This is a genomic window from Nocardia bhagyanarayanae, from assembly GCF_006716565.1.
Lineage (GTDB): Bacteria > Actinomycetota > Actinomycetes > Mycobacteriales > Mycobacteriaceae > Nocardia > Nocardia bhagyanarayanae.
The window spans coordinates 2,012,060-2,125,949 of the sequence record NZ_VFPG01000001.1 but is presented as its reverse complement, the minus strand read 5'-3'; the positions used below and the strand labels follow the sequence as shown (position 1 = coordinate 2,125,949).

Genomic DNA, 113,890 nt, shown 5'->3' with positions numbered 1-113,890 from the left:
CAGCGTTCGCCCCGGTCGTCTATCGCGACCGAAACGCTGTCGAGCGCGGCATCAACCAGCTCAAACAACACCGGGCCGTGGCCACGAGATTCGACAAACTCGCCGTCCGCTACCTCGCCACCATCCACATCGCAGCGATCAACCAATGGCTCCGACACGAATGAGAACAGGCCACCGGCCCGCTCTCACCACTTCGACACACGCCCTAGCCGCAAAACTGTCCTCGTGCAGGCGTGTCGTGCCCCTACGCCGCCGATCTTGCTCGCCCGCGCTGGCGGCAAAGCTGCGCCCGCACTCGCGACTTCCGTGGCCCGCGCCGCACTCACCGCGCCCTACCCTGGCGGCGAAACCGCGCCCACACTGGCGACTTCATCGTGCCCCTACGCCGCCGACCGGGCTGTGCATCGCACTAGCCGCAAAGCTGTCCTCCTGCAGGCGAGTCGTGCTCCACGCCGCCGATCTTGCTGCGCCCGCGCTGGCGGCGAAACGGCGCCCGCACTCGCGACTTCCGCGGCCCGCGCCGCACTCACTCCGTCCTACCTGGCGGCGAAACCGCGCCCACACTGGCGACTTCATCTTGCCCAACGCCACGGACCTTGCCGTGCATCGCACTGGCTCAAAGCTGTCCTCATGCTGGCGAGTTCATCGTGCCCCACGCCGCCGACCTTGCTGCGCCCACGCTAGCGGCAAACTGCGCCCGCACCGGCGACTTCCGTGGCCGGGCCGCACTCACTGCGTCCTACGCTGGCGAAACTGCAATGGCGACTTCATCCTGTCCCACACCGCCGACCGTGCTGCACCCGCGCTAGCGCGCAAACCACGCCCGCACCGGCGACTTCCGCGTCCCCACGCCGCACTCACTGCGCCCTACGCCGGCGGCGAAATTGCGCCCACACTGGCGACTTCAACTTGCCCCGCGCCCTCGGCCTTGGCGTGCCCCGCACTGGCGGCCCAACTTCCTCCGCGCCGACAACTTCGTTGCGCCCGCGCCGATGGGTTACCGCGCCGGACGCGATCGGCATCTCCAAACAGTGCCACCGGTACCTCGGCACCCGAAACCCACACGCCGCAACCCCGATCGGAGACAACGTCGGCTCCGGTCGGGATCAGCGGCGATCGGCTCGAATCAGCCGACCGCTTCGGTGCGCACGGGCGCGTACGCCGAGTCGAGCACGTGGGCGAGTTCCTCGTTGAACCGCTCGTACATCTCGACGTTGCCGAGGTGGCCGGTGTTCAGCACCTCGTAGCGCACCAGGCTGCCCACCGATTCGAGCATCTCGGCGATGATCTCGGAGTGCAGCGGCGGCGTCATGTCGTCGGCGGAGCCGGCCAGGATGGTGGTCGGCACCACCAGGTTCTTCGCGGACTCGCCGAGATCCATGACGGCGAGCAGCTTGCCGAATTCGGCCCGCACCGCAGCGGGACACGAGCGCACCACGGCCATGCTGTAGTCGACCAGGTCGCCGGTGGACTCCAGGCTCATGATCTGCCGGGCGAACACCCATTTGACGGGCTTGATCGGCGGAAAAACGATCGGCGTTCCCAAGCCGAGCTTGCCGACGACGTGCGGCAGCGAGACGCCGGTGCGCTTCCACGGCAGCGGCCGGTTGAAGAACGGCACAACGGTGGTCGTGGCGACCAGGCCGTGCGGCGCGGTGTTGGTCAGCAGGACGGCTTCCGCGCGGCGGGTGACCTCCTCGGGGTAGCGCCCGGCCCAAGCCTGCAGCGTCATGCCGCCGAGACTGTGTCCGACGAGCACGGCCTTGCGGCCGGCGGCCAGCGCCGCTTTCAGCACCGCGGCGAGGTCGTCGGCCAGCAGTTCCATGGTCAGCTTCGAGGGACCGCGCTCGCTCTCACCGTGTCCGCGCACGTCGTACGCGATCACCCGGTATTCGCCCGCGAAGGCGTTGATCTGGGCGTTCCAATACTCGATGGCGCAGGTCCAGCCGTGCACGAGCACCATGGCGGGAGCGTCGGCCGGACCGTACGCGTGCACCCGCAGCCTCGTGCCGTCGGGCGCGGTCACCGGGATGACGTCGTGCGGGACGGTGGGCGGGTTCAGCGCAGGGGTCGAGTAGGTACGCGCCCGGAGATTGGCGCGGTGTACGTCGAGCAGGCCCCGAGCCTTCCCCGGCAGCTCGCCCAACGCGGTCTGCAACTGTGCACGCATCGGACACTCCTTTGTGTTACTGATAATTACAGTAACCCGAAGTACCGCCTGCTAGCTAGTGCAAGCACGAAAAAGGCGCCGCCGCCCAGCAGCAGGGCACCGGCGCACAGGTCGCCTACCAGCGCGAACGCCCAGTCCGCTTGCTCTGGCAAGCACAAGAAATTTCTTTACCCACAGCCAGTCGGCGCCAAGCTACCGTCCACTTTTGCCCGTGGCAGCCGCCGAGCCCGCTGCCTGGCCCCACCGAGCCGCCGCCAAGCCGCCGCCCACCCCGAGGCCCCGATGCTCGCCCGCCGAGCCGTACTTCATCTGGGGCCCTGCGAAGTCCCCGCCGAGCCGCCGCCCACCCCTCGAGCCGCTCGAGGTGCGCCGCCAAGCTGCCGCGCACCTCGAGCCCCGCGGATATCGCCGCCATGCCGCCGCCCCCGCCGAGACCCGCAGAAATCGCCGCCCAAGCCGCCGCCGCCTTTGTACCCGTGGTCGCCGCCGAGCCGTCCTCGATTCGATGCCCCGCCGAGGTCTCACCAAGCCGCCATCCACCCCGAGGCCCCGATGCTCGCCCGCCGAGCCGTACTTCATCTCGGGCCCTGCGAAGCCACCGCCGCGCCGCCGCCCACCCCTCGAGCCCACCGGGTCGCCGCCAAGCTGCCGCGCACCTCGAGCCCCGCGGATATCGCCGCCATGCCGCCGCCCCCGCCGAGACCCGCAGAAATCGCCGCCCAAGCCGCCGCCGCCCTTGTACCCGTGGTCGCCGCCGAGCAGTCCTCGATTCGATGCCCCGCCGAGGTCTCACCAAGCCGCCGTCCACCTAGAGCCGCCCGAAGGCCACCGCCGAGATTCGTCCACATCGAGCCGCCCGAAGGCCACCGCCAAGATTCGTCCACATCAAGCCGCACGGGGGTCGCCGCCTAGCCGCCCACCTCGACGCGCGCAGAGGTCCCACCAAGATGATCGACTCGTGCACCCCCAAGACGGCTTCGCCATGCAGCCAGCGGTCCACTTCACCTACGTATGCCACATCTACGCCTCACGCTGCCGCGCATCCCGCGAAACTCTGGCGCGCTCAGCCGAAGGTCGAGAGCGCCAGACAGCAGTGGTTCGACTCGAAAGGCGGTTACGCGCAGACCGCCGATCGATTTCGCCACACACGTCCTCACCGCACCAGCCGACCCTGAACGCGTGCGGCAGCGACGAGCCGAAGTCGACCTCGGGATCGCGCTGGATTGCGTCCACTCGAATGCGGGTCTCGCCGTGCGGATCCCGCCCGCTTCGCCCAGCTGCGCCGCCCGGATCGCGCTGGATTGCGTCCACTCGAATGGCAGTTTCGCCGTGCGGATCACGCCTACTTCAGGCTCAGCTGAGCTACGCACCGCGCAGCACCGCCTACCTGCGGAGCGCCTGACAAGCAGTCAGCCGATCACCAGCGCGGACCGCGCTGAATCTCGTCCACCTTGGGCCGCACATCGGCCAGATAAATACCGGTGGCAATGATCGCCACGAAAGCAAGCAGCCCCAGCCCAGCTGGCGAGAGCAGCAGAAGCAGCAGCGACACCCCCAGGATCGCCAACCAGATCGGCTTGGTCTGCTTGTCCACCGCGGTGAAGGCGTCCGGCCGCTGGCGGATGGCGTGGATCAGCGCGAAGATCGTCGCGCCCAGCGCAACGAGCCACAACACCAGCAAAATCAGTCCGGTCAACCCGTGCACGGTATTCACCTGACCCATGATACGAGCGACGCCCCCGCACAGCAGGCTGTGCGGGGGCGTCGAGGCGTGTCCGACCGGCGCGTTACCCGTGCCGCCGCCGTCGCCGCGACCGTGCGCGGACCGTCGACGGACTACGTCCGGCCGTGAGCACTACGCCTTCTTCGGCGCGGCCTTCTTGGCGGCGGGGGCCTTCTTCGCGGCCGGAGCCTTCTTGGCCGGAGCCTTCTTCGGCGCGCCGTTCTCGGCGGCAGGCGCGGTCTCGGTGGTCACCGCGACGACCTCGGCCTCGACGACCGGCTCGGTGGCGGGCTCCTCTTCCTCTTCGGCCTTGCCGGGGCGGCCGATCAGGCCGTTGACGCGCTCCAGGACCTCTTCGGCGCGACCCGCCGCGTCCTTGTACAGGGTCTCGACGCGGTCGATCTGGTCCTCGACCAGCTGGTTGGCGCGCAGCCGCTCGACGGTCTCCTCGCCGCGGACGGCCAGGTCGGCGTACAGGTCGAGCACCTTGTTGTAGTACTCCTCGGCCAGCCTGCGCAGTTCCTCGGAGGTGAACTTCTCGCGCAGCTCGGCGAGGTCGTCCGGCAGCTCGGCGGGGAGGCCGGACAGCCGCTCGCGCAGCGTCTCGAACTGAGCCTGCACGTCGGCGGGCACGTTGGCGAAGCGCTCGCGGGCCTCTTCCACCCGGCCGGGCACATCGGCGGAGGCCGCGCGCTCACGCACCTGGGTGACGACATCCAGGGCGGCGGTGTAGACGGCATCCCCGGCGCCGACGGCGGCGAACAGAGGCTTGCTGACTGTTGCGGTCTTCTCGGTCATATTTTTTCGTTCTCCTGGCGTGGCGGAGTGTCGGTTGTCGTGCGCGGAACGTCGCTGTCCCATTCCCCCCCTGGCTCGTTCCCTCCGTTTTCCCGGCGAAACGATTCATAGATCTCCAGGAGCACCTGCTTCTGCCGTTCACTGATCTCCGTGTCGGCAAGCAGGGCATCCCGGACCGGACTGTGCGGCCGCTGCTCGAGATAGCCAGCCCGTACGTACAGCACCTCCGAGGACACCCGCAGCGCCTTCGCGATCTGCGCGAGTACCTCGGCGGAGGGATTGCGCAACCCGCGCTCGATCTGACTGAGGTACGGATTGCTCACCCCCGCCAGTGCGGCGAGCTGACGCAGGGAGACTTGCGCCGCCTCGCGCTGCGCCCTGATGAAACCTCCGATGTCGTGCGCCGCGTTCGCGACGCGACCCCCTCGTTCGCCGACGCCCGCCGATTGCTCGGACGGACCGTCGGTGTACTCGGCGGAAACCTCGGGATGGTCTGCCATCACTCACCTTCTGGCGGTTGTACGGATTCAATTCTAGGGCAGGGTGCTAACTCTTGCAAGCACACTGTTAGCACGCTCCCGGCAAACCGCCGGCGTGCTGTTTTCTCAACCTTGGAACAACAGGTGCGAAACCGTGTAGATCGCCAGCCCGGCCAGCGATCCGACGACCGTTCCGTTGATCCTGATGAATTGCAGATCGCGACCGACCTGCAATTCGATCTTCTTGCTCGCCTCTTCGGCGTCCCACCTGGCAACCGTGTCGGTGACCAGCGTGGTGATCTCGCTCGCGTAGTTCGACACGAGGTAGCGCGCCCCTCGGTCGATCCAGCCGTCCACCTTCGCTCGCATCTCGGCGTCGTCGCGCAGCCGCTCACCGAGTTGCTGCACATTCTCCCCCACTTTGCGGCGCAACGTACTGTTCGGATCGTCCGCGGATTCCAGGATGAGCCGCTTCGCCGCGCGCCAGGTCGCCTCGGCCATGCCGGTGATTTCCTCACGGCCCATGATCTGCGATTTGATCCGCTCGGCCTTCTTGATCATCGCGTCGTCGTACTGCAGGTCGTTCGCGAATTCCTCCAGGAAGCGATTCGCGGCCAATCGCACTTCGTGCTCGGGATTCGACCGCACCTTCCAGGTGAACTCGACGAGCTCGCGATAGATCTTTTCTGAAAGCAGAATGTTTACAAATTTTGGAGCCCATTGCGGCGCGTCGCGCAAAACAATCCGGTCGATGGTCTCCTGGCTGCCGAGCGCCCACTGGTGCGCGCGCTCGGCGAGCAGTTCCAGCAGCGGCAGCTGCCGGTTGTCGGCGAGCAGCTCGGCGAGCACCCGGCCGATCGGCGGCCCCCACAGCGGTTCGGCGATCCGCTTGACGATCGTGTTGTCGATGACCTGCTCGACGTCCTCGTCGCGCAACACCCCGACCACCGCGCGCAGGATCGTCGAACTCTCCTGGGCCACGCGCGCAGCGTGCTGCGGGTCGGCCATCCAGCGCCCGACGCGCAGCGAGATCTGCGCCGAGTTCACCTTGGCCGAGACCACCTCCGGCGCGAGGAAGTTCGTGCCGACGAAGCTGCCGAGGCTGGCTCCCAGCTGATCCTTCTTCTTGCGGATGATCGCGGTGTGCGGAATCGGCAGACCGAGCGGATGCCGGAACAGCGCCGTCACCGCGAACCAGTCGGCGAGCGCGCCGACCATGCCCGCCTCCGAAGCGGCGCGCACGTACCCGACCCAGTCGCCGCCCCCGCCGCGCGATTCCAGCCAGCGACAGAACAGGTAGACCACCGTCGCGAAGGCGAGGAAGCCCGTGGCGACGGCTTTCATCTTCCACAGGTCGCGCCGTTTGGCGGCCTCGTCGACGAAGAACCCGGTCGGCCCAGCCGGGGTCGGCGGTGCCAGGACCGCGGTATCGGACGGACGGCGGTCGCGGTCCCCTGCGTGGTCGCGCTCCGCTGCCGCCTCCGGGCCCGTGGCTCGTGCCGCTGTGTTGCCGGGAGCTTTCTCCATGTCTCCATTCTGCTGTGCCGCGGGCGCGGGGCACCGATGTGTGGTTCCTGCCGCATCCGGCACCCAAACGGACCTACGCTGGGTGGCCTGCACCTAAGCTGAAAGTCCACGACCATTACGAACGAGGGAGCCAACGCTGTCCACCGAAGACCTTGTCGACATCGGTGAGCGCGCCGAGCGACCGGCTGCGGTGCGCACCGGCCGGATGGACGGCCGCAAGCGCCGATGGCGGCAGCACAAGATCGACCGCCGCGAGGAACTCGTCGACGGCACCCTTGCCGCTGTCCGCACCCGCGGCAGCAACGCGGGCATGGACGAGATCGCCGCGGAGATCGGCGTCTCCAAGACCGTGCTCTACCGGTACTTCTCCGACAAGAACGACCTGGTCCACGCGACCATGCAGCGGTTCATCGAGACCACGCTGATGCCCAGGGTGTACGGCGCGATCAGCCTCGACGCCGACGAGTTCGAGCTGGTGCGCACCGCGCTGGCCGCGTACGTCGGCACTGTCGACGAGGACCCCGAGGTGTACCGCTTCATCATGGGCAGCGGCTCGGACGCGTCCTCGCTCGCCGAGTTCGAGAAGCTGTTCGCCGAGGTGGTCTCCGCCGTCATCGCCGACAAGGCGGGCGCGCTCGGCCTCGACACCACGGGCGCGATGCTGTGGTCCTACGTGCTGGTCGGCGGTATCCAGCTGGCAACCCACTGGTGGACCACCGACAAATCGATGTCGCGCGAAGAGGTCATCGACTACCTGACGATGATGGCCTGGAGCGCCATCGAGGGCATGGCGAAGGCGGGCGGCTCCAGGGAGAAGTTCAACCAGCAGCCGCACGTGCTGCCCAGGCCGGACACCGGCTCGCCCGCGTAGCGCGCCCGACCGAAGGCGTCCACGAGCCCACCGGACAGACCGAATGTCACCTTCACTCGGGACGCGTTCGGCAGACGGGCGCTGCCGGACGCAGTCCATCCTTGGCCCCGCACGGCCGGGGCGGAGTCGGAGATACGCACAGTAGGCGCTGCCGTCCCCGGACCACGCACGGCCCGAGCGAAGGCAGCGGCACACCTGTCTGTGACGGTCGGTTCGACAATGCCGCGCGGTTGGTTACTCTGAACGCGAGCGGTGCCACAGTGGGGTTGGTCACCGCCCCCAACGTGGTCACGCGAGCCCGCGCCAGCGTGTCCCGTCGGCTACGACCGCGGCACCAATGGAGGTACCTCGATGGCGAAGCAAGTACCGACTTCCCGGCTTGCTCGTGGCACCAAGCTGGGTGCCGTAGCCGCAAGTTCGGTATTGCGGACGCAGCGCACGAGGCTTTCCATGCGGGGCAGATCCGAGGCCGTGCGCGCCAAGATGGCCGAGGAGTCCATGATCCGCACCACCGAGCAGGTGGTCATGGTGCTGGGCACCATGAAGGGCGTGGCCATGAAACTGGGACAGATGATGTCGGTGCTCGATCTGGACCTGGTGCCCGAGGATCATCGCGAACGCTTCCAGAAGCGGCTCGCCGTGCTGCGCAACGCCGCGCCGACCGTCTCCTTCGACGCCATGCGGCAGGTCGTCGAGGAGGATTTCGGCCAGCCGCTCACGGCGATCTTCGCGGAGTTCGACCCCGAACCGATCGCGGCGGCCTCGATCGGCCAGGTGTACCGGGCCACGCTGCGCGACGGCCGGGTGGTCGCGGTGAAGGTGCAGTACCCGGGCATCGACGCCGCGGTGCGCGCGGATCTGAAGAACCTCAACATGTTTCGCAAGGTGCTGACCTCCGCCATGCCGTGGGTCACCCCCGCCGTCCTCGACGAGCTGCGGCTGAACATGGAGGGCGAGCTCGACTACCAGAACGAGGCCGTCACCCAGCTGCAGATCGCCGAGCTCTACGCGGGGCATCCGTTCATCGCGGTGCCGCGCTCGCTGCCCGAGCTCAGCACCACGCGGGTGCTGGTCAGCGAATATCTGCCCGGTAAGGGTTTCGAGGAGCTTCGCCAGTTCCCCGAGGACGAGCGCAACCGGATCGGCGAGATCATCTACCGGTTCTACGTCGGCTCGCTGTTCACCTTCAACGAGTTCTGCGGCGACCCGCACCCCGGCAATGTGCTGCTCGTCGACGACGGCCGCGTCGGCTTCCTCGACTTCGGCCTGTTCAACCGGATGGATCCCGAGCACGTGCGGTTCGAGACGATCTGCCTGCGCGCGGCCGCCGAGGACCGCGCGGAGGACCTGCGCGAGTTGATGATTCAGCGCGGCGTGATCGACTCGCCGGAGGAGATCGGCGCCGAGGAGTGCCTGGAATACGTGCTCGCGGCCTCCGAATGGTGTCTTGTCGACGAGGAGCTGACCATCACACCCGAGCTGGCCAGCGGCGCGTTCCTGCTCGCGGTGGACCCGAGGGCCAGCGAGTTCGCGGGCATGAAGCAGCAGAACCTGCCGCCGGAACACCTGTTCTCCCGCCGCGCCGACTTCCTCACCTTCGGCATGCTCGGCCAGCTCAACGCCACCGCGAACTGGCATCGGATCTCTCGCGAGTGGCTCTACGACGAACCACCGGTCACCGAACTGGGCAAGGCGCACCAACAGTGGCTGGCGGAGAACCCGCCGCCCGCGCCGACCAAGACCGCGCGGCCGCGCTCTGCCGCGTCCGCATCGGCGACCACACCCAAGAAGACCGCGGCGAAGAAGGCGCGGCAGCCGAGGGCCGGGCGCAAAGCCTGACCCGCACCGCACGCCACGGCATCCATCAGGAGTGAAGAGACACATGGCAGACAACCGCGAATTCGACATCGCTCTGTTCGGCGCGACGGGTTTCGTCGGCAAGCTCACCGCGGAGTACCTGCTCGACGCGGCGCCCTCGGACGCCCGCATCGCGCTGGCGGGCCGCTCGCTGGACAAGCTCACCAAGGTCCGCGCGGAGCTGGGCCCGAAGGCCGCGGCGTGGGACCTGGTGGTGGCCGACTCGACCGATCAGGCCGCGCTCGACGCGCTGGCCGCGCGCACCAAGGTCGTGGTCACCACGGTCGGCCCGTACCTGCGCTACGGCCTGCCGCTGGTCGCCGCCTGCGCGAAGGCGGGCACCCACTACGCCGATCTCACCGGTGAGCCGCTGTTCATCCGCGAGGCCATCGACAACTACCACGACGAGGCCGCGCGCACCGGCGCGAAGATCGTCAATTCCTGTGGATACGACTCGATTCCGTCCGACCTGAGCGTGTATCAGCTGTACCGCAGCACGGTCGCGGACAACACGGGCGAGCTGACCGACACCACACTGATCGCCTACCTCAAGGGCGGCGTCAGCGGCGGCACCATCGATTCGGGCCGGGCCATGATGGAGGCCATCGCCGCCGATTCCAGCAAGGCCTCGGTGCTCGCGCACCCGTACTCGCTCAGCCCCGACAAGTCGATGGATCCCGACGTCGGCCGCCAGAGCGACCAGGCTTTGCAGCGGGCGAGCAGCATCGACCCGAGCTTGGACGGCTGGGTGACCACCTTCGTGATGGCCGCGCACAACACCAAGATCGTGCGCCGCAGCAACGGCCTGCTCGGCTGGCCGTACGGCAAGAATTTCCGCTACCGCGAGGTGATGAACGCGGGGAAGTCGGCGGTCGCGCCGCTGGTCGCGGCGGGCATGGCGGGCGGCATCGTGGCCACCATGGCCACCGGCGCGCTGCTGTCGCGGGTCTCGGCGGGCCGCAAGCTGCTCGACCGGGTGCTGCCGAAGCCGGGCACGGGACCGAGCGAAGAGGCCCGGCGCAGCGGCTGGTTCACCATGAAGACCTACGCGCGCACCACTTCCGGCGCGAAGTACGTCGCGACGTTCGCCGGTAAGGGCGATCCCGGGTACCAGGCCACCGCCGTCATGCTCGGCGAGGCCGGACTGTGCCTTGCCTTCGACACCGACAAGCAGCCCGAACTGGCGGGCATCCTCACCCCGGCCGCGGCCATGGGTGACGCGCTGACCGATCGGCTGCGTGCCGCGGGCATGACGATCGAGGTCGAGCGGTCCTGAATCGGGCTGCCGATTTCCACCGTCGAGGAGCTTGCCGTGCACGACGAATTCGTGAGGGCGGCGCGTTGAACCTGGCGCGCCGCACCATGAACCACCCCGCGTTGGCCGCCGTCTACGAACGCGCATGGCGGCCGACGCTGTTCTACCTGGCCAGTGGCCGCAGCACCGCGACCGATCGCCGCGACGCGGTCACCGCGCTGCGGCTCGGCGGGAATCAGAAGGTGCTCGACATCGCTTGCGGGCCGGGCAATTTCACCAAGTATCTGAGCGAATCGCTGTCCGAGGGCGGGTACGCGGTCGGCGTGGACTATTCCGAGCCGATGCTGGCCCGCGCGGTCGTCGACAACGCCGGGCCGCGGGTCGGCTATCTGCGCGGGGACGCCCGAACGCTGCCGTTCGCCGACGGCGCCTTCGACGCGGTGTGCTGTTTCGGCGCGCTCTATCTGATCCCCGATCCGCTGACCGCCACCAGGGAGATGGTGCGGGTGCTCGCCCCCGGCGGGCGCATCGCCATCACCACGAGCCACCGCGCCGATACGCCGTTCGGGCGCGCGAGCCGGTTCGTCGGCGGTTTGAGCGGTCTGCGGGTGTTCGACGATTCGACCTTCCCCGACCTGTTTCGCGAACTCGGGCTCGTGGAGATCGATCAGCGGGTGCATCGGCTGTTGCAGTACGTCAGCGCCACTCGGCCAGACTGAGCGGAAACAGGGTTGGGGCTTACCCTTTCGGCTTCGAGAAATCGAATTCGCCTGCGGCACAGGACGTTTCAGTCGAGCCAGGCCGGGAAACGCCTTCGCGCTAATCGCCCGGCATGCGGCCACTGCGGTGTGAACCGTATCTGCGGAAACTATCCGCGCCCAGCGTCCGACAGGCGGCTATCCGAGAACCGGCCCCGCGCAACCACACCGCGCCCAGCGTCCGGCACGCCGCCACTCGAGGACCCGCTCCACGCCGCCACTCGAGGACCCGCTCCACGCCGCCACTCCAGGACCCGCTCCACGCAACCACACCGCGTCCAGCATCCGGCACGCCGCCCTCCGAGAACCGGCCCGGCCCAACCACCCCTCGTCCAGCGCCCGGCACGCCACAGCTCGAGACCCGCTGCGGGCAATCACTCCACACCCACCGTCCGGCAACCACAACTCGAAAACCCGCTCCGCGCAACCACTCCACACCCCCGTCCGGCACGCCACCCGAGAACCGCTCCCGCGCAACCACTCCGCGCCCAGCCCGCCACTGCGAACCGGCCGCACGCCAATGCTCTGCGCCCGGCGTCGGCCGCGCGCCAACGCTCTTCGCCCGGCGTCCGGCACACGGCGGTGATCGAAACCGGCGCGGAATACGATCAGTCGGACGGCTCGTCGCCGGACGGCCGAGCTTCGCTCAGCTCGACCATCCGGCGCAGCACGGCGGGCGCGATCGCGAAATCGAGTTCGGTGCCGCCGTTTTCGAAGACGTAGGTCAGGTAGTCGTCGCAGTGCAATGCGGCGCGCCGGACCGAGCAGTGCTCTCCGACGACTACCCAGCCACCGATGGTCAACTGGTCGAGCATCGCACCTCCCACCCTGCGGACTAGGCCATTCCCTCGCGCGCCGGACTATTCCAGGCGTAATACCGCCTTGTCAACGGATTCGCGGCGCGTCATCGACCGCGTGTCACACGCCGGGAACGGAATATTCCTGGCGGAACAACCATGATTCGGGCGGATACACGCCCTCGTCGAACTGGAGCACGACGCCGTCGGTGTCGATCGCGGTGAGCCGGTACACCAGCACGGCCGATGTGCGGGCCAACCGCAGCTGCTTGCGCTCTTCCGTGGTCGCCATGCGCGCGCTGACCTGATCGAACACCGACGCGACCCGGCGGCCGGTCACCGCCTCCAGATAGGTGGCGGTACCGCCGGGCAGCCGCTGGGTGTCGAGCAGTCGATCCGCGACATCGGCGAGGTCACCGGCGAACCAGGACGTCGAGAGTTCGGCGTCGCCGTTCTCTCCGGTGATCAAGCGCCTGCGGGCGATCACCTCGCTACCGAGCTCCAGGCCGAGCGCGGCGGTCACGTACTCCGGGCCGTCGACGAGTTCCGCAGCCAGGATATCGATCGGCTCGCGTTCGGCGTACATCCCGCCGTACTGCCGTGCCCGCCCGGCGGATTCGCGGACCAGCGGGACCGCGTCCGGGCCGCGCACGAAGGTGCCCGAGCCGCGTCGCGATTCCACCAATCCTTGCTGGCGCAACGTATTCAGCGCCTTGGCCGCCGTCGGCCGCGCGACCTTCCACGCCGCGGCGAGCTCGCGCTCGGAGGGCACCTCGGCGCCCGGTGCGAGTTCCCCGCGCTCGATCTGGTCGCGGATGTACCCCGAAATCTGCTGATACTTCGGGAGTACTTCTTCGATGTCGGGCACCGAACGCCTTCCGCTCCGGGATCTGCCAATACTTCGGGCCAGTGTAACCAGCCCGCGAACCTCTCCTCGCCGCCGACCGTGCGCCACATCACAGCGTCTGGGCGGGGTCAAGCGGGCAACAGCGGTGGTTACCGGGCGGTAGAGTGCCGACCAGTACGCGTACCTCCGCATCCGCTCCGGCCGTGCGCGGTCCAGGGACGGACTTCGTCCGGCAGCGTCTGTTCCGCGTACCTCGCCGCCGCTGCGGCCATGCGCGGGTTGCGGACCGACTTCGGGCGGTGGGTGTGGACCGAACAGAAGGGGGCGATCCAGGTGGCGGTGCCGGATACCGGGCAGGGGCTGGCCAGGGGGTTGTACGCGGCGGCCGTCGGCGCGGAGGGTGAACGTTTCGAGCTGGCCGAGGATGTGGCCGAGAATCTCGCCGCGGCGTGCGACCGGCTGGTCGAGGATCTGCGAAAGGCAATGGCCACAGGGCATTCGGTCACCGAAGTGAACGGATTTCCCGAGCTGCCTTCCGGCCGCGGCCTCGCCGTCGGGTTCGGCGACAAAGGCAGGCAGTTCCTCGACACCGTTGCCGCGTTTCAAGAGACCGCGCTGCTCTTCAAAGCGGCCTATCTCGCCGCGGGCCGTAAACTCGCGGACGCGGAGGCCGCGAATCGGGCCGCGCTCGAACTGGTCACCGAGTATCTGGATCCGCGATGACCGCGCGCGTATCCAAGATGCGGAGGTGGTGACCGTGGTGGACGCCGCGGCACGAGCCGCCGCCGACGAGATCAGGGTGCAACAGCGCGCGCTCGCCGACTCCGCCGGAACGGTCAGCGGCGGAACGGATCCCGCCTACGCGCCGGAACGCGAGCGATTCGGCGCGTACACGCACGTGGAGATCTGGGACCGGGTGCACGAGGCGCTCGATCCCGGCGCGCTCGGCGAGACCGCTGCGGCGTGGCAGGCCAACGCCGACGCGGTCGCCGACGCCTTCCAGCACTTCGCCGACGCCGCCAATCGCGAATTCGCCCGCTGGTCAGGTCGATCCGCCGAGGCAGCGCAGCGGGCGACGCGCGAGTTCATCCGGGTCGGCGCCGAGGCGCACGACGTGTGCCGCGCGGTGCAGCGCCTCATGGAGCTCAATCGCGATGCGGCACAGACCATTCGCGCCGCGATCCCGGAGCCGCAGCGTTATGTGCCGCTGGACGATCCGGCGGCGGAGGCCGTGTACGGCGGGCGCCGCAGGATGGAACACGACTTGGCCGCGGCGGCGGCGCAGGCCGACGTCCAGGACACCATGACCTACGTCTACACACCGACCATGCCCGCCTCGGGCGACAGCGTGCCCCGGTTCACACCGCCGCGCGCACCCTCCGACGGCGAGGGCGGCGCACGGTGAGATGGGTACTCACCCCGGACGAATTCACGCATGTCTGGGAAAGCGAAACGAACCTGGACAGGCGACCGTATCCGATCAACATGGTGCCCTCGTCCACCGTGCGCACCGAAACCGAGTACGCCGCATTGCGTTTGCCGCAGCGCTTCGCCAAGCAGGCCGACCCGGACCTCGCCGCGGCGCTGATGCTGTGCGCGCGCACCGACGCCACCACCATCACCATCTCGGGTGAGCGCAGCACGCCGGGGCGCAACGGCAGTTCTCCGGAAGGCGACCGCGTTCTGGCGTTCGCCGCCGTTGTGCACAATCACGCGGGCGTGCTCGTCGCGACGCCGGACAAGGTGACCGTGCAGATGTGCCATGCGCGCAACCTCGGCCAGCGCCTGGTGCAGGTGATCGGCTCCGCGCAGCCCGGACGACTGGGCGCGATGCGCGAGCCGCAGGACGCGGTGCTCACCACGGAGACGCCCGAGACGCCCGCGGCCAACGGCCAGCGCGGCGCCGCCCGCTTCCGGCAGACGTTGCGCAAGCCGGTGGACTGCCGCGGGTTCATCACCGTGACCGTGGACCCGGACAACCCGATGTCACCCCCGACGCGCCACCGCACCTGGCTCGATTTCACCGGCGACGGCCGCTACCTGTTGACCACCTCGCACGACCTGATCCTCACGCCGGTCTCCGACGACGACTTCGCCGTGCAGTTGCTGCGGCTCGCGCAGATTCGCTGACGCAGGAGCGCCCTGCCGAACGCCCACAGTGCGGCTCGCGCAGACCGGCTGACGCCGAACACAAGGCCGAGTGCCCGCGGACGTGGTAAGTGTGGTCGATGGTGAAGCACTGGTCCGTTCCGGTCACGGAGGCCCTGAAAGCGGACGGATTGCGGATCGCGGAGCTGGCGACTTCGTCGACACCGGGATTCACCGGGGACAAGAAGCTCGCTCAGGAGTTGCTGACCGAGCGCGGCAAGGCGCTGTCCGTGCTCCAGGAGAAGCTCTACGCCAACGGACGCTCCGGCGACAGGCGCAGCGTGCTGCTGGTGTTGCAGGGCATGGACACCGCGGGCAAGGGCGGCATCGTCCGGCACGTCATCGGATCGGTGGATCCGCAGGGCGTCGACCACGCCGCGTTCGGCGTCCCCACCGAGGAGGAGCGGCGCCACCACTACCTGTGGCGCATCCGCAAGGCGCTGCCGCGCGGCGGGCAGCTCGGCGTGTTCGACCGGTCGCACTACGAGGACGTCCTCGTGGTGCGTGTGCACGAACTCGTTCCGCGCGCGGAGTGGGAACCGCGCTACGACGAGATCAACCAGTTCGAGCGGGAGATGACGCGGGAGGGCATCACGCTGGTGAAGGTCGCCATGTTCGTCTCGCTGGACGAGCAGAAGAAGCGGCTGCGCCAGCGGCTGGAGCGGCAGGACAAGTACTGGAAGTTCAACCCCTCCGACATCGATGAGCGCGCCTACTGGCCCGCTTATCTGGAGGCGTACCAGGCCATGGTCGACCGCACGTCGACCGCCGACGCGCCTTGGTACGTGCTGCCCGCCGACCACAAGTGGTACGCCCGGCTCGCTGTCACCGAGCTGCTCATCGACGCGCTGGAGAAGTTGAAACTGGACTGGCCGCCGGCGAATTTCGATGTCGCCGAAGAACTTCGCCGCTTGGACCAGTCCTGAGACTCAGCGCTTCGGCTCGGCCACCTGCGCGACCAGCAGTCGATCTCCGAATGTGATGCTCGCCGCGGGTATTTCGGAGTCGTAGAAGCCGAGTTTGCCGCTGATGTATTCGATCACCGTGCGACTGCCTAGCGTCACGAAACGCACGACGGCGGCCGCGGTCATGCTGCCGGTGCTCTTGTTGCCCAGTTCTCGGATGTGGAGCATCTCTCGCACCGGACCCAGCCCGGCAATGTCTTTTGACCACCGGCACCTCCCAGTCGACGGCTTGCTCCGACCTGTCGGCATTGCGCACCGAGACCTGCGCACTCGGGCACGCCCGCATGGTCGAGGCCAGCGCGTCGACGTCCACGACCCGGGTTCAGCACGGCGATGTGCATGTCGTAACGCGGCTTTCCGTCTGCAGTGTCGCCCCGGGGCCAGCGCGGCCGCCATCGGATCGGCGGTGACGACAGGAATGGCCGCGTTGCGCGCCGCGCACTCAGGTGTGTTCTTGCCCAAGGCCGAGCCGACGGGTGCCGAGCGTGACGGCATCGGCCGCCGGGGCGGCACGACATGGCGCTCCAACTCCCCCACAGATCCGAAACACAAAGAACCACTTGGGGGTTACCGCAGCAGCCTGTCCCGCGGTGGGTCCGGGGCGACCGCCGGTCGGGATCAGCGGAACCGGGTCCCGCCTCGACCTCCGAAGGAGCGGACCACGGGCGGCCGCCGAAATCAGTGGCGCGCTCACTGCTGCGAAATAGGCGTCCGCGGAGATAACAGAACAACCGAGGTGGTCGGCCCGCCCGTACCGCCCCACCTCGGTGCCCAACGCGGCCCCCGTCGGTCCCCTCCTGACGGGGGTCGCCTCTGTACGGGTTGACCTCGTGCGGGGTGCCCGCGCGTCAGATCCGGCGCATCACCGAGACGACTTTGCCGAGGATCACGGCCTCGTCCCCGTCGATGACGTCGTAAGCCGGGTTGCGCGGTTCGAGATAGACGTGGCCGTTGCGGCGGCGATACACCTTCACGGTCGCCTCCTCGCCGATCATGGCGGCCACGATGTCGCCGGAGTGCGCCTCGTTCTGCTGGCGCACCACCACCGTGTCGCCGTCGCAGATGGCGGCGTCGATCATCGAATCACCGCGCACCCGCAGCGCGAAAACCGTTCCGCGACCGACCAACTCGCGCGGCAGCGTCAACGTGTCGTCGGCGTGCTGCTCGGCGAGGATGGGCGTGCCCGCGGCGATGTCGCCGACCACCGGCACGGTCACCGCGGCATCGGAGTTCTCCGCCCGCGCCGTCCCCTGGAGGAACAACCGCACGTCGATCGGGCGCGCCATCCCGGAGCCGCGCCGCAGGAATCCCCGCTCCTCGAGGCTCTTCATGTGCTTGGAGACCGTGGACGCCGACAGCCCGACCGCGTCACCGATCTGCCTGCTGTTCGGCGGATACCCGTACTCGACCACCCAGTCCCGAATCACGCCCAGAACGCGCTGCTGGCGCGGCGGCAGCGTCGAAGTATCGAGATGCTCGAAGTCGTATCCGGTCACCCGGGGAATGCTAGAGGCGGGCGCTGACAATTCACCCCGCGACTCGGTTGCGGAGCCCCGCCGACCGCGCTCGCCCTCTACGGTGGGCCTATGTCCGGAGACGCGGCGCGGGACTTCTACGACCACTTGGCCGACGAGTATCACCTGCTCTACGAGGACTGGCCCGCGGCGGTCGCGGGGCAGGGGCGGGCGTTGGATCGGGTATTGCGGGGGCGGTTGGGGGCGGGGCCGTCGACGGTGCTCGACGCGGCGTGCGGGATCGGCACGCAGGCGATCGGGTTGGCGGCGTGCGGGCACACCGTGGTGGGGATGGATCTGAGTCCGGTGGCGGCGGCGCGGGCGGCCGAGGAGGCGCGGACGAGGGGGCTACGGCTGCCTACCGTGGCCGGGGATATGCGGGCGCTGCCCTTCGCGGGCGGGTGGGCCGACGCGGTGGTGTGCGCCGACAACGCGCTGCCGCACCTGCTCACCGCCGTCGAGGTGGGCACTGCGCTCGGGGAGATGTGGCGGGCGCTGCGGCCGGGCGGTCTGCTGGTGCTGACAACCCGCGACTACGACGCGCTGCGCGCCGCCAAACCCGCTGGTATGCCGCCGAAGTCGGTCCACTCCGCCACCGGTCGCACCGTCACCTTCCAGCTCTGGAGCTGGGACGAGGACGGCGAGCGGTACGACTTCGAGATGTTCCGGCTCACCGAGGGGGGCGGCGGCTGGGCCGTCCGGGTCGGCGGCGCGCGTTACTGGGCGCTGACCAGGGCGCAGCTCACGGAGTTCGTCACGGAGGCGGGCTTCGTCGAACCGACCTGGCACACGCCCGAGGAAACCGGCTTCTTCCAGCCGGTACTCACCGCGCACCGGTCGGGTCCGGCCTGAGGCACACCCCGACCGTCGGGCAAGTGGTCTAAAGCATCCCTGGACACGCCTGACAACCACCGAGGGCGGGCAGAATTCCCAAAATCCGGCGTGTCCAAACATTTTGCCTGTCAGGATGTTCCAGCACGCGACGACTCCTGTCGGGGGGAGCCGCCTTCGGGCCTGAACCGGGTCGCGTCGTCCAATCACTCGATATCGCAGGAAATCATGGGGACACCACGACATACCGCCGTCGTCGCCGCGATCGGATTCGCGGTGCTCGCCGCCGCGGGTTGCGGCGGCGACACCGAAAACGACCGCCCCCGATCGACGACCACGGCACGCACCACGGTGACGACACCACCGACCACGACCAGCGCGACCACGCCGCCGCCCCCGACCACAACCAGCGTGACCACGCTTCCGCCGCCCGCGACGTTCGTGCCGCCGTCGATATCGCAGCCACCGCCACCGCCACCGGTTCCGACGCCCCAGGTAGCGCCGCCCCCGCCCCAGGCAGCGCCACCGCCCCCACCGCCGCAGGTCGCGCCGCCACCGGCTCCGCCCATGCCGCAGCAGAGCGGCGCCTACTACCGCAATTGCGCCGCGGCCAAGGCGGCGGGCGCGGCTCCGCTCCGTCAGGGAGAGCCCGGATATCGCAGCGAGCTGGACCGGGACGGCGACGGGATTGCCTGCGAGTAGGTCGCTTTCAGCCGACGGCGCGGTCGGTGCCGATGAGGTCGAAGAGTTCCGCCGCCACGCGATCCGGGAGTTCGATGCCGGGGAAGTGGGTGTGGCCGTCGAGGCGGGTGTAGCTGAACCACGGGTGGGTGCGGCGGAATTCCTCGTGCACGGCGTCGTAGTCCGAGGACTTCGGGTGCGAGAAGACATGACGCACCGGCCGTGGCTCGGCAAGCTCGTCGAGGCGTGCCATTGGCGAACCCCAAGTGGCGTAGGCGTTTTCGATGACCCGTCCGGAGCGCGCCCACATGTCGAAACCGTGGCCGCCCGCCTCGTAGCGCACGTGGTCGAGCACCGACTGGTCGACGCTGCCCGCCAGCCAGCTGTCCACCAGCGCCTGCTGGGCGGCCCGCCAGCTCTCCTTGCGCTGTAGCGCCTGGAGTCCGGCGGCGAACTCCGGCGGCGGCGGAGTCATGATCAGGTCGAGCAGCAGGAGCGCGGGAACCCTTTCGGCGCCGAGCTTTTCGGCGATGTCCATCGCCGCCCAGCCGCCGTGCGCGTGCGAAAGCGGGATGAAGGACTCCACCTCCAGCGCGTCCAGCAGGCCGATGGTGTCGGAAACCTGCTCGGCGACGCCGAAATCACCGACGAGCGTGCGGTCGACGCCGTGACCGCGCCAGCACACGCGCACCACCCGGTGGTGCGGCCGCAAGTAGGGCAGCAGCCGGTCGAAGGCGCGATGGTCGTGGCCCCAGCCGGGCAGCAGCACGATCGCGGGCCGCCCCGGCGCGTAGCCTTGGTCATCGAAACCAATTTCGACGCCGTTGATCCGGTAGGTGTTGAGCATCTCTTCTCCTGTTTCTTGTTCGGCGAGCGTTCTCACGAAGCGGTCGGACGCAATTTGGTAGCGGCCAGCTGACTGTCGGCGAAGCCGGAGGTGCGCCCGACCAGGCTCAGCAGCGGGTCGCGCACCGCGTCGGGCACGGCGTTGAGCAGTCGCATCCGGTACGAAGTCCGCTGCGTGCGTTCGATGTCCGGCCGCTGCTCGCGCTCCCAGGCCGCCAGCGCGTCACCGAGCGCGAGCCCCGGCCTGCCCACCGTCGCTGCCAGCGAGACGGCGTTGGTCATCGCGGTGCCGCCGCCCTGCCCGAGGTAGGGCGGCTGGGCGTGCGCGGCGTCGCCCAGAAACGCGACCCGGCCGCACGACCACGAGCGGAGGCGGATGTATTCGAAGGTGTCCCAGCGGATCGGAATGCCCTCGGCCCGCCGCAGCAAGTTCGCCAGGCCGGGGAAGCTACGTACCCAGGACTCGAAATCGATGCTCGAGCCGCGCGTCGACGGGTCGTCGACGTCGGAAACCAAGGCGAGATAGACGTGTTCAGGCGTGCACGGCGTGTAGAGCAACCGCCGCCGGCCCCCGAAGTACTCGAGGTGCTCGACCAAATCCTCGGCGGGAAAGTAGTCGGGTGAGGCGGGCACCATGAGCCGCGCAGCGCCTTGACGCATCCGCACCCGCCGGGTCGCCATGTCCAGCCGGTCGCGCAACCGCGAATGGACGCCGTCCGCGGCGACGACGAGATCCGCTGTCTCCGTGCGTCCGTCGTCGAAAGCGACGGCACCGTCCGGGTCCGCCGACACCGCGCGGGAATCGGTGACCAGTTCCACGCCCGCCCGCTCGGCCGCGTGCACCAGGGCCTCGATCAGCCGGTCCCGGAGCAACGTGTAGCACCGTGGCTGCCCCGGCCCGTTGATGCCGATCCGGTAGAGCGTGCGACCGGAGCGCGAACGAGCCTCCACGGCCGGTCCGATATGCGCGCCGAGCGTGGCTTCGCGGTAGGCGCCGATCGCCTCCAGGGCAGACAAACCGTTGTCCCACACGTAGATTCCGGCTCCGACGGCGCGGATGGCGGACTGCCGCTCGTGCAGCCGCACCGTCCACCCGTCCATGGCCAGCGCGGTGGCCGCGGTGAGCCCGCCGATGCCGCCGCCGATCACTTCCGCATGCCGTCCCACCGACCGGCTCCTCTCTCGCACGCGCCCTCTCACGGGAGCTCCAGAACGGCACGCGAACCGCGCCGATGAGGCGGCCGGTCGCCGATACTTCCGGTCCGCACGAATTCGCCCCAGTAGCCACGTGTTCGGACGCCGAGCTCATCTAGACGGTCCGAATCCAACGGGCGCACCATCGGCGCCGCGCGCCAGTCGTCGGCCGCGCCGAACAACAGCGGCAGTTCGATGCAATGGCACGCCCCGAACGGACCGTCCGGATGCAGCACTCCGAACCGGTAGCAGAAGACCGCACCGCCGGACTCGGTCAGCAGATCCGCGAACCGGAACACACCGTCCTCGAACACCTTCCGTCCGACAGTCCGCTCCGCGGCGGCCGTCAACCGCGCCCCGATGACCGGCGTGCGCCGTACCCTGCCGAACACCGGGTGCGGCCCGCCGTAGAACGCGCGCATCTCAGCCGCCGTACTGCCGACGAGCACCGGCGTCCGCGCCGCGCGCTCGCGGACCAGCCGACGCCAGTCCTCGTCACCGGGCAGTACCTCGGTCTCGCGCACCGGGAGGAAGGGCGGCGCGGAGTTCAGGCCGCCTGGTCCGGCCAAGCGCACCGCCGTACGCGCCTGTGCCGCGAGGATTTCCGGAACATCCGCGGTCCGTGGGTCGCCGCCGAGTTCCCCGAGGAACACCGCACCGGCACGTTCGGCGTCGGCAGGTCGATGGAAGCCGACGCCGAATGGCGCGCTCTGCACGATCGCCCGCGCGAACAAGCCCTCGGCCCGGCCAATGCCCAACATCGCCACGACCGATTGCGCGCCCGCCGACTGTCCCGCGACGGTCACCCGCGCGGGATCACCGCCGAAGGCGCGGATGTTGTCGCGGACCCATTCGAGCGCCGTCAGCTGGTCCAGCAAACCGAGGTTGCCCGGCGAAACACCCGGGGCGCGAAGGTAACCCAGCACGCCGAGTCGATAGGACACGGAGACCACCACGATCCCGGTTTCGCGCACCAGCCGGTCCGCGTCGTAGAGATTCCATTCGCCGCCACCGGTCAGATACGCCCCGCCGTGCAACCAGACCAGCACGGCGCAACCACCGGGGACGGCCCCAGCCGGGGCGGTGACGGTGAGGACGAGGCAGTCCTCGGACTGCTCGAACGCCGCAGGCACGCCCATCACCACCCCGAGCCGGGAGGGCAGTTGCGGCGCACTCGGACCCCGGCTCGTCGCGTCACGCGTCCCGTCGTGCGCCGGTATCCGCTCGGGCGGCTCGAATCGCTCGGCGCGCGCGTACCGAATATTCCGGAACGCCACCACGCCGTCGGCGCTTTCGCCGCGCAGACCCCCGAGGACCACATCGTCCATGCCACTCTCGCCTTCTAACGCAAGTCGACTTGCGTTGTGCCCCCACGGTAAGACCCGCGCGGCAATAACGCAAGACGACTTGCGATAATCGAGATATGGCGAACCCCCAGATCCGCGGCGCGCGATTGCGTCAGGCCGTGCTCGACGCGACGCTGGCGCGCATCGAGTCCGTCGGCATCGACCAGGTGCGCATCGCCGACGTGGCCGACGCCGCAGGCGTGCACGAGACCTCGATCTATCGCCGCTGGAAGACGCTGCCCAAACTGCTGATCGACGCCCTGCTCGCACGCTTGGACGCGGAGATACCGATCGCCGACACCGGCTCGGCCCGCGCCGATCTGGAGGCTTTCCTCGCCGATCTGATCCGGTTCGCCGAGACGCCCTCCGGCGCCGCGCTGATTCGCGGAACCGCCATCGCCGACAACGATCCCGAGGTGGCCGAGGCGCGCAGGCAATTCTGGGTGACTCGGCTCTCCGCCTCGGAGGAGATCGTTCGCCGCGGGATGGCGCGCGGCGAACTCGCGCCGACCACCGATCCGAGGCTGATCATGCTCACGCTCGGCGGCTTGGTGCACTTGCAGGTCACCCACCTCGGCGGCGCGATTCCGGCCGCGTGGGCCCGCGACGCCGTCGATCTCGTGCTCAGCGGAGCGGCGGCGCGCTGAAAACGCCCGCGCACAAGCACGGCATCCCCGCGTCGAATCGCGGCGCGTCCGCGCGCAACTCGGACCACGCACGCGCGAATTACGGAATAGGCCAGTGGGAAATTTCGGAATCTCTCAGGTTGACCCACGATGATGTGGCCGTGCCCGACCGCTCCGCGAACAGTTCCGGAACTACCATCGTGGCGGCAGGCGAAACCGGCAGGCGAGCGAAAGGCGTGGTGAGCGCACGGTGAGCAACAACCCGGGACGGACGAATCCGCTGCTGAAGGCGGAGCGCGCCGACCGTAACCGCAAGATCCTCATCCAGGTGGCGGTGGCCGCCGTGCTGATCGGCCTGGTCGCCGCGATCGGCATCGGACTCGCGGTCAAGAAGGCGGAGAAGGACGACCCGGGCCCCACCCCGAGCATCGCCGCCGCGCAGGCGCCGGGAGCCGTCACCGGATCCATCACCGACAATGGCTCGATCCGCGTCGGCAAGCCGGAGGCCAAGGTCACCGTCCGGGTGGTCGCCGACTTGCAGTGCCCCGCGTGCAAGGCGTTCGAGGCCACCTACGGCCAGCTGCTGGAAGACGCGGTCGCCAACGGCACCGCCGCGGTCGAATACAACATCATCTCGTTCCTGGACAAGGCCTCCACCACGGAGTACTCGACCCGCGCGGCCAACGCCTCCTACTGCGTCGCCCAGCAGGACCCGACCAAGTACCAGGCGTGGCTGAAGGCGATGTTCGCCCAGCAGCCGCCGGAGGGCGGCAACGGCCTGACCGACCAGCAGCTCATCGAGATCGCGAAGTCCGTCGGCTACACCGAGGACGTCGCGAGCTGCATCACCGACCGCACCTACGACAAGTACGTCGCGTCGACCACCAACCAGGCCTTCGACGGCGGTATCCAGTCCACGCCGACGGTCTTCGTGGACGGCAAGCAGGTCAACCCGAGCGCGCTCCAGCAGGCCATCGCAACGGCGGCCGCGGGCCAGTGATCGCCGCGCCACCCCGGTCCGCCTGGCTGCTGCTGATCTGCGGCCTGGCGGGCTGGCTCGCCTCGATGGCGCTGACCATCGAGCGGTTCAAGCTCTTCACCGATCCCGACTACCGGCCCTCGTGCAGCATCAATCCGATCCTGTCCTGCGGCTCGGTCATGGTGACGGATCAAGCGTCGGTGTTCGGGTTTCCGAACCCGCTGATGGGCATCGTCGCCTTCTCCGTGGTCGTCACCCTCGGCGTTCTCGCGGTCGCCGGGCTCGGGTTCCCGAAGTGGATCTGGGGTGGCCTGTGGCTGGGCACGGTGGCGGGCATCGGCTTCGTCTGCTGGCTCATCTTCCAGAGCCTGTACCGCATCAACGCGCTGTGCCCGTACTGCATGGTTGTCTGGGCGATCGTCACGCCGCTGTTCGCGGTGGCCACCGATCAGCTGTGGGGTCGTTCGAGCGGCCCGCTCGGCGTGCTCGCCGAATGGCGCTGGACCATCGTCGCGCTCTTCTACGCGGTGGTGCTGCTGCTGATCTTCCTGCGTTTCCAGGACTACTGGCTGAGCCTGTTCTGAGCCGGGTCAGTTCGGCGCGCCCTTGCCGAGCACGACGGTCACCGTCCGCTCGACGCCGCCGGGGCCGAGCACGCCGAGGCGCACCGTCTCATCGGGTTTGCGCACGTTGATCGCCGCGCGCAGGGCGCGGGCGCTGGTGATCGCCCGGCCGTCGATCGAGGTGATCACCTCACCGTCGGCGAGTCCCGCCGCGTGGGCCGGGCTGCCGTAGATCGCGACATCGATGCGCGCGCCGCTGGGTCTCGCGTCGGAGATCAGCACGCCGAGCGTCGCGGTCGGGCCGATGTGCACCGTGTCGGTCGGCGTGCCGGAACGGATCTGGCGCACCACCCGCATAGCGGTGTCGATCGGCACCGCGTACCCGTTGGGCTCGCGGTCGACCTCCGGATCGTGCTCACCCGACGCGGCGGTGATCACGCCGATGATCGCGCCGCGCCAATCGGCGAGCGCTCCCCCGGACTGCCCGGAACTGACAGCTGCTGCGATCTCCAACATGCCCGACAGCGCCTTGCGGGACAGGTCGGCGGAGTTCAGCGCGACGATCGTGCTGTCGAGATCGGTGACATTCCCGGTGATCGACGTCGGCGTGCCGCCCGCGCCGCCCGCGTTGCCGATGGCGAGCACCTCGTCGTGCAACCGCACGTCGGCGGAATTGCCGAGCCGGGCGACGGTGAGTCCGGCGGCGCCGGGCAGCTCGAGCAGGGCGATGTCGACGCCGGAGTCGTAGCCGAGCACCGTTGCCGACCAGACCTGCCCGGTGCCGACCGAGGTCACGGTGACCGTGTCGGCGCCCTTGACCACGTGATGGCTGGTCAGCACCTGTCCCTCGGCGGTGAGCACGATGCCCGATCCGGCCGCGCCCTGACCGAACGTCTCGGTGGCGGTGCTGATGTGCACCATGGCCGGTTCCACAGCGGCCGCGACCGCCGCCCGGTCCAGCGGGGGCGCCGGTGCGGGCGGCATCGGCGCGATGGCGGTGCCCGGGCCGGTGAACAGCGGCCAGCCCGGCAGTTCACCGCGGTAACCGAGGAAGCCCGCCAGCCCGAGCACGGCGACCACGATCAGCGCGAGCGCACGCCCGCCGCCGCTTCCGCGTCGTCCGTCGTCCATGGGCACTCCCGCCTCGCTACGCCTGACGAATTCCATTGTGGCCGGAGATCTTCACCGTAGATCGGGAATTCCGGACCGCTCGACCGTCGGCCGGAAAACCAGGCAGGATGGACATCCCCCGCCTTGGCCTCGACAAACCCCTGTGCACGCCCCCGCTCGACAAACCCGAGCATGCGGCGGTAGGCATATATTCATGAGCACCGCTGCCGCCGCCTACGCCCTGCCCGCTCCGGACGGAGCCTTCGAGAAGGTCACCATCGAGCGCAGGGAGCTCGGTCCGCACGACGTGCTGATCGACGTCAAGTACGCGGGCATCTGCCACTCGGACATCCACACCGCGCGCGACGAATGGGGCGGCACCCGCTACCCCTGCGTGCCCGGCCACGAGATCGCGGGCCTGGTCGCGGCGGTCGGCTCGGCGGTGAGCAAGTACAAGGTCGGCGACCGGGTCGGCGTCGGCTGCATGGTCGACTCCTGCGGCAAGTGCGCCCCGTGTCTGGCCGACGAGGAGCAGTACTGCCAGGCCGGCGCCACCATGACCTACAACTCCGTCGTCGACCCCGCGGTGCAGCCCGGCGGCTACACCCTGGGCGGCTACTCCACCCAGGTCGTTGTCACCGAGAACTTCGTTGTATCCATCCCGGAAGGCATCGGCCTCGACGTGGCCGCGCCGCTGCTGTGCGCGGGCGTCACCCTCTTCTCGCCGCTGCGGCACTGGCAGGCCGGACCGGGCAAGCGCGTCGCGATCATCGGCATGGGCGGGCTCGGACACGTCGGCGTGAAGATCGCCGCGGCGATGGGCGCGGAGGTCACCGTCCTCAGCCACTCGCTGAGCAAGCAGGAAGACGGCAAGCGGTTCGGCGCGCACCACTACTACGCCACCGGCGACCGGCAGACCTTCCGCGAACTGCGCGGCCGCTTCGACCTGATCCTCAACACCGTCTCGGCCGACCTCCCGCTGGACGACTACATGAAACTGCTGAACCTGGACGGCACACTGGTCATCCTCGGCCTCCCCGAGAACCCGATGACCATCAAGCCGTTCACCCTCGCCGGTTACCGCAGGTCGCTGGCGGGTTCCATGATCGGCGGCATCGCGCAGACGCAGGAAATGCTCGACTTCTGCGCCCAGCACGGCATCGGCGCGGAAATCGAGTTGATCTCCGCGGACGAGATCGACAACGCATACGACCGGGTCGTGGCGAGCGACGTGCGGTACCGGTTCGTGATCGATACGGCGACGATGTAAGGCTTCGCCAGCGCTCCGGTTGCGCGGATTCTTCCGTCGGCAGTGCGGCTCGTGCGCACTTTCGCCTGGTCCGGCAGTGCGCGGGTCGGTAGTGCGCGGGTGCGGCAGTGGGCGGGTGCGGCAATGCGCAGGTCCGGCCTGCCCCAGCAGTAGCCGGGCCCGGCAGTGCACGGGCCAGCCTGCCCCGGCAATGCGGCGGATTCAGCCTGCCCCGGCGATGCGCGGGTCCGGCGTCCCTCCGGCAGTGCCCGGGTTCGGCAATGCGCGGGCCCAGCCTGCTCTAGCAGTGCGCGGATTCGGCCTGCACCGAGACACTGCGCGTGTCCGGCCTGCTCCAGCAGCGTGCACTGCTCCAGCCGTGTGCGGGCCCAGCCTGCCCCCGCAGTGCGCGGGTCCGGCAATGCGCAAGTCCCGCCTGCTCCAGCGGTGCCCAGGTCGGACAGTGCGCGGGTCCGGTCTGCTCCGGCACTGCGCAGGTCCGGTCTGCCCCGGCACTGCGCAGGTCCGGTCTGCCCCGGCACTGCGCAGGTCCGGTCTGCTCCGACAGTGCGCGGGTTCGGCCTGCACCGACACTGCGCGGGTCGGGCAATGCGCAAGTCCAGCCTGCTCCAGCGGTGCCCAGGTCGGACAGTGCGCGGGCCCGGTCTGCCCGGCAGTGCGCGGGTCCGGTCTGCTCCGGCAGTGCGCACGTCGGACAGTACGCGGGTCCGGCCTGCCCCCGCAGTGCGCGGGTCCGGCAATGCGCAAGTCCAGCCTGCTCCAGCGGTGCCCAGGTCGGACAGTGCGCGGGCCCGGTCTACCCCGGCAGTACGCGGGCCCGGTCTACCCGGCACTGCGCAGGTCCGGTCTGCACCGACACTGCGCGGGCCCGGTCTGCACCGACACTGCGCGGGTTCCGCCTGCACCGACACTGCGCGGGTCGGGCAATGCGCGGGTTCAGCCTGCCCCTGCCAGCAGTGCGCGGGTCGGGCAATGCGGCAAGTCCAGCCTGCTCTAGCGGTGCCCAGGTCGGACAGTGCGCGGGCCCGGTCTACCCCGGCAGTACGCGGGTCCGGCCTGCACCGACAGTGCGCGGGTCCGGTCTACCCCTGCCAGCAATGCGCGGGTCGGGCAATGCGCAGCCTGCCCCAGCGGTGCCGAGGTCAGAAAGTGCGCGGGTCCGGTCTGCCCGGCAGTACGCGGGTCCGGCCTGCACCGACACTGCGTGGGTCCGGCGCGCATGGGTGTGAGCGCGCGGCGAAAATCGACGGTAGTCAAATGGTGGCTAATTGATCTTGCAAAGCCACCATATGACTACCGTCGAATCCATTTCACTATCGACGGTAGTCAAATGGTGGATGCGCCCTTGACAGGCCAACAGCCCTCCCACGGTCGACCGGCCAAAGAACTCTTTCCGCTTGCACTCCTTAAACGCAACCACAGCCAGATGACCACGCCGGAAGCCGAACCCCGCCCACCCAACTGCGGGAGGTAAGCCGGGTACGGCACACGACGCGCCCAGCACTGCTCCGAGGAAAACCTGGGCAGGCGCACCCTTGGGAACCCGCAACATTGGGCACCGTCACCGTCACCCCAACGCAACGACCGCACCCGCCCGAGCCCACGAACCTAAAGCAGACCCCTCGGACACCCAAACCACTGCGCACCGTCACCCAACCGCAGCGACCACCCCGAACTGAGCCCAAGAACCCAAAGCCAGGCGCACCCACTTGAACGCCACAACATTGGGCACCGTCGTCCCAACGCAACGGCCCCACCCAACCGAGCCGAACACCCAAAGTCAGGCATACCCTCTCGGACACCCGCACCGCTGGGCACCGTCACCCCAACGCAACCTCCGCCCCGGACCAGCCTTCCGGACTCGCCCGGCAGCGCCAACCGCCCACACCGCCCGCATCCACGCGGGCCATTCGCGAGTTGTCCACAGGCTCGGTCCAACAGCGGCAAATCAGCGCCTCCACAGCAGCCATCCATGATCAATCGCCCCCATCCGCCCGACAGCGTTCACGTGCACGCTGGCATGTTGCGGGGCGCGGGTTCCTCTCGCGTAAGTACCGTGGATTTGTGTCCGCGGATGACGAAGACTCGACCAACCCGAAGTCCGATGCGGGAGATTCCGCCTCGCGCGAGTCCGGCGCACCACGTAACCGGGTGCCCGGCCCGAAGGAGCCGCGCCCCGAAGCATCCGGACCGACGAAGCCGCGTTCCGGGACAGCGGATCACCCAGCGCCGACCGCACCGAAACCCGAAGCGCCGAGCTCGGAGAAGCGCAAGCCCGCATCGGACCGCGGCGGAGTGCTCACCGACCTCTCGGCCGGTCCACCCCCTTGGCTGCTGCGCGCCTTCCTGCTCGCCGCCGCGACGATCGCGGGCCTGATCTTCGGATTCTGGGTGTTGCAGCGACTCCAGGGTCTGCTCACCGTGCTGATGGTCTCGCTGTTCCTCGCCTTCGCCATCGAACCCGCGGTCAACTGGCTCGCCGCGCGCGGCGTGCGGCGCGGGCTCGCGACGGGCGTGGTGTTCCTCGGCCTGCTGCTGATAGTCGGCGGGTTCGTGTGGACGCTCGGCTCGCTGCTCGTCGACCAGGTGACCACGCTGGTGCAGAACGCGCCCGAGTACGCCGACCGCGTCGTCGACTGGGTCAACCAGACGTTCAACACCGAGCTCTCCGGCACCGACATCCAGAAATACGCGACGGAGTGGAGCGACCAGATCGAGGGCTACCTGGTCGGCTTGGCCGAAAACGCCTGGGGCATCGGCACGGCCGCGATCGGCGCGCTCTTCCAGATCCTCGGTGTGCTGCTGTTCACCTACTACTTCGCCGCCGACGGTCCGCGCTTCCGCAACGCCATGTCCTCGCTGCTTCCACCGCACCGTCAGCGACACGTGCTGCGCGCCTGGGACATCGCGGTCGAGAAGACCGGCGGCTACATCTACTCACGCGGCCTGCTCGCCGTCTGCTCGACACTTGCGCACTACGTGGTGCTGCGAGTGCTCGACGTGCCATCGGCGTTCGCGCTCGCGCTGTGGGTCGGCGTTGTCTCCCAGTTCATTCCGACCGTCGGCACCTACCTGGCCGGCGCCCTTCCGGTGATCGTCGCCTTGGTGAACGGCGGCCCCGGTGACGGGCTGTGGATCCTCGGATTCATCGTCCTGTACCAGCAATTCGAGAACTACGTCCTGCAACCGCGCATCACCGCCACCACCCTCGACATGCATCCCGCAGTCGCCTTCGGCGCGGTGATCGCGGGCGCCGCGCTACTCGGCCCGACGGGCGCGTTGCTCGCCATCCCCGTCACCGCCACCGTGCAAGCCTTCGCGGGCGCCTATATCCGCCGCTACGAGGTCGAAACCGACGTGGAAGCGCCGGCTCCCGAACCGACGAAGCCGAACGGCCGAAAAAGAATGCGCGAGCTCATGCTTCGGCTCACCCGCGCCCAGCGCTGACGGCCGCTGGAAGAACTTGCCGAACGGCTGCCGATCGAACAGGTCACCAAACGGCGCACCATCGCGGTCGCCTCCTGATCGCCTCGCGGGACATCGCGCCGGAGCGACCAGGTCACCGGACGATCAGACCCAGAACCGCGTCCACCGAAGACTCGGCGAGTTCGTCGTCCAGCGGCAGATGACCGAACAGCGCGCGGAAGTAGATGGGCGCCGCGACGGCATCCAGCACGAAGTCCATGTCGATCTCGGGGCGCACCTCGCCGCGTTCGATCGCCGCGCGCAGCGCGGTCTCGGTGGTCCGCCGCCGCGGCTCGAAGACGACGGCAAGGAAGTGCTCGCGCAGTTCTGGGTCATTGGCCAGGTCCGCGAGCAGCGCGGGCAGCACGCGATCGAGCGATGTATCGCGCAGGGCCGCAACCAAATCCCGCATCGCCGCGGTCAGGTCGGCCCGCAGATCCCCCGTGTTCGCAGTGGGCCGCAGGCCGAGCAGATCGGCGACCACCGCCACGACCAGATGCCGCTTGGACGGCCAACGCCGATAGATCGCGGGTCGGTGAATTCCCGACCGCGTCGCCACACCGCCGATCGTCAGCTCGGCATATCCGTTCTCGTCCAGCAGTTCTCGCGCGGCCGTCAAGACCGCGGCGTCGATCCGGTTGTCGCGCGCCCGCCCCGCCATCAGAACACCGGCCGCGGCATCAACACGACCAGCCAGCCGTCCGGATCGGGAAAGCCCAAGTCGCCGTTGGCCGCCCAGTACGGATTCTCGAGCGACACCGGCTCGACGCCGTATTCGCCGAGCCGCTGCGCCGCGTCGTACATCTGCGCTTCACCCTCGAAGTAGAGGACCAGTAGATTCTCGGAACTCGGTGCGTCTCCAGGACTTCCGTCCACATGCGAGGTGAACTCCAGGTGATAGTCCGCGCCGGGCAGACCGAGCATCACGCCGTCGTACCCCGCGTGGTTCTCGAATCGGTACAGCTCCCGCAGCCCGACCCCCTCGACATAGAACCGCACCACCTCGTCGAGCCGATCCGTCGGCCGAGCGATCCGGACCTGCGCGACCCGTAGCGAATCGGGCCACGCTCGTTCATCCACAGCCATCCACAAATGATACGGTACGTACCGTACCGAAATACCATGTCTTCCAGCCCGCACGATTTTGCGAGCCACCGAGCCGCTAAGCCACCGATTCGCTACGCCACCAAGCTGCCGAGGCCGCCGGGCCACACCGATTCCCTAGGCCGCCGGAACACCGCCGCCGATACGCCAGTCCGCTGAGCTGCACGCTGGGCCGCCATGACACCGATTCGCTAGACCGCCGAGCGGCCGAGACACTGGGTCATCGAGACGCCGGGCCGCAGGCCACGCCGAGTCGCTACGCCGCCGAGCCACCGGGACGCTAGGCCGCCAAGCCGCTGGGCCGCCGGGGTGCGGGGCACCGATTCGCTACGCCGCTGAGCCGCCGAGACGCCGGGCCCACGCCGATGCGCCGATTCGCTACGCCGCAGGACCACACCGACCGCCGATCCGCTAGGCCGCCGGGCTGCCGGGCTGCCGGGCTGCGGGGCCACCGATTTGCCACGCCGGGCGGCCACACCGATCCGCTAGACGCCGAGCCACCGAGGCGCTGGGCCGCCGGACCGCCGAGACGACGGGGCCGCCGGCCACGCCGATGCGCTATACCGCCGGAACGCCGGGCCGCCGATTCGCCACGCCGCGGACCCACGCCGAGCCACCGATCACCGAGGCCACCGAGACGCTAGGCCGCCAAGCCGCTGGGCCGCCGGGCCGCTGGGATGCCGGGACGCTGGGACGCTGGGACGCTGGGACGCTGGGACGCTGGGACGCTGGGACGCTGGGACGATGAGCCGCTGAGCCGCCGAGACCTCGAGCCACGCCGATGCGCCGATTCGCTAGACCACCGAGCCACCGAGCCGCTAGGCCGCTGATTCGCTCAGCCGCCGAGCCGCTGGGGCACTGATTCGCCACGCCGCCGAGCTGCCGGGACTGCCGGACCACGCCGATTCGCTAGGCCGCCGGAAAACCGGGCCGCCGAATCGCCACGCCGCAGGGCCACGCCGATTCGCTAGACCCGCCGGGCCACCGACCCACCGAGCCGCTAGGCCGCCAAGCCACTGGGCTACCGGGCTGCCAGGCCGCCGGGATGCTGGGACGCTGGGACGCTGGGACGCTGGGACGATGAGCCGCTGAGCCGCCGAGACCTCGAGCCACGCCGATGCGCCGATTCGCTAGACCACCGAGCCACCGAGCCGCTAGGCCGCTGATTCGCTCAGCCGCCGAGCCGCTGGGGCACTGATTCGCCACGCCGCCGAGCTGCCGGGACTGCCGGACCACGCCGATTCGCTAGGCCGCCGGAACGCCGGGCCGCCGAATCGCCACGCTGGGTCACTCCGTCGGCGGTCAGCCAGCGCATCCGCAGGGCCACGCCGAATCGCTGAACCGCCGGGCCGCCGAGCCGCTAGGCCGCCAATCCACTGGGCCACCGGGCTGCGGAGCACCGATTCGCTACGCCGCTGAGCCGCCGAGACGCCGGGCCCACGCCGACGCGCCGATTCGCTACGCCGCAGGACCACACGATCCGCCGATCCGCTAGGCCCCCGGGCCGCCAAGATACCGCAGCAGCACACCCGACAACACGAAAACAAAGGCCGCCTCTCCGTTTCGCGACGGAGAGGCGGCCCGTGTCGTCGAACTATTCGGCCGCCGGAATGCGCCTCCGGATACGCCGGGCAGCCGCGACCATATTGCGCAACGAGGGCTCCAACTGCCAGTAGTGCCGCGTCTTGAGCCCACCATCCGGGTTGGCCCACAGCCGTTCCGGCGTCACGGCCTCGGCCGCGGCCGTCAGCAACTCGTCGAGTTCATCGATGTCCGGGATACGGGCGGAACGGCTTTCGTACACACCGGGACCCACCCCATGGCTCAATCCGTGACCCGAGGCGCAGTCCTCCTTGAGCACCTTGAGCACCCACTCGATGGAGCGGGTCGCGACGATCGCGGTGACGTCGGCGTCGAGCTGCTCGATGGCTTCCACCACTTCGGCGCGGCCGGAATAACCGATGTGCGTGTGGATCTGAGTCTCCGGCCGAACACCCGAGGTCGCCAGCCGGAACGCGCCGACCGCCCAGCGCAGGTACTCAGCGCGCCCGATGTCGCGCAGCGGCAACATTTCTCGGATCGCGGGCTCGTCCACCTGGATGATCGAGATGCCCGCGCGCTCCAGGTCCACCACCTCGTCACGGATCGCCAGTGCGACCTGGTCGGCCGTCTCGTGCAGCGGCTGGTCCTGGCGCACGAACGACCGCGCGATCATGGTGACCGGGCCGGTGACCATGCCCTTGACCGGCTTGTCGGTGAGCGACTGGGCGTAGGTGATCCAGTCCACCGACATCGGCGCGGGACGCGAGACGTCGCCGTAGATGATCGGCGGTCGCACGCAACGAGACCCGTAGACCTGCACCCAGCCGAAGTGGGTGGTCGCGAAGCCGTCCAGCAGCTCGGCGAAGTACTGGATCATGTCGTTGCGCTCGTGCTCGCCGTGCACGAGCACATCCAGGCCGATGTCCTCCTGCAACCGGATCGTCGCCTCGATCTCGGCCTCGATCCGCTTGCGGTACTCCTCGTAGGACAACCTGCCCTCGCCCAATTCGTAACGGGCCTGGCGGATTCGGTCGGTCTGCGGGAACGAGCCGAGCGTGGTGGTCGGCACCGGCGGCAGATTCAGCTTGGCCTGCTGGGCGATTCGGCGCTGCGCGTAGGGTTCGCGCTCGCGCATCTGCGGCGTGATCGCGTAAACCCGTTGGCGCACAGCGTGCTTCTGCTTGAAGTGGACCTCCGTCGGCCGCTTGCGCCACTTGTCGGACGGACCCTCGGTGAGCGCCTTGGCGAGCGAAACCACCTCGCCCACCTTCTGTTTCGCGAAGGCCAGGCGATCGGCGACGTTGCCCTCGATGTCGTATTCGACGAGCAGGTCGTAGGGCACGTGCAGCAGCGTGCTTCCGGTGGAGACGACCAGATCCGGGCACACCTTGGCCAGCTCGTTGAGGTATTCCAGCGTCACGTAGCGGTCCGCGCGCCACACGTTGCGGCCGCTGATCACGCCCGCGTACAGCCGCTTGCGGCGGATGCCGGGCACCTCGGCGAGATCGTCGGGGCGGATTCGGTGGCTGGCCAAGTCCAGACCGATGGCCTCGACATTGGACGCGGCGAGAATGGTCAGCGCCGGACCGAAGTCGCCGTACTGACCGGTGACAAGCATCCGCGGCCGCAGCGGCGCGTGGGACAGCCGCTGGTAGGCGCGCTCGAACGCGGCCAGCTCGGCGTCGCTGCGCTCGGCGGTGAACATCGGCTCGTCCAGCTGGACGCAGGTCGCGCCGCGCTTGGCGAGGATCTCGAACAGCTCTTCGTAGACCGGGAGCAGCTTGTCCAAGAGGGTGAGCGTGTCGAACTCGGGCTCGCCGGGCACCTGCCCCGCCTTGGAGAGCAGCAGCAGCGAGAGCGGACCGAGCATGACCGGCCGCAGCTCGATGCCTTGCGCCTTGGCACGGTCGAATTCGTCGAGCAGGGCCTCGGGATGTAGCGAGAACTCGGTCTCGGCGTCCAGCTCAGGCTGGCGGTAGTGGTAGTTGGTGTCGATGTAGCGCACCAGCTCCAGCGGCGGCAGATCGGGCCGGCCGCGCGCCATCAGGAAGTAGAAGTCCAGAGGCTCCATGACGTCCCGGTAGGGCTGGAACCGCTTCGGCACCGCGCCGAACATCAGCGCGTTGTCGAGGACGTGGTCGTAGAAGGAGAAGGTGTTGCCGGGCACCTGGGTGAGTCCGGTGGCCGCCAGTTCGCTGAACTGCTGCTCCTGGATGTCGCGGCCGACCGCGAGCAGTTCCGCGCGCGAGAGCGAACCGCGCCAGTAGGACTCCAGTGCCCGCTTGAGTTCCCGGTGCGGCCCGATCCTGGGATAACCCAGAATGCTCGACCCGTAGCCATCCGTGACGTTGACCATGCGCGGGAACTCCCTTTCGATCACCTGCGCGATATCCGCTCCGCACGGCGGAGGACGCGCAGCGCTGCGCTTTCGGTGTCCCGCCGAGCCGCGTCAACGACTCGGCGTCCTTGCAGCTTATGCCGTTACTACTGGTATCACTGCGAGGCGATGAGCAGCGGCTCCGCCGACCCACCCAGACCTATCGCAGCTTATGCCCGGTGATGGTGGACGCCGCCACCTGCGGGGCGACGTGCACCTGAGGAAACGAAGATCGACGCTGCAGAGTGCCAGGCCGAAGACCCGGCGAACTCCTTCGCCCGACGCGAAACCGATCTCGCAAGGGCCGGGTAACTCGCCGGGTACGACCGAAATCGGTTCGGCACCCAACCGCCGGCACGGGCGCCCCGACGCCGACGGCTTCGCGCCGCCCGCTAATTACGCGGAGAGGCGGGGGAGTTGTACTGGTAGAAGCCCGCGCCGGTCTTCTTGCCGAGCAGGCCCGCCTCGACCATGCGCATCAGCAGCGGAGGCGCGGAGTAGAGGGGCTCCTTGAATTCCGCGTACATCGAGTCGGCGATCGACTTGACGGTGTCCAGACCGACGAGGTCGGTCAGCGCCAGCGGGCCCATCGGGTGGGCGCAGCCGAGCACCATGGCCTTGTCGACGTCTTCCTTTGTCGCGAAACCGGATTCGACCATGCGGATGGAGGACAGCAGGTACGGCACCAGCAGCGCGTTGACGACGAAGCCGGAGCGGTCGGCCGAGCGGACGACCTGCTTGCCGAGCACGTCACCGGCGAAGGCCTCGGCGCGCTGGGAGACCGCCTCGCTGGTCTTGAGGGTGGTGACCAGCTCGACCAGCGGCAGCACCGGCACGGGGTTGAAGAAGTGCATGCCGACGACGCGCTCGGGGTTCGCGGTCGCGACGGCGATCTTCATGATCGGGATGGAGGAGGTGTTGGAGGCCAGCACCGCGTTCGGGTCGGTGACGACCTTGTCGAGCTCGGCGAAGATCGAGGTCTTGACCTCTTCGTTCTCCAGCACGGCCTCGACGACCAGCTGACGGTCGGCGAAGTCGCCGAGGTCGGAGGTGAAGCGCAGCCGCCACGCGGCCTGCTCACGCTCGCGCTCGGTGATCTTGCCGCTGCTCACGCCGCGATCCAGCGAGCGCAGGATGCGGGCGCGGCCGGCGGCCGCTAGTTCCCGGGTCTGTTCGTAGACGAGCACGTCGACGTGCGCCCGGGCGCACACCTCCGCGATTCCGGCACCCATCTGTCCGGCGCCGATGACGCCGACACGCTGAATCTTCTCGCTGCTCACGTCCCGCTCCTGCTGGTCTGGTGTGGCTGGGATGGCTTGGGGTTCTGGTCCAAGTTATAGGGATGCCCTCCCCGCCGGGGCTGTTCGGCGGGGAGGGCGGTACACCCCTACTCGAGTAGAGGATTGCGGGCCTGCATCACTGCGGGCTGGTCAACTCAGTGGAACTGACCCTCTTCGGTGGAGCCCTTGAGCGCCGCGGTGGAGGTGTTCGGGTCCACGGTGGTGGCGATGGTGTCGAAGTAGCCGGCACCGACCTCGCGCTGGTGCTTGATGGCGGTGAAGCCACGCTCGGCGGCAGCCTTGAACTCGCGCTCCTGCAGGTCGACGAACGCGGTCATGCCTTCGCGGGCGTAGCCGTGCGCCAGGTCGAACATGCCGTAGTTCAGCGAGTGGAAGCCGGCCAGGGTGATGAACTGGAACTTGAAGCCCATCGCGCCGAGTTCACGCTGGAACTTCGCGATGGTCGCGTCGTCCAGGTGCGCCTTCCAGTTGAAGGACGGCGAGCAGTTGTAGGCCAGCAGCTGGTCCGGGAACTCGCCACGGACGGCCTCGGCGAACTTGCGGGCGACCTCGAGGTCCGGCACACCGGTCTCCATCCAGATGAGGTCGGAGTACGGGGCGTAGGCCTTGGCACGCGCGATGCAGGGCTCGATGCCGTTCTTCACACCGAAGAAGCCCTCGGCGGTGCGGGTGCCGTCCAGGAACTCGCGGTCGCGCTCGTCGACATCGGAGGTGATGAGGGTGGCGGCCTCGGCGTCGGTGCGGGCGATGACCACGGTCGGCACGCCGGCGACGTCGGCGGCCAGACGCGCGGAGGTCAGGGTGCGGATGTGCTGCTGGGTGGGGATCAGCACCTTGCCGCCCAGGTGGCCACACTTCTTCTCGGAGGCCAGCTGGTCCTCCCAGTGCGAACCGGCGACACCGGCCGCGATCATGGCCTTCTGCAGCTCGTAGACGTTGAGCGCGCCACCGAAGCCGGCCTCACCGTCGGCGACGATCGGAGCCAGCCAGTTGGCGACCGAGGTGTCACCCTCGACCTTGGCGATCTCGTCGGCGCGCAGCAGCGCGTTGTTGATGCGACGCACGACCTGCGGCACCGAGTTGGCCGGGTACAGCGACTGGTCCGGGTAGGTGTGGCCGGAGAGGTTCGCGTCACCGGCGACCTGCCAACCCGACAGGTAGATGGCCTTCAGGCCGGCGCGGACCTGCTGCACGGCCTGGTTGCCGGTGAGGGCGCCGAGGGAGTTGATGTAGTCCTCGTTGTTCACGAGATCCCACAGGATCTCCGAGCCGCGGCGAGCGAGCGTGTGCTCCTCGACGACGGTGCCCTGGAGCTTCACCACCTGCTCCGCGGTGTAGTTACGGGTGATGCCCTTCCAGCGCGGGTTGGTGTCCCAATCCTGCTGGATTTCCGCAGCGGTCTTCGGGGTGCCGGTGGTCGACATCTCTGACTCCACTTCTTTGGTCGGTCGGTGCCGCGCTTGCCGAGATTTCACTCGATCTGCTGGAGCGGCGATTTGCAGGGTTGCTAGGCCCTTGGGGTGTACTTCCACACGATGGCACACCGAGAAATAGCCGTCTACCTGTTGCTAATGTGAATCTCAGCTAGGTTTCGCCTACCGTTTGCCAACTTTGCGAAATTTGCGGGCGAATTGCAAGCATTCAACCTACCCGCGGGTAGCCCTGACGTGGGCTTTTAGCGTAACGCTCGTACTGTTTGGGTTCACCACTCGGCCCCGCGGCAACACGCCGGGACGAATCGGTCTGTGAGTCGATTCACAGGTTGAGGCGGGTGCCCTCCGTGTGGGCCACGACACCCTCCGCCGCGGGGATGGGGCAGACTTGGGCGAAGAGTCAATCTCGAGCAAGCGTCCAACTCTTGCGGAGTGCCCCGCGCCCATCGAGTACTCGGCGCGACCACGCCCGTCGAACAGGAGCCCCATGCGGAAGCTATGCCTCGCCGCGGCCGTCACGGCCTGCGCGACCGCCCTGCTGTACCCGTCCACCGCGAACGCGGACCTCGCGACGGGGACGGTCGAATCCGTCGCGCCGCTCGCCGCGGTCGCGACACCGCCGGACGCCGCCGACGCGGCCCGCCTCCTGTACCGCTCCACCACCGCGGGCAACGCGCCGACCACCACGAGCGCCGCCGTCTACTTCCCGGCCGGAACGCCGCCCGAAGGCGGGTGGCCGGTGATCGCCTGGGCGCACGGCACCGTCGGCCTCGGCGACGACTGCGCCTACAGCATCGCGGGCCCCGGCGCCCGCGAACGCGACTGGGCCTACCTGGGCACCTGGCTGAAGCAGGGGTACGCCGTGGTCGCCGCCGACTACGCGGGCCTCGGCACACCCGGCGAGCACCCCTACTTGAACGGCGCCGTCGAGGCACACAACGTCGTGGACGCGGTGAAGGCCGCGACCAGCCGGTATCCCGCGCTGGCGAAGAAGTGGGTGGTGGTCGGCCAGTCGCAGGGCGGCGGCGCGGCCGTCTTCACCGCCCGCTACGCCACCGAGTTCGGCGGGCCCGATCTGGACTACCGCGGCGCGGTCGGCACCGGCGTGCCCGCCTACATCGAGGACATCCTGCTGCCGCTCGGCCCCGGCATGCCGCCGCTGGAACTGAATCCGCACAGCACCGCCTACGTGCTGTACATCCTCAACGGCCTGCGCACCACCTACCCCGAACTCGACATCGAGTCCTACCTGACCGACGCCGGCCGCGAGTGGCTCGTTCGCGCCCGCACCGTGTGCATCAACGAATTCGGCGACGAGCTCGGCGCGGCCGATGTCGTCCTCGGCGACCTCTTCGCCCGCCCCCTCGCCCAGATCCCCGACCTGCGCGGCATCCTCACCCGGACCATGGGTCTCCCCGAATCCGGCTACGACCGCCCCCTCTTCCTCGGCCAGGGCCTGCGCGACACCGACGTCATCACCCCCGCGACTCTCGCCTTCGCGGCGACGTTGCAGGCCAACGGGCAGCCGGTCACGTTGCGCACGTACGACCAGGACCACAGCGGAGCCGTCAACGCCTCTCTGCCCGATTCCCTACCGTTCGTGCGAAATCTGTTCTCCTGAGCAAGGTTTCCTGAAATACACAGCGACCCCGCGCCTTTCGGGCGCGGGGTCGCTCGATGGTGCGCAAGTACCGGCGCACCGAGGGTGAGGAGGCGCAGGTTGCCGAGGCGGTGACTCGTCGCTTCGAACCAAGGCTCTGTGCTACTTCTGCGGGATCGCACAGCTTCCGGTTCGGCCTCGTAACGACCTGCCGGGCATTTGCCTCGACAGTCGGTCCGGCCCTCGGTGTAGCTACAGGTGGCTGTTCTCTTTACCGGATATGGATCTCGATCGACACGAGCGCTTCGCGAGCGGCGCCAGTGCCCGGGATTCGTTCCGGCTGGCCCGATGCTCCTCGCACAGTTGCCCATTCCCGCGCCGGATGTAGGCCGGGTCCAGTCGCTGCGCGAAGGTCAGGTTCTCGCGGCGCCAGCAATCGCCGCAGGCGAACTCACTCATATCGGCCTCCTCGTTCCTCCGCTCAGCGTGTTGCCCAAGAGTTCCCAATTACAAGGGGAATCGAAGCCATGTATCCATACCATCGCCGTTTGGAACCCATACCGTGACCGATCCGGCGTCACGCCTCGGGTGAAGAGTCGGCACACGTCGTCGGCTCGCGGCCTTCGTGGTGCGCCACCGGAGCAGTCGGCCGCCACATCCATCCGACCCACAGGACGAGCTAGCCGCGAAGGAAACGAAGGCCGTCCGAAGCCAACTCAGCTTTCGTCAGCGGCGATACGGCCGGTACTCACGTTGTCGATCGCGGCGACTCGATCCCCACGCGAGCAAGGTCCGGCCCAGCGGCGATCCGAGGAAGTGCCGCGCCCCAGGAACAACGACGTGGTTGGTTCAAGGCACCGATCGCGATTCACCGTCCCCCCGGAACACGGGCATCAGCCGGAAACCTCTGAGCCAGCTCGATCTCGCCGACGATGTGACGATTGAGTTCCTCGAGATCCTCAGCTGGGATCCAGCGTCGCAGTAGTCATCCCCGACTCGAATCCATTTCACGTGCTCCAATGATTGGTTTCGAACTACAGAACCCGACTATACAGTCCGGAAATGTTCGGTTCGGTACAGAAGCAAGACACCGAGTCGTCGAGCGTTGGAGTGTTCATTGCAATACCGACGCAGCGTGTTCTTGTTACAGATCGGGACATCTTCCCCGCTGCGGCCCGACAGAAGAGCGAGCCGTTGGATGCGATGCAGCGCAACTCATCCTGCGTATACCTTGCTCCACGCCTTTCCGCCTCATACCTTCGTGCGTACAAGACCTGCTTCAGCTATCGACTCGTCCTCCTAGCCGTTGCCTCTCGGCGCATATGGCAGCGGGTGTCCGGAATACGCCATCAGCCTTTCGTAAGACCCAATCATCGAACGAACAGCGGCGAGCGCCGCCTCCAAAGCGAACATTCCATCGTCGACATTACCTTCCCGCAATTCAGAGATCGACTCTTCGAGAGTATCGAGAAGAATGCTCAAACTGTCACCCTGCACGAGCAGTCCAGGAAACCTCCTACCTTCCCACGCTACGAGTGAATAGTCACCTTCGGTACCGATTATCTCAGCATCGAATTTCATTTAGAGCCCTTCAGTTCGGGTGGAACGACACATAGGGCATGCCTTCCACCAAATTCCGCCGGAAGATGTCGATTCGTCTCCCATGACCCAGTTCCACCGCACCCTGCGGTAAGGAACTTTGTATTCGACTGCGCATCCTGGAGTTGATTCCCTCGATAACATAGTCCCAATCTGAAAATGGCCCGGCAGAGCCTGTTGCTCGACTTCCGACCACGTGAATCGTCACTCCGCGGGCGTTAGCTGCGTTTTGAATTCTTCGGGCGTCTTCCGGCGAAATATTGTCAATGTGCCCGCCATTTCCGTATGTGGGCTGCCGGCAGGATTCCGGTGCAAGTCCCAGTGGATCGAGCCAGATGAGCGGATTGTGCGTATACGAGTGTGGATTCGGTGCCGGTTCCAGTCCGAGTGGGTCACCGCAAATATACCGCCCACTAGCTGGATCGTAGGTCCGGTAAAGGTTGTAGTGAAGACCGGTCTCGGCGTCATGAAGTTGGCCAGGGAATCGCAGGGGGGTGCTTGTCCGACCGCTCCAAGTTGTTCTACCCCACAGATCTATGTGGGCAGATCCAGCGGTATGCGTGGAGTAAGGGTCGATGAGTTCGGTTGGGGTGCCGACGAGATCTGTTATAACGGCGAAGAATTCGCGGTCGATGGCGGCTTGGTCGGTGGTTTGGGTGATGGGTGTATAGGTGTTGGGCTGGTAACTCCAGCGCATCACGCCCTGGGGGGCGCTTCGTTCTATGAGCTGAGTGTCGTCCCACGCGTAATCAGTGCGCTCGAGGACGGCGCCCTCGCCGGTGAGGTGTTGTTTGGTGGTACGCCGACCGAAGGCGTCGTAGGTGTAGTGCCACCACTGCCGGTCCGGCGTATAGACATCGGTTAGCTGGTCGAAGGCGTTGTAGCGGTAGTGCCAGATGTCGGGTTTGCGGGATAGGCGGGTGGTTTCCTTGCGGATGAGGCGACCGGCCTCGTCGTAGTGGTAGCGGGTGCGGCCGTCTCGGATGAGGAGGTTGTTGCGGTATTCGCGACGGTTGTCGGTGGTGGAGTCGGTGCTGTCGGCGTCAGCGGTGGCGGTGCTCAGGTTGGGTGTGGTGGAGCTGGTTTCGGGCAGTCGGCTGTTGGTGATGTTGCTGAGCGCGTCGTAGGTGTATTGCTGCGGCACAGAAGTTTTCCCTCTGCGGACCACTGATAACGGGTGATCGCGTTCAAGGGATCGATCACGGTGACGGGGCGGCCGAAATGGTCGCGCACGATCCGGGATACTCCGCCGTGCGGGTCCACGATGGTGATCGGCAGCCCAGCCCCGTCCACTTCGATGACCGTGCGGGCGCCGGTGGATTCGGTGATCGACGCGACGGCGCCGGAGGGGTGGTGGGTGTGCACGGTGCGCTGCCCGGCGCTGTCGACGATCGCGGCGAGATTGCCTTCTTCGTCGTATTCGAAGCGCCGGACGGAACCATCGGCATCGCGGATCGCGGCGGGCCGGTTGTGGGCTTCGTACTCGACGGTGATCGTCGCGTCGTCCGGACGAGTAACTGTGGTGAGGTCGCCGTCGTCGGTGTACGCATAAAGCGTGGTGGCCCCGTCAGCGGCAACCACTCGGACCGGCTTGCGATCGTCGTCGTAGTCGGTCTGGGTGCGGGCTCCGGTCGGGTCGGTCGTGCTCCGCAGACGCAGATCGTTGTCGAACTCGAAGACGGTGACCGCACCGAGGGAATTGGTGAACGTCGTCCGGGTGCCCGAACCGTCCGAGAGGGTGTCGTAGTCGAATTCGGCCGACATGATGCCGTTGGTGCCGTGCTGGCGGATGACGCGTCCGGACCAGTCGTAGACGTTGTGCATCTGGTTGCCGTTGGAGTCGGTCCAGGACAGCATTCGGTGCTGGTCGTCGTAGGTGTAGTGGGTCGTGGCGCCGACGCCGTTGGTGACCGATACCAGTTCGCCCGCTTCGTAGCCGAATTCACGGACGCGAGTGACGATTTCGGTGCCGTAGGCGTCACGGCCGAGCACCGAAAGCGACGTGACGCGTCCTTCGGCGGTGTCGACTCGTACGCGATAGCCGCCGGAATGGGTGACTTCGGTCGGGGTGCCGTCGGTGTCGTAGTGGAAGCGGATCTCGTTGTGGTGGCGGTCGGTGATCGCGGTGATCGGGTAGTCGCCGAGCAGCGTAGGCAGGGCGCTGTGTGTGGGCTCGGGTGTGAAGTGCCAGTGGATTTCGCGATCGGGGTCGAAGACTCGGTATCCACCGGATTCGGTTCGCGTCATCGTCCAGCGAGGCGCACGACCCGAGGGAAGCACAGCGATGTCGGGGGCGGTGTGCGGATAGGCCAGCAGAATTCCGTCTTCGCCGACGAACGTCACGCCCTGCTGATCGACGACCACGCGCATGTCGAAGGTCGCCGACCAGGACGGGCCGAACCAGCGCCCGAACCGGTAGCTCGACCGATGTCTGCGCCGCAGCACCAGGCTCAATACGCCAGGCAACTCCACATCGGTTTCCGGAAGCAGGAATTCACCCGTCGCGGCATCGACCGGGTCACCGCAGGAGTTGACGTCCTCTGGCTTCTGTGTGTCTTTCGGATTGTTGTTCCGCGCTTCATCGCCCACGCCCTCGTTCGACTTCGACGGGCTGTTGGGCTTCGGCTTGTCGGTGTTGCTGGGCGAGTTGGTGCCCGCGGGATTCGTGTTGTCGGGCGAGTTGTGGGGCGTATCAGGTTGTTTCGACGGAGCGTCCGTTGGCTTCGTCTCGGTGCCCGCGGGCTTGGTGTCGGTGTTGGCCGGTTTCGTATCCGTGTTGGCCGGTGTGGTGTCGGTATCGGTCTTCTTCGACGGGCGAGCGCCCGCCGGGGTCGTTCCGCGCTTCCCGGTGAGCTTCTTCATGATCGCCGCGAACGCGTCCTTCAGCTTCCGTAACAGCGGGGTCAGCTTCGCCATGGTCGAGGCGAGTTTGCGGAACAACGTGGAGATCGTGTTCATGGTCTTGGCGACGTAGACGGCGGCCTGCGTAGCCACAACTGGTGTGCCGACGCCGAGGGTGAACACCGCCTCGGCCGCCCACACCGCCAGCCGCCCGACGGTTTGAGCGACGATGTCTCGCACCACCATTCGCACCGCGGCCACCACGCCGCCCGCCATCTGGATGGCCTGTGATGCCGCCTCGGCCGCCTTCGTCGCGGCGGCCAACGCGTCGGCGGTCTCGGTCGCTCGCGCCCGATAGGCGGTCGCCGTCGCGCCTTGCCACTCGGAGATGTCCTTTTCGATGGCCTGCTTGTGCGCTTCGGCCGCCTCGTTGATCTTCTCCGAAACGTTGCTCCAGGTCTTGGCATACGCCTCGATCTGATCCGGATCACCGGCGACCCAGTTCAATGCCTCTTGCAACGGCTCGACGTGCTCGATCAACCACCCGACACCGAAACCGGCCAGGGTGCCGAACGGGTCGACCACCACGGCTGCGACCTCGAGTCCGACACCGACGATGCCGAGCCCCGCCTCGACCCACGAGCCGGACGAAATCGCTTCGTAGGTGTCCGAAACCGTCTCGAACAGCGTGACACCCGAATACCACTCGGTGGAGTCCTCAGCCTGCGCGATCAGCGGATTCGACTGGCCATCACTCACTTGGCAGGCCCGTTCGGCTCAACCGCCTTCAGCTTGCTCGCGTTCGAGCTGTCGGTGTTCTCGTACCCGTCGGCCACTGTCCGCAATTTCCCCGCGTCCTCGCCGACAGCCGTGACGGCGGCCTCCAGCGCCGCGATTCCGTCGGTCTCGACCGAATCGACGAACAACGGCGGCAGAAACGCGCAGATCTTCCCGAACGCCTCCGTGGGAGCCGACACCGCCTTCGCCGCCTCCAACGCCTGCCCCAGGGGCGCGGCCAACTTCTCCACGTTCGATGCGTGCGTGCGAACACGCTCCGGATCGACGTTCAAGTTCTCGGCCACGATGCACCTCCCCCGCCCGGGGAGTACACCCAGGTCGAACACTTTGCAGCACTGCGCGAGTGCCTGGATCAGCATAGCCAGACGCCGATATCGCCCGAGGCGTCCGACAAGCCCTGCGCGCCAGCACCTGTCAGCTACTGTTTTCGACGCGCTGGAGGGCCACTCGGTTCCATCGAATTCGAGCGCCGCCGCTCTCGAGTCCCGAACGCCACTACCTCTCGACCCGTACCGAGGGTCCTACCGCCTGCGGCTCGGAGCGAGCGGAAACCGCGACGCCGACGGTCCTGCGCCCGCGACACCGTGAACACCGGTGAATCGACGAGTCCTCCGCCTGCCGCACCATGATTCGCGGATAGCCTTCAGCCCCATGCCATCCAATGGTTCCCACTCCCCTGACATCCGAGCGGTCGTCTTCGATTGGCGAGGCACGCTCGTCACGGAACTCTCCCCGACGCGTTGGATGCAGGAAGCCCTGCGACGGGTCGGCCGCCCACAAGACGACGCCGCCGCCCTCGCGCTCCTGCAAAGAATTCAGGCAGCCGACGGACATCCGAGCCGCCTGCGATCACCGCAGGGCAATACCAGCGCCGCTCGTCACGAGGAGACCTACCGCGCGGTGTTCGCGGATGCCGGGCTCGACACCGAACTCTCGGACGAGCTTTTCGCGGTGGATTCCGACCCGACCTACAACCATTTCGCCGCGGACGCCGCTGCCACGCTCACTGCGCTTGCCGAGTATGGCTGCAAAATAGGTATTTTGAGCAACATCCACTTCGACATCCGGCCCTGCTTCGCCGAAGCACAGCTGTTCGATCTGATCGATACATTCGTCCTCTCCAGTGAGCGCGGCATCCAGAAACCGGATCCCGCGATATTCCGAGCGACATTGGATGAACTCGGCACGCACGCCACGGAAACGCTCATGGTCGGCGACCGGCCCTCCCGCGATGGAATGGCCGTGGAGGTCGGGATGCCGACTCTGCTCGTCCCCTCGCTGACCGATCCGCAGCGGTGCCAACTCCACGTGGTCGTCAACGCCATCGGCGCCAGTCGAACTACGGTGGCATCCCGACGAATGCCGCCATGAGCATGGCCGGCGCACCACTGCGGGTTGGTCGGCTGGGCGCCGTTGGACGCGACGGCCGCGTAGCGCCCCTGGTGCTCGACGCGCATCAGCGGCGTCTTGCGAATCTTGCCGGTCCTGGCGCCCCGGTAGGTCATCAGCACGGTGGGTCGGCCACTGATCGTGACGCCGTCGGTCGTGCCGGTTCGCACAATCTCATCGACATGGCCGCGGACCCATTCCAACGCGCTCGGTTCGTATTCGCCGGGCGAGTCGGGTCGCGAATCCACAGGTGAACCGTGCCAGTGGCGGGGCCTCCTGGTGTCGACGTTGCCGGTCACGGTCTCGAGGATGCCGGGTATGTCCGCCACGGTCTGCGCGGGCAGTCCGGTCACGGTTTCCTCCGCCAGACTGCACCACAGCTGTTTGACGCGGTCGGCCAGTGCCCTGCCACTGTCGGTGAGTTCGACGATGCTGGCGCGCTTGTCGGATGGCGGGGTTTGCGGCGGATGTGGCCGGTGGCTTCGAGCTTGCGGGTCATGAGTGTGACGCTGGGCGGCTCGCAGCCGAACGATTTGTCGGACAGTTCTGGCACTGGCACGGCTGACTGCACGCCGACCAGGCACTCGATCTCGCGGAGGGTTCACGTCACCGATGAACGTCGATCACTACATCGCTCAGTTGGGCATCATCGACCGCGCGCAACTGGTTCCACAGCTACAGCAAATCAGGCGGTCGCACCTGCCCGAACGGCGCGGCGCGCTCTCGGCGCTTGCCGAAATCGGCTGGCACACTATCGAACCCGCCGACCTCACGCTGCTGCATCGGTTCATCATGAGCAAGCTCGCACGCGAGCGGCCGCAACCCCTCCGAGCGGCGGAGGAGTGCTTGTGGTGGGCGCTGCCCACCGATGACCAAGCCGCGGTACTCGACGCGTTCGGGCTGTCGGATCCGGTCCCGGCGACCGTCGCGATGGGCACCGTTGTGGCCTCGCAAAACCGACGACATCCGATCGAGGAGTGCGAACGGGTCTACGTCACCGCTGTCCTCGATGGCTGGACGCTCGTATTCGGGGATCCGACGTCGCACTACCCCCGCGACGATCGCCGGATCCAGGAGTCGCAGGAATCCTATTTCTGGGAGACGGTCATGGTGAACGAGCCGGATGACGTCAAGCAGGCATGGCTCACAAGGAAGTCGCGCCCGTCCAGGGATGAACGTTGCGCCGAGCTGAGCGGTCGATTCGGCGCAGCACACTGGTACAAGGAAGCGGGCGACTACGAGTGGGGTGGTTGGGGGATCGCCGAAAACGGCGAAACGATCCGTGAGGCAAACCTTGTGGATTGCGTCCACGAGGAACTGACATTGTTCGGAGACCCGCACCCCTCCGAGCGGGGCCTACGCGCCGAGCCGGTGTCGGAGTGGTTGCTCGAACACGGCTTCCCACCCGACGCTTGGGACGACATCGTCGCAGGCATCTTCGGGTACCGCATCGGAAATCTGTCCGACGGTGTCCCTTTCGCCGAGGTACGGGACGCGCAGTGGGCGGAGTTCCAGCAGCGGACCGGAATTCCGGATGCGATGACCCCCATGCGTATCGCCGAACGGGCATCCGTGGGTCCGCTCACCCTGGGGCCGCACACCCGGATGGCAGGCCACGGGGTAGTCGCGCTGACCGAGCGTGGGCGGCAAGGCGGCGGACACCGCGGCGCGCTACCCATCTGATCGTGCCGGACCCCTGAATTGCTCAACCGGCGCAGTTACGGATTCGTCAGTGCGGTACGCAGTGAGCTCGGTCTGGAGACGATGCCCGCGCTGCCCGGCCGCGAGTGAGCCGGAGCCCTACTCCGGCGGGTGGACAGACCTCCAGTGCTCGGCGATGTCGATGCGCCGGGTGATCCAGACTCGGTCGTGGGACTGCACATGGTCGAGGAAGCGGTCGAGGGCCGCGGTGCGGGCGGGGCGACCGATCAAGCGACAGTGCAGGCCGATGGAGAGCATTTTCGGACTTCCCTCGGCCCCTTCGCGATACAGGACGTCGAAGGCGTCGCGGAGGTGGGCGAAGAACTGCTCGCCGCTGGGGAAGCCCGCCGGAGAGGCGAAGCGCATGTCGTTGGTGTCCAGGGTGTAGGGCACCACGAGGTGGTCGTGGCCGTGCACGGTGACCCAGTAGGGCAGGTCGTCGGCGTAGGAATCGGAGTCGTAGACGAAACCGCCGTGCTCGACGACCAATTCGCGGGTGTTGGGTGAATCGCGGCCGGTGTACCAGCCGAGGGGCGGGGCGCCGGTCAGCTCGGTGTGGATGCGCACGGCCTCGGCGAGGTGGGCGCGCTCGGTTTCGATGTCGCTGAGCTGGTAGGACTTCCAGCGCAACCCGTGACAGGCGACCTCGTGCCCCAACTCCGAGAAGGCCGCCACCGCCTCCGGGTTCCGTTGCAACGCCTTGGCCACCGCGAACACCGTCAGTGGAAGGCCGCGCCGCTCGAAAATCCGGAGCACCCGCCACAATCCGGCGCGGGAACCGTATTCGAAGAGCGACTCCATGCTCATGTGCCGGTTCGGAAAGGCCTGAGCGGGAACGATTTCCGAGAGGAAGGTCTCCGAGCTCGGGTCGCCGTCGAGCACAGAGTTCTCGCCGCCCTCCTCATAGTTCAGCACGAACTGCACAGCGAGGCGCGCCTCGCCGGGCCAGCGCGGATCCGGTGGATTGGGCCCGTACCCTACGAAATCCCTCATGCGCCCAACTCCCCGTACAACCGCAGCCGGGCCAGTCCGCCGTCGGGATAGATGTCCAGGCGCACCTCTTCCACCGACGCCGCCATCGGCGCGACCGGGAAGCGGTGCCTGGTGTCGGGCAGCAACTCGGTGCGCGGCAACAATTCCACCTCGGTGCCGTCGTTGGTGCGCCCTGACAGCCGCGCCGAACCAGGACTGTTGCCGAGAAAGTAGGACGTATCGATCTCGGCGAGCCGAATGAGACCCGGGCCGGCGAGACGGATTCGCACCCAATCGTTTCCGTCGTCCCGGCGGCGCGCGGTCTCCCAGCCGTCGCCCATGCACCGCGCCGATCCCGGATAGAGCAGCTGGTTGGGCGAACTGTAGAAGCGGTTGGAGCAGTCGAGCACCAGCGCGCCGTTCTCCAGCGCCGCCAGATCCAGCGGACCGAGGCCGAGCAGCGCGGGATCGGGCCGCCCCTCGCCGTGGACCCGAAGCCGAGCCACCCCGCCGTCCGGGTGCATGGTGAGTTTCACGTGGGTCCAACGCTTTTCGCTGTCCACCGGAAACGGATTGCGGGCGTCTCCGGCGACCGGCACGCTGTCGATCAGCGTCGTCCAGTCGGTGCGAGCGGCGAGCGACTCGGCGGTCGGATAACTCTCGACCTCCAGCGACGCCACCGACACCGCGGGCGGATAGTTGCCGCGAAACCACGCGGTGTCCACCACGATGCCGCGAATCACCCCGGGCACGCCGAGCCGTACGATGGCCGCGTCGTCGCCCGGCACGCCGCGGCGCCTGCGGGTCTCCCACCCGTCGTAGACCTGCCCTTTGTGCCCGAAGGTGGCCGGTCGGTACTCCGGCACGCCGGGGTTGATCAGGTTCTCCTTCTCCGCGAAGAACTCGTCGTTCGCCCAGATCACCGCACCGCCGAGCGGCCGGACCGCCAGATCGGGCAGCAACGTGAAGTGCCCGTCGGACTCGGTCATCGCTTCTCCTTCATGCCGAGATCACCGATCGGCTCGCGCGCCGCGAGCGCTCCCAACACCTCCTCGGTCAGTTCCGGCGCCGCGGAGATCACATCCGCCTCGGAGCGCGCGCCACAGCGCAGGCCGCGCAGCACCGTGGCGGCGAGCGCCTCGGCGGTGGCGGGTTCGTCGACGACGCCCGAGGCGGCGTCGCGCCGCTCGAGGTACGCCCGCAGCCGTGGCACGGCGACGTCGATCGCGCCACGGAAGAATTCGTAGGTCGCAAGCCAGCGGGTGATCAGGTGTCCCGGGTGCATGTCCCAGCCCTGGTAGTAGCCGCGGCGCAGGGCGCGGGCGACCAGCCGATGATGTTCGCGCAGTGCCGCTTCCGGTTCCGCGTCCGGCACGATCTGGGTGGAGCCGTCGCACACCCACACGCCGGTTTGCGCCGCGGCCGCCTGCATGACGGCCTTGGCGTGATCGGCGGCGGGATGGTCGAGCGCCTGATCTGTGGCGGCGATCCCGCACGCGGCGGTGTAGTCGTAGGTGCCGAAATGCAGCCCGGCGCAACGGTGTCCGGCGACCTTGATCATCTTGGCGACCGGCACGCTGCCGTCGGCGCCGACGATCGCCTGCGGACTCTCGATCTGCAACTCGAATCGCAGCGCGCCGTCGGCTAGCGCGGACCCGCGCTCCAACCCCTCGCACAACGCGACGAGAGCCGAAACCTGCTCGGCCGCACGGATCTTCGGCACCGTGAAGACGAATCCCTCCGGCACACCGCCCGCTGCGTCCAGCACGAGTTCGAGGGTGCGCACGGCCCTGCGACGCTCGAGGCCCCCGAGTCCTTTGACCCGAATGCCGAAACCGGCCGGTCCACCGCCGCCCGCGGCCCACCCGGCGAGGATTTCCCCCGCCGCCGTCGCGGCCGCGTCCTCTTCCTCGTCCGAGCGATAGCCGTAGCCGTCCTCGAAATCGATCCGCAGATCCTGCACCGGCTCGCGCGACAACCGCTCCCGCACCGCGGGCAGCGCCGCCGCGGTGTCGAGTTCGGCGAGCGACTCGCGGTGGAGGTCCAGCAGCTCGACGGCCGCCGCGCCCCATTCCGCCGGAGTGTCGGCGCTGGCCCGGTCGGCGGGCACGTAGACGGTGTGGATCGGTTGCGGCCGGTCCCCCGACCCCGGGTAGCGCGCCCGCAGATCGGCGTCGACGGCCTCGAGCATGGCCTCGATCCTGGCCCGGACGTTCTCCGGCAGCCGTGTCGCGGTCACCGTTCCTCTCCCTCCTGCATGGCGCGCCAAACCCGGTCGGCCGTCATCGGCAGTCGATCGATGCGCACTCCCACGGCGTCGCGGATGGCGTTGGCCAGTGCCGGGGCGACCGGGTTGTACGGTGATTCGCTCATCGATTTCGCGCCGAGCGGTCCGAGTTCGTCGGCGGTGTCGGCGAAGTAGACCTCGGTCGAGGGTAGATCGGCGAGCTGTGGAATGTGGTAATGCCGCAATGTCCGGGTGGTCACGACGCCGTGTTCGGAGCGCATGTCCTCGTAGAGCGACGTGCCGATGGCCTGGGCCACCCCGCCCTCCACCTGCCCGCGGCACTGCACCGGGTTGAGCACGGTGCCCGCGTCGGCGGCCTGGACCGAATGCAGAATGCGAACCCGGCCGGTCGCGCGCTCGACGGCGACCCGGAAGGCCTGCACGTTGAAGCTGACCGAGCGCGGGATGCCCGTGTGCTCGCCGTGCGCTCTCAGCTCACCCGCCGCCGCCAGCTCCGCCGTGCGGATCAGCCGATCGCCGCACCGCACTCCGTCCGGACCGAGGACGCAGTCGCGGACCGGTGTCCCGGTGAGCTCGGCCGCCCTGGCCAGCATCGTGTCCTTCAGCGCGAGCGCGGCGCGGTAACCGGCGTTGCCCGCGACCACGATGCCCGTCGATCCGAATGCTCCGGTGTCGTAGTCGACGAGGTCCGTATCCGATTGCCGGACCACGATCCGCGCGGGCTCGGTAGCCAAGGCGGTTGCCGCGAGCTGCGCGTGCACCGTGGTCGTTCCGTTGCCGAATTCGGCCGTGCCCACACGAATTTCGTATCGTCCGTCGGAGCGCAACAGGGCGACGGCGGTCGAGCGATGTCCCCGTGGCGGGATGGTCGCGATCATCGCCAACGCCATCCCCTCGCCCACCGACCACCCCGGCCCCGGAGCAGCTGTCCCGTTGCCGCGCAGCAAAGCTCGTTGCGCGAGGTCGAGGCACTGGTCCAGCCCGTAGCTGCCGAACACCAGATCCCCCGCCTCCACCTTCGCGCCGGTGAACGCGTCACCAGGCACGACGACATTGCGCCTGCGGAACTCGAACGGATCGATGCCGAGTTCTCGGGCCAGTTCATCGAGCGCGGACTCGACGGCAAAGATGATCTGCCCCAGCCCGTAGCCGCGGAACGCGCCGGAGGGCACGTTGTTGGTGTAGACCGCGCGGGCGTCCACGCGCTTGTTCGCGCACCGGTACACCTCGATGGACTCACTGACCCCGTGGTACATCACGCCCGCGCTGTGATTGCCGTACGCGCCCGCGTCGGACAGCACGTCGATGGCAAGCGCGGTGAGCACGCCGCCCGCGTCCGCGCCCGCGGCGACGGCGACGCGCATCGGATGCCTGCTGGTCGCCGAGGTGAACTCGTCGGAACGGGTGTACTCGTACTGCACCGGACGCCCCGTGCGCAGCACCGCGAGCGCGACGAGATCCTCCACGAGCATTTCCTGCTTCGCGCCGAAACCACCGCCGACGCGGGCCGCGAACACTCGCACTCGCTCCCGCGCCAGCCCGAAGACGTGGCACAGCTCCTCGCGGACGAGGAACGGCACCTGTGTGCTGCACCGGATGACGAGCCTGCCCTCGGCGTCGAGCCAACCTGTGCCGCAATGCGTTTCGAGGTGGACGTGCTGTCCGCGCGGCGAGTGCCACGTCCCGCGCACCACTCGCGCGGCGGCGGCCAGACCAGCGTCCACATCACCGACGCCGCCGTGCAATTCGGCGACCACATTGCGTTCACGATCGGCGATCCGCGCCGAATCCGGTTTGTCGCGGTGCAGTTTCGGCGCGTCATCGGTCAACGCTTCGGCCGGATCGAACACGGCGGGCAGCGGCTCGTACGTGACGCGCAGGGCGCGGCATCCCGCCGACGCGATGTCCATGCTGTCCGCGACCACGGCGGCCACGCGCTGGCCGGCGAAGCGCACCGTGCGATCGAGGACGAACGTGTCGTCCGGGTCGTCGGCGCGCCACTCGTGCCTGGCCGTGGAGAACGGCACCGCGGGGGCGTCGGCGTAGGTCAGGACGGCGTGCACGCCCGGAATCGCCTCGGCGGCCGCGGTATCGATGGAGACGATGCGCGCGTGCGGGTGCGGGCTCGGCAGGACCGCGATGTGCAGTGGTGCGATCGGGGGCGCCGCCGGGTCGTCGGCGGAGGGGAGCACGTCGAGAGTGAACGGCTCGGCGCCCGTCACGATCCGAGGACCCGCCGGTGCGCCGACGCCGGACGAAAGGCGCTCGGGCGCACTCACGTCCGCCGATGCTTGCCGATCGAATGAGGGCGGCCCGGCGCTTCCCGCGGCTCGGGTTGTTTCCGCCGGGGCGTTTTCTACCTCGCCGCCCGAACCATCACCTGTCAGCGCCGCGCGAATAGGCCGATACCCGGTACAGCGACACAGGTTCCCCTTCAAGAGTTCCGGCAGATCGACGGGATCCGGCCCCGCTTCGGTTCCGCACCCCAACCCCGCGGCCGTCACCACCATCCCCGCCGTGCAGAACCCGCACTGAAACCCCGCCTCCTCGATGATTCGCCGCTGCACCGGATGCAATCGATCCGGCGCACCGAGCCCCGCCGCCGTGGTGATCGACCGGTCGGCCGCGCGGTAGGCCGGAATCAGGCACGAGTGCACCGTCTTTCCGTCGAGCCGCACCGAGCACGCACCGCAGTCCCCCGCGTCGCACCCTTTCTTCACGGCGAAGAACCCGTGCTCGCGCAGTAGCGTGCGCAGGCACTGTCCCGGGCAGGGTTCGGCGTCGACGATGCGGCCGTCGATCTCGAATCTCACGGTCGCCCACCGGGTTCGGCGCGCAGCTCGGCGGCCACTTCCACCGCGAGCAGCCCCGCGACATGCCTACGCCAGTCCGGCGATCCGTGCGGATCGTCGAACCACAGCGCCGCGTCGATCCCCGCCACCGCCGCCGCCACCTCGCGATCGTCCGGTACGGCGCGGAAATCCAGCACGACCGGACGGGTGGTCGCCGCGGTGAGCGTCAGCACGCACCGTCCGTCGGCCTCCCGTCGCCCCACCAGCAGCGCACCGGACCGCCCGAGCGGCGCGAGCGCGATCTTTCGAATGGCCGTTCGCGCCAGGAGCGCCCGCTCCGGCAGGACGACCGAGCGCAGCACCTCGCCTGCACGCAGCGCCGAAAGGCCCGGCCCGATCACGAACTCCCGCAGTGGAATCCGGCGCTCGCCGCCGTCGGCGGCCCACACCAGAGCGACACCGTCGAGCGCGGTCAGTGCGGCGAGCACGGCACCGGCGGGCAGCGCGAGGCATACGTTACCGCCGACGGTCGCGCTGTGCCAGATCTTGTGCGAGGCAACCAGCGCCCGGCAGGCAGGCGCGAACAGCGCGGTCCCCGGCCAGTGCGGCCACCGCGTGTCGCCGCCGAGCTCGCGCCCGGGCCCGGCACCCGCGAACTCGGCCAACGTGCAGGTCGCCGCGATTTCCAGCCCTTCGGCGGTGATGGTGAAGGCGGGCCAGCCGAGCGCGGTGATATCCACCAGCCGGTGCAGCTGCGGCTGCGGCTCCGAGAACAGGAACGTACCCCCGGCCAGCACCCCGGTCGCCCCACCGACGCTCGCGAGGTCGGCCCGCCCCCGGGCCACCACCACCGCGCGGATCGTGTCCAGGTCCACGTCTCACCTCGCTCCACAGCACCTGCCGCCACAGTAAGGGCCCGGAGTTGCCGCGATGTTGCGCGACACCCGCCGGATATTGCGCGGCCGTTACCTCGATGGTCCTCCGCGGGCGTGGCGAAGGCACACGCGGCGAACGGATCGCGCCGTGACCGGCGGCGCCGTACTTGACCATGGGAAAAAGCCGCTGCTACCAAGGAGTTGTCCGGATCGGCGACTCGCACGGAAGCCGCCGGGTCCGGCGGACACCTACAGCAGCGGGGAGGTGCTCGGTGGACCGAGCCGTCCGACCGGAACCACGGCCAGGAGGCGGGTACGGCGCCGCCGAACGTCGTCGGATCAGGGCCTTTCTGACCGGTCTCGGCCTGACCGAGCACCAACTGCTCGAACCGCTCGCGGCGGAGCTGCGCCAGCGCGGCTGCCGCCCCCGCCAGGCCTGGCGGCTCGCCAACGAACTGACCCAGAGCGCCGTCGCCGACCACTACAACCGGATCACCGACAACCCACAGGCCACCATGCGGGCGAGCCGGATCTCCGAGTACGAGGCCTGGCCCGCGGCAGGCGCGTCCGTTGCCCGGCCGACTCTCCGGGTGCTCAAGATCCTCTCGACCATCTACGGAACCAGCTGGGAACAGCTGGTCGATCTCGCCGACCTCGAACTGATGCCCGCCGCCGAACGCCTCGAATTCCAGGAAGCGGTCGCCCGTCGTTCCGACGACCGGACCCGTCCGTCGGTCAGCGCCGGCCTGCCGCCGGAGGTCCCGCATTTCACCGGCCGTGCGGGGCCCAAGAAGGAACTGCGTGATCGTGTCCAGCGGCACCTGTGTGGCGAGGGGCCCGCGGTGCACGTCATCGACGGACTCACCGGCATCGGAAAGACCGCGCTGGCCCGCTACGCGGTGGTGGCCTTCGCCGAGCACTACCCCGACGGCACGATATGGGCCGACCTGCACGGCCACACGGTCGGGCGCGATCCCCGCCTGGCCACCGACGTGCTGGAACAACTGCTGCTCGAGATCGAGATCCCGCGCGAACGGATCATGGACGATCTCACCGGCCGCGCCACGCAGTGGCGAGCCGCCATGCGCCAACGCCGCATGCTCATCGTGTTCGACAACGTGCTCGACAGCGCGCAGGTGCGACTGCTGCTGCCGCAGGCCTCGGGCTGCCTCGTCCTGATCACCAGCCGCGGAAAACTCACCGGCCTCGCCGAGGCCGCGCCGCTCCACCTGGACGTGATGGGCTGGCGCGAAGCCGAGGAATTGCTGGTGAAGCTGGGCAATCTGCCGTCGAGATACGACCGCGGCGCGGTCCGCCAGATTCTGGAGACGTCGGGCCGACTGCCGCTGGCGATCCGATTGATCGGCGGCCAGATAGCGCACCACGGCGTGGATCTGCTCGCCGAGAGCGCGGCCGAATTCGCCACCAGGGCAGAGGAACTCAAGGGCAACCAGGGCCCGCAAGAATTCGGGGAATCGGTCGCCGCCTACATTCTCGACCGGTTCGCCGCCGAGGACGAATCCCTGCGCGCCGCCTTCGAGACCTCCTATCAGCGGTTGCAGACGCCGGCGCAACGCCGCGGGGTGCGGATGCTCGGCTGGTTCCCCGGGCCGGAGATCACGGCGGAAACGCTGGCCACGATGGCGCAGACGACGCTCGGCGAGGCCAAGACGCTGATCAGGCAGATGTTCGAAGCGGGGTTCCTCGACCCGGCCGAGGGCGGGCCCGGCGGCTCGCGCTACCGGATGCACGACCTGACCCGGCTGCTCGCCCGGCTGCACGCGGAACGCGACGCCGCACCCGGCGAACACGCGGTCGTGCTCGCGCGCCTGATCGCCGCGGGCCTCGCGGTGGCCCGCCGCGTCGGACCGCAGCGTTCGTCCGTCTCGCGGTGGGGCCCCTCGTATCCGGCCGCGGACGCGGGTGACAGCGCGGTGGAGCAGGCGATGGCCTGGCTGACCAGAGAACGGGAAATGCTGCTCGGCTGCATCGGCGCCACCGGTCCCACCGTCGCGGCCGCCGAACTCGCCATCCTGCTCGGGACCGATCTGTTCGGCGAGGGTCACTGGTCGGACGCGCGGTGGCTCTATCTTCGAGCGCTGGACATGGCCACCGCACTCGCGGACCCGGCCATCGAGTGCGACGCGCTCAACGGCCTCGGCCATGTGGAGCGCATGGCCTGCGCGTACCGCACCGCGCACGACTATTTCGAACGGGCGCTGACGATCGCGCGCGACCTCGGGGATCCGGAAAGGTTGGCCGTGACCATCTGGGGCTACGCCGAAGTGATCCGGCGTACCGGCGATTTCGAACGGGCGAGGCAGAATTACTCCGACGCCGCCGCCATCGCGCTGCGCACCGCGAACGCGAAGCTGCACGGCGACGCGGTGCGGGGCCAAGGGCACATCGAACGAATGACCGGGGACCTTGTCGCCGCGCAACGGCATTATCAGGAGGCACTGCGGATCGCGCGACGGATCGGCGACCGCGCCGGCGAATGCTGGTCGCTGTGGGGACTCGGCAATATCGCGCGGAAGTCCGGTGAATACGGTTCCGCCCGAAAGGATTTCATCGCCGCGTACCGCATAGCGTCGGACATCAACGACTTCCTCTGCCAGGTCGACACGCTCCGCGGCCTCGGTCACGTCGAACGCCGGTTCGGCGAATACGAATCGGCGCGCGACTACTACGCGAAATCGCGCGAACTCGCCCAGCGAATCCGCGACCCGCACGGCGAGGCCGACGCGTTGCAGAGCCTGGGAAATGTCCTCGCCGATATGGGCAGCGACGCCGAAGCGCGCGACAACCTCTGCGCCGCACTGGCACTGTACGAACAATTGGGCGTACAACTGACCGAACGGACTCGCGCCGATATCGGCAGATACAACTGCCAGTGAACGCCTCCGGCCACTCTCGCGATACGCACGGGAGAGTTGCGGCGCCGGTTGTGATATTTCGTTGGTGTCGGCCATGTTTCGCCTGGTCGAGGCGGTGCGTCGGCCGGAACAATCCACGCGCGGAAATGGATCGCTTCGCACCGCCCACCCGTGACATCGTTGAGGGCAGTGGACGAAAGGAGCCGCGACGACCGAAAGGAGTTCGCGCGATGGCGATTACCGCTACCGAATGGCTGATAACGAGTGACGTCGCCTTGGAGGCGGCGTTCCGGGTGGACCTTCCGGAACCGAGCAGGGGCCGCTGGGTGTTGTCCTACCTCCCGACCGAACGGCGGCTGACCAGGGAGCAGGCGCTGGTCGGCGTCGCGCTCGCGGAGATGATCCTGTTGGACCAACCGCAGTCGGGTGAGTACTTCGACCTCGGGGTCGGCCGACTGTACGCCGCGCAGCTCGGGCTGACGCTGCACGAGGTCATGTGCTTGCTCGCGCTGCGCGCCGACGGGAACGCCGATCGGCTGCCGTGCCCGCCGAACGACACGGGCGATCACGACTCCGCGCCCACCGTCGCAGAGGGGACGACAGTGTTCGCGGTCTGACGACGGGATCGGGCGGTCGACCCGATCCCGTTGTCGCCCAATCCTTCACCCAGATCCGGCGACAAGGGCGGCTCGAGCGCGCGCCACGGCGCGGCCCGCCGCTTCCTCGTCCACCGTGCGCACCTCCCCGTCGCGCACCACCTCGCGGCCGTTCACGATCAGGGCGGCCAGCGGGGGCGGTGAGCCGAGTATCAGTGCGGTGACGGGGTCGTCGATGCCCGCGTGGGCCGGGGTGTCCATGCGCCAGAGGGCCAGGTCGGCGAGTTTGCCGGGTTCGAGGGAGCCGATCTCGGCGGCGCGGCCGAGGACCCTCGCCCCGCCCATGGTGGCCAGCTCGAGCGCGGTCCGCACGGTCATCGCGCGGGGGCCGTGGGCGGCGCGGGCGTAGAGCAGGGCGTTGCGGGGTTCCTCGATCATCGAGCTCGCTTCGTTGCTCGCGGCGCCGTCGACGCCGAGTCCGACCGCGGCGCCCGCGGCGAGCAGATCGGGAACCCGGGCGATGCCCGCGCCGAGGCGGCCGTTGGACGTGGGGCAGTGCGCGATACCGGTGCCCGTGCGCGCGATCGTGGCGATCGCGGCGTCGTCGAGGTGGACGGCGTGCGCGTACCAGACGTCCGCGCCGATCCAGCCGAGCCGCTCCAAATACGTTGCGGGCGTGCAGCCGTGGGTGGCGGCGCAGTAGTCCTGTTCGTCCAGGGTCTCGGCGAGGTGCGTGTGCAGGCGCACCCCTTCGGCCCTGGCGAGTGCGGCGGACTCACGCAGCAGGTCGGCCGTCACCGAGAACGGCGAACACGGGGCGAGCGCGATCCGGACCATGGCGTCGAAGGAGGGATCGTGCCAGCGCGCGATCGCGTCGGCGCTCGCGTCGAGAACGGCGTCCAGCGATTCCACCACGGAGTCGGGCGGCAAACCGCCCGCGCTCGCGCCGAGGTCCATGGCGCCGCGGCAGGGATGAAAACGCAACCCGACGGTCGCGGCCGCGGCGATCTCGGCGCCGAGCAGGTCACCGCCGCCGCGCGGGAACAGGTAGTGATGGTCGGCGGTCGTGCTGCAACCGGTGCGCGCGAGTGCGGCCAGCGCGCCGGTGGCGGCGATCCGTACCGATTCCTCGTCGATGCCCGCCCAGATCGGGTAGAGCGCGGTCAGCCAGTCGAACAGGCTCGCGTCGGCGGCCAACCCCCTGGTGATCCACTGATAGAGGTGGTGGTGGGTGTTGACCAGGCCGGGAGTCAGCAGGCAGCCGCGACCGTCGATGCGCGGGGCGTCCAGGGCGGGCGCGTCGCCCGGCCCGACCGCGCCGATCCGGTTGCCGTGCACCACCACGTGGCCGCGCCGATACTCGGTGCCCGCCGCGTCCACGGTGGCCACCGCGCAGCCGTCGATCACCAGGGTCGCCGCCTGCTTCACGGCGCCCACGCCTGCCCGGCGTCCGGCGCGTCGGCGCGCGCCACCGTTGCCTCGATGAGGCCGTAGGGACGGTCGGCCGCGTAGTACACCTCGCCGCGGTTCTCGATGCCGAACCTGGCCAGGTCGTAGTCGAAGTGGTGCTTGTTGGGCGCGCTGAGGCGGATCTCGGCCAGCGCCGGGAACGACTCCAGCACCGCCTTGCCCATCTCGAACAGCGTCTGCTGCAAGGCTTTCGAATATTGCGTGGCGAAGACCGCCACCAGCCGCGCGCGGATCCCGGCGTAGATCGCGTCCCAGTCCACGCCCTCGGTGTCGGCGAAGCGCCAGCGCGCGTACAACGAGGTGGCCAGCATGCGGTCGCGGGTCGGCTCCAGCACGGTGAACTCGTCGGTAAGGAAGTCGGCGAACTCGGAATCGGTCGACTTCAGGATGATCAGATCCTTCACGCCGCCGATCACCCACGCGCGCTGGGCTTCTCCCGTACCGGCCACGGTGATCCGCGCGGTGCGCACCTCCGGGCCCTGCCGCGTCCAGGTGAAGTCGTGTTCGGCGCCATCGACCGAAACACGTTGCCAGGCATATTCGTCCACCTCGACGGTGGCGCTGTCGACCGGCTCGATGTCGTCGACGAAATGCCGGGCCAGCGCCAGCGCGTAGTCCTCGACGGGTTGCAGGCCCGGCTTCTTCGCGTACGCGTAGGCGGTCTGCTTCTGGCTGTCGGTGGGCAGCGCCTCGGACTGGTCGCCCGCGGTGTAGGCGGCGGCGAAATCCCCGCGCAGCACCGTGGAGACGTTCACATCGCGGATCTCGTGGCGCGGGCCGTCCCGGTAGATACGGACGATCCGGTTCTCCGCCTTGCCGTATCGGTTGTCGGACAGCACGATCGGGCCGGACAGTGGCATGCTCAGCTCCCTCGGTAGGTGGCGAAGGCGTACGGCGAGAGCAGCAGCGGGACGTGATAGTGCCGCTCTCGGTCGACCACGAACGCGACGGAGACCTCCGGGTAGAACGTCTCGATGTGCTGGCGTCCGAAGTACGTTCCGGTGTCGAAGACGATGCGGTAGACGCCGGGCGCGAGTTCGGCGCCCAGTCCGTCGATCCGGCCGTCGTCGTCGGTCGCGCCCGCGCCGAGCAACGCGTCGCCGAAATACAGGGTGACGGCCACGCCGACGGCCGGTACGCCGCGCACCGCGTCCAGCACGTGCGTGCCGAGGGTGCTCATGACTGCGGCTTCCGCTCACCAGCTGGGTGGACCAAAGGTGACACCGACCGCGGCTGGGCCGCTGAAGGTGACCTTCGGTCGGGTGTCTGCCACCTGGGTACATGTTCGCTCGGACCTGCGTCTCGCCGGCACTCGGCTCCGGTAGGCGCGACCCGCGTCGGCATCATTCGTGCACCGCGTTCGCTCATGCCGTCTCTCCCAACATCCGCCGCAAGCGGATTCGATTGATCTTCGCCAATTCTGTTCGCATCACGGCCCTTTCGGTAGCGGGATCGTTGTGCAGCCGAGCGGTGAGCAGGTCGAGCAGTTCCGCGCCGGATCTGCCGGTCGCGCAGACGAGATACCGGTGGCCGAAGCGCTGTTCGTAGGCGCGATTGCCTTCGGCGAGCGCCACGCGCACCGTGTCGGTCGCCGCCGCCACTCCGGACTGCTCCCGCGCCGATGCCGCGCTGTCCGTCCGGTCGCCGATGCGCGGATGCCCGGCCAGCGCGCGGTCGATCTCGTCCTCGGGCAGCGCGGCGAGCACGGCGTCGGCGGTCTCGTACAGGCGCTCGGCGCTGCCGTACGGCCGCCCGGCGAGCACCCCGCGAACCCAGGCGGGCGAGACGCAACAGCCCAGCAACGCGTCGGTGGCCGCCGCGTCGGACAGCGCGTCGAAGCCGGTGATTCCGGCCGCCTCGTCCGTCATCGAACCAGCATCGAATACCGCGAGCCGGCGCGCCACCAGAAGGACGGAGATCACCTTCGGCGTGTCGGACGAACGTGCCCGCCGTGGCCATCCGAGCGAAGGCGACGGCTCGCCGCTCGCGGTTCACCGCACACCCCGGTTGTCCGGCACTTTCAGGTAACCCACCGGCAACGCGCGCGGTCTAGCGTGGGACACGTGGCTGCATCGGATCGCGCCGGGAACGCTCCGGTCGCCCGCACGGGTTGCGCGGGCATCGTGCTCGCCGCGGGCGCGGGCACCCGCTACGGCCGCCCCAAGGCGCTGGCCGAGGGCGGCGCCTGGCTGCGCGCCGCGGTGCGCGCCCTGCGGGACGGCGGCTGCGCGCCGGTCATCGTGGTGCTCGGCGCCACCGGACCCGCGCCGGAGACGGTCGGACTGCCCGCGGGCGCGGTGCCCGTCTGGGCGCCCGACTGGGCGACCGGGATCGGCGCCTCGCTTCGGGCGGGGCTGCGCGCGGCGGCGCGGACCCGGGCGCGAGCCGTCGCGATCATGCCGGTGGACACCCCCGACGTCGGCGCCGACGTCGTCGCGCGGGTGCTCGCGGCGGAGCGGGCGGCACCGAGCGGGCTGGCCCGCGCTGTGTTCCACGACACACCCGGTCACCCCGTTGTGATCGACCACAAGCACTGGACCTCGGTGAGCGCCGAGGCGACAGCAGATTCGGGAGCGCGTACCTATTTGTCCAGTAGAGACGATATGGTGTGCGTCACGTGCGACGATTTGGCGACGGGAAGGGATCATGACTTCCCGGCCTCGACGCACGCTGATCGGAGCGGAAACTGATGCGCGACATCGTCGATGACCTCTTGCGGGTATGGCACTCGGGCCGGATCGGTGGCCTGGCCACCGTCGTGCGGACCGTGGGTTCGGGGCGGCTGCCGGTGGGCACAGCGATGCTGGTCGACGCCAACGGCGCCGTGTACGGATCCGGACTCGGCGGCTCGGTGGAGACCGCGATGCACGAAGCCGCGGTGACCGCGGCGCGCACCGGGCAGCGCGCCATGCACCGCCTACCCGTGCCGCCCGGCGAACCAGGCATGGAGGCGGGCGGCATGATCGACGTCTTCGCCGAGCCGTTCTCCCGGCGGGACTTTCCCGAATTCCCCACTGTCGCATCCGAAATCGCCGCGCACCGGCGGGTTACGGTGTTCACCGTGGTATGGAACCCAGACCCCGATGTGATCGGCCAGCACCTGATCACCGGTCAGCGGCACAACACCGAATTGGTCGCGCTGCCCGAATCCGACGTGTTCATCTCGTCCTTCGCTCCGCCGCCGCGATTGATCATCTTCGGCGCCAACTCCTACGCCGCGGCGCTGACCGTACAGGCCAGGCTGCTCGGCTACCGCGTCACCATCTGCGATTCGCGCGAGGAGTTCGCCACGCCCGAGTCCTTCCCCGGCGCCGAAGTGGTGGTGGACTGGCCGCACCGCTACCTGAACACTCTTTCGGCCGCAGGCGAAATCGACTCCACCACAGGCATTGTCGTCCTCGCGCACGATCCGAAGTTCGAAATCCCGTTGCTCACTGTGGCTTTGCGCTTGCCGGAGCTCGGCTACCTCGGTGCGGCGGGCTCGTACTCGGCGCACGCCAGGCGCCTGGACGACCTGCGGGCGGGCGGTTTCGACGAGACGACGCTCGCGCGCCTGCACTCCCCCGCCGGCCTGGACGTCGGCGCGCGCACGGCGGCCGAAACCGCCGTGGCCATCGCCGCCGAACTGCTGGCCGCCCGATCCGGCCGGTCGGGGCGTCAGCAGTCGGGGAACGCCGAGGTGATCCACGCCGAGCAGGCGTTCGGCGCGCGGGCCACCGTCGGCTTGTGACACGGCGGGGCGCTCAGCCCTTCAGGTCGGGATTCTCCGCGTAGACCTCGCGCAACACCGAGAGGTCGAACAGCTGGTCGGCTCGGATGTCGATCTTCGCGGTGCGCAGCGCGGCGATGTTCTGTTCGATCAGGGCGTCGGTCATGGTGAGCAGACCGTTCACGGCGGTATCGGCGGAGACCACCAGGTCGTTCTGCGCGATGGCCTCCTGGGTCTGCTCGGCCAGGTCGAGCTGGAGGTCCTTGCCGTACGTCTCGACAGCGAGGCGCGCCGATTCGGCCGGTGCGGCGACCGCGTCCTTCCAGCCCCTGATCTCCGCGGTGAGGAACGCCTTGAGCTTCTCTCGCTCGTTGTCGATGGTGGACTGCTTCACCGTGAGCGTCTCCGCGACCAGCGGCAAGCCGAAATCGGCGAACAGGAAATGCGCGTTCGGAAATCCCTTGGCGGCAAGTGTGATCGGCTCGTTCGTCACGTAACTGACCCAGCCGTCCACCTCGCCGTTCGCCAGCGGCGTCGGGTCGAACTGCGCGGGCACGATGGTCACGTCGCCCGGCTTCATGCCGTTGGCGGTCAACAGCGCGGTGAAGATCAGCTGATTGGTGTCCTGCACGCCGATCTTGCGGCCCTTCATGTCCTGTGGGGAGTTGATCGGCTTCGCCGCGGAGCTGACGATCGCGAACGGGTTCTTCTGATAGGTGGTCGCGACGATCTTGGCGGGCAACCCCTCGAGGATCGCGGGCGCTGTGGTCTGCGGCGCCGAGAGGCCGAGCCACACCTTTCCGGTGTCGAGCCCGGCCTCCACCGACGTGCTCGCCGCGCCGCCCGCCAGCAGATTCACCGAGCCGAACCCGGCTTCCCGGAAATAGCCGCGGGAATCGGCGAAATACTCACCCGCGAATTCGATGTTCTTGATCCAGGACAGCTGGATCGCGACGGTGCCGAAGCGGGAGCCGTCCGGGATGGAGCCACTCGACGAGCCGCCCGCGTCGTCGCCGCAGGAGGCGAGCGCACCGACGCCGCCGAGCGCGGCCCCCGAGAGTGCCGAATAACGAAGAAAGGACCTGCGGTTCAGGTTCGCCCCGAACGAAGAGCGTTGCACGGGTGTCATGGGCTGAATTTAGGGGGATTCGGTTTCGTTTTCTTTACTTCGAGGTTCCCAATACCGAATCGCGACGATCAGTCGCGTCCGGCATCGGGGCCGAACCGGGCGAGCACCAGGTTCTCGACGACGCCCACGATCGCGTACAGCAGCACCGACACCAGCGTGACGATCACGATGGACGCCCACAGCTCGTTGTACCGGAACGTGGGAATCGCACGGATCAGACTGGCTCCGAGACCCGTTCCGCTGCCGAGCCATTCACCGATCAACGCACCGATGAGCGCGCCGGGCACCGAGATTCGCGCCGCCGCGAACACCGCGGGCAGCGCCGCGGGCGCCGCCACCATCCGCAGCGCCGTCCACCTCGAACCGCCGTACGCCGCGATGAGTTCCATCGCCTGGCGGGGCGCGCTGCGCAGTCCGGTCATGATCATCACCAGGGCCGGGAAGAGCACGACGATCGCGGCCATCACGGTCACCCCGCCCAGCCCACGGCCGAACACCAGCACGATGATCGGCGTGAGCGCCACAAGCGGCACCGAACGCAGCAGCATGGCCACCGGCATGAGCGTGTGCTCCACGGCGCGGAACGACACGAACAGGGCGGCGAGCGCGACGGCCGCCGCCATGCCGACGCCGAAGCCGAGCGCCGCGTCACGCAGCGTGATCTGGAGATTGTCGAGGATGGCCGCGCGTGCTTGCGGAGCGCCGGGCGAGGTGACCAGATAACGCCACACATCGCCGGGGGTCTTACCCACCCGCGGACCCACCTGTGGGAAGGCCGCCAGGAACGCCCACCAGATGACCAGCATCAACAGCAGCGAGGTCACCAGCGGGAACAGGAACGCGCCGAGGCGACGCAGCACGGTCATCGCGCCTCCTCCCCGGTCCACGGCATGACCAGCCGCGCCACCACCGCCACGATCGCGTAGCCGAGACCGGCCAGCGCCGCGGCGGCCAGCGCCATTCCCCAGGTGCGCGGCACGTTGTAGGCGGTCTGCGCGGCGGTCAGCGCGACGCCGATCCCGCTGTCCACGCCGCCCAGATACTCCCCGATGATGGCGCCGAGCACGGCCGAGGGCGCGGCGATCTTCAACGCCGCGAAGGTATTCGGGAGCGCGGCGATCAGCTGAACCCGGTAGAGCCGTTGCCAGCGCCCGCCCCCGTAGGCGCGCACGAGCTCCAGGCTCGCCCGATCGGCCGAGCGCAGACCGGCGAGGGCGCCGACCATCGTGGTGAAGAAGCAGTACATCGCGGCGAGGAACACCGTCGGCGTGCGTCCGCCGAAGACGACCAGAATGATCGGGCCGAGCGCGAGCAGCGGCGTGCAGTAGGACAGGATCGCCAGCTGGGTGGCCAGCGATTCGAATTGCGGGATCAGCGCCACCGTGACGGCGAGGCCGATGGCCAGCGCGTTGCCCCAGAGGAATCCCTTCAGCGCGCCGATCGCGGTGATCTCGAAGTTCGGGCCGTACAGCTGCCAGCCGTCGGTGTACATCGTGTGCACAACCCGCCACGGACTCGGGATGGTGCCGCCCGCGAGGTCGAGCGCCGCGGCGAGCCACCACACCCCGACGAGGCCGAGGATGCCGAGCAATCCGCCGAGCCGCTTCACGACACACCGCCCGCATCGGGGGCACGGTCGCCGTGTTCGAAGGCGACGCCGCCCGCACCGGTCTTGCCGAACAGCAGTTCGGAGAGATAGTCGGACAACTTGTGGAACTCCGGGGTGCGCATCATCTCCGGCAGGCGCGGCCGCGGCAGATCGATCTCCACCAGTTCGAGCACCCGGCCAGGGCGCGGGCTCATCACCGCCACCACGTCGGAGAGGAAGACCGCCTCGGCGATGCCGTGCGTGACCATCAACGTGGTCGCGGGTTTCTCCGTCCAGATCCGGAGTAGCTCCAAGTTGAGCTTCTGCCTGGTCATGTCGTCCAGCGCGCCGAAGGGCTCGTCGAGCAGCAGCACGGTCGGCTGCACGACCAGCGCACGCGCGATGGACACGCGCTGCCGCATGCCGCCGGACAACTGCGCGGGTTTGGCCTTCTCGAATCCCTCCAATCCCACCAGCGCGACGAGGTCGGCGATCTGCGCGGGATCCGGTTTCAGACCGGCCACCTGCAACGGCAGCTCGATATTGGATTCGACCGAGCGCCAAGGCAGCAGCGCCGCGTCCTGGAAAGCGATGCCGAGTTCGTGACGCCCCCGCAGCTGCGCGGGCGTCAGGCCGTCGATCAGCGCGGTGCCCGTGGTCGGGTCCTCCAATCCGGCCAGAATCCGCAGCACGGTGGACTTTCCGCAGCCGGAAGGACCGAGGAGCGACAGGAACGCACCCTGCTCGGTATGCAGATCCACGCCGTCCAAGGCGTGCACCGTGCGCCGACCGGCACGGAAGGACTTGCTCAGCCCGCTGATGTGGATACCGGTCCCCCCGGCGTGCTCGCTCATTCGGTCACCATAGAAGGGCCCGATTGCACCGATATTGCGATTCGCGTGGCCAGATTGCGCAATCGTTACGCGCCGAGGGTATTTCGCGGCCAGGTGCGGCGAACCGGTCGCCGACCGCACACCACGGACCTTTCGCATCACGCCGAGCGAAACTCGCTCCTCGCGGATGAGATCGCGCACCGCCCTGGTTGCACACCAGGTGGACCCGCTCAGCACCCTGCTCGACGCCGAACTGCACATCGCGGGCTCGGCGATCCTCTGGCGCGAGATCATCGGCAACGGGTTCGGCCTGGCCGCCGCCGTGGGCGGCATGCGGCGGCGGGTGTGGGCGTGGCCGGTGGGCATCGCGGGCAACGCGCTGCTGTTCACCGTGTTCGTCGGCGGCATCTTCAACACACCGCAGCAGCTGAACATGGCCGGGCAGGCCGGGCGGCAGCTCATGTTCATCGCGGTGAGTGTGTTCGGGTGGTGGCAGTGGCATCGGCACGCCCGCCTCGATACCGGGCTCGAGCACCGCGGCGTCGTCCCGCGCTGGGCCACCACCCGCGAACGCTGGCTACTGGTCGCCGCCATGCTCCTCGGCACGGCCGGTTTCGCCCAGCTGTTCGCCTGGATCGGCTCCTACGGCCCGTGGGCGGAGGCCTGGATCTTCACCGGCTCGGTACTCGCCACCTACGGCATGGCCCGCGGCCTGGCCGAGTTCTGGTTGATCTGGATCGCCGTCGACATCGTCGGCGTCCCGCTCCTGCTGAAAGCGGGCTACTACCCATCGGCCACCCTGTACCTGATCTACGCGGGCTTCGTCGCCTGGGGTTTCGCCGTCTGGGTCCGCACCATGCGCACCGAATCGAGAGACGCCACCTCCGTGCCGGTGACAGCCGGGCGCGGCGCGGCCGACTGATCACATTGGACGCCGCCGGAAGCAACCCCGCATGCCGGGCCTCGATTTCAGGAAGGGGCCTACACCAGGTCCACGCGGACGCCCGCGGAGCGGATGGCGGTGACGGCGGAGGCGTCGGCGCTGGTGTCGGTGACGAGGACGTGCACCTGGTCGATGCCGCAGATGCGCGCAAGGGCGGAGCGTTCGAGTTTGTCGGAGGTGGCGACCACCATGACGTGGCCGGAGCGGCGCACCATCTCGGTGGTCACGCCCGCCTCGTCGATGTGCCTGCACTGCGCGCCACCCTCGGCGGAGATCGCGTTCACGCCGAGAATCAATGTGTCCAAGCGCAATTCGGTCAGGGCGCGCTCGGCGAGCGGGCCGTGCAGTTCGTAGGACTCCCGGCGCGCCACCCCGCCGAGACAGATGGTGCGCAGGTGCGGGCGCAGCACCATCTCGGCCGCGATGTTGAGCGCGTTGGTGACGATGGTGAGCTGGTCGTCACCGGAATTGGCCAGATCCGTGCGGCCGGCGAGCGCGCGCGCCACCGCCGTGGTGGTGGTGCCGCCGTTCATGCCGACCACCGCGGTCGGGTCGACCAGCGCGGCGGCGTGCTCGGCGATGCGCTGTTTGGCCTCGCCGCCGGTCTGCCGGTAGCGGGCGGGCAGGTCGTAGGCGACCGTCGTCGCAACGACGCCGCCGTGGGTCCGGGTGGCCAGCTGCTGTTCGGCCAGCGCGGTGAAATCGCGGCGCACGGTCGCCGGCGACACCTGAAGCCGCTCGGCGGCCTCCTCCACGGACAGCCGCCCCGATTCCGCGAGCAGCTCGAGCAGCCGGTTCCACCGCTGCGGACGATCCGTCGGTCCGGTCATCTCACACCGCCCCGACCCGGACGACGTGCCGTTTCTGCATGCACGCGAACAATCTGACCACAGCCACGATGCCAAACCGTAGAGATTCCACGCGCCGGTTGCCAACGTGCACCGCGCGGTGACTCACTGCGCGGCGAGCCCGGAATTGACCACGTAGGCGATTTCCTCGCAGATGTCGTCCAGCGAGATCCGCGCGTCCGGCTGGGTGGTCTGCACCAGTTCCTGCGCCAACGAGTTCACCGCGCCGATCACCGCGAGCGCGAACAGGTCGAAGCGCCGTGGTTTGGTCTCACCACGCTCGACGGCGCGCTCGGCCTCGGCGATCAGCATCGAGGAGATGCGCCCGCGCTGTTTCCTGCGCCATTCCTCCACCGCTTCGCTGACGCCGACCACTTCGACGTAGCAGACCCGCGCGGTCCGCCGGTCGGCGCAGGTCACCTCGAGGTAGGCGCGGAAACCGGCGGCCACCCGGCTCGACAGCGGCTCGTTCGCGGTGCGCGCCAGCGCTTCCGCAGCACGGGCGACAGCCTGCGTGGTGACCCGATCCACCAGGGCGATCAGCAGCGCCTCGCGGCTGCCGACATCCTCGTAGAAGCTGCGTGTGGAGACGTTCGCGAGGGTGCACAGACGCTCGATGGAGGTGGTGGCGTACCCCTGGGTGCCGAACAATTCCAGGGCCGAGTCGATCAACCTGGTCCGCCGCTGCGCCACCCGCTGCTCCTTGGACAGTCCCGCGTAATTGCGACCGTCCTTGGGAGCGCCGTCCTGCCGTGCCACCAATCGATGCTACCGCCGAAGAGGGCCGCCGGCGGGGCGCGCGAGGCGGCCGGAGTCAGTGGGCGGCGAAGAACTGCCAGATGGTCTCCGCCGCGTCGAACTGGCGGCCGACGGGGCCGACCAGCACCTCGGGTAGACGCGCGTGGCCTCCGGGCCAAGTGTGTCCGCCGTTGGTCACCGCGTAGCGGACGACATCGACATCACTTGGGCAGGAGGCGGTTTCGATCACTTCACGCTGCCCGCGGTCAATCCCGCGACCAAGCGCTTCTCGATGAGCGCGAACAGGATCACCACCGGCACGATGCCGACGGTGGAGATCGCGAACACGTACTGCCAAGCCGTGTCGTACTGGCCGACGAACTTGGTCAGCGCCACCGAGAGCGGCTGATTCTCCGGCGTGGTCAGCACCACCAGGCTGGCCGCGAACTCGTTCCAGCACGCGACGATCGTGAAGATGGTGGCGGTGACGATGCCCGGCCAGACCAGCGGCAGACTGACCTTGGTCAGGATCTGCCAGCGGTTCAGCCCGTCGAGCTGGGCCGCCTCCTCGATCTCCACCGGGATCGCGGCGAAGAAGCTGTGCAGGATCCACACCGCGAACGACAGGTTGAACGCGGCGTTCACCAGGATCATGGCCAGCCAGGTGTCGTTGATGCCCAGCGCGAAGAACTGCCGGATCAGGCCGGTCACCAGCACCGTGGGCTGCAACATCTGCGTGATCAACACCAGACCCAGGAACGCCGCGCGACCCGGAAAGCGGTGTCGCGCCGTGTGATACGCGGCCGGGATCGCGACGAGCAGCACGAGCACCGTGGCGCTCACGGCGATGACGACGGTGCTGACCATGTTGAACGGCAGCGGCGTCTCGGGGGTGTCCCACATCGTCGCGTAGTTGTCCGGATGCCACGTCTGCGGCAGGTAGGTCGGTGGGATACGCAAGATCTCGGCCCGGCTCTTCAGCGAGCCGAGCACCATCACGACGAACGGCGTCAGGAAGATCAGCGCGATCACGACGCCGATCGCCGTCAGCTCCCAGCGGCGGCGCTTCGCCCGGACGGGCGCTTCTTCGGTTGTGGCGGTGGGCTTTTCGTCCAGCACGCGGACCTCGGTCTCGGCGGTCATGCGTCCACCTGCCGCGTCGGCCGGACCAGTTTCACGTAGATCGCGATGATCACCACGATCAGCGCGAAGTTCAGCACGCTCATCGCGGCGGCGGTGTCGATCTGCTGGTTCTGCCGGATGAGCTTGAACGTCAGCGTCGTCGTGGTGTCCGCGGAGAAGCCCGCGATGCTGCCCGTGATCACCTGCAGGATCGGCAGCGAGTTGAACACGTTGATGATGTTGATGACGGTCGCGACGGCGATGGCCGGGCGCAACTGCGGCAGCGTGAGGTAGCGGTAGCGCTGCCACGGACCGGCGCCGTCGACTCGGCCCGCCTCCTCGATCTCGGCCGGAATCGATTGCAGCCCGGCAAGAATCGTGTAGGTGGTGAACGGTATCGAGACGAACACCGCGACGCCGATCGCCACCAGGAAGGCCTGCGTCGGCTGCTTGGTGAACCCGTAACCGCGATCCAGCAGCCCGATGTCGACGAGGAACCGGTTGGCGATGCCGACGTCTGGATCGAGCATGTAGTAGAAGATCGTCGTCGTCATCACCACCGAGGCGGCCCACGGCACCAGGATCGCCATCCGCACGGCGGTGCGCCCGGGAAAGTCCTTGTTCAGGAACTGGGCGAGCCCGGCCGAGAGCACCAGGGTGATCAGCACGACGCTGACCACCCAGACCACCGTGTGCGCGAGCACCGTGCCGAGTTCACCGATGTCGAACAGGGCGCGGAAGTTCGCCAGCCCGGCGGGCCCACGGTCCTGACCGTAGGCGCTGAGGTCCCTCGTGCTCGTCCACAGCATGTAGCCGACCGGGAACGCGACGATCGCCACGATCAGCAGCAGGGCGGGCCCGAGCCACGGGACCGCCCTCAGCATCGCATTGCGCCGCACGCTACTTCGCGGCTTCCTGAATGCGGGCCAGCACCTGTGCCGGGTCCGCGCCCTGCGCGATGGTGCCCATCTGCTGCCGGATGGCGCCCTGCGCGGCCGCCCATTTCGGGTTGTTGCTCGGGTAGAACTTGGCCACCGGAAGCGTCGCTGCGAACGCCTTGGTGACCGGATCCTGCGCCAGCTCGGCCGCGCCGCTCTGGGTGATCGGGATGAAGCCCTCGTGCTTCACGAAGTTCGCGTAGACGCTCGCGGAGTAGAAGTGGTCGAGGAACTTCTTGATCGTCTCGGTCTTCCTGCCGTCCTTCTTGAATGCCATCAGGTGATCGGCGACGCCGAGGGTCACCGGCTGGCCGGACTTGGTCGGCGACGGCGCGGTCGCGTACTTCAGCTCGGGATTCTTGGCGGCGATCTGGCCGATGGTGGGCGGCAGGCCCTCGATCATGCCGACCTTGCCCTGGATGAAGGCGTTGATCACGTCCTTGCGGTCGGTCGCGCCCGGATTCGGTTGCGTCGCATTGGCATCGATGAGAGTGCGCATCGCCCGGACACCCTCCAGGTTGGCGGGAGTGTCGACGGTGATATCGCCGCCGTTGGACCAGTCGCCGCCTGCGCCGAAGGTCCAGATCGAGGTCTCGCCCTGCGCCTCCTCGCTGCCGAGCGGCAGACCGTAACCCGAGACGCCATCGCCGAGCGCCTGGATCTTCGCTGCGGCCTCGGTCAGCTCGGACCAGGTCTTGGGCGGCGCGGCGACGCCGGCGCGCGCGAACAGGTCGGTGTTGTAGAACAGCGTGCGGGTGGAGGCGAACAGCGGTAGCGCGTACTGGGTTCCGTCGAGCGAGGCGTTCTTCGCGAAGCCGGGCTGGATGTCCGCGAGCACCTGCGGAGAGACGACTTCGGCTGCGGGGTAGAGCATTCCGTCACCCGCGAAGCTGGCGTAGGCGTCGATGTTCAGGATGTCGGGCGTGGTGGAGGGTGACTGGAGTTTGGTCCGCACCACGTCGTTGATCGAGTTCCATGATTCCAGCTGGAGATTCACCTTCAGGCCGGGATTCTGTCGCTCGAAATCGGCGATGATCCCGTCCCAGAGCGCCTTGGTTCCGGTGGCGCCGTCGCTGTAGACCGGGGCCAGGAAGTTGATCGTGGTGTCGGAGTCGGCGGAATCGTTGGAGCCGAAGCCGCACGAGGCGACCGCGACGGCGAGGCCGGTGGCCAGCGCGGCGCCCGTGAGCAGGCGGTGGAGTGGTCGTTTCACGAAGCGAACCTTTCGAATCTGCACCCCCGGCGCCTACCGACCGCCGATGATGAAGCAAAACGTGTCGACCGGTTGAATCTAGCGCGAACCGTGATCGAACATGACCGTTTTGATCAGATATTTGACACGAACGATCATCGGGGCGATTCTGTTCTCGTGCCGCCCGCTGACCACGCCACCGCATCCCACCTGGCCGCCGAGGTTGCCACCCAGCCCGACGACTGGGCACGCGCCGCAACGATCGCCGCCGACCACCAGGCCCTGCTCCCGCAGCCGGGCGAACGACTCGCCGTGATCGGCTGCGGCACTTCACTGTTCATGTCGCGCGCCATCGCCGCGCTACGCGAGGATGCGGGCCAGGGCCTGACCGACGCGTGGCCGGCCAGTCAGGTGCGCGGCGGCCGCGACTACGACCGCTACCTGGTCATCTGCCGATCGGGCACCACCACCGAAGTGGTCTCGGCGATGCGCGAGATCCCGTCGCACATCCCGCGCACGGTGATCTGCAGCAGTCCCGGCACCCCGGTGCTGGAGCTGGGCGATCCCATCCTCATCGATGAGGTCGACGAAGAATCTGTCGTGCAGACCCGTTTCGCCACTACCACGCTCGCGATACTGCGCTGGCATCTCGGCGAGGACCTCGGCCCCGCCGTCGAACAGGCGCGCGCCGTCCTGGCCGAAGATCCCGCCGAATCGCTGGCCGGGGTGCGCTGGGCGGAGCAGATCACGTTCGTGGGCATGGGTTTCGCGGGCGCGCTGGCCGAGGAGGCCGGGCTCAAGCTGCGCGAGTCCTGCCAGTCCTGGGCCGAGTCGTATCTCGCGACGGAATACCGGCACGGCCCGATCAGCATCGCCGCTCCCGGTCGCGCGGTCTGGGCGCTCGGGCCGCTGATCCCGGATTTCGCCGCCGACGTCGCCGCCACAGGGGCCCACCTAGAACACCGTGACATCGATCCGATGGCGGAACTGGTCCGCGTGCACCGCCTCTGCGTCGCGCGCGCCGCCGACCTCGGCCTCGACCCCGACCATCCGCGCAGCCTGAACCGCTCGGTTGTCCTGGACCAGTGACCGGTACGCCGCCGTGTCCACGCCCCCGCCCCGCATTCCGGAGCCGCCGACGACAAGGTTGCTGAGAGTAACTACGCTCCCGGAGATGGACAGGCATCGCGTCGGCGGCAGCGCACCCGCGCCTGCGCTCGGCGCGGACAGCCGCGAGCCGGGCGGACGCGCGGCCGGTTCTGATGCGCCAGGTTCGAATGCGTCGACGCTGGGCACCGAGGCGTCGCCAGCAGGCTCCGACGCACCGACGCCGAGCACTCCGGCGACGATCTTGGACGCGAATGCGCTCACGCTGGGTTTGGACGTCGGTGGTACCACCATCAAAGGCGAGATCGCCGACGCCTCCGGCGCGATCCTCGCGGCGGGCACGGTGCCGACCCCGCGCGGTGAGACGGCGTTCGCGGCGATGGGCGATCTCGGCGACAGCTTGCTCGCCGAATTGCCTGCGGATCGGCGCGACCGGCTCGGCCGGGCCGCGGTCCTCCTGCCCGGCATCGTCGACACCACGCGATCGATCGCCGTCTTCAGCGGCAACGTCGGCTGGCGCGACGTGCACGTCGGCGATCGCTTCACCCGGCGCTGGGGCGTGCCGGTGTTGATCGAACACGATGTGGCCGTCGCGGGTTGGGCCGAATGGCGTTTCGGCGCGGGGCGCGATCACGGCGACGTTCTGGTGATCGTGCTCGGCACCGGCGTCAGCGGCACGCTCTCCGTCGGCGGCCGGTTGGTGCGCAGCGCCTTCGGGCAGGCGGGCGAATACGGCCACATCCCCGTGCGGCCCGCCGACGGATTGCCCTGTCCCTGCGGAAATGTCGGCTGCGTGGAGACTCTCGCCTCCGCCGCGGCCATCGCACGCAACTACGCTCGTTCGTCCGGTCGTGAAGTAAGCGGGGCGGCACGGGTTTTCGGACGGCTGCCGGACGATCCCCACGCCGTGCGGGTGGTGGACGATGCCGTCGCCGCGCTCGCGGACGGACTGCTCGGCATCATCCACGCGGCCTGCCCCGAACTCGTCGTGCTCGGCGGCGGGTTGGCCGGTGCGGGCGCCGCGCTCAGCGAACGATTGCAGGCGGCATTGGAGCAGCGTCTCCGCGTGGTGCCGGTGCCGAAGGTGGTGCTCGGCGAATTCGGCGCACGCGCCGGGCTCGCCGGCGCCACGCTCTTCGCCAGGCACGGAGCACTGACGTGAGCGCGCGGCGGAGTCCATCGCGGAGCGGTCCGCCCCAACGAACGGAGGCTCGATGACCGGCACCTCCAACGGCCTCGAGATTCGCGGCCGAATCATCTCGGCCTCGTTCGACCTGAACGACGGCGTCGTAACCGTGCAAGGCGACCGGATCGTCGCGGTCCGGCCGATGGCCGAATGGCTTGCCTTCCATCCGGATTCGGCCCCACCGAAGTTCTCCGGCCTGATCGTCCCCGGCCTGGTGGACATCCACAACCACGGCGGCTTCGGCCACCGCTTCGACACCGTCGACGCGGACGAAGCGCGCGCGGCCGCCGGATTCCACCACTCGCGCGGATCGACGACGGTGCTCGCCAGCGTGGTCACCGGCCCCGCGGCCGACATGGTCGCCCAGATCGCGACACTGCGCGGCCTCGCCGCCGACGGCACGATCGGCGGAATCCACGCCGAGGGACCGTTTCTCGCGATCGCCCGCTGTGGCGCCCAGGACGCGCGCTACCTGCGCGACCCGGACCCGGCACTGACCGACGAGATGCTTGCCGCCGCCGACGGACACCTGCGCGTCTGCACCATCGCGCCGGAGCTGCCCGGCTACGACGCGGTCGCGCGGCTCCTCACCGACAACGACGTGGTGATCTCACTCGGCCACAGCGACACCGATTTCGCGCGCTTCCAGCAGGCACTCGCGCCGACTGGATCGGCGCGCCTGGTGACCCACCTGGCCAACGGTATGCCGCCGCTGCACCACCGCAACGCGGGACCGATCGCCGCGGCGCTGACGGCCGCCGCCCACGCCCACGCGGTGGTCGAGCTGATCGGCGACGGGGTGCACGTCGACGCGGGTTTCGGCGCAATGGTTTTCGCGGCCGCGCCACGACAGGTCGCGCTGATCACCGACGCCATGCAGGCCGCGGGCATGCCCGACGGCGAGTATCAGCTGGGGCCGCAAGCCGTCCGGGTGATCGACGGTGTGGCCCGAGTGGCCAACAGGTCGATCGCGGGCGGTACTTCGACTCTGGCGCAATGCCTTTCCTGGGCGGTCCGGGATTGCGGCGTGCCGCTGCCCGACGCGGTGCGCGCCGCGACCGCCGTACCAGCCGCCGCCGCCGGACTGTCCGACGTGGGCGATCTCCGGACCGACCAGTACGCCGACCTGCTGATTGTCGATGACGACCTACAGTTGCGCCGGGTGCTCAGACGTGGACAGTGGTTGACGTGATCCTCACTGTGACAATGAATCCCGCTTACGACATGACCTATCGTGTCGAGCGTTTCGAGCGGGGACAGGCGCACCGCGTCCGCTCCGTCGAGCAGCGCATCGGCGGCAAGGGCATCAACGTGACGCGGGTGCTGAACCAGCTCGGCAAGTACGCGAGGGCGACCGGTTTCTCCGATCACGCCTTCGCGGCGGCCGCCGAGCTGGAGATGCCGGTCGACTTCGTGCACGCGCTGCCATGGGTCCGGCGGACGGTGGTGATCAGCGAGTCCCGCGACGGCACCGCCACCGCGCTGTGGGAACCCGGCGCTCGCGTCTCGAATCCGCATGCCGCCGAGCAGCTCGCCATCCGGGTCTCCGGCCTGCTACCCGATATCAACGGCCTCGTCGTCTCTGGATCGCTACCGGGCGGGATAGATCCCGGCCTACCCGCCGAGCTCGCCCGATCGGCGGTCGCCGCGGGGGTGCCGACCATCTGCGACGTCGATGGCGAGGCGCTGCGGCTGGCGGCGGAGGTCCCCGGAGTGATACTGATGCCCAATACCGGGGAGCTGGAGTGCCTTTCCGGTCGCACGCCGAGTACGCCGGAGGAGGTGGTTGCGGCCGCCCGCCCGCTGATCGATCGCGGCGTGCGAGCCGTCGTTGCCACCCGCGGCGCCAAGGGCATGATCGCGGTGACGGCCGACGGCGCGTGGGTCGCGACGCTGCCTGAGCCGCTGGCCGGAAACCCCACCGGCGCAGGCGATTCCGCGGCAGCGGCCGTGATCGCGGCGCTGTCAACCCGCGCCGAACCCGACTGGGCGGCCATCCTCACCGACGCCGTGGCCACCGCGGCGGCGGCCGTCGTCATCCCGGTGGCCGGGGAGATCGACCGCTGCCTGCGCACCCGGCTCGCACCGACCGTCCGGATCGACAAGCTCGCCGCCCCGGAATCCGAAGAGACCACGCCATGACCGCGGAGACCCACCCATGCCGCTGACCCCTGTACCGGATTTGATCGCGGCCGCGAGACCCGGCGGCCTCGGCGCGTTCAACGTGATCACGCTGGAACACGCCGAGGCCATCGCCGCTGCCGCCGAGGACGCGAAACGTCCAGTGGTCATGCAGATTTCGGAGAACACCGTCCGCTATCACGGCTCCCTGGCTCCGCTCGGTCTGGCGTGCTTACGGATCGCCGCGGACAGCTCCGCGTCCATCGCGGTGCACTTGGATCACGCCACTTCCGTCGAACTCGTCACGGCCGCTGTCGAACTCGGCGTCGGATCGGTCATGTTCGACGCGTCCACGCTCGACTACGCCGCGAACGTGGCCGCCACCGCCGAGGTCGCGCGCCGGTGCCGTGAGCGCGGCGTGTTCGTCGAAGCCGAACTCGGCGAGATCGGCGGCAAGGACGGCGCGCACGCTCCCGGCGTCCGCACCGATCCGGACGAGGCCGTCGAATTCGTCGCCGCGACGGGCGTCGACGCACTGGCCGTCGCGGTCGGTTCCGCCCACGCCATGCACGCCCGCACCGCCGAACTCGACCTCGAACTGATCGCCAAGCTGGCCGCGAAAGTCCCTGTGCCGCTGGTTCTGCACGGCTCCTCCGGGGTGCCGGACGACGGCCTGCGCGCCGCTGTCGAGCACGGCATGACGAAGGTCAACATCGCGACCCGGCTCAATGTGCTGATGACCGAGGCGGTCCGGTCCGCCGTCACCCGCGACGCCGAACTGTCCGACCCGCGCAAGTACCTCGCGCCGGGCCGCGCCGCCGTTCGCGCCGAGGTAGAGCACTTCCTCCGCCTGCTCGCCAACCGACCATACGGCCCTCACCGGCACGGGCCGCCGAGGTAGGGCAGCCGACGAATACCCGCCGACACCTCGAGCGCCAAATCTTGGTAGCCGAGCGCCAATTCGGCGAGCCGTTCCCAGTCGTCGTGCACGATCCAATCCGGTTCCGACACCAGCGAGGCGAAGGCGCGGGCGGAGAACTGGGCGAGGCGATCGATCACCATGCCGACGGATTCGGTGTGCATGTGCGCGCCGCCGTGCGCGGGCGGCAGCTCGGTGGCGACCCAGCGATCGATGCCGAGCACCAGGTGCACTCGGCTCTGATCGATGTCCCCGGTCGCGTCGGCCTCGGTGCGCAGTCGCCGCACGTGCAGCTCCCCGAGTGTGTGGGCGGATTGCAAAACCGGATGTTCCTCGCTCGGCTTGGCGCGAAACGCCTTGAGCACTTGCTTTTTCGATGGCAGTGGTTCCACCGCGCATTCCCCTGTTCGAATCGTGGTGCAGGACGACGCTCTTACCGGGCGAACCGCCCGGAGCGCGGTAACGCTTTCTCCCAAGGCCTTTCGTTGACCGCGAGGCCGATGGCCTCCAACGCGGTGAGACCGACCCGTGACGCCAGGTCGTCCATCAAGGCGACCGTGTCCGCCGCCTGCATCGCGGCGACTGCTTGCTCGGTGGTGAACATCCGGCCGCGTAGATAGGACACCACCCAGGTGTCGTCACTGACCCGCCGCGCCTGATGCGGCGTCCGGTCTCCGACCATCCAGCACTTACCCACAACATGCACAGACATCCACCCCTCGATCCCGCCGGGCGGGACCGGCCGGAGCACACCCGCGATGTGACATGAGACACAAGGAGGCTAGGTGAGCGTCACTCTGTACGTCAAGTTGACAAAATGAAACGGCGTCGTGCGAGCCGATCACCGCGGGGAGTACGGTCATCTCCACGCATCGCTAGAGCTGGAAGGACACCATCCAACGATGGCACCACTCTCGCCGACGGTCGCGCGTCGGGAACTGATGCTCCGCATCGGGCGGAGGCGTAAGCAGAACGACGTCAGCGTGTCCGCGATCGCCAAGGAGCTCGGCTTCTCCATCTCCTATTGGTCGAAAGTGGAGAAGGAACGCGTCCTAGCCGAATCCAAACTCGACGAGCTGATGAAGCTACTCGACTTCGACGCGGCCGAACGTGAAGAGCTGCACGAACTTCGCGACATCGCCAGGCAGCGCGGGTGGTGGACGAGCTACTCCGGCCTGCTGTCTGACGAGATCAGCCGCCTGTACGGTCTCGAACACGGCGCCGACAGCGTGCGCACCTACGAAAGCATCCTGATCCCCGGCCTTTTGCAGACCGCCGACTACGCCCGCGCGCTGATCGCCAACGATCGCGCGCGGATCCGTCAGGTCGAGATCGAACGGCTGGTGGAGATCCGGCTGCGCCGCCAGCAGCGGCTCCAGGGCCCAGATCCGTTGCGCGTCACCGCGATCGTCAACGAGGCCGCGCTGACCCAGCAGATCGGCGGTCCGGAGGTCATGTTCGATCAGGTTCGCCATCTGGCGACGCTGCTCGAGGAGCACATGGACACCATCGACTTGCGGATCATTCCGTTCGAGGCGACCGGTGGCGGCTTGCTCGGCGGCGCGACGTTCCATCTGCTCGGCTTCGACAAGTCGGTGCCGCCGGATGTCGCGTGGACCGAGACGCTGGTCCACCACGGCGTCATCGAGGACACCGAGCCGGTGCGGCATCTCGACACGTTGTTCGCGAACGCCATGGCCGAACAAGCGCTTTCGCGCGAGGAATCGTTTGCGGCGCTGAAGCGCAAGATGTCCGGCGCATCCGGCGGGGCGCGGTAGCATCACGCTATGAGCAGCGTGTCGTCAGCCGAGACGGGCTGGTTCAAGTCGTCGTATTCCAGCGATTCGGTGGCCTGCGTGCAGGTCAAGTTCGAACCGGGGCGGGTGCTTGTCCGGGATACCAAGTACCGGGGCGAGGCGAGCGCCCGGCCGATGCTCGCCTGCTCGCCCGCCGAGTGGGCGGCGCTCACCGCGGGCATTCGCGCGGGCGAATTCGACAGGGACTGAATGCTTGTCGGCGCGGGCTCCATTCGGCGTGGATGCTGTTCGGCGTGAGCCCCGTTCGGCGCGGATCGTGATCGGTGGGTGCGCTGTTCGGGGCGGGTCCTCATCGGCGTCGGCGCATTCACAGCCGACTCCCAGTGGTCGCCCTCCCTAGCAGGTGCTCTTGTGCGGAGGTGGCGCACGAGCAGCCCCTGTCTTTCCGTTGGCGGTGCTGGTTCGGAGAGCCCGAGCCATGAAACGCTCACCTGCTCCCGTCACGGCGGTTCTCGAGCGGGCAGGCTCAGGATCGACACCGTCGATGAAGGGAAGGTCCCGCGGCGCTCCACGCGGACGGCTCCACTTCCCTTTCCCGACCCGGTGGCTCACTGCCCTGACCACCACCCGCCGGGCCGGCGGCACCGATCCCTCGCAGCGCGCCGCCGGCCCGCTCCACCTCCCCGGCAGGTAGACCTGTGCGGAGACGGCGCACGAGCAGCCACTGTCTTCCGGTTGGCGGTACCGATGCGGAGAGCCCAAGCCATTGAAGGCTCACCGGCTCCCCCCTCCCCGGCAGGTAGACCTGTGCGGAGACGGCGCACGAGCAGCCACTGTCCTCCCGTTGGCGGTGCTGGCGCGGAGAGCCCCAGCCATGAAATGGCTCACCTGCTCCCGCCGGGCCGGCGGCGCCGATCCCTCGCAGCGCGCCGCCGGCCCCCTCCACCTCCCCGGCAGGTAGACCTATGCGGAGTCGGCGCACGAGCAGCCCCTGTCTTCCCGTTGGCGGTACCGATCCGGAGAGCCCAAGCCATGAAAAGGCTCACCCGCTCCCGTACTCCGGCCAGGCGTTGGCTTCCACGCGGGCGCGCACCCTTGCGACGTCGTCTTCCGAAGGCATCTCGTTGGTCACCTTGGTGATCATGACCTGGATGTCGGTCTCGTCGGCGGGCAGCGCGCCGGTGCCGATCAGCTCGGTGGCGATCTGCCTGACCTCGTCCTCGGACAGGCGACGGCGCAGCAGCGCGAGCAGCGGGATGTAGTCGGACTCCGGGACACCGTCCGGATATCCGGCCCGCAGCCACTCGATGATGGCGTTCAGGAAAGGCGGCATCGCGGAACGCTTTCGATTCAGTCGTCGTCGGTCAGCGGTTCGGCGAGCGCCCAGCCGCCTGCCTCGAGCTGCGCGGCGACCCTGGCGACGTCGTGCTCGTCCGGCTGTTCCTTGGCGATCCTGGCGATCGCCGCAACGATGTCCTCGTGGCTGATCTCGGAGTCGGGATTGCCGGCTGCCAGTTCCTGAGCGACGGCGGCTACCTCGTAGTCGGTGAGATGGCGGTGCAGCACCGCGAACAGCGCGACGTAGTCCGACTGCGGAATGCCCTGCGGATATCCGGCGCGCAACCAGCCGAGGACGCGGCCGAGGACCTTGGGGCGTGAGGTTTGGTTGTGATCGGTCAATGCAGCGCCCTTCAGGACTCTCCGAACAGGTGGATGCCGAACTTGGCGGCGAGAAACGCCTTCGCCGTGTAGAGGATCCCGGTGACGATCGCGACGACGATCAGCGCGAAGCAGGCGTAGGCGCCGGCCAGCGCCGGATAGTTCCGGCGGGCGACGCCGCCCTCGCCGTCGACGGTATCGGCGGCGGACCACAGCCGCACCCCGAGGGCGAAGACGATCGGCAGCCCGGCGCCCAGCACCAGGGACACCGCGACCACCTTCCACAGGGAGTTCAGATTCGTGACGAGCGTCTGCACGGTGGCTCCTCTACAGCTGGGCGGAACGGGTGGGCGGATGCGCCTGCGCCGAGGGCCCCGGGTTGCGCGGATCGCTGGTGGAGCCGGGCTCGTGGTCGGCCTTGGCACCGTCGGAAGCGGCCGTCGGCGTGTCGGAGGGCCGGTCCGCGTCGCCGCCCGGCCACTCGTTGACGTTGGTGGTGTCGACCGGGTTGCGCCGCGACCGCAACCACATCAGCGCGGCAAGGACGACCAGGATCCCGAACACCACGAGGACGCCCGGCAGCCCGCCGATGAAGTGCGCGATGGCCCAGCAGACCGCACCGGCGAGACCGGCCATCGGCAGCGTGAGCAGCCACGCGACCACCATTCGTCCCATCACCGACCAACGCACCTCGGCGCCTTTGCCGAGGCCGCTGCCGAGGATGGAGCCGGTGGCCGTCTGGGTGGTGGACAGCGGCAGGCCGAAGTGGGCGGAGGTGAGGATGATCGCGGCCGAGGAGGATTCGGCGGCAAGGCCCTGCGGCGATTCGATCTCCACCAGCCCCTTGCCGAGAGTGCGGATGATCCGCCAACCGCCGAGATAGGTGCCCGCGGCGATGGCAACGGCGCAGGCCGCCATCACCCACAGCGGCATCTCGTCGTTCTTGGTCAGCGTCCCGTGCGCGACCAGCGCGAGGAAGATGACGCCCATCGTCTTCTGCGCGTCGTTGGTGCCGTGCGCGAGGGAGACCAGCGAGGCCGAACCGATCTGGCCCCAGCGGAAGCCCTCCCTGACCTTGCCCTCGTCGGACTTCGCCGTGATCCGGTAGACCGCACGGGTGCCGATCGCCGAGACCAGCGCGGCGACCACCGGGGCGAGCACGGCGGGCAGCACGATCTTGGTGAGCACGCCGTCGGAGCCGGACGCCCAGATCACCCCGCCCCAGCCGAGGGAGGCGATGGTCGCGCCGATCAGACCGCCGAACAGTGCGTGCGAGGAACTCGACGGCAGGCCGAACAGCCAGGTCAACAGATTCCAGAGAATGCCGCCGACCAGACCTGCCAAGACGATGATCAGCAGATCGTGTCCGTCCACCGCACCCAGTTGCACGATGCCCTTGGCCACCGTGGCCGCCACCTCGACCGACAGGAACGCGCCGACCAGGTTCAGCACCGCCGAGAGCGCCACCGCGACCCGCGGCCGCAGCGCACCCGTCGCGATGGAGGTCGCCATCGCGTTGGCGGTGTCGTGGAAGCCGTTGGTGAAATCGAAAACGAGTGCCGTGACGATGACGATCAGTAGAACCAGTAATTCGACGGTCACGCCTCCAGTGTGCGGCACCGCTCCCACGGATTGCCATGCGGTAACCGCCTGTCGGACGGACTTCGGGGTGCGCTAGCGTGGACGCCCGAGGTGGCGCCCGGTGCGGTCAGCGAAGTCCGAAACTGGAGCAGCCGCTCGGCGCGGGCTTTCCCGCGAGGCGCTCGTCGATCCAGGCGTTCGCGCCGGGGATTCCGGTGGCTCCGACGATCACATGCTCGCCGAGATAGACCTCGAGCCGGACCGACACGCCCTGCGCGCACCAGTCGTCGTAGAGGTTCTCCGCGCCCTTCAGCGGGATCCACACCTCGTTCGCGCCGTGGTACATGAACACCGGAACGCGTGGCGCGGCGGCGCCGAGCCGGTTCTCGGCGAGAATGCGCTGGATCATCGGGGTCGCGGTGGGGTCGGGGACGTTGGCAAGCATCTCGACGGGCACCGGCACGATGGCGCCGAGCACCGCCAAGCCCGCGAAGCAGAGGTCCTTCGCGAACTGGGCGAGCCGCCAGCCGTGGTCGTTGAACAGCCACATCATCTCCGGGTACTCGCGTGCCACGCCGAGCGTCGCCGCGAGGAAGACGCCCGATGCGGCATTGCGACCGTTCATCGTCTCCAGCAGCATCTCGAAATCCGCGGGCACCCCGCCGAAGACGGCGCCCACCAGGTTGAGTTCGGGCGCGTATTTCGGCGCGAGCTGAGCGGCCCAGCCGGAGGCGATGGCGCCGCCGGAGTACCCGGTCACGATGGTCGGCGCGGCGGGATCCAGGCCGAGATGCGGCGTGCCGACCGCCGCGCGCACCGAATCGAGCACCGCGTGTCCGGCCATCACGCCCGCCGCGTACGCCTGCCGAGGGCCCTGATGGTCGGGGACGAGCACGGCGTAGTTCTTCGACAGCGGTATCTGCGCGGCCAGGTCGGTCGACCGACTGTTCTTCAGCTGCTGTGAGGGCGCGCAGGTGTGGCCGAGCGAGTCGATCGCCACGTTCGAAGAGATCAGCGGCCGAGGGCCGGGACCGGTCCAAGTCGAGTACGGCACGAGCAGGGTGGCGACCACCGCCACCGGCCTGCCCTTCGCGTCGGTGGAACGAATCAGCATCTCGGTGGAGAGGACAGGCGTGGCGGTCAGGCCGGTACCGCCGACCCGGCTGGCGAGCAGGGTGCCGGGTTCGGTGCGCTCGTACCCGGGCGGCGGCAGGTAGAACCGGTCATCCAGTGGTGTCGGCATCACCGTCGCGGGATCGCGCGAGGTATGCAGTAGCTCGCCGGGCTGACCGGCGGGCGGCCGATCCGCTCCCGGCAGCACCGCGAAGCTCAGCGCCGCGCCGAGACACGTCACGACCGCGAGCAGCACTGCCCGCCGCGCCGCGCGACCGATACCCGGCCCAGTCGACACCCACCGTTTCCGTTTCGAACCGCGCACCGAGGAGACTCCCACCCGAGGCTGATACCGGACCGTCCGGTCCCCAAGTCTGAACCACCACCACCGCGCCACACGGGAACCTCGGGGCGCGCGTCGGAGCTGGTCAGGCGCTCGAGGGCGGCGCGGCGGTGGGACGCGACGGACGGCCGCCCACCGCCCGAGGCGACGGCCTCATCGCAGCAGCCGCGGACGGCGTCGCTCACTCAGGGGAGTAGGGCGCGGATGGTGTCGATGGTGTCGGCGTCGGTGGGGTCTTTGTCGGGGCGGTAGCGGACGACGCGGGCGAAGCGGAGGGCGACGCCGCCGGGGTAGCGGGGGCTGACCTGGACGCCGTCGAGTGCGATTTCGACGACGAGTTCGGGCCAGAGGTAGACGGTGTGTTCGTCGCGGGAACGTTCGTGGCGGGGGAATTCGGCGGTCTGCCATTGCAGCAGGGCGTCGGTGAGGCCCTTGAAGGTCTTGCCGACCATCACCGGTTCGCCGGTCGCCGGATCGCGCGCGCCGAGGTGCAGGTTGGAAAGGTAGCCGGTGCGGCGGCCGTAGCCCCATTCCGCGCCGAGCACGATCAGGTCCATGGTGTGCGTCGGCTTGATCTTCAGCCAGGCGCGGCCACGGCGGCCCGCCGCGTACGGCGCGGACAACGACTTGACCATCACACCCTCGTGCCCGGCGGCGAGCGCGCCGTCGAAGTACTCGGCGGCGGCCTCGGGGTCGGGGCGGATCAGCGCGGGGATGGTGTGCTCGCCCGCCACGTGCAGCAGCGCGGCGCGCCGTTCCGAGAGCGGGGCGTCGAGCAGGTCCCGGCCGTCCAGGTGCAGGCAGTCGAAGAAGTACGGATGCAGCAGCAGTTCTCTGGTCGAGCTCACGGCGGGGACGAGCGGACCCGCGGACGCGCCGGGCGGCAACTTCGCCTCCTCGCCGGGCTCGGCCGTGGCGAAGCGGCTCATGGTCTCCTGGAACGGCCGCGGCCGCCCGGAGTCGGTGAGCGCCAGCGTCTCACCGTCGAGCACGACGCTCTCGCACGGCAGCCCGGCCACCAGCCGGACCAGCTCGGGCACGCCGGAGGTGATGTCGCGCAGGGTCCTGGTGAAGACGCGGACCTCGTCGCCGTCGCGGTGCACCTGGATACGCGCGCCGTCCAGCTTGTGCTCGACGCTGACATCGCCGTCGAACTCGCCCATCGCCTCGTCGAGCGCGGATCCCGGGGAGGCGAGCATCGGCTGGATCGGCCTGCCCACTTCGAGCCGGAACGCGGCGAGCGCCTCCGAACCGCCGGTGAGCGCGGCGGCGGCGGTGACGGGCAGCTGCCCGGAGAGCATGTACGCGCGCCGGACCTGCTCGACCGGCACGGCGGCGGCCACCGCGACCGCCTCGGCGACGAGCGCGGTCAGCGCGCCCTGCCGGATCTCCCCGGTGAGCAGGCGCAACAGGAAGGACTGCTCGGCCGAGGTCGCCGCGCTCCAGAGCGCGCTCAGCAGTTCTCTGCGCCGGTTGGCCGAGCCCTTTCCTGCGACGGTGGCGAGTTCGTCGAAGACCTTGTCGACCGCCGAAACCGACAGTGTCGCAACGGGAGACGGCGCGCCACCCAGCCCGGTGATGGTGCGCCATCCGGTGCCGATGCGACCTTGGCGCAGCTCACCGGAAACCCACGCCACCACGGGCGTGAGTTCCTCCGGCGCGGCCGCGCCGAGCAGTTCGGCGAGCGCGGCTATCTTCGTCTTTCGGGACCTGGTCGCGCGAACGGTCTCCGACGTCTGCACGACTTCCGAGAACAGCACCCCTCGACGGTAACCCGAGGCTGTGACATATAGCTCAGCTCCGCTGTTAATTTCCCATTGGCACGGCTGCGAAATCCCCCATAAACTCGACTTATGGCCAAGACTTACGTCGGCGCGCGGCTTCGTCAGCTGCGTACCGAACGAGGACTGAGCCAGGTCTCGCTCGCGCAGAAGCTGGAGATCTCGGCCAGCTACCTGAACCAGATCGAACACGACGTGCGCCCGCTCACGGTGCCGGTGCTGCTGAAGATCAGCGAAGTCTTCGGTGTGGACGCGACCTTCTTCTCCTCCGCCGACGACACCCGGCTGATCGCCGAGTTGCAAGAGGTCGTCATGGATCAGGAGCTGGGCATCGAGGCCGACACCCAGGAGATCGCCGACATGGTCTCGGCGCACCCGAGCATCGCCCGCGCGATGGTCGCCATGCACAACCGCTACCGCAACACCAGCGCCCAGCTCGCGGCCGCCACCGAGGACCGCTTCGCCGACGGCGCGGGCAGCGCGACCATCAGCAAGCCGCACGAGGAAGTGCGCGACTACTTCTATCAGCGGCAGAACTACATCCACGAATTGGACACGGCCGCAGAGGAATTGACGGCCCGCATCCGCTTCCACGGTGGCGATGTGCCCAGCGAGATCGCGCGCAGGCTGCGCTCGCACGACGTGAAGATCGTGGAGCGTATCGACCTCGGCGAGGGCGTGCTGCACCGCTACGACACCGATTCGCGGGTGCTGGAGATCGCACCGCACCTGTCCGGCGGCCAGCGTACGTTCAAGCTCGCCGCCGAGCTCGCCTACTTCGAATGCGGCGACCTGCTCGAAAAGCTGGTCGAAGAGGGCAATTTCGCCTCCGAGGACACCCGCAAGCTGGCCATGCTCGGCCTCGCCAACTACTTCGCCGCGGCGACGGTCTTGCCCTACACGCACTTTCACGAGGTGGCGGAGGACTTCCGCTACGACATCGAGCGGCTCTCGGCCTTTTTCAGTCAGAGCTACGAGACGATCTGCCACCGGCTGTCGACCCTGCAACGACCCAAGCTGCGCGGCGTCCCGTTCTCCTTCGTCCGGGTCGACCGGGCGGGCAACATGTCGAAGCGCCAGTCCGCCACCGGTTTTCACTTCTCCTCCAGCGGCGGCACCTGCCCGCTGTGGAACGTGTACGAGACCTTCGCCTATCCCGGCAAGATCATGACCCAGATCGCGCAGATGCCCGACGGGCGCAAGTACCTCTGGGTCGCCCGCACCGTCGAGCGCCGCGCCACCCACTACGGCCAGCCGAGCAAGACCTTCGCCATCGGCCTCGGCTGCGAGCTGCGCCACGCCGCACGGGTCGTCTACGCCGACGGCATCGACCTCGACGTGGTGCAGCCGACGCTCATCGGCGCGGGCTGCCGCGTCTGCGAGCGCGCCAACTGCCCGCAGCGCGCCTTCCCCCCGCTCGGAAAGGTCCTGGACATCAGCGAGCACCGCAGCTCGGTGTCGCCGTACGTGCTGAAGTGAATTCCGCCGTTTTGCTCTGAAGTCTTTCATTTCGAGGGTCTTCGGTGTGGTTACTGCAAGTTTGCGCTGTACACCCGACAAATCCCTGGTGCGCCAAAAGAATTGCGTTTCTGTCGGCGGCCGGTGTTAGTGTCCCCGTCCGAGAACGCGATGAAGCGTTCCGTGCACAAGGGGAATTCTTTTGATTATCAGGAAGTTCGCGGTCACCGCACTGCTCACCATCACCGCGACCGGGATCGCCGGGGGAGTCACCTACGCCGCTCCTACGGCCGAGGAAACCAACCACTCCGGCACTGAAAGCGGTGTCGCGTACCAGATCTCGCAGTCCGAGGACGGCAGGAACCTGACCGCGAAACTCGAGGGCGGCACCTTCGCGCTCACCGAGACCGCGCTGACCGTTCGCGACAAGTCCGGCACGGTCGTCGCGGCGGTGCCGCTGACAGTCACCATCGACGGCGCGGACACCGTGGAATTGCGCCCGCAACTCAGCACCGACGGCGCGAGCCTGACCGCGTCGCCCATCGGTTACTGGAGCAAGACTTCGCCCAAGCAGCGGAATATCGAAGCGGGCATCGGGATCGGCGCGGCGCTCGGCGTATTCGGCGGCCTTTTCCTCGGCGTCGCCGTCACCTTGGTGAGCATGGGGCTGCTCGCGCCCATCGCGCTGCCGGTTGGTCTGATCGCGGGAGTGATCGCGGGCGGTGCGATCGGGGCGGGGATCGGGGCGTCGATTCCGGCGTCGGATCTGCCGGATCGGTGGGAGTACACGCCCGAGTGCTGGAACGGGTACTACCACACCTACTGCTGGTAAGTAGTTGGGTCAGCGGGTTGAGAGGTTGTGCCTGACCCAGGTTTCCGGGGAGGGGCGCGGGAGTTGCGTTGGGTTGGCGGTGCCCAAGGTTGCGGGTTCCCAAGGGTATTCGCCTACTAGGTGTTTCATCCCAGCGTAGCGGGTTCCCAGGAGGGGTTTGCCTGCCAAGGCTTCATCCCGATGTTGTAGGTGCCGAGAGGTCTGCCTACTAGGGTTTCATCCCAATGTTGCGGGTTGCCAGGATGTTCTGCCTACCCAGGATTTTATCCCAGTGTTGTAGGTGCCCGAATGGTCTGCCTACCAGGGTTTCATCCCAATGTTGCGGGTTCCCAGGATGTCTGCCTACCCAGGTTTTCCTCTGAGCAGTGCTGGGCACGTCGTCTGCCGTACCCGACTTACCTCCCGCAGTCGGGTGCGCGAGGTTCGGCTTCCGGCGTGGTCGACCGGCTCTGGTTGCGTCTAGAGAGTGGCAAGCAAAAGAGAGCTCTCAGCCTGTCAAGGGCCCAACCACCATTTGACTACCGTCGATAGTGAAATGGTTTCGACGGTAGTCAAATGGTGGCTTTCGAAGATCAAATAGCAACCATTTGACTACCGTCGATTTTCCCCGGCTCCCCAGCGCCCGCCCCGGGCGCGCCACCGCCGGATCCGGGCCCGCCACCGCCCGCCCTGTACGCGCTACCGCCACCTAGGGCAGCCCCCGCCGCCACCGCCCCGCGCCACCGGAGCCTGCGCGAAGAATGCACGCGCTACGCACGCCGACCCACACACACCGCAGCCCACCCCACCAACTCCTCCGGCTGCCCTCCCTAGACGCAACCACAGCCAGACGACCACGCCGGAAGCCGCACCCACGTCTACCAACTGCGGGAGGTAAGCCGGGTACGGCACCCAACGCGCCCAGCACTGTTCGAGGCAAACCTGGGCCAACCGCGCATGAACGAGCAGGCCGAACCCCCGGAACCAACGTCAACCAACGCAACCCACCAACCGCCCCGGACGCCACCCATCCGCTCAGAACCCAAAAGAACCTGGGCCAACCGAGCATGCACCACGCACGCCCAACCCCCGAAACGAACCGTCAACCAACGCAACCCACCGAACCACCCCCGGACGCCACCCATCCGCTCAGAACCCAAAAGAACCTGAGCCAACCGAGCATGCACCACGCACGCCCAACCCCCGAAACGAACCGTCAACGAACGCAACCCACCAACCGCCCCGGACGCCACCCATCCGCGCGCAACCCAAAGCACCTGGCCCCAGACGCCACCCATCCCTACAGAACCCCAGAAGCACCTGAGTCACCCGAGCATGCACCACGCACGCCCAAACACAAGGAACCACCGTCAACCGGCGCAACTCACCACCGGACGACACCCACTCAGGTCCCCATCAACCCCCGACCACGCGGCCCAACCCTCAGAACGCCGCCTCGTCCAACTCCATGATGTCGTTGTCGATCCCAGCCAACACCTTCCGCGTAGCCGTCAACTGCGGCAACACATTCCGCGCGAAGAACTTCGCAACCGCGACCTTCCCGGAATAGAACGCCCGATCCTTACCGTCCGCGTCCTCGCCCAATGCCGCGCCGGCGATCTCCGCCTGCACCAACAGCCGCCACCCGATGAGCAGGTCTCCGACGGCGAGCAGGAACCGCACGGACCCCAGCCCCACCTTGTACAACTCGGCGGGCGACTGCTGGGCCGCCATAACGAAGCCGGTGAGCGTCGCCGTCATCGCCTGCACATCGGCCTGGGCGGTGCGCAGCAGTTCGCGCTCGGTCTCGAAGCGCCCGGTCGGGGTCGAGAGGAAGGCGGTGATCTGGCCGTCGACGTGCGCCAGCGCCGCTCCCTTGTCGCGAATGATCTTGCGGAAGAAGAAGTCCTGCGCCTGAATGGCGGTGGTGCCCTCGTACAACGAGTCGATCTTCGCGTCGCGGATGTACTGCTCGATCGGGTAGTCCTGGAGGTAACCCGAACCGCCCAGTGTCTGAAGGGATTCCGTCAGCAACTGGTAGGCGCACTCGGATCCGACGCCCTTCACGATGGGTAGCAGCAGATCGTCCACGCGGTGCGCCAGTTCGGCGTCCGCACCCGAAACCAGCTGCGCCACATCGGCATTCTGATGTGCGGCGGTGTACAGGTACACCGAGCGCAGACCCTCGGCGTAAGCCTTCTGCATCGCCAGCGAACGGCGCACGTCAGGGTGGTGGGTGATGGTGACGCGCGGGGCCGCCTTGTCCGCCATCTGGGTGAGGTCCGCGCCCTGCACGCGCTCCTTGGCGTACTCGAGGGCGTTCAGGTAACCCGTCGACAGCGTGCCGGAGGATTTGACGCCGACCATCATGCGGGCGTTCTCGATCACCTGGAACATCTGCGCGATGCCGTTGTGCACGTCGCCGACCAGCCAGCCCTTGGCCGGAACCGGCCCGCCGCCGAAGGTCAGCTCACAGGTCGGCGAGGACTTCAGGCCCATCTTGTGCTCGACGCCGGTCACGTAGACGCCGTTGCGGTCGCCCAGCTCGAGTGTCTCGTGGTCGAACAGGAACTTCGGCACGTAGAACAGCGAAAGCCCCTTGGTGCCGGGGCCCGCGCCCTCCGGGCGGGCGAGCACCAGGTGGAAGACGTTCTCGGCGGTGTCGCCGACGTCGCCGCCCGAGATGAACCGCTTGACGCCCTCGATGTGCCAGGAGCCGTCCTCCTGCGGAATCGCCTTGGTGCGGCCCGCGCCGACATCCGAGCCCGCGTCCGGCTCGGTGAGCACCATGGTGCCCTGCCAGCCCTTCTCGTAGCCGACCGTCGCCCAGTGCTTCTGCTGCTCGTTGCCGACGTTGAACAGCACCGACGACATCACCGAGCCCATGCTGAAGAAGCTGGCCGACGGGTTGGCGCAGGTGATCATCTCGTTGACCGCCCAGACCACCGCGTTGGGCGCGGACGTGCCGCCCATGCCCTCCGGCATGCCGAGTCTGCCCCAGTCGGCGTCGCGCACCGCCGCGACCGTCTTGCGCAAGGGCTCCGGCACGGAGATCTCGAAGGTGCTCGGGTCGTAGACGACGGGTTCCCGGTCGGCCGCCGCGAAGGAGTCCGCGATCGGCCCCTCGGCGAGGCGCTTCACCTCGGCGAGGATTTCCCGCACGGTGTCGGAGTCGAGGTCGCCGTATGCGCCGGTATCGAGGAGTTTGTCCAGGCCCAGTACCTCGAAAAGGTTGAATTCGATGTCACGCACGTTCGCCTTGTAGTGCCCCACCTGGTCCTCCTCGACTCGCGGCCGCGGCCCGCCGCCACGACGCTCCGGCGCTTCTGACGATGTACAAATCGCAGCCTGCCGCACCGGGAATCGGCTACGCAACCGTAAGGAAGATCAGACCGGAACAGTCGCGGACGACCGGGCGAAGCCGAGCGGCCGGGCACGCGACCGTAGGCGTAGCTACGGAGCAACTACGGACCTCACGCCGATTCACCGATCGATAGCCGGAAAGGTTTCACACGCCGGAAACATCGGCAACGGACTCGTCACCGAGAGATATTCCGGCGCAACAACTTCTGTCTACTCTTCGCACCACGAATATGCGGTTGTATACACCCCGGTCGACAGCGTTGACCGGGGCAAATACGGCGTATTCGCGCGCGGCGCGGCCAGCGCCGCCGAACACCTGATGAAGTGAGAGGGTCCCGCCCCATGTCAGATTCCTGTGCCGCTCATCGGCATCGTTCCCGCCTGACCAGAGCGCTCGTCGCGCCGACCGCGCTGGCGCTCGCCGGCCTGTTGCTGACCGCCTGCGGCGCCAAGGACGACGCCACGACCGGCTCCAGCGCCGCGTCCTGCGTCGACACCTCCACCGACACCATCAAGGTCGGTTCCCTGCACTCGCTGTCGGGCACCATGGCCATCTCCGAGGTCACCGTCGCCAACTCCACCAAGCTGGCCGTCGACCAGATCAACGCCGCGGGCGGCGTGCTCGGTAAGAAGATCCAGCTCGTGCTCGAGGACGGCGCCTCGGACCCGAAGACGTTCGCGGAGAAGGCCGAAAAGCTCATCAGCTCCGACTGCGTCGCCGCGGTGTTCGGCGGCTGGACCTCGTCCAGCCGAAAAGCCATGAAGCCCAAGTTCGAAAGCCTCAACTCGCTGCTCTACTACCCGGTCCAGTACGAGGGCCTGGAGGACAGCAAGAACATCTTCTACACCGGCGCGACCACCAACCAGCAGATCGTGCCCGCGCTGGATTACCTGAAGCAGAAGGGCATCACGTCCCTCTACCTGGTGGGCTCCGACTACGTCTTCCCGCAGACCGCCAACCGCGAGATCAAGGCCTACGCCGCGGCCAACGGCATCGAGATCAAAGGCGAGGACTACACCCCGCTCGGCTCCACCGACTTCTCGACCATCGTGAACAAGGTGCGAAACGCCAAGGCGGGCGCGGTGTTCAACACCCTCAACGGTGATTCCAACGTGGCGTTCTTCCGCGAGTACACCAACGCGGGCCTGAAAGCCGCCGAGATGCCGGTGGTTTCGGTGTCCATCGCCGAGGAAGAGGTCGCGGGCATCGGCGCGCAGAACATCGCGGGCCAGTTGACCGCGTGGAACTACTACCAGACCGTCGACACCCCGCAGAACAAGGCGTTCGTCGACGCGTACAAGGCCGCCTTCGGCGCCGACAAGCCCACCTCGGACCCGATGGAGGCCGCCTACGCCTCGGTCTACCTGTGGAAGAACACCGTAGAGAAGGCCAACTCGTTCAAGACCGAGGACGTCCAGGCCGCGGCCGACGGCGTCAGCTTCGACGCGCCGGAAGGCCTGGTCACCATCGACGGCTCCAACCACCACATCACCAAGACCGCGCGCATCGGCGAGATCCGCGCCGACGGCCTGATCTACACGGTCTGGGACTCCGGCAAGCCCATCCAGCCGGACCCGTACCTGAAGTCCTACGACTGGGCCAAGGGCCTGTGACAACTGTTCGTCCGTTCGACGCGGGACGGCCGGTTCGCCGACCGTCCCGTATCGGCCTGCTCTCGAGGTGATCACTGATGGACGTGTTGATCGGCCAGCTCTTCACGGGGTTGAGCCTGGGATCGATTCTTTTGCTCGCCGCCCTCGGCCTCTCGCTCACCTTCGGCCAGATGGGCGTGATCAACATGGCGCACGGCGAATTCATCATGGCCGGCTGCTACACCACCTACGTCGTGCAAAAGGTGATCTCCTCGGCGGGCGTATCGCTGCTGGTGTCGCTGGTGATCGGGTTCCTAGTGGGCGGCGCGCTGGGCGCGGCGCTGGAGATGGGCCTGATCCGCTGGATGTACGACCGACCGCTGGACACCCTGCTCGTCACCTTCGGCGTCGGCCTGGTGTTGCAGCAGTTCGCCCGTGACATCTTCGGCGCACCCGCGAAGAACGTGCTCGCGCCGGAGTGGCTCAGCGGCGGCGTCACCATCTTGGGCGCGGTCGTGCCCAAGACGCGCATTTTCATCCTGGTGCTCGCGGTACTCGCGGTGACCGTGTTGGCGGTCGTGCTGAAGGCGACGCCGCTCGGCAGGCGCATCCGCGCGGTCGTGCAGAACCGCGGGCTGGCCGAAACCAGCGGTGTCTCCAGCCGTTTCACCGATATCAGCACCTTCTTCATCGGCTCCGGCCTCGCGGGCGTGGCGGGCGTCGCGCTGACGCTGATCGGTTCGACGAGTCCGACCATCGGCCAGAGCTATCTGATCGACGCGTTCCTCGTCGTCGTGATCGGCGGCCTCGGCCAGATCAAGGGCACGGTGATCGCGGCCTTCGCGCTCGGGCTGCTCAATTCCTACATCGAATACGAGACCACCGCGTCCATCGCGAAAGTCGTCGTCTTCGTGCTGATCGTGATCTTCCTCCAGGTCCGTCCGCAGGGCCTGTTCACCGTCCGGACAAGGAGTTTGGCATGACCACGCTGATCGGACGCGTGCGTGAGCACTCCTCGCTGACCGCGCTCGGCGGTTTCGCCGTCGCCGCGATCCTGCTGTTCGCGGTGGCCCCCGCGGTGCTCAGCGACTTCCGGCTGAACCTGCTCGCGAAGTTCCTGTGCTTCGCCATCGTGGCGGCGGGCATCGGCCTTGCGTGGGGGCGCGGCGGCATGCTGACTCTCGGCCAAGGCGTGTTCTTCGGCATCGGCGCGTACCTGATGGCGATGCACCTGCAAATGGCCGACGCCGCCCGGCTCGGCAACGACGTTCCGGAGTTCATGGAGATCGCGGGCATTCGCGAATTGCCGGGATTCTGGCAGCCTTTCGGGTCGGCGCCGGTGGCGCTGCTCGCGATCCTCGTGCTGCCCGCGCTGGTCGCGGCACTGCTCGGCTACGGCGTGTTCAAGCGCCGGGTCAAGGGCGCCTACTTCGCGATCCTGAGCCAGGCGCTGGCCGCGGCGCTGGCCATTCTGCTCACCGGTCAGCAGGCGCTCGGCGGGTTCACCGGACTCTCGGACTTCCGCGCCTTCTTCGGCTTCAAGCTCTCCGACCCGGTCAACCGGCAGATGCTGTTCTTCATCGCGGCGGGGACGCTGCTCGTGGTCGTCGCGCTGGTGCGCCAGCTGATGCACAGCCGCTACGGCGAACTGCTCGTCGCGGTGCGCGACCAGGAGGAGCGGGTGCGCTTCCTCGGGTACGACCCGGCCAACATCAAGATCGTCGCGTACGTCGTCGCCGCCTTCTTCGCGGGCATCGCCGGCGCGCTGTTCACGCCGATCGTCGGCATCATCTCCCCCGCCGACATCGGCGTGGTGCCCTCCATCGCGTTCCTGATCGGCGTCGCCATCGGCGGTCGCACCACGCTGCTCGGTCCGGTGCTCGGCGCGATCGGCGTCGCGTGGGCGCAGACCGCCTTCTCCGAACAGTTCCCCTCCGGCTGGACCTACTTGCAGGGTGTGCTGTTCATCGTGGTCGTCGGCTTCATCCCGGCGGGGCTCGCGGGTGTGTGGCCGATGCTGAAGGGGCTGGTGGAGAGCAGGTTTCGACGCGGCGGCTCGAGCGTTCCGGTCGTGGTGCGCGAGAACGCGCCGCCCGAGGACGCCGTACCCGCCGGACAGCAGGTCGCCGAGGAGAAGGTGGAATCCCGATGACAACCGAACCCAAGCTCGGCGGCAACGCGGGCATGGACAGCGAGTACCTCGAAATCCGCGGCCTCTCGGTGAGTTTCGACGGCTTCAAAGCGGTGACCGACGTGGATCTGACAGTCCTGCAAGGTGATCTGCGCTTCCTGATCGGCCCCAACGGCGCGGGCAAGACCACGCTCATCGATGCGATCACCGGCCTGGTCCCGGCGACGGGTTCCGCGCAGAAGTCCGGGACCGAACTGCTCGGCAAGAAGGTGCACCAGATCGCCCGCCTCGGCGTCGGGCGCACCTTCCAGACGGCCAGCGTGTTCGAGCAGCTGAGCGTCTTGCAGAACCTGGATATCGCGGCGGGCGCGGGCCGTTCGCCGCTGTCGCTGCTGCGCAGGCGCAAGTCGGTGCTGCCGAGTATCGAAGAGGCGCTGGAGACAACCGGTCTCACGGCGCTGCGCGACAAACCGGCGGGCGTGCTCGCCCACGGCCAGAAGCAGTGGCTGGAGATCGGCATGCTGCTGGTGCAGAACGCCGCGGTGCTGTTGCTCGACGAACCGGTCGCTGGCATGAGCGCCGAGGAGCGCGAGGAGACGGGAAACCTGTTGCGCCGCATCGGCGCCGAGCGCGTCGTCGTGGTGGTCGAGCACGACATGGAGTTCATGCGCTCGTTCGCCACCTCGGTGACCGTCCTCGCGGGCGGCCGGGTGCTCAGCGAGGGAACGGTCGAGCAGGTGCAGGCCGATCCGAAGGTGCAGGAGGTCTACCTCGGCACCGCGGCGGCCATCGGCACCGAACTCGAAGACGAAACCACCGCGCACAGCGCCGAAGCACGAGCGAAGAACAAGGAGTCCGCCGATGCTTGAACTGGTCGACGTCCACTCCGGCTACGGCCGGACCGAGGTGATTCACGGTGTGTCGCTGACCGTTCCGGACGACAGCGTGGTCGCGATCATGGGGCACAACGGCGCGGGCAAGACGACACTGCTGCGCACCGCTGTCGGGTTGGTCGCCACCAAATCCGGGCGAATCACCTTCGACGGCGAAGTGATCACCAAGCTCTCGCCCTCGCGCCGGGTCAAGCGCGGCATCGCGTACGTGCCGCAGGGCCAGCAGAGTTTTCCACAGCTCACCACCGCGGAGAACCTGCAAGTGGTGGCCGACGGACGCAAGCGGGGCAAGGCGCTGATCGACGAGTCGCTGGATCTGTTCCCGGCGCTGCGAGAGTTGCTGAGCCGCAAAGCCGGTCTGCTCTCCGGCGGCCAGCGCCAGCAGCTGGCGATCGCGCGAGCGCTGATCACCGAGCCCAAGCTGCTCATCCTGGACGAGCCGACCGAGGGCATTCAGCCGTCGGTGGTGGCCGAGATCGAGCGCACCATCATCGAATTGACGGGTCGCGGCGGGTTGAGCGTGCTGCTCGTCGAGCAGCACATCGGTTTCGCGCTCCAGGCGGCGCAGCGGTATCACGTGCTGCAATCCGGCCGGGTCACCTCGACCGGCGCGGGCGGGGCCGGCGCGGAGACCGAAGTCCGTTCGGCGATGGCGATCTGAGCAGGTTCAGCAGTCGGTCTGGAACGGATAGCAGTCACGGGGCCTGGACGGCGACGGGGTCGGGTCCACCGTGGTGGAGGTGATCTCCCGGCCGGGATTCGGGTCGTCGCGCGCCACCGCCGTGGCGACGACGCCGAACACCACCAGCATGCCGATCAGGGCCACCGCGACGACGGCCCAGGTCGCGGCGTGCTGACCGCGCGTCGGCGGAGGCGGCGGGGGTGGAGTGCGCGGCGGCGGTGGCGCGGCGGGGACGGGCAGGTGCGAGTGCGGCGCGAGTTCGTCGAAACCGTCGGCGATCAGTTCGGCCCGCGACGGCGCCGTCACGCCGAGCGCCGTGGCCGCCGAGATCACCCGGTCGGCGCTCCAACTACGCGGGCCCGCCGCGAAACCCTCGATGTAGATGCGTAATTCGGTGGAGTCGGGCACGTTGGCGACCACGACGTCGATGCCGGAGCGCAGGTTCGTCCGCGCGGGGCGGACCACAACGCCGCGCAACGGCACAAGCGCGACCACGCCGCACACGTGGCCCGGATCGAGCAGCGCCCGTTCGAGTTTGCTCTTGACCGCGTACACGCTCTGTTCCAGGCGTTCGGCCGGATTCGCGTTGCTCTCGTCGTCGAGATCGGCGGGTGTGTCGCTGATGGTCCACGGCTCGTCGGCCGACACGTGCAGAATGCCGCTCTGCCGCCGCCGGAAACCCCTGACCTCGGCCACCGTGATGCCGCGCGGAGTGATCAGCACCGCGTCGATCTGGCGGGTCCCGTTGTCCCCTACGTGCGCATCGATCGCGGCGAGACCGGTCGTCGGAAAGGACCGCAGGCAGTCCACGAATTCCTGCTCGGCTCCGGAGAGCTGCGCTCCGGGCCTGATCTTCACCAGCATGTGCCTCGACCCCTGCTCGAGCTGTTCGGTCCTCGCGGCGCGGCCCGCCCACAGCCCCGGCGATCCGCACCGGTACTGATGATGCCGGTCCGCACCCGTGAAAACCACTGGAAAGCCGAAAGCGCGGGTAGGCTCGGCTCTCGGTCCGGCGCGAGCGACCGGGCCCCAACCACGATGGCGCGGCGCACGGGGAGGCGCTCACCGCGCGGAAGGCGGGAAGCATGGTTTCGATGTCGCAACCACGTATCGCACCGGGACGTCTCAAGGAACTCGGTCCAGTCAATTGGGCTGTGTGGCAGGTGCTCTCGCGCGCCGCGGGCACACCCGACGCACACCTGTTCAGTACGCTCGGCCGCACGAAAGGACTGTTCCGCGGCTGGCTGCACTACTCCGGCCGGCTGATGCCGGGCGGGCGGCTGCCGAGGTACGAGTCCGAACTCGTCATCCTTCGCGTCGCCCACCTGCGCAGCTGCGAGTACGAGATGGACCATCACATCCGGCTCGGCCGCCGCGTGGGCGTCACGCCGGAGATTTTGGAACGGCTGCGCACCGGACCGGCCGATCCAGCGTGGAACGCCAAGCACCGCGCGCTGCTCGAAGCGGTCGACCAACTCGTCACGACCCGCGATATCGATGACCCGACCTGGACCCGGCTGACCGAGCACTACGACGAGCGCGGGCTCATCGAGATCGTGCTGCTGGTCAATCAGTACGAGGGGTTGGCGTCGACCATCACGGCGCTGCGGATTCAGCGCGACGGGATCTGAGCGCGCGGGGTCCTCCAGCGTACGGACATTCAGCGCGACGAGAACTGAGCGCCCCAGGCCGCCCAGCCCACGGACGTCCAGCGCGACGTGATCCGAGCGCACCGGGCCACCCAGCGCACGGACGTCCAGCGCGACGAGAACTCAGCGCCCCAGGCCGCCCAGCCCACGGCGGTCCGCCGCGACAGGATCCGAGCGGACGGCACACGGCCATCCAGGGCGACCAAGATCCGAACGCGCGGGCCATCCAGCGCCCGTGCTGCAGAGCGACGAGATCCGAGCGCGGGCCGCGTGTCGTAACCGGCTCACCTCCCGCCTTCGGGGGCGCGGGGTTCGGCTGCCCACGCGGCGCCCGCGTCGGACCCGTCGGTCGCGTTCGCCAGCGCGGGCAGATCGAGGGCTCACACGATCCGGCGCCCTGGTCGTCGGCGCACGGCGGCGCCAACTCATGCGCTGCGGGGCTCGTGCACAGCGCAGGTGTGATCCAGCTCATAGTGCAGAGTCACGGGAATTTCTCTACAAAGTACAGCGTACTAAGTAGAGAGTTTTCCCGAGGAGGACGTATGAACATCACCGCTTCCGCTATTTCGCTCAATGTCGCCGATCCGCAGGCCTCGGCGAAGTTCGTCGTCGATCACCTCGGTTTCACCGAGAAGATGTCCGCCGACGGGTTCGTCTCGCTGGAGCGGCCCGACGCCGGAATGAATCTGATCTACCTGCGTACCGGGCTGAAGTCCTTCAAACCGGCGAGTGCGGCGGGCAGCGCGGGCGACGGGTTGCTCGTGGTGTTCGTGGTCGACGACATCGACGCGGAGTACGCGCGCCTTCAGGGCGAGGGTGTGCCGATCGTGACGCCCATCGAGACCGAGGAGTGGGGCGAGCGGTACTTCCAGATGTCCGACCCGAACGGGATCATCCTCCAGCTCGTGCAGTGGGTCTGACCCCGTTCGGGTAATTCCTCGCACACGCCGCACAGAGCCGACAACTCTGTGCGGCGTGTGATGGGCTCGGCCGCGCTGGTCATCACGATGAGGGAACACGACCCGCACGCGAGGCAGGCTTTCGGCCACCGGCCTCGATCGAGCGGAGGCCTGCGCAATCCTCGGCCCATCTGGGGGCGGAGCGGTTCTCAGCTCGTGCGAAGTGCGGCGCGGAAGACCTCGACAGCCGGGGTCGCTGGGCGGTCAAGGAGCTTTTGCAGGTCGCCGGAGTCGACGTCGAGAATGCCCGCGGCGATGCCGGTGTCCGCGTCGGCCAGCGCCTTGGCGTACTGGGCGGGCAGTCCGGCCTGCTCGAGCACAGCCGCGTAGTCCGCCTCGGTCAGGTTCTCGTACCGCACCGGCTTACCCGCGGCCTCCGAGATAGCCTGCGCCAGTCCGTCATACGTGAGCCGCTCGTCGCCGCCGAGTTCGTAGACGCGCCCCGCGTGGCCGTCGGTGGTGAGCACGTGCGCGGCGGCCGCGGCGTAATCGGCGCGGGACGCACCCGCCACCCGCCCCGCACCCGCCGCGCCGTGCAGCACGCCGGACTCCACCGCGTGCGCGAGTCCACCCAGGTAGTTCTCCCAGTACCAGCTGTTGCGCAGCAGCACGTGGGGCACGGCCGACTCGGTCAGCACCGCCTCGGTGCCGCGATGTTCCTGCGCGAGGATCAGCGGGTTCTCGTTGGCGCGGGGAATGCTGGTGTACGCGAGCAACTGGACGCCCGCGCGTTCGGCCGCGCGAACGACGTTGGTGTGCTGCGCGATTCGCTGACCGAACTCGTTGCCGGAGATCAGCAGCAGCCGGTCGACGCCCGCGAGCGCGCGGTCCAGCGCGACTGCGTCGCCGTATTCGGCCTCGCGTACGTCGACGCCGCGGTCGGCCAGGTCGGCCACCTTGCCCGGATCACGCACGATCGCGACGGGCGAAACGCCCGCGCGCAACAGTTCCTCGACGACGAGCCTGCCCAGCTGTCCGCTTGCTCCCGCGACGGCGACGGTCATGATTCCTCCAGATGACGGTTGTGCATGTACTAACTATTAGTAAGCACTATGCATTCCAACGCCACTGCGGTCAAGGCGCGTACCATCGACGCCATGGACACCCAGCGCACACAGTCGGCCGAGGCCGACGACCCGACGCTGGAAGCCGATGTCTTCGCGCGAAATTGCACGTCGCGGCCGGTTTTACAGACTGTGGCGAGCCGGTGGGGCATCCTCGCCCTGGTAGCGCTGCGGGAGGGGCCGTACCGCTTCAGCGCGTTGCGCAGGCGAGTGGACGGTGTGAGCGAACGCATGCTGTCGCAGACCCTGCAGGCGCTGGAACGCGACGGCATGGTGCATCGCGAGGTGCTGGAGACCATCCCGCCGCGCGTCGAATACACCCTGACCGAACTCGGCGCCGAGGTGGCCGCCCAGCTCGAGGGGCTCATTCAGCTGGTGGAGAAGAACATGCCGCGAGTACGCGAGGCCCAGGCCGCCTACCACCGCGACTGATCGCGTCGGCCGGGAACGACCGCGCCCGCCGAACGGTTGCAGGTGACATGGAACTCTCCGAAGCCGTCGATTTCGCCCGTTCCGCTCGCCGTTCCGTGCTGACCACCATCCGCCGCAACGGCAGGCCCCAGCTGTCCAACGTGCTGCACGTCGTCGGCGACGACGACATCATCCGCATCTCCATCACCGCCGACCGCGCGAAGTACCACAATCTGCGCCGTGACCCCTGGGCCGCGCTGCATGTCACCCGCGACGATTTCTTCGCCTACGCCGTCCTCGAAGGCACCGTCGAACTCACCCCCGTAGCCGCCGACCCCGACGACCCCACCGTCGACGAACTCGTCGCCTACTACCGCGCCGCCTCCGGCGAACACCCCGACTGGTCCGACTACCGCCGCTCCATGGTCGAAGACCACCGCGTCATCGCCCGCTTCACCCCCGACCGCGCCTACGGCATGCTCTGAACCCGAGACCGCCGCGACTCCGCGCCTGGCCTCGTTCCCTCGATAGGGTGATGTATGGCCAGGTTGGACTCGGACGACGAACTCGCGGCAGCGACAGTCGGCGTGTTGAAGCCGTACGCCGTCGAGATCGTCATCGAGGACTACAACCCCGAATGGCCCGCCTGGTACGCCGAGGACGAAGCCGCGATACGCGCGGCGCTCGGTCCGCTCGCGTTGCGGATCGAGCACACCGGCTCGACCTCTGTGCCCGGGCTCTCGGCCAAACCGCTGATCGACATCCTGCTGGTCGTCCCAGACGCCGCCGATGAGGCCGCGTACGTTCCGGCTCTCGAAGCCGCCGGCTACACATTGCGGATCCGGCAACCGGACTGGTACCAGCATCGCTGTCTCGTCCGGCGAGTGGAGGACGGCGCGCGGTGGAGCGTGAACCTGCACGTCCTCGACCCGGAGTCGGGCGCACCCGAGATCGAACGCATCCTGGCCTTTCGCGACCGGCTCCGCACGCACGACGACGACAGGAAGTACTACGAGCAAGTCAAACGGGAACTGGCCCAGCGTGACTGGAAGTTCGTCCAGCACTACGCGAATGCCAAGAGCGACGTCGTCGAGGAGATCCTCGGCCGAGCGCTTCCCGGTCGTACGTCAGCGGGTGAGGAGTTGGGAGACGGGGAGGAAGGTGTAGCCGTCGGCGCGTAGTCGGGCGGCTATGCGGGGGATGGCGGCGAGGGAGTCCGGGTTGCTCATGACGTGCAGCAGGATGATGGAGCCGGGACGGACCTTGGCGAGGGTTTCGCCGACGATCTCGTCGGTGGTGGCGATCTTGCCGGAGTCCGGTTCGACGTCCCACATGACGGTGGTGCGGTCGTGTTCGGCGAGGTATCCGGGCAGCGCGAAGAGTTTCTTGCCGTAGGGCGGGCGGAAGGTGATGGGTCCGCGGTAGCCGGTCTTCGCGATCTCGGCGTCGGTGTCCTCGATCTCGGCGCGCACGGTCTCGTCGGAGACGAACACCATGCGGCGGTGGTTGTAGGTGTGGTTGCCGATCTCATGGCCCGCGGCGGCGATCGCCCTACCGGCCTCTGGCCGGGCCGCGAGATCACGTCCATTCAGGTAGAACGTGGCCGGAATACCCGCGTCGGCAAGGACTTTCAGGACTTCGGGCGCGTTGTCGGAGGGTCCGTCGTCGAGCGTCAGCGCGACCACTTTGTCCGCGGTGTCGACCCGGTCGACCAGCCGCCCCGCCACCTGATAGGTGCGCGAGTTCATCAGGAAATAGGTGCCTGCACCGAGCAGCACCACGAGGACCAGGGCGAGTGCGGTCCCGACCAGCATTCGGCGAAGCATCTTCGCTGTATACCAAAAACAATGGCGCCCGGCCCTTTCGGACCGAGCGCCACCGTTTTCGCATGGCTCAGAAGTTGATCATGTGGCCCGCGAGACCGTGGATGGCCTCCTGCAGCGCCTCGCTGAGCGTCGGGTGGGTGTGCACGTTGCGCGCGAGCTCGTTGACCGTCAGGTCCCACTTCTGGGCCAGGGTCAGCTCGGGCAGCAGCTCCGAGACGTCGGGTCCGATCAGGTGGCCGCCGATCAGCTCGCCGTACTTGTTGTCGGAGATCAGCTTCACGAAACCGGTCGCGTCGCCGAGGCCGTGCGCCTTGCCGTTGGCGGTGAACGGGAAGGTCGCGACCTTCACGTCGTAGCCCTCGGCGCGCGCCTGCTCCTCGGTGAGACCGAAGCTGGCCACCTGCGGCTGACAGAAGGTCGCGCGCGGCATCATGCGGTAGTCACCGAGGGTGACGGTCTCCGCGCCGCCGATGGTCTCGGCCGCGACCACGCCCTGCGCCTCCGCGACGTGCGCGAGCTGCAGCTTCCCGGTGACGTCACCGATGGCGTAGATGTGCGGCACGTTGGTGCGCATGTAGTCGTCGATGGCGATGGCGCCGCGTTCGAGCTGCACGCCGGTGTTCTCCAGGCCGTAGCCCTCCACCCGCGGCGCGAAGCCGACGGCCTGCAGCACCTTGTCGACGGTGACGGTCTCCACCGAGCCGGACTTGTTGTCCTTGATCGAGACGGTGACCTTGGACCCGTCGTCGTCGATGGACTGCACGGCCGCACCGGTGGTGATGGTGATGCCGAGCTTCTTGTACGCCTTGGTGATCTCCTTGGAGACGTCGGCGTCCTCGTTGGGCAGCGCGCGGTCCAGGAACTCCACGATGCGCACGTCGACGCCGTAGTTCTTCAGGACGTAGCCGAACTCCATGCCGATCGCGCCCGCGCCGACGATGAGGATCGAACCGGGCAGATCCCGGGTCATGATCTGCTCTTCGTAGGTGACCACGTTGGCGCTGAGCTGGGTGCCGGGCAGCAGCTTGGTGACGGTGCCCGTCGCGATGATCACGTTGTCGAACGTGACGGTCTCGGTGCCGCCCTTGGACAGCTCGACCGAGAGCGTGTTCGCGTCGACGAAAGTGCCCTTGCCGTCGAACTCGTCGATCTTGTTCTTCTTCATGAGGAAGTGGACGCCCTTGACCCGGCCGTCCGCCACCTTGCGGCTGCGGTCGAACGCCGCGCCGAAGTCGAAGCTCGCCTCACCGGTGATGCCGAAGGTTTTGGCCTCCTTGGTGAAAATGTGCGCGAGTTCGGCATTGCGCAGCAACGCCTTCGACGGGATGCAGCCCACGTTCAGGCACACACCGCCCCAGTATTTCTGCTCGACGATCGCTGTTCGCAGGCCGAGTTGAGCGGCGCGGATCGCGGCGACATAACCGCCGGGACCAGCGCCGAGAACGACGACATCGTAGTGGGAAGTCACGCCACCGAGCCTAACTCCGTTGCCGGGAGTTCACCCACCGTGGTCCCGGTTCGGTGAGATGCCGGGCACAGGGGGACGGACGAACCCCGCGCGAGCTGCAACCCGCGCACCGCGGCCATCACCGCCCAGCCCGCACTCGCAGCCGGACGCAGTCCGTCCAGAGCGCGCTGACGGCCGGAGCGGGTGCGGAGATACGCCTACCCTGGGGTCGTGGTGAACGGCGGATCGAGCGGTGCGGACGAGGTCCGGCCGCCCGATCCGATCGACGGCACCACCTCGACGCATCTCGTCCGCTTGGTCCGTGATGTCGTTCGGCTATCGGACGTCGATCCGGCGCGGCTGGCCCGCATTCCCGCGATCGATGATGCCGCGCTGGCCGGTGAACTCAACCGGATTCCGCTGCGCTCGCTCGTCGACCTGTGGGAATTGCTCGCGCGGGCGAGGCCGGAGCCCGGAGCCGGTCTGGCCGTGGCGCGGGCCGCGCCGCTCGGGACACTGACCACCTGGGACTACCTCGTCACCACCGGTCCGACGCTGGCCGACGCGCTGCGGGCGGCCCAGCCCTATCACCGGGTGGTGACCGCCGCCGCCGAAGGCTTCGAGCTGGACCACCCCGGCGAACTCACCGTCGGCTACCGCACCACCGCGGGCGATCCCGACGTCGCCGCGGTGGTCAACGAGTACGTGCTGGCCTACTACCTGCGGCGCGCCCGCGAGGCGATCGGCCGCCCCGTCGTCCCTGCCCGGCTCACCTTCAGCCGCGCCGCCCCGGCCACCCACGACGTGTTGACCACCGCCTTCGGCACCGACCGCATCGAATTCGACGCGCCCGCCGACACCATCACCTTCACCGCCGCCGACGCCGCCGCACCGCTCCCCCGCGCCGACCCGATGCTCGCCGACCTGCTGCGCAGCCACGCCGACCTGGTGCTCGCCACCGCCAAGCCGGTCCCCGGCCCACTCGAAGCCTTCCGCACCGCCCTGGACGCCATCCTCGACCAGGGCGAACCTTCCCTCGCCGCGGTCGCCCACCGCCTGGCCGTGAGCCCGCGCACCTTGCAACGTCGACTCGCCGAGCACGACACCGGATGGCGGCACGAGGTCGACCTGGCCCGCTACGAACGCGCGAAAAGGCTTCTCGACCATGGACTCACCACCGCGACCGTCGCCGACCGCCTCGGCTTCGCCGACGACCGCGCGTTGCGCAAGGCGTTCCAGCGCTGGACCGGCAGCTCACCTTCGGCCCGTCGGCACGCCTGAGGCGGCCGACCTGCCCCGGCGACGCGACAACCCACACTGGATCGCGGCCGCGTGCGCGGCCGCTCCGCCTACGCGCACTACCCCGCCACGCGTCCTCGCCCCGCCTACGCGCACGAGCCCGCGGCGCACTTTCATGAACGCCGAGGCGGGGCGAGGTGCGCCCATACCGCCCGCACGTTCCACCGAGCTCTCAGCCGTGCGAAGCCCGTGGCGGCGAGCCCGGCACGAAATGGTAGGCGGTGCAGCAGCGCGACCCGGCTCTCGCAGGTTTCGCCATGCGGCACATCGTCGGGCAGGTGGCGCCTCAGGCCGACAGGCGCGCCCGCTTCGTGGCGCGTTCGGACCGGTTGGTGGCGGCAGCGGACCTGGGAAGTCGTCCGGGGCGCTCATAACGTCATCGGTACCGGATGGAACGGTCCGGATCGTTCTCGGAGGAAGTGCGAAACAGATGACCACACAGGCGATTTCGAACACCACACTGCCGATCACGACCAGGGAGATCCACTTGGCGGCCCGGCCCGAGGGTGCGCCGACCCACGCGAACTTCGCGCTGGTGACGCGGCCGATCCCCGAACTCGCCGAAGGGCAGATCCTGGTGCGCAATACCTGGATGTCGGTCGACCCGTACATGCGCGGCCGGATGGACGATCGCCCGTCCTACATCGCACCGTTCGAGGTCGGCGCGGCGCTGGAGGGCTCGGCGGTCGGCGAGGTGATCGCCTCGCGATCGGAGCGGATTACCGTGGGCGCCACGGTGACCCACTTCGCGGGGTGGCGAGAACACTCGATCCTCGATGACGAACTCGCGACACCGATCGATACGTCCGCGGCCGAGCCGCAGCACTTCCTCGGAGCGCTCGGGACCACCGGGCTCACCGCGTACGCGGCACTCACCGACGTGTCGCCGGTCCGCCCCGGCGACACCGTCTTCATCTCGGCGGCGGCAGGCGCGGTGGGTAGCGTCGCGGGCCAGCTCGCCAAGGCGCTGGGGGCGGGCCGGGTCGTCGGCTCGGCGGGCGGCCCGGCGAAAACCGCTCTGCTGCTGGAGGAGTTCGGTTTCGACGCCGCGATCGACTACCGCGCGGGTGACCTGGCGGGGCAGCTCGCCGAGGCCGCGCCGGAGGGCATCGACGTCTACCTGGACAGCGTCGGCGGCGAGCACCTGCGCGCCGCGGTGGCGGCCATGCGGCCGAAGGGCCGGGTCGCGCTGGTCGGCGCGATCAGCGGATACAACGGCGCGACCGGCGAGCAAGGGCCCGACTTGTATCTCGCTGCGACCAAAGAGATTTCACTGCGGGGGATGCTGGTGAGCAGCTACTTCCCGATCTTCGGCGAGTACATCGCCAAGGCCGCCGCCTGGCTGGCCGACGGCACCCTGCGCACCAGGCAGACCGTCTACGAAGGGCTGGAGCAGGCGCCGGCCGCATTCCTCGGCGTGCTGTCGGGCGCCAATACCGGCAAGATGCTCGTGCGTCTCGGGTGAGTCAGTTCCGCCAGACCTGCTCGGCGACCCTGCGGAAGTTCTCACCGAACACCGCCGCGCGCTCGCCCTCGGTGAACCCGCGTGCGGCGAGCTCGGCGTCCAGTCCGGGACCCACGCCGACGCCGAGCAGGTCCTCCGGCGGGACCCATTGCAGCGGACCCCATTTGGTGTACGCCTCGGAAAACGCGCCCGGGTTGGCGAACAACTCGGCATTGAAATCCGCGCCGTCGAAGGAGTAGTCCGAGCCGATGCCGATGTGCTCCACGCCGACGAGTTCCACACCGTATCGGATGTGATCGGCCATAGCCGCTACACGCCGGGCGCGCTCGTCGGGCTCGTTGTGTCCCAGGAAGATTCCGACGCCGTTGACACCGATGACGCCGCCGGTCTCGGCGCACGCCCTCGCCTGCTCGTCGGTGATGTTGCGCGGGTGATCCCACAGCGCGGCGAAATTGGCATGGCTGTAGATCATCGGCACGGCGGTGAGTTCGGCGAGGTCCAGCCCCGTGCGCCGCGAGCAGTGCGCGCCGTCGACGAACACGCCGACCTCGTTGAGCTTGCGCACCAAATCCCTGCCGTAACCGGTAAGTCCGGTGTCCTCGGAGTCGAGGCAGCCGCAGCCCGCCGCGTTGGCGTGGTTGTAGGTCGGCAGCAGCGAGCGCACGCCGAGTTCGTGGAACACCTCGACGTTGTCCAGATCGCCGCCGAGCGGTCCCGAGTCCTCCAGATCGAAGGCGAGCGAGATCCGTTCCGGATCACCGAGATCATCCAGACCGCGGACCAATCGAAACCTTCCGTCCGCCAACGCGTCCCGGCGAAACTGCCGCACCAGCGTGAGCGAATCGGCGGTGTGCTGCCTGGAGTAGCCGACATTCACCGACAGGTAGGAGCCCAGCGGATACCTGGCCAACTCCGCGATGTCGGCGGTGGGCAGCAGCGGCAGACAGCAGTGCTGCTCCCACAGGAAGGCGGCCAAATTCGGACTCCTGTCGTTCGGTACGGAAAATTCCGATCTTAATGAGCGGGGCAGCGACGAATTCGAGACGGATCCGCGACACAACGGGGGCTAACGAATTGTCGGATTCGACCGATTTCCCGTGTGCTTCATCCCAACTGCCCCAAGGCGGTGCGACGTGCGTCGCTTCCTCGTTCTGATTTCCGCGCTGGTCGCCGGAATCGCAGTCTTGATCATTCCCGACTCCGCCCACGCGACCCCCTCCTATTGCGGCTTGGTCTGGGGTTCGCTCGAGAAGACCGAGCCGAACCATTCGACCGCGGCCGTCACGAATGTGCGCTCCGGTCGCCACCAGTGTTTCGACCGGCTCGTCATCGATGTCGCCGGTCCGGTCACCGGATACCGCGCGACCTACGTCGGCTCGGTGAGCATGGACGCCTCCGGTGCGCCCGTCCCGCTGCGCGGCGACGCGTTCCTGAGCGTGACGGTGCACGCTCCGGCCTACGACAACGCGGGCAATCTCACCTACCACCCGGCCGACCGCGGCGAACTGACGCGAGTCGCCGGCTATCGAACCTTCCGGCAGGTCGCCTGGGCGGGCTCGTTCGAAGGCCAGACCACCTTGGGCGTCGGCGTGCGCGCGCGGCTGCCGTTTCGGGTGTTCACGCTGGACGGCCCCGGCGCCGGATCGCGAGTCGTACTCGACGTCGCACACTTCTGGTAACCGCGCACGCAGGGAGGACGCCGCTCAGCAACAATAGTTGACATGAGCGGCGTCGAGCAGAACGTGAACGATCCATACCTGTGGTTGGAAGAGGTGACCGGCGAACGGCCACTGGAGTGGGCGCGCGCCCACAACGAGGTCGTCGGTGAGCGCTTCGCCTCGACCGAGCGGTTCACCGAGCTGGAACGCCGCATCCTCGACATGCTCGACACCGACACCAAGATCGCCTACCCGGGTCGGCGCGGGCGCTGGCTGTACAACTTCTGGCGCGACGCCGAGCACCCGCGCGGCCTCTGGCGGCGCACCACGTTCGCCGAGTACGCCAAGGAATCGCCGGACTGGGACGTGCTGATCGATCTGGACGCGCTGGCCGCCGCAGAGGGTGAGAACTGGGTGTGGGGCGGGGCCGCGGTGCTGCGGCCGGAACAGTCGCGCGCGCTCGTCAGCCTGTCCCGGGGCGGCGCCGACGCCAAGGTCGTTCGCGAATTCGACATCGAGCGAAAAGAATTCATCGAACAGACGGACGGAGGCTACTTTCTGCCCGAGGCGAAATCGGAGATCCGCTGGATCGACGTCGACTCGGTGTACGTCGGCACCGATTTCGGGCCGGGTTCGCTGACCGAATCCGGATACCCGCGCATCGCCAAGCGCTGGCGGCGCGGAACCGACCTCGCCGACGCCGAAACGGTTTTCGAGGGCGCGGAGGAGGACGTCGCGGTCTCGGCGGGCTACGACCGCACCCCCGGCTACGAACGCCATTTCGTCGGCCGCGCCACCGACTTCTTCAACGAAGAGGTCTACCTCATCGAGGCCGACGGCACACTGCGCCACATCGACGTGCCGACCGATGCCAGCGAATCCTGGTACAAGGACTGGCTTCTGGTCCGTTTGAAGTCGCCGTGGGAAGTGGGCGGCGTGACCTACCCGGCGGGTGCGCTGCTTGCCACCGATTTCGAGAGCTTCCTCTCCGGCGCAAGGGAATTCGAGGCGCTGTTCACCCCCGACGCGCACACGTCGCTGCACGGCTACGGCTGGACCGAGAACCACCTGCTGCTCATCACCCTCCAGGACGTGCAGACCAAGTTGCACGTACTGACTCCCGGCCCCGGCGGGTGGACCGTCGAGCCGCTGGCCGACACGCCCCCGATGGCGACGACCAGCGTCATGAACCTGGACCCGCTGGAAGGCGGTGACGAGTTCATGCTCACCACAAGCGGTTTCACCACCCCCGCCACACTGCTCGCCAGCGCGGTCGGCGGCAGCACCGAGCAGCTCAAGCAGGAGCCCGCGTTCTTCGACGCCGACGGCGTCGAGACCGAGCAGTTCTTCGCCCGCTCCGACGACGGAACGATGGTGCCGTACTTCGTGATCCGACACCGCGACCGCAAAGACGAGCCGGGCCCCACGGTCATGTCGGGCTACGGCGGTTTCGAGGTGTCCCGCACGCCCGCCTACAGCGGCGCGTCCGGGATGGGCTGGCTGGAGCGCGGCGGCACCTGGGTGATGACCAACATCCGCGGCGGCGGCGAGTACGGCCCGGAGTGGCACACCTCGGTGCAGAAGGCCAACCGCCACAAGGTGTACGAGGATTTCGCCGCCATCGCGAGGGATCTCGTCGATCGCGGCATCACCACCCCGCGGCAGCTCGGCGCGGTGGGCGGCAGCAACGGCGGTCTGCTGATGGGCGTGATGCTGACGCGGTACCCGGAGCTGTTCGGCGCCATCGTCTGCCAGGTCCCGCTGCTCGACATGAAGCGCTACCACCTGCTGCTGGCCGGCGCCTCGTGGATGGCGGAGTACGGCGACCCGGACAAGCCGGAGGAGTGGGAGTACATCGGCAAGTACTCGCCGTACCAGAACGTGCGCGCCGACGCCGACTACCCGCCCATCCTGCTCACCACCTCCACCCGCGACGACCGCGTCCATCCCGGGCACGCGCGCAAGATGGCCGCGCTGCTGGAGGAGCAGGGCCACACGCTCTGGTACCACGAGAACATCGAGGGCGGGCACGGCGGCGCCGCGGACAACAAGCAGATGGCGTTCCAGGCCGCGCTGATCTACGAGTTCTTCACCCAAATGCTCATGGAGAAGAGCGAATAGGACTCACGCCGGTGGCGTGCTCCAGCTCGGCGAGCCCCGCCTCCAGGTGCCGGAGGATCCGCTGGAGGTGGGGCACGCTGCGGCGGCAGCCGACCACGCCGAAATCGAGGTTGCCCGCGTTGGACGTCACGGTGATGTTGAGCGCCTGGCCGTCCAGCACGATCGACATCGGATAGTTGCCGTCCAGCCGCGCGCCGTTCCAGTACATCGGTTCGCGCGGGCCGGGCACGTTCGAGATCACGATGTTGAACGGCGGGCGCGTCATCGAGACGAAGCCCGGGACGGTCGACAGACCGAGCGGCGCGATCATCAGCGCCGACACCGCGAGTGCCTGCGTCTTGGGCAGCTGCGCGAACAACCGCTTGCCCTCGCTCATCGACTCGCTGATCGTCCGCAGGCGGTCGGCGGGGTCGGGCAGATGGGTGCCGAGGTTGCACAGGATCGTGCCGACGCTGTTGCCGCTCTCCTCGCCCGCGCCGTCGTGCCGTAGCGACACCGGGACCATCGCGATGAGCGACCGATCCGGTAGCGCGTCGTGCTCGAGCAGATAGCAGCGCAGCGCCGCCGAGCACATCGCGAGGACCACGTCGTTGACGGTGACGTCGGCCGCCGCCTTCACCGCCCTGATCCGCGCCAGCGGCCAGGATTGCGCCGCGCAGCGGCGCGCTCCCCCGATCCGCACGTTGAACATCGAGTCCGGCGCGTCGAACGGGAGGGCGAGCCGGTGTTCGGTGAGCGCCTGCTTGGCCAGCGCAAGGGTCGACGGCGCGATGCCGCCGATTCCGCGCAGCGCGCCCACCGCGCGCCCGGCCAGCGACGGACCACCGCGGCGTCTGCCCGCACCGGAGGAAGTCCACGGCACCTGGACGTCGGTCGCGTCGGGGTCGGTGCTCAGCGTGCGCTGGAGCAACAGTTGCGCCGAGACGCCGTCGATCAGCGCGTGGTGGACCTTGGTGTAGACCGCGAGGCGACCGTCGTCGAGGCCCTCGATCAAACGCTGCTCCCACAGCGGGCGGTGCCGGTCGAGCAGACTGCTGTGCAGCCGGGAGGTGAGATCGAGCAGTTCCCGCACCCGGCCCGGCGAGGGCAACGCGGAGCGGCGCAGGTGATAGTCCAGATCGACCTCGTCGTCATAGGACCAGGTGAGGCTCGAGATGCCGCCGAGCAGGGTGCCCGGACGTTTGCGGAACAGGCGCTTGCGCACCGGCATCGCGAGCATTTGTTCGTGGATGATCCTGGCGAAGTCGGGACCCGCGCCGTCCGGTGGCTGGAACAGCTGGAGCGAGCCGACGTGCATCGGGTGTTCCCGCGACTCGTTCACCAGGAAGATCGCGTCGGGTGGAGATATCAACTCGACCATGTGCCCGTCCCTTGCCGAACCCGAGTCGAAGAAATGTACCGCTTCGTGCGCCGCCCTCGGCCGGATTCGGCGCTTGCGATGCGCCACCGTTGCGTTCCCCGGGGCCACCGCGCGGCAAACGTCTACGCCGTAGATGCCATCTATATCGTAGACAGGAGGGGCGGCGTCTACCATGACCGCATGCCCGCCACGTCCTTCCCGGCGCGCCGCATGCTGCGGTACCCGGCGTGCCGTGTTGTCAGGCGCCTCGACGATCCGCCGTTCGCCGGATGACACCGCGCAAGCGGACACCGCCCACCCGCACCGCGCTGAACCGCGACTACATCGCGGCCGTCGCGCTGATGGTCATCGATGAGACCGGGCTCGACGGCTTCTCCATGCGCAAGCTCGGAGCCGCGCTTGGCGCCGATCCGATGGCGGCGTACCGGCATTACACCGATCAGCAGGATCTGTTCGACGGGATCGCGGCGGCCATGTTCGCCGAGCTGGAGATGGAAAGCCTCCCGTGGCAGGAGGATTGGCGTGACCTGCTGCGCGCGTACGCCCGCAGGCTGCGCTCGACGCTGCGCAGGCATCCGAACGCGGTGCCGGTCTTCGCCACCCGGCCGGTGCTCAGCCCCGCCGCGACCGAGATCGGCAACTGGATGATCGAACGGTTGCAGGGCACGGGTTTCGAGCCCGGCCACGCGCGTCAGCTGACCCGCTGTCTACGCGACTACGTGATCGGTCACATCCTGAGCCAGGCCGTCGCGGCGGTGCGCGACGGCGATGCCACACGGCGCGCTCCCAAGTCCGGCGCCCGCGAAGGCATCACGCTCGCCGAGGGCGGTGACTACTTCGAGATCGGCGTCGAGGCGATCCTGGACGGCTTCGCGGACCGGTCGACACGGAGCCGCTGAGACGATCAGCGGTCGCGCAGCCACTTCTCGATGCGGTCGACGGTCGAATTCGGATCCGGG

107 protein-coding genes and 1 pseudogene (2 of these 108 cut by a window edge) are annotated in these 113,890 nt (G+C 68.4%); 48 read left to right on the top strand and 60 right to left on the bottom strand.

All coding sequences use genetic code 11. The features are described from left to right. Positions 1-164: the final stretch of an IS5 family transposase gene (locus tag FB390_RS08955; protein WP_141808547.1), read on the top strand. Its footprint begins 742 nt before the window's first position; the window shows 164 of its 906 coding nt (coding positions 743-906); its start codon lies beyond the left edge, outside the window; its stop codon occupies positions 162-164. 962 nt (positions 165-1,126) lie between these two features. On the opposite strand, the gene FB390_RS08950 is transcribed toward FB390_RS08955, so the two are convergent. From FB390_RS08950 to FB390_RS08930, 5 genes are all read right to left on the bottom strand, one after another. After that, a complete protein-coding gene (locus FB390_RS08950; RefSeq protein WP_141808546.1) occupies positions 1,127-2,170 on the bottom strand; it encodes an alpha/beta fold hydrolase in 1,044 nt (347 codons plus the stop codon). Between the two features lie 1,417 nt (positions 2,171-3,587). Beyond that, on the bottom strand, positions 3,588-3,893 hold the full coding sequence (locus FB390_RS08945; protein ID WP_141808545.1) for a DUF2516 family protein: 306 nt from the start codon (positions 3,891-3,893) through the stop codon (positions 3,588-3,590). 132 nt (positions 3,894-4,025) lie between these two features. Further along, entirely contained in the window at positions 4,026-4,691 is a 666-nt protein-coding gene (locus FB390_RS08940; RefSeq protein ID WP_141808544.1) for a heparin-binding hemagglutinin, read from the bottom strand. After that, positions 4,688-5,191 carry a helix-turn-helix domain-containing protein gene (locus FB390_RS08935; RefSeq protein WP_141808543.1) on the bottom strand — a complete coding sequence of 168 codons (504 nt, stop codon included), beginning with the start codon at positions 5,189-5,191 and terminating at the stop codon, positions 4,688-4,690. The genes FB390_RS08940 and FB390_RS08935 overlap by 4 nt, the downstream gene beginning before the upstream one ends. Positions 5,192-5,296: 105 nt before the next feature. Further along, positions 5,297-6,514: a DUF445 domain-containing protein gene (locus tag FB390_RS08930; RefSeq protein ID WP_141811635.1), complete on the bottom strand. Its 1,218-nt coding sequence runs from the start codon at positions 6,512-6,514 to the stop codon at positions 5,297-5,299. A 373-nt stretch (positions 6,515-6,887) separates the two neighbouring features. On the opposite strand from FB390_RS08930, the gene FB390_RS08925 reads away from it, so the two are divergent. The 4 genes from FB390_RS08925 (at position 6,888) to FB390_RS08910 (ending at position 11,399) form a co-directional block, all read left to right on the top strand. Further along, positions 6,888-7,568 carry a TetR/AcrR family transcriptional regulator gene (locus tag FB390_RS08925; protein ID WP_141808542.1) on the top strand — a complete coding sequence of 227 codons (681 nt, stop codon included), beginning with the start codon at positions 6,888-6,890 and terminating at the stop codon, positions 7,566-7,568. A 351-nt stretch (positions 7,569-7,919) separates the two neighbouring features. Then, complete coding sequence (locus FB390_RS08920; protein WP_141808541.1) at positions 7,920-9,407, top strand: ABC1 kinase family protein; 1,488 nt, start codon at positions 7,920-7,922, stop codon at positions 9,405-9,407. Between the two features lie 43 nt (positions 9,408-9,450). Further along, positions 9,451-10,701: a saccharopine dehydrogenase family protein gene (locus FB390_RS08915; protein ID WP_141808540.1), complete on the top strand. Its 1,251-nt coding sequence runs from the start codon at positions 9,451-9,453 to the stop codon at positions 10,699-10,701. 65 nt (positions 10,702-10,766) lie between these two features. Beyond that, positions 10,767-11,399, top strand: a complete 633-nt coding sequence (locus tag FB390_RS08910) for a class I SAM-dependent methyltransferase (RefSeq protein WP_141808539.1) — start codon at positions 10,767-10,769, stop codon at positions 11,397-11,399. A 647-nt stretch (positions 11,400-12,046) separates the two neighbouring features. On the opposite strand, the gene FB390_RS08905 is transcribed toward FB390_RS08910, so the two are convergent. Both FB390_RS08905 and FB390_RS08900 read right to left on the bottom strand, forming a co-directional pair. Further along, positions 12,047-12,253 carry a hypothetical protein gene (locus FB390_RS08905; RefSeq protein ID WP_141808538.1) on the bottom strand — a complete coding sequence of 69 codons (207 nt, stop codon included), beginning with the start codon at positions 12,251-12,253 and terminating at the stop codon, positions 12,047-12,049. Between the two features lie 103 nt (positions 12,254-12,356). After that, positions 12,357-13,103 carry a GntR family transcriptional regulator gene (locus tag FB390_RS08900; RefSeq protein ID WP_141808537.1) on the bottom strand — a complete coding sequence of 249 codons (747 nt, stop codon included), beginning with the start codon at positions 13,101-13,103 and terminating at the stop codon, positions 12,357-12,359. Between the two features lie 249 nt (positions 13,104-13,352). Between FB390_RS08900 and FB390_RS08895 the strand changes: the two genes are divergently transcribed. The 4 genes from FB390_RS08895 (at position 13,353) to FB390_RS08880 (ending at position 16,156) form a co-directional block, all read left to right on the top strand. Beyond that, positions 13,353-13,805, top strand: a complete 453-nt coding sequence (locus tag FB390_RS08895; RefSeq protein ID WP_246123929.1) for a hypothetical protein — start codon at positions 13,353-13,355, stop codon at positions 13,803-13,805. Positions 13,806-13,830: 25 nt separating this feature from the next. Beyond that, positions 13,831-14,487: a hypothetical protein gene (locus FB390_RS08890; protein WP_246123928.1), complete on the top strand. Its 657-nt coding sequence runs from the start codon at positions 13,831-13,833 to the stop codon at positions 14,485-14,487. Then, positions 14,484-15,212, top strand: coding sequence for an ESX secretion-associated protein EspG (locus tag FB390_RS08885; RefSeq protein ID WP_141808536.1), 729 nt, complete (start codon positions 14,484-14,486; stop codon positions 15,210-15,212). Before FB390_RS08890 ends, FB390_RS08885 begins: the two co-directional genes overlap by 4 nt. A gap of 98 nt (positions 15,213-15,310) precedes the next feature. Then, entirely contained in the window at positions 15,311-16,156 is an 846-nt protein-coding gene (locus FB390_RS08880) for a polyphosphate kinase 2 family protein (protein WP_141808535.1), read from the top strand. A 3-nt stretch (positions 16,157-16,159) separates the two neighbouring features. Here the strand turns inward: FB390_RS08880 and FB390_RS08875 are convergent, their stop codons facing one another. Continuing rightward, positions 16,160-16,363, bottom strand: a complete 204-nt coding sequence (locus FB390_RS08875) for a hypothetical protein (RefSeq protein WP_141808534.1) — start codon at positions 16,361-16,363, stop codon at positions 16,160-16,162. A gap of 680 nt (positions 16,364-17,043) precedes the next feature. Continuing rightward, the gene (gene lexA / locus FB390_RS08870) at positions 17,044-17,691 is read right to left on the bottom strand and encodes a transcriptional repressor LexA (RefSeq protein ID WP_141808533.1); all 648 of its coding nucleotides are present in this window, start codon (positions 17,689-17,691) and stop codon (positions 17,044-17,046) included. A 90-nt stretch (positions 17,692-17,781) separates the two neighbouring features. On the opposite strand from lexA, the gene FB390_RS08865 reads away from it, so the two are divergent. Next, positions 17,782-18,561, top strand: coding sequence for a class I SAM-dependent methyltransferase (locus FB390_RS08865; RefSeq protein ID WP_141808532.1), 780 nt, complete (start codon positions 17,782-17,784; stop codon positions 18,559-18,561). A gap of 185 nt (positions 18,562-18,746) precedes the next feature. Here FB390_RS08865 and FB390_RS34155 read toward each other — a convergent pair whose 3' ends face one another. Continuing rightward, a complete protein-coding gene (locus tag FB390_RS34155; RefSeq protein WP_246124364.1) occupies positions 18,747-19,109 on the bottom strand; it encodes a hypothetical protein in 363 nt (120 codons plus the stop codon). On the opposite strand from FB390_RS34155, the gene FB390_RS34150 reads away from it, so the two are divergent. Then, entirely contained in the window at positions 19,108-19,242 is a 135-nt protein-coding gene (locus FB390_RS34150) for an excalibur calcium-binding domain-containing protein (RefSeq protein ID WP_246124263.1), read from the top strand. The two genes, FB390_RS34155 and FB390_RS34150, sit on opposite strands and share 2 nt — an antisense overlap. Positions 19,243-19,249: 7 nt before the next feature. On the opposite strand, the gene FB390_RS08855 is transcribed toward FB390_RS34150, so the two are convergent. The 3 genes from FB390_RS08855 to FB390_RS08845 are packed head-to-tail and all read right to left on the bottom strand — an operon-like array spanning position 19,250 to position 22,589. Then, positions 19,250-20,068, bottom strand: coding sequence for an alpha/beta fold hydrolase (locus FB390_RS08855; protein WP_141808530.1), 819 nt, complete (start codon positions 20,066-20,068; stop codon positions 19,250-19,252). Positions 20,069-20,100: 32 nt separating this feature from the next. Further along, positions 20,101-21,234 carry an FAD-dependent oxidoreductase gene (locus FB390_RS08850; protein ID WP_141808529.1) on the bottom strand — a complete coding sequence of 378 codons (1,134 nt, stop codon included), beginning with the start codon at positions 21,232-21,234 and terminating at the stop codon, positions 20,101-20,103. A 29-nt stretch (positions 21,235-21,263) separates the two neighbouring features. Continuing rightward, on the bottom strand, positions 21,264-22,589 hold the full coding sequence (locus FB390_RS08845) for a carboxylesterase family protein (RefSeq protein WP_141808528.1): 1,326 nt from the start codon (positions 22,587-22,589) through the stop codon (positions 21,264-21,266). Between the two features lie 95 nt (positions 22,590-22,684). Here FB390_RS08845 and FB390_RS08840 point away from each other — a divergent pair, with 95 nt between their 5' ends. From FB390_RS08840 to FB390_RS08830, 3 genes are all read left to right on the top strand, one after another. Further along, complete coding sequence (locus FB390_RS08840; protein WP_141808527.1) at positions 22,685-23,254, top strand: TetR-like C-terminal domain-containing protein; 570 nt, start codon at positions 22,685-22,687, stop codon at positions 23,252-23,254. Positions 23,255-23,483: 229 nt separating this feature from the next. Next, complete coding sequence (locus FB390_RS08835) at positions 23,484-24,233, top strand: thioredoxin domain-containing protein (protein WP_141808526.1); 750 nt, start codon at positions 23,484-23,486, stop codon at positions 24,231-24,233. Then, on the top strand, positions 24,230-24,796 hold the full coding sequence (locus FB390_RS08830; protein ID WP_141808525.1) for a vitamin K epoxide reductase family protein: 567 nt from the start codon (positions 24,230-24,232) through the stop codon (positions 24,794-24,796). Before FB390_RS08835 ends, FB390_RS08830 begins: the two co-directional genes overlap by 4 nt. Positions 24,797-24,802: 6 nt before the next feature. Here the strand turns inward: FB390_RS08830 and FB390_RS08825 are convergent, their stop codons facing one another. Further along, positions 24,803-25,906: a S1C family serine protease gene (locus tag FB390_RS08825; RefSeq protein WP_141808524.1), complete on the bottom strand. Its 1,104-nt coding sequence runs from the start codon at positions 25,904-25,906 to the stop codon at positions 24,803-24,805. A 193-nt stretch (positions 25,907-26,099) separates the two neighbouring features. On the opposite strand from FB390_RS08825, the gene FB390_RS08820 reads away from it, so the two are divergent. Together FB390_RS08820 and FB390_RS08815 are read left to right on the top strand one after the other, a co-directional pair. Further along, positions 26,100-27,155: an NAD(P)-dependent alcohol dehydrogenase gene (locus tag FB390_RS08820; RefSeq protein WP_141808523.1), complete on the top strand. Its 1,056-nt coding sequence runs from the start codon at positions 26,100-26,102 to the stop codon at positions 27,153-27,155. A gap of 2,064 nt (positions 27,156-29,219) precedes the next feature. Then, on the top strand, positions 29,220-30,602 hold the full coding sequence (locus FB390_RS08815) for an AI-2E family transporter (protein ID WP_246123927.1): 1,383 nt from the start codon (positions 29,220-29,222) through the stop codon (positions 30,600-30,602). A 112-nt stretch (positions 30,603-30,714) separates the two neighbouring features. Here FB390_RS08815 and FB390_RS08810 read toward each other — a convergent pair whose 3' ends face one another. From FB390_RS08810 to aceA, 5 genes are all read right to left on the bottom strand, one after another. Further along, a complete protein-coding gene (locus tag FB390_RS08810; protein ID WP_141808522.1) occupies positions 30,715-31,281 on the bottom strand; it encodes a TetR/AcrR family transcriptional regulator in 567 nt (188 codons plus the stop codon). Beyond that, positions 31,281-31,706, bottom strand: a complete 426-nt coding sequence (locus FB390_RS08805) for a VOC family protein (protein WP_141808521.1) — start codon at positions 31,704-31,706, stop codon at positions 31,281-31,283. The genes FB390_RS08810 and FB390_RS08805 overlap by 1 nt, the downstream gene beginning before the upstream one ends. Positions 31,707-33,318: 1,612 nt before the next feature. Next, positions 33,319-35,622 carry a 5-methyltetrahydropteroyltriglutamate--homocysteine S-methyltransferase gene (metE, locus tag FB390_RS08795; RefSeq protein ID WP_141808519.1) on the bottom strand — a complete coding sequence of 768 codons (2,304 nt, stop codon included), beginning with the start codon at positions 35,620-35,622 and terminating at the stop codon, positions 33,319-33,321. 413 nt (positions 35,623-36,035) lie between these two features. Further along, positions 36,036-36,923 carry a 3-hydroxybutyryl-CoA dehydrogenase gene (locus FB390_RS08790; RefSeq protein ID WP_141808518.1) on the bottom strand — a complete coding sequence of 296 codons (888 nt, stop codon included), beginning with the start codon at positions 36,921-36,923 and terminating at the stop codon, positions 36,036-36,038. Between the two features lie 155 nt (positions 36,924-37,078). After that, entirely contained in the window at positions 37,079-38,368 is a 1,290-nt protein-coding gene (aceA, locus tag FB390_RS08785) for an isocitrate lyase (RefSeq protein ID WP_067790976.1), read from the bottom strand. 496 nt (positions 38,369-38,864) lie between these two features. On the opposite strand from aceA, the gene FB390_RS08780 reads away from it, so the two are divergent. After that, positions 38,865-39,998 (top strand): alpha/beta hydrolase, encoded by a 1,134-nt coding sequence (locus FB390_RS08780; protein ID WP_141808517.1) that lies wholly within the window; start codon positions 38,865-38,867, stop codon positions 39,996-39,998. Between the two features lie 231 nt (positions 39,999-40,229). Here FB390_RS08780 and FB390_RS08775 read toward each other — a convergent pair whose 3' ends face one another. The 5 genes from FB390_RS08775 to FB390_RS08755 all read right to left on the bottom strand — a co-directional run bounded on the left by FB390_RS08775 (position 40,230) and on the right by FB390_RS08755 (position 45,574). Next, positions 40,230-40,436: a hypothetical protein gene (locus FB390_RS08775; RefSeq protein ID WP_141808516.1), complete on the bottom strand. Its 207-nt coding sequence runs from the start codon at positions 40,434-40,436 to the stop codon at positions 40,230-40,232. An 840-nt stretch (positions 40,437-41,276) separates the two neighbouring features. Next, positions 41,277-41,558, bottom strand: coding sequence for a DUF6959 family protein (locus FB390_RS08770; RefSeq protein WP_141808515.1), 282 nt, complete (start codon positions 41,556-41,558; stop codon positions 41,277-41,279). Positions 41,559-41,568: 10 nt separating this feature from the next. Further along, positions 41,569-42,720: an RHS repeat-associated core domain-containing protein gene (locus tag FB390_RS08765; RefSeq protein WP_246123926.1), complete on the bottom strand. Its 1,152-nt coding sequence runs from the start codon at positions 42,718-42,720 to the stop codon at positions 41,569-41,571. Continuing rightward, a complete protein-coding gene (locus FB390_RS08760) occupies positions 42,636-45,176 on the bottom strand; it encodes a DUF6531 domain-containing protein (RefSeq protein ID WP_141808513.1) in 2,541 nt (846 codons plus the stop codon). The genes FB390_RS08765 and FB390_RS08760 overlap by 85 nt, the downstream gene beginning before the upstream one ends. Continuing rightward, positions 45,173-45,574 carry a type VII secretion target gene (locus FB390_RS08755; RefSeq protein WP_141808512.1) on the bottom strand — a complete coding sequence of 134 codons (402 nt, stop codon included), beginning with the start codon at positions 45,572-45,574 and terminating at the stop codon, positions 45,173-45,175. The genes FB390_RS08760 and FB390_RS08755 overlap by 4 nt, the downstream gene beginning before the upstream one ends. Positions 45,575-45,866: 292 nt before the next feature. Between FB390_RS08755 and FB390_RS08750 the strand changes: the two genes are divergently transcribed. Then, positions 45,867-46,586 carry an HAD family hydrolase gene (locus FB390_RS08750; RefSeq protein ID WP_221639232.1) on the top strand — a complete coding sequence of 240 codons (720 nt, stop codon included), beginning with the start codon at positions 45,867-45,869 and terminating at the stop codon, positions 46,584-46,586. A gap of 23 nt (positions 46,587-46,609) precedes the next feature. Here the strand turns inward: FB390_RS08750 and FB390_RS34610 are convergent. Beyond that, positions 46,610-46,852 (bottom strand): annotated as a pseudogene (locus FB390_RS34610) (nitroreductase/quinone reductase family protein); the annotation flags it as partial. A 364-nt stretch (positions 46,853-47,216) separates the two neighbouring features. On the opposite strand from FB390_RS34610, the gene FB390_RS08740 reads away from it, so the two are divergent. After that, positions 47,217-48,287 carry a hypothetical protein gene (locus tag FB390_RS08740; RefSeq protein WP_141808511.1) on the top strand — a complete coding sequence of 357 codons (1,071 nt, stop codon included), beginning with the start codon at positions 47,217-47,219 and terminating at the stop codon, positions 48,285-48,287. Between the two features lie 117 nt (positions 48,288-48,404). Here the strand turns inward: FB390_RS08740 and puuE are convergent, their stop codons facing one another. Genes puuE through FB390_RS08715 form a run of 5 tightly spaced genes read right to left on the bottom strand, consistent with a single transcriptional unit; the run spans position 48,405 to position 55,192 of the window. Further along, complete coding sequence (puuE, locus tag FB390_RS08735; protein ID WP_141808510.1) at positions 48,405-49,298, bottom strand: allantoinase PuuE; 894 nt, start codon at positions 49,296-49,298, stop codon at positions 48,405-48,407. After that, a complete protein-coding gene (gene alc / locus FB390_RS08730) occupies positions 49,295-50,266 on the bottom strand; it encodes an allantoicase (protein ID WP_141808509.1) in 972 nt (323 codons plus the stop codon). Before alc ends, puuE begins: the two co-directional genes overlap by 4 nt. Further along, positions 50,263-51,516: a DUF6986 family protein gene (locus FB390_RS08725; protein WP_425465852.1), complete on the bottom strand. Its 1,254-nt coding sequence runs from the start codon at positions 51,514-51,516 to the stop codon at positions 50,263-50,265. The genes alc and FB390_RS08725 overlap by 4 nt, the downstream gene beginning before the upstream one ends. Then, a complete protein-coding gene (locus tag FB390_RS08720) occupies positions 51,513-54,338 on the bottom strand; it encodes a molybdopterin-dependent oxidoreductase (RefSeq protein WP_141808508.1) in 2,826 nt (941 codons plus the stop codon). Before FB390_RS08720 ends, FB390_RS08725 begins: the two co-directional genes overlap by 4 nt. Then, positions 54,335-55,192, bottom strand: coding sequence for an FAD binding domain-containing protein (locus FB390_RS08715; protein WP_141808507.1), 858 nt, complete (start codon positions 55,190-55,192; stop codon positions 54,335-54,337). Before FB390_RS08715 ends, FB390_RS08720 begins: the two co-directional genes overlap by 4 nt. 272 nt (positions 55,193-55,464) lie before the next feature. Here FB390_RS08715 and FB390_RS08710 point away from each other — a divergent pair, with 272 nt between their 5' ends. Then, entirely contained in the window at positions 55,465-58,089 is a 2,625-nt protein-coding gene (locus FB390_RS08710; RefSeq protein ID WP_185756977.1) for a tetratricopeptide repeat protein, read from the top strand. Positions 58,090-58,298: 209 nt separating this feature from the next. After that, on the top strand, positions 58,299-58,685 hold the full coding sequence (locus tag FB390_RS08705) for a hypothetical protein (protein WP_141808505.1): 387 nt from the start codon (positions 58,299-58,301) through the stop codon (positions 58,683-58,685). Between the two features lie 45 nt (positions 58,686-58,730). Here FB390_RS08705 and FB390_RS08700 read toward each other — a convergent pair whose 3' ends face one another. From FB390_RS08700 to uraD, 4 genes are all read right to left on the bottom strand, one after another. Further along, positions 58,731-60,092 carry an 8-oxoguanine deaminase gene (locus tag FB390_RS08700; protein ID WP_141808504.1) on the bottom strand — a complete coding sequence of 454 codons (1,362 nt, stop codon included), beginning with the start codon at positions 60,090-60,092 and terminating at the stop codon, positions 58,731-58,733. Then, positions 60,089-60,994 carry a factor-independent urate hydroxylase gene (pucL, locus tag FB390_RS08695; RefSeq protein WP_141808503.1) on the bottom strand — a complete coding sequence of 302 codons (906 nt, stop codon included), beginning with the start codon at positions 60,992-60,994 and terminating at the stop codon, positions 60,089-60,091. Before pucL ends, FB390_RS08700 begins: the two co-directional genes overlap by 4 nt. Positions 60,995-60,996: 2 nt before the next feature. Next, complete coding sequence (gene uraH / locus FB390_RS08690; protein WP_141808502.1) at positions 60,997-61,314, bottom strand: hydroxyisourate hydrolase; 318 nt, start codon at positions 61,312-61,314, stop codon at positions 60,997-60,999. A gap of 184 nt (positions 61,315-61,498) precedes the next feature. After that, positions 61,499-62,002 (bottom strand): 2-oxo-4-hydroxy-4-carboxy-5-ureidoimidazoline decarboxylase, encoded by a 504-nt coding sequence (gene uraD / locus FB390_RS08685; protein ID WP_141808501.1) that lies wholly within the window; start codon positions 62,000-62,002, stop codon positions 61,499-61,501. Between the two features lie 195 nt (positions 62,003-62,197). Between uraD and FB390_RS08680 the strand changes: the two genes are divergently transcribed. Then, complete coding sequence (locus tag FB390_RS08680) at positions 62,198-62,824, top strand: nucleotidyltransferase family protein (RefSeq protein ID WP_246123925.1); 627 nt, start codon at positions 62,198-62,200, stop codon at positions 62,822-62,824. Beyond that, positions 62,824-63,864, top strand: coding sequence for an XdhC family protein (locus tag FB390_RS08675; protein WP_141808500.1), 1,041 nt, complete (start codon positions 62,824-62,826; stop codon positions 63,862-63,864). Before FB390_RS08680 ends, FB390_RS08675 begins: the two co-directional genes overlap by 1 nt. 13 nt (positions 63,865-63,877) lie before the next feature. Here the strand turns inward: FB390_RS08675 and FB390_RS08670 are convergent, their stop codons facing one another. From FB390_RS08670 to FB390_RS08655, 4 genes are all read right to left on the bottom strand, one after another. Then, positions 63,878-64,972 (bottom strand): ABC transporter substrate-binding protein, encoded by a 1,095-nt coding sequence (locus FB390_RS08670; RefSeq protein ID WP_141808499.1) that lies wholly within the window; start codon positions 64,970-64,972, stop codon positions 63,878-63,880. 68 nt (positions 64,973-65,040) lie between these two features. Then, positions 65,041-65,838: an ABC transporter permease gene (locus tag FB390_RS08665; protein ID WP_141808498.1), complete on the bottom strand. Its 798-nt coding sequence runs from the start codon at positions 65,836-65,838 to the stop codon at positions 65,041-65,043. Continuing rightward, on the bottom strand, positions 65,835-66,581 hold the full coding sequence (locus FB390_RS08660; protein WP_141808497.1) for an ABC transporter permease: 747 nt from the start codon (positions 66,579-66,581) through the stop codon (positions 65,835-65,837). Before FB390_RS08660 ends, FB390_RS08665 begins: the two co-directional genes overlap by 4 nt. After that, a complete protein-coding gene (locus FB390_RS08655; protein WP_141808496.1) occupies positions 66,578-67,414 on the bottom strand; it encodes an ABC transporter ATP-binding protein in 837 nt (278 codons plus the stop codon). The genes FB390_RS08660 and FB390_RS08655 overlap by 4 nt, the downstream gene beginning before the upstream one ends. Positions 67,415-67,580: 166 nt before the next feature. On the opposite strand from FB390_RS08655, the gene pnuC reads away from it, so the two are divergent. Further along, complete coding sequence (gene pnuC, locus FB390_RS08650) at positions 67,581-68,315, top strand: nicotinamide riboside transporter PnuC (RefSeq protein WP_141808495.1); 735 nt, start codon at positions 67,581-67,583, stop codon at positions 68,313-68,315. Between the two features lie 59 nt (positions 68,316-68,374). On the opposite strand, the gene FB390_RS08645 is transcribed toward pnuC, so the two are convergent. From FB390_RS08645 to FB390_RS08625, 6 genes are all read right to left on the bottom strand, one after another. Continuing rightward, entirely contained in the window at positions 68,375-69,166 is a 792-nt protein-coding gene (locus FB390_RS08645) for a DeoR/GlpR family DNA-binding transcription regulator (protein ID WP_141808494.1), read from the bottom strand. Between the two features lie 123 nt (positions 69,167-69,289). Then, positions 69,290-69,943: a TetR/AcrR family transcriptional regulator gene (locus FB390_RS08640; RefSeq protein WP_141808493.1), complete on the bottom strand. Its 654-nt coding sequence runs from the start codon at positions 69,941-69,943 to the stop codon at positions 69,290-69,292. 55 nt (positions 69,944-69,998) lie between these two features. After that, the gene (locus tag FB390_RS33445; protein WP_185756976.1) at positions 69,999-70,172 is read right to left on the bottom strand and encodes a hypothetical protein; all 174 of its coding nucleotides are present in this window, start codon (positions 70,170-70,172) and stop codon (positions 69,999-70,001) included. Continuing rightward, on the bottom strand, positions 70,169-71,065 hold the full coding sequence (locus tag FB390_RS08635) for a carbohydrate ABC transporter permease (protein WP_141808492.1): 897 nt from the start codon (positions 71,063-71,065) through the stop codon (positions 70,169-70,171). The genes FB390_RS33445 and FB390_RS08635 overlap by 4 nt, the downstream gene beginning before the upstream one ends. Continuing rightward, a complete protein-coding gene (locus FB390_RS08630; RefSeq protein WP_141808491.1) occupies positions 71,062-71,928 on the bottom strand; it encodes a carbohydrate ABC transporter permease in 867 nt (288 codons plus the stop codon). The genes FB390_RS08635 and FB390_RS08630 overlap by 4 nt, the downstream gene beginning before the upstream one ends. A 16-nt stretch (positions 71,929-71,944) precedes the next feature. Then, a complete protein-coding gene (locus FB390_RS08625) occupies positions 71,945-73,195 on the bottom strand; it encodes an extracellular solute-binding protein (RefSeq protein WP_246123924.1) in 1,251 nt (416 codons plus the stop codon). A 156-nt stretch (positions 73,196-73,351) separates the two neighbouring features. Between FB390_RS08625 and FB390_RS08620 the strand changes: the two genes are divergently transcribed. From FB390_RS08620 to FB390_RS08600, 5 genes are all read left to right on the top strand, one after another. After that, positions 73,352-74,263, top strand: a complete 912-nt coding sequence (locus FB390_RS08620) for an SIS domain-containing protein (protein WP_141808490.1) — start codon at positions 73,352-73,354, stop codon at positions 74,261-74,263. Positions 74,264-74,348: 85 nt separating this feature from the next. Next, positions 74,349-75,443 (top strand): ROK family protein, encoded by a 1,095-nt coding sequence (locus FB390_RS08615; RefSeq protein WP_141808489.1) that lies wholly within the window; start codon positions 74,349-74,351, stop codon positions 75,441-75,443. A gap of 52 nt (positions 75,444-75,495) precedes the next feature. Beyond that, positions 75,496-76,659 (top strand): N-acetylglucosamine-6-phosphate deacetylase, encoded by a 1,164-nt coding sequence (locus tag FB390_RS08610; RefSeq protein ID WP_141808488.1) that lies wholly within the window; start codon positions 75,496-75,498, stop codon positions 76,657-76,659. After that, entirely contained in the window at positions 76,647-77,609 is a 963-nt protein-coding gene (locus FB390_RS08605; RefSeq protein ID WP_281292302.1) for a 1-phosphofructokinase, read from the top strand. The genes FB390_RS08610 and FB390_RS08605 overlap by 13 nt, the downstream gene beginning before the upstream one ends. Before the next feature lie 16 nt (positions 77,610-77,625). Continuing rightward, a complete protein-coding gene (locus FB390_RS08600) occupies positions 77,626-78,489 on the top strand; it encodes a class II fructose-bisphosphate aldolase (RefSeq protein WP_141808486.1) in 864 nt (287 codons plus the stop codon). Here the strand turns inward: FB390_RS08600 and FB390_RS08595 are convergent. Together FB390_RS08595 and FB390_RS08590 are read right to left on the bottom strand one after the other, a co-directional pair. Next, the gene (locus FB390_RS08595) at positions 78,465-78,899 is read right to left on the bottom strand and encodes a DUF4254 domain-containing protein (protein ID WP_141808485.1); all 435 of its coding nucleotides are present in this window, start codon (positions 78,897-78,899) and stop codon (positions 78,465-78,467) included. The two genes, FB390_RS08600 and FB390_RS08595, sit on opposite strands and share 25 nt — an antisense overlap. A gap of 41 nt (positions 78,900-78,940) precedes the next feature. Then, a complete protein-coding gene (locus FB390_RS08590) occupies positions 78,941-79,219 on the bottom strand; it encodes a hypothetical protein (RefSeq protein ID WP_141808484.1) in 279 nt (92 codons plus the stop codon). Positions 79,220-79,409: 190 nt separating this feature from the next. Here FB390_RS08590 and FB390_RS08585 point away from each other — a divergent pair, with 190 nt between their 5' ends. Then, complete coding sequence (locus FB390_RS08585) at positions 79,410-80,285, top strand: helix-turn-helix domain-containing protein (RefSeq protein WP_141808483.1); 876 nt, start codon at positions 79,410-79,412, stop codon at positions 80,283-80,285. A gap of 9 nt (positions 80,286-80,294) precedes the next feature. After that, complete coding sequence (locus FB390_RS08580; RefSeq protein ID WP_141808482.1) at positions 80,295-80,513, top strand: DUF397 domain-containing protein; 219 nt, start codon at positions 80,295-80,297, stop codon at positions 80,511-80,513. A gap of 793 nt (positions 80,514-81,306) precedes the next feature. Here the strand turns inward: FB390_RS08580 and FB390_RS08575 are convergent. The 6 genes from FB390_RS08575 to FB390_RS08550 form a co-directional block, all read right to left on the bottom strand. Then, positions 81,307-81,597 (bottom strand): DUF3349 domain-containing protein, encoded by a 291-nt coding sequence (locus FB390_RS08575; protein WP_141808481.1) that lies wholly within the window; start codon positions 81,595-81,597, stop codon positions 81,307-81,309. Positions 81,598-81,614: 17 nt separating this feature from the next. Next, positions 81,615-81,944, bottom strand: coding sequence for a DUF3349 domain-containing protein (locus tag FB390_RS08570; RefSeq protein ID WP_141808480.1), 330 nt, complete (start codon positions 81,942-81,944; stop codon positions 81,615-81,617). 11 nt (positions 81,945-81,955) lie between these two features. Then, the gene (locus FB390_RS08565; protein WP_141808479.1) at positions 81,956-82,240 is read right to left on the bottom strand and encodes a hypothetical protein; all 285 of its coding nucleotides are present in this window, start codon (positions 82,238-82,240) and stop codon (positions 81,956-81,958) included. A 10-nt stretch (positions 82,241-82,250) separates the two neighbouring features. Beyond that, complete coding sequence (locus tag FB390_RS08560) at positions 82,251-83,525, bottom strand: inorganic phosphate transporter (protein WP_141808478.1); 1,275 nt, start codon at positions 83,523-83,525, stop codon at positions 82,251-82,253. A gap of 106 nt (positions 83,526-83,631) precedes the next feature. Further along, positions 83,632-84,915: a lipase family protein gene (locus FB390_RS08555; protein ID WP_246123922.1), complete on the bottom strand. Its 1,284-nt coding sequence runs from the start codon at positions 84,913-84,915 to the stop codon at positions 83,632-83,634. 230 nt (positions 84,916-85,145) lie between these two features. Further along, positions 85,146-86,720 carry an ATP-dependent DNA ligase gene (locus tag FB390_RS08550; protein ID WP_141808477.1) on the bottom strand — a complete coding sequence of 525 codons (1,575 nt, stop codon included), beginning with the start codon at positions 86,718-86,720 and terminating at the stop codon, positions 85,146-85,148. Between the two features lie 93 nt (positions 86,721-86,813). Between FB390_RS08550 and ramB the strand changes: the two genes are divergently transcribed. Both ramB and FB390_RS08540 read left to right on the top strand, forming a co-directional pair. Beyond that, positions 86,814-88,220 (top strand): acetate metabolism transcriptional regulator RamB, encoded by a 1,407-nt coding sequence (gene ramB / locus FB390_RS08545; protein WP_141808476.1) that lies wholly within the window; start codon positions 86,814-86,816, stop codon positions 88,218-88,220. Between the two features lie 181 nt (positions 88,221-88,401). Continuing rightward, entirely contained in the window at positions 88,402-89,031 is a 630-nt protein-coding gene (locus tag FB390_RS08540; RefSeq protein WP_141808475.1) for a DUF8020 domain-containing protein, read from the top strand. A gap of 1,422 nt (positions 89,032-90,453) precedes the next feature. Here the strand turns inward: FB390_RS08540 and FB390_RS08535 are convergent. After that, positions 90,454-92,283 carry an acyl-CoA dehydrogenase gene (locus tag FB390_RS08535; protein WP_141808474.1) on the bottom strand — a complete coding sequence of 610 codons (1,830 nt, stop codon included), beginning with the start codon at positions 92,281-92,283 and terminating at the stop codon, positions 90,454-90,456. 432 nt (positions 92,284-92,715) lie between these two features. Here FB390_RS08535 and urtA point away from each other — a divergent pair, with 432 nt between their 5' ends. From urtA to urtE, 5 genes are all read left to right on the top strand, one after another. Next, a complete protein-coding gene (gene urtA, locus FB390_RS08530) occupies positions 92,716-93,987 on the top strand; it encodes an urea ABC transporter substrate-binding protein (RefSeq protein WP_141808473.1) in 1,272 nt (423 codons plus the stop codon). A 77-nt stretch (positions 93,988-94,064) separates the two neighbouring features. Beyond that, complete coding sequence (gene urtB / locus FB390_RS08525) at positions 94,065-94,949, top strand: urea ABC transporter permease subunit UrtB (protein WP_141808472.1); 885 nt, start codon at positions 94,065-94,067, stop codon at positions 94,947-94,949. After that, the gene (gene urtC, locus FB390_RS08520) at positions 94,946-96,118 is read left to right on the top strand and encodes an urea ABC transporter permease subunit UrtC (protein WP_246123921.1); all 1,173 of its coding nucleotides are present in this window, start codon (positions 94,946-94,948) and stop codon (positions 96,116-96,118) included. Before urtB ends, urtC begins: the two co-directional genes overlap by 4 nt. Beyond that, entirely contained in the window at positions 96,115-96,966 is an 852-nt protein-coding gene (urtD, locus tag FB390_RS08515) for an urea ABC transporter ATP-binding protein UrtD (RefSeq protein ID WP_141808471.1), read from the top strand. Before urtC ends, urtD begins: the two co-directional genes overlap by 4 nt. Beyond that, the gene (gene urtE, locus FB390_RS08510) at positions 96,959-97,651 is read left to right on the top strand and encodes an urea ABC transporter ATP-binding subunit UrtE (protein ID WP_141808470.1); all 693 of its coding nucleotides are present in this window, start codon (positions 96,959-96,961) and stop codon (positions 97,649-97,651) included. The genes urtD and urtE overlap by 8 nt, the downstream gene beginning before the upstream one ends. 6 nt (positions 97,652-97,657) lie before the next feature. On the opposite strand, the gene FB390_RS08505 is transcribed toward urtE, so the two are convergent. Further along, positions 97,658-98,536 (bottom strand): nuclease-related domain-containing protein, encoded by an 879-nt coding sequence (locus tag FB390_RS08505; protein ID WP_141808469.1) that lies wholly within the window; start codon positions 98,534-98,536, stop codon positions 97,658-97,660. 221 nt (positions 98,537-98,757) lie between these two features. Here FB390_RS08505 and FB390_RS08500 point away from each other — a divergent pair, with 221 nt between their 5' ends. Beyond that, positions 98,758-99,303: a carboxymuconolactone decarboxylase family protein gene (locus FB390_RS08500; RefSeq protein WP_141808468.1), complete on the top strand. Its 546-nt coding sequence runs from the start codon at positions 98,758-98,760 to the stop codon at positions 99,301-99,303. A 560-nt stretch (positions 99,304-99,863) separates the two neighbouring features. Further along, on the top strand, positions 99,864-100,241 hold the full coding sequence (locus tag FB390_RS08495; protein WP_141808467.1) for a VOC family protein: 378 nt from the start codon (positions 99,864-99,866) through the stop codon (positions 100,239-100,241). Between the two features lie 188 nt (positions 100,242-100,429). On the opposite strand, the gene FB390_RS08490 is transcribed toward FB390_RS08495, so the two are convergent. After that, a complete protein-coding gene (locus FB390_RS08490) occupies positions 100,430-101,284 on the bottom strand; it encodes an SDR family oxidoreductase (protein WP_141808466.1) in 855 nt (284 codons plus the stop codon). 93 nt (positions 101,285-101,377) lie between these two features. Between FB390_RS08490 and FB390_RS08485 the strand changes: the two genes are divergently transcribed. From FB390_RS08485 to FB390_RS08475, 3 genes are read left to right on the top strand one after another with little or no spacing between them, the layout of a single operon-like run. Then, the gene (locus FB390_RS08485) at positions 101,378-101,776 is read left to right on the top strand and encodes a winged helix-turn-helix transcriptional regulator (RefSeq protein WP_141808465.1); all 399 of its coding nucleotides are present in this window, start codon (positions 101,378-101,380) and stop codon (positions 101,774-101,776) included. A gap of 47 nt (positions 101,777-101,823) precedes the next feature. Further along, positions 101,824-102,240 carry a PPOX class F420-dependent oxidoreductase gene (locus tag FB390_RS08480; RefSeq protein WP_067791214.1) on the top strand — a complete coding sequence of 139 codons (417 nt, stop codon included), beginning with the start codon at positions 101,824-101,826 and terminating at the stop codon, positions 102,238-102,240. 54 nt (positions 102,241-102,294) lie between these two features. Further along, positions 102,295-102,936, top strand: a complete 642-nt coding sequence (locus FB390_RS08475; RefSeq protein ID WP_141808464.1) for a GrpB family protein — start codon at positions 102,295-102,297, stop codon at positions 102,934-102,936. Here the strand turns inward: FB390_RS08475 and FB390_RS08470 are convergent. Beyond that, the gene (locus FB390_RS08470; protein WP_246123920.1) at positions 102,883-103,569 is read right to left on the bottom strand and encodes a polysaccharide deacetylase family protein; all 687 of its coding nucleotides are present in this window, start codon (positions 103,567-103,569) and stop codon (positions 102,883-102,885) included. The two genes, FB390_RS08475 and FB390_RS08470, sit on opposite strands and share 54 nt — an antisense overlap. A 79-nt stretch (positions 103,570-103,648) precedes the next feature. Continuing rightward, positions 103,649-105,049, bottom strand: coding sequence for a dihydrolipoyl dehydrogenase (gene lpdA / locus FB390_RS08465; protein ID WP_141808462.1), 1,401 nt, complete (start codon positions 105,047-105,049; stop codon positions 103,649-103,651). A 213-nt stretch (positions 105,050-105,262) separates the two neighbouring features. Here lpdA and FB390_RS08460 point away from each other — a divergent pair, with 213 nt between their 5' ends. Together FB390_RS08460 and FB390_RS08455 are read left to right on the top strand one after the other, a co-directional pair. Continuing rightward, positions 105,263-106,309, top strand: coding sequence for an AraC family transcriptional regulator ligand-binding domain-containing protein (locus FB390_RS08460; protein ID WP_141808461.1), 1,047 nt, complete (start codon positions 105,263-105,265; stop codon positions 106,307-106,309). 448 nt (positions 106,310-106,757) lie between these two features. Continuing rightward, on the top strand, positions 106,758-107,792 hold the full coding sequence (locus FB390_RS08455; RefSeq protein ID WP_141808460.1) for an NADP-dependent oxidoreductase: 1,035 nt from the start codon (positions 106,758-106,760) through the stop codon (positions 107,790-107,792). Between the two features lies 1 nt (position 107,793). On the opposite strand, the gene FB390_RS08450 is transcribed toward FB390_RS08455, so the two are convergent. Further along, positions 107,794-108,768: a dipeptidase gene (locus tag FB390_RS08450; RefSeq protein ID WP_141808459.1), complete on the bottom strand. Its 975-nt coding sequence runs from the start codon at positions 108,766-108,768 to the stop codon at positions 107,794-107,796. A 157-nt stretch (positions 108,769-108,925) separates the two neighbouring features. Between FB390_RS08450 and FB390_RS08445 the strand changes: the two genes are divergently transcribed. After that, positions 108,926-109,471 carry an AMIN-like domain-containing (lipo)protein gene (locus tag FB390_RS08445; RefSeq protein WP_141808458.1) on the top strand — a complete coding sequence of 182 codons (546 nt, stop codon included), beginning with the start codon at positions 108,926-108,928 and terminating at the stop codon, positions 109,469-109,471. Positions 109,472-109,513: 42 nt separating this feature from the next. Continuing rightward, the gene (locus tag FB390_RS08440; protein WP_141808457.1) at positions 109,514-111,571 is read left to right on the top strand and encodes a prolyl oligopeptidase family serine peptidase; all 2,058 of its coding nucleotides are present in this window, start codon (positions 109,514-109,516) and stop codon (positions 111,569-111,571) included. Here FB390_RS08440 and FB390_RS08435 read toward each other — a convergent pair. Beyond that, positions 111,552-112,931 carry a WS/DGAT/MGAT family O-acyltransferase gene (locus tag FB390_RS08435; protein ID WP_141808456.1) on the bottom strand — a complete coding sequence of 460 codons (1,380 nt, stop codon included), beginning with the start codon at positions 112,929-112,931 and terminating at the stop codon, positions 111,552-111,554. The two genes, FB390_RS08440 and FB390_RS08435, sit on opposite strands and share 20 nt — an antisense overlap. A 269-nt stretch (positions 112,932-113,200) precedes the next feature. Here FB390_RS08435 and FB390_RS08430 point away from each other — a divergent pair, with 269 nt between their 5' ends. Then, entirely contained in the window at positions 113,201-113,830 is a 630-nt protein-coding gene (locus FB390_RS08430; RefSeq protein WP_141808455.1) for a TetR/AcrR family transcriptional regulator C-terminal domain-containing protein, read from the top strand. A 5-nt stretch (positions 113,831-113,835) separates the two neighbouring features. Here FB390_RS08430 and FB390_RS08425 read toward each other — a convergent pair whose 3' ends face one another. Next, positions 113,836-113,890: the end of an alpha/beta hydrolase family protein gene (locus FB390_RS08425; RefSeq protein WP_141808454.1), read on the bottom strand. 806 nt of this gene lie beyond the right edge of the window; only the last 55 of its 861 coding nucleotides appear in the window; its start codon lies off the right edge, out of view; it ends in the stop codon at positions 113,836-113,838.

Bases quoted from the DNA above. Each gene is read 5' to 3' on its own strand.
- FB390_RS08825 (WP_141808524.1), bottom strand. From the start codon at position 25,906: ATGGACGACGGACGACGCGGAAGCGGCGGCGGGCGTGCGCTCGCGCTG.
- FB390_RS08945 (WP_141808545.1), bottom strand. From the start codon at position 3,893: ATGGGTCAGGTGAATACCGTGCACGGGTTGACCGGACTGATTTTGCTG.
- FB390_RS08865 (WP_141808532.1), top strand. From the start codon at position 17,782: ATGTCCGGAGACGCGGCGCGGGACTTCTACGACCACTTGGCCGACGAG.
- urtC (WP_246123921.1), top strand. From the start codon at position 94,946: ATGACCACGCTGATCGGACGCGTGCGTGAGCACTCCTCGCTGACCGCG.
- FB390_RS08775 (WP_141808516.1), bottom strand. From the start codon at position 40,436: ATGAGTGAGTTCGCCTGCGGCGATTGCTGGCGCCGCGAGAACCTGACC.
- FB390_RS08780 (WP_141808517.1), top strand. From the start codon at position 38,865: ATGCGGAAGCTATGCCTCGCCGCGGCCGTCACGGCCTGCGCGACCGCC.
- FB390_RS08505 (WP_141808469.1), bottom strand. From the start codon at position 98,536: ATGCTGGTGAAGATCAGGCCCGGAGCGCAGCTCTCCGGAGCCGAGCAG.
- FB390_RS08645 (WP_141808494.1), bottom strand. From the start codon at position 69,166: ATGACCGGACCGACGGATCGTCCGCAGCGGTGGAACCGGCTGCTCGAG.
- FB390_RS08935 (WP_141808543.1), bottom strand. From the start codon at position 5,191: ATGGCAGACCATCCCGAGGTTTCCGCCGAGTACACCGACGGTCCGTCC.
- FB390_RS34150 (WP_246124263.1), top strand. From the start codon at position 19,108: ATGCCGCAGCAGAGCGGCGCCTACTACCGCAATTGCGCCGCGGCCAAG.
- FB390_RS08490 (WP_141808466.1), bottom strand. From the start codon at position 101,284: ATGACCGTCGCCGTCGCGGGAGCAAGCGGACAGCTGGGCAGGCTCGTC.
- urtB (WP_141808472.1), top strand. From the start codon at position 94,065: ATGGACGTGTTGATCGGCCAGCTCTTCACGGGGTTGAGCCTGGGATCG.
- FB390_RS08915 (WP_141808540.1), top strand. From the start codon at position 9,451: ATGGCAGACAACCGCGAATTCGACATCGCTCTGTTCGGCGCGACGGGT.
- puuE (WP_141808510.1), bottom strand. From the start codon at position 49,298: ATGAGGGATTTCGTAGGGTACGGGCCCAATCCACCGGATCCGCGCTGG.
- FB390_RS08440 (WP_141808457.1), top strand. From the start codon at position 109,514: ATGAGCGGCGTCGAGCAGAACGTGAACGATCCATACCTGTGGTTGGAA.
- FB390_RS08670 (WP_141808499.1), bottom strand. From the start codon at position 64,972: ATGACACCCGTGCAACGCTCTTCGTTCGGGGCGAACCTGAACCGCAGG.
- FB390_RS08810 (WP_141808522.1), bottom strand. From the start codon at position 31,281: ATGGCGGGGCGGGCGCGCGACAACCGGATCGACGCCGCGGTCTTGACG.
- FB390_RS08770 (WP_141808515.1), bottom strand. From the start codon at position 41,558: ATGAAATTCGATGCTGAGATAATCGGTACCGAAGGTGACTATTCACTC.
- FB390_RS08930 (WP_141811635.1), bottom strand. From the start codon at position 6,514: ATGAAAGCCGTCGCCACGGGCTTCCTCGCCTTCGCGACGGTGGTCTAC.
- urtA (WP_141808473.1), top strand. From the start codon at position 92,716: ATGTCAGATTCCTGTGCCGCTCATCGGCATCGTTCCCGCCTGACCAGA.
- FB390_RS08585 (WP_141808483.1), top strand. From the start codon at position 79,410: ATGGCACCACTCTCGCCGACGGTCGCGCGTCGGGAACTGATGCTCCGC.
- FB390_RS08610 (WP_141808488.1), top strand. From the start codon at position 75,496: ATGACCGGCACCTCCAACGGCCTCGAGATTCGCGGCCGAATCATCTCG.
- FB390_RS34155 (WP_246124364.1), bottom strand. From the start codon at position 19,109: ATGGGCGGAGCCGGTGGCGGCGCGACCTGCGGCGGTGGGGGCGGTGGC.
- FB390_RS08855 (WP_141808530.1), bottom strand. From the start codon at position 20,068: ATGCTCAACACCTACCGGATCAACGGCGTCGAAATTGGTTTCGATGAC.
- FB390_RS08740 (WP_141808511.1), top strand. From the start codon at position 47,217: ATGAACGTCGATCACTACATCGCTCAGTTGGGCATCATCGACCGCGCG.
- FB390_RS08590 (WP_141808484.1), bottom strand. From the start codon at position 79,219: ATGTCTGTGCATGTTGTGGGTAAGTGCTGGATGGTCGGAGACCGGACG.
- FB390_RS08875 (WP_141808534.1), bottom strand. From the start codon at position 16,363: ATGCTCCACATCCGAGAACTGGGCAACAAGAGCACCGGCAGCATGACC.
- FB390_RS08635 (WP_141808492.1), bottom strand. From the start codon at position 71,065: ATGACCGCCGAGACCGAGGTCCGCGTGCTGGACGAAAAGCCCACCGCC.
- FB390_RS08435 (WP_141808456.1), bottom strand. From the start codon at position 112,931: ATGGTCGAGTTGATATCTCCACCCGACGCGATCTTCCTGGTGAACGAG.
- FB390_RS08895 (WP_246123929.1), top strand. From the start codon at position 13,353: ATGCGCGGGTTGCGGACCGACTTCGGGCGGTGGGTGTGGACCGAACAG.
- metE (WP_141808519.1), bottom strand. From the start codon at position 35,622: ATGGTCAACGTCACGGATGGCTACGGGTCGAGCATTCTGGGTTATCCC.
- FB390_RS08630 (WP_141808491.1), bottom strand. From the start codon at position 71,928: ATGCTGAGGGCGGTCCCGTGGCTCGGGCCCGCCCTGCTGCTGATCGTG.
- FB390_RS08705 (WP_141808505.1), top strand. From the start codon at position 58,299: ATGGCGATTACCGCTACCGAATGGCTGATAACGAGTGACGTCGCCTTG.
- FB390_RS08475 (WP_141808464.1), top strand. From the start codon at position 102,295: ATGGCCAGGTTGGACTCGGACGACGAACTCGCGGCAGCGACAGTCGGC.
- FB390_RS08805 (WP_141808521.1), bottom strand. From the start codon at position 31,706: ATGGCTGTGGATGAACGAGCGTGGCCCGATTCGCTACGGGTCGCGCAG.
- FB390_RS08575 (WP_141808481.1), bottom strand. From the start codon at position 81,597: ATGCCGCCTTTCCTGAACGCCATCATCGAGTGGCTGCGGGCCGGATAT.
- FB390_RS08665 (WP_141808498.1), bottom strand. From the start codon at position 65,838: ATGACCGTGCTGCGTCGCCTCGGCGCGTTCCTGTTCCCGCTGGTGACC.
- FB390_RS08940 (WP_141808544.1), bottom strand. From the start codon at position 4,691: ATGACCGAGAAGACCGCAACAGTCAGCAAGCCTCTGTTCGCCGCCGTC.
- ramB (WP_141808476.1), top strand. From the start codon at position 86,814: ATGGCCAAGACTTACGTCGGCGCGCGGCTTCGTCAGCTGCGTACCGAA.
- FB390_RS08455 (WP_141808460.1), top strand. From the start codon at position 106,758: ATGACCACACAGGCGATTTCGAACACCACACTGCCGATCACGACCAGG.
- FB390_RS08655 (WP_141808496.1), bottom strand. From the start codon at position 67,414: ATGAGCGAGCACGCCGGGGGGACCGGTATCCACATCAGCGGGCTGAGC.
- FB390_RS08880 (WP_141808535.1), top strand. From the start codon at position 15,311: ATGGTGAAGCACTGGTCCGTTCCGGTCACGGAGGCCCTGAAAGCGGAC.
- FB390_RS08470 (WP_246123920.1), bottom strand. From the start codon at position 103,569: ATGCTGGTCGGGACCGCACTCGCCCTGGTCCTCGTGGTGCTGCTCGGT.
- FB390_RS08820 (WP_141808523.1), top strand. From the start codon at position 26,100: ATGAGCACCGCTGCCGCCGCCTACGCCCTGCCCGCTCCGGACGGAGCC.
- alc (WP_141808509.1), bottom strand. From the start codon at position 50,266: ATGACCGAGTCCGACGGGCACTTCACGTTGCTGCCCGATCTGGCGGTC.
- pucL (WP_141808503.1), bottom strand. From the start codon at position 60,994: ATGCCACTGTCCGGCCCGATCGTGCTGTCCGACAACCGATACGGCAAG.
- FB390_RS08845 (WP_141808528.1), bottom strand. From the start codon at position 22,589: ATGGACGATGTGGTCCTCGGGGGTCTGCGCGGCGAAAGCGCCGACGGC.
- urtE (WP_141808470.1), top strand. From the start codon at position 96,959: ATGCTTGAACTGGTCGACGTCCACTCCGGCTACGGCCGGACCGAGGTG.
- FB390_RS08500 (WP_141808468.1), top strand. From the start codon at position 98,758: ATGGTTTCGATGTCGCAACCACGTATCGCACCGGGACGTCTCAAGGAA.
- FB390_RS08750 (WP_221639232.1), top strand. From the start codon at position 45,867: ATGCCATCCAATGGTTCCCACTCCCCTGACATCCGAGCGGTCGTCTTC.
- FB390_RS08840 (WP_141808527.1), top strand. From the start codon at position 22,685: ATGGCGAACCCCCAGATCCGCGGCGCGCGATTGCGTCAGGCCGTGCTC.
- FB390_RS08755 (WP_141808512.1), bottom strand. From the start codon at position 45,574: ATGCTGATCCAGGCACTCGCGCAGTGCTGCAAAGTGTTCGACCTGGGT.
- urtD (WP_141808471.1), top strand. From the start codon at position 96,115: ATGACAACCGAACCCAAGCTCGGCGGCAACGCGGGCATGGACAGCGAG.
- FB390_RS08905 (WP_141808538.1), bottom strand. From the start codon at position 12,253: ATGCTCGACCAGTTGACCATCGGTGGCTGGGTAGTCGTCGGAGAGCAC.
- FB390_RS08615 (WP_141808489.1), top strand. From the start codon at position 74,349: ATGGACAGGCATCGCGTCGGCGGCAGCGCACCCGCGCCTGCGCTCGGC.
- FB390_RS08920 (WP_141808541.1), top strand. From the start codon at position 7,920: ATGGCGAAGCAAGTACCGACTTCCCGGCTTGCTCGTGGCACCAAGCTG.
- uraH (WP_141808502.1), bottom strand. From the start codon at position 61,314: ATGAGCACCCTCGGCACGCACGTGCTGGACGCGGTGCGCGGCGTACCG.
- FB390_RS08580 (WP_141808482.1), top strand. From the start codon at position 80,295: ATGAGCAGCGTGTCGTCAGCCGAGACGGGCTGGTTCAAGTCGTCGTAT.
- FB390_RS08430 (WP_141808455.1), top strand. From the start codon at position 113,201: ATGACACCGCGCAAGCGGACACCGCCCACCCGCACCGCGCTGAACCGC.
- aceA (WP_067790976.1), bottom strand. From the start codon at position 38,368: ATGTCGACCACCGGCACCCCGAAGACCGCTGCGGAAATCCAGCAGGAT.
- FB390_RS08485 (WP_141808465.1), top strand. From the start codon at position 101,378: ATGGACACCCAGCGCACACAGTCGGCCGAGGCCGACGACCCGACGCTG.
- FB390_RS08950 (WP_141808546.1), bottom strand. From the start codon at position 2,170: ATGCGTGCACAGTTGCAGACCGCGTTGGGCGAGCTGCCGGGGAAGGCT.
- FB390_RS08675 (WP_141808500.1), top strand. From the start codon at position 62,824: ATGCGCGACATCGTCGATGACCTCTTGCGGGTATGGCACTCGGGCCGG.
- FB390_RS08480 (WP_067791214.1), top strand. From the start codon at position 101,824: ATGGAACTCTCCGAAGCCGTCGATTTCGCCCGTTCCGCTCGCCGTTCC.
- uraD (WP_141808501.1), bottom strand. From the start codon at position 62,002: ATGACGGACGAGGCGGCCGGAATCACCGGCTTCGACGCGCTGTCCGAC.
- pnuC (WP_141808495.1), top strand. From the start codon at position 67,581: ATGAGATCGCGCACCGCCCTGGTTGCACACCAGGTGGACCCGCTCAGC.
- FB390_RS08600 (WP_141808486.1), top strand. From the start codon at position 77,626: ATGCCGCTGACCCCTGTACCGGATTTGATCGCGGCCGCGAGACCCGGC.
- FB390_RS08495 (WP_141808467.1), top strand. From the start codon at position 99,864: ATGAACATCACCGCTTCCGCTATTTCGCTCAATGTCGCCGATCCGCAG.